At 67.9% G+C, this 114,129-nt stretch carries 105 protein-coding genes and 4 tRNA genes (1 of these 109 running past the window's edge); 46 read left to right on the top strand and 63 right to left on the bottom strand.

All coding sequences use genetic code 11. The annotated features are described in order from the left end of the window. Positions 1-160: 160 nt before the first annotated feature. From tuf to rpsL, 4 genes are all read right to left on the bottom strand, one after another. Positions 161-1,354 carry an elongation factor Tu gene (gene tuf, locus ACIBTM_RS16740; protein WP_007031035.1) on the bottom strand — a complete coding sequence of 398 codons (1,194 nt, stop codon included), beginning with the start codon at positions 1,352-1,354 and terminating at the stop codon, positions 161-163. Between the two features lie 124 nt (positions 1,355-1,478). Then, positions 1,479-3,578, bottom strand: a complete 2,100-nt coding sequence (gene fusA / locus ACIBTM_RS16735; RefSeq protein WP_395877513.1) for an elongation factor G — start codon at positions 3,576-3,578, stop codon at positions 1,479-1,481. Positions 3,579-3,641: 63 nt separating this feature from the next. Beyond that, the gene (gene rpsG / locus ACIBTM_RS16730; RefSeq protein WP_007031033.1) at positions 3,642-4,112 is read right to left on the bottom strand and encodes a 30S ribosomal protein S7; all 471 of its coding nucleotides are present in this window, start codon (positions 4,110-4,112) and stop codon (positions 3,642-3,644) included. Continuing rightward, a complete protein-coding gene (gene rpsL, locus ACIBTM_RS16725; protein WP_003102113.1) occupies positions 4,112-4,486 on the bottom strand; it encodes a 30S ribosomal protein S12 in 375 nt (124 codons plus the stop codon). The genes rpsG and rpsL overlap by 1 nt, the downstream gene beginning before the upstream one ends. A gap of 663 nt (positions 4,487-5,149) precedes the next feature. On the opposite strand from rpsL, the gene ACIBTM_RS16720 reads away from it, so the two are divergent. From ACIBTM_RS16720 to ACIBTM_RS16705, 4 genes are all read left to right on the top strand, one after another. Then, positions 5,150-5,719 (top strand): YbaB/EbfC family nucleoid-associated protein, encoded by a 570-nt coding sequence (locus ACIBTM_RS16720; protein WP_395877511.1) that lies wholly within the window; start codon positions 5,150-5,152, stop codon positions 5,717-5,719. Between the two features lie 131 nt (positions 5,720-5,850). Then, entirely contained in the window at positions 5,851-6,210 is a 360-nt protein-coding gene (locus ACIBTM_RS16715; protein WP_395877509.1) for a hypothetical protein, read from the top strand. Positions 6,211-6,225: 15 nt separating this feature from the next. Beyond that, positions 6,226-7,413, top strand: a complete 1,188-nt coding sequence (locus tag ACIBTM_RS16710) for a hypothetical protein (protein WP_395877507.1) — start codon at positions 6,226-6,228, stop codon at positions 7,411-7,413. 3 nt (positions 7,414-7,416) lie between these two features. Then, complete coding sequence (locus ACIBTM_RS16705) at positions 7,417-8,043, top strand: hypothetical protein (RefSeq protein ID WP_395877505.1); 627 nt, start codon at positions 7,417-7,419, stop codon at positions 8,041-8,043. 4 nt (positions 8,044-8,047) lie between these two features. Here the strand turns inward: ACIBTM_RS16705 and ACIBTM_RS16700 are convergent, their stop codons facing one another. From ACIBTM_RS16700 to ACIBTM_RS16655, 10 genes are all read right to left on the bottom strand, one after another. Next, positions 8,048-8,542: a GNAT family N-acetyltransferase gene (locus tag ACIBTM_RS16700; protein WP_395877503.1), complete on the bottom strand. Its 495-nt coding sequence runs from the start codon at positions 8,540-8,542 to the stop codon at positions 8,048-8,050. Between the two features lie 72 nt (positions 8,543-8,614). Then, positions 8,615-9,106, bottom strand: a complete 492-nt coding sequence (locus ACIBTM_RS16695; RefSeq protein WP_395877501.1) for a hypothetical protein — start codon at positions 9,104-9,106, stop codon at positions 8,615-8,617. A gap of 55 nt (positions 9,107-9,161) precedes the next feature. After that, positions 9,162-9,395: a hypothetical protein gene (locus ACIBTM_RS16690; protein ID WP_016331079.1), complete on the bottom strand. Its 234-nt coding sequence runs from the start codon at positions 9,393-9,395 to the stop codon at positions 9,162-9,164. A 26-nt stretch (positions 9,396-9,421) separates the two neighbouring features. Then, positions 9,422-9,655 carry a hypothetical protein gene (locus tag ACIBTM_RS16685; RefSeq protein ID WP_016331078.1) on the bottom strand — a complete coding sequence of 78 codons (234 nt, stop codon included), beginning with the start codon at positions 9,653-9,655 and terminating at the stop codon, positions 9,422-9,424. A gap of 32 nt (positions 9,656-9,687) precedes the next feature. Continuing rightward, on the bottom strand, positions 9,688-11,448 hold the full coding sequence (locus ACIBTM_RS16680) for a hypothetical protein (protein WP_395877499.1): 1,761 nt from the start codon (positions 11,446-11,448) through the stop codon (positions 9,688-9,690). An 81-nt stretch (positions 11,449-11,529) separates the two neighbouring features. Next, positions 11,530-13,374 (bottom strand): hypothetical protein, encoded by a 1,845-nt coding sequence (locus tag ACIBTM_RS16675; RefSeq protein WP_395877496.1) that lies wholly within the window; start codon positions 13,372-13,374, stop codon positions 11,530-11,532. A 607-nt stretch (positions 13,375-13,981) separates the two neighbouring features. Then, entirely contained in the window at positions 13,982-15,097 is a 1,116-nt protein-coding gene (locus ACIBTM_RS16670) for a serine hydrolase domain-containing protein (RefSeq protein ID WP_395877494.1), read from the bottom strand. Positions 15,098-15,274: 177 nt separating this feature from the next. After that, a complete protein-coding gene (locus tag ACIBTM_RS16665; protein WP_395877492.1) occupies positions 15,275-16,807 on the bottom strand; it encodes a hypothetical protein in 1,533 nt (510 codons plus the stop codon). Positions 16,808-17,192: 385 nt separating this feature from the next. Continuing rightward, positions 17,193-21,104 carry a DNA-directed RNA polymerase subunit beta' gene (locus tag ACIBTM_RS16660; protein ID WP_038519866.1) on the bottom strand — a complete coding sequence of 1,304 codons (3,912 nt, stop codon included), beginning with the start codon at positions 21,102-21,104 and terminating at the stop codon, positions 17,193-17,195. A 91-nt stretch (positions 21,105-21,195) separates the two neighbouring features. Then, complete coding sequence (locus ACIBTM_RS16655) at positions 21,196-24,696, bottom strand: DNA-directed RNA polymerase subunit beta (RefSeq protein WP_395877490.1); 3,501 nt, start codon at positions 24,694-24,696, stop codon at positions 21,196-21,198. A 694-nt stretch (positions 24,697-25,390) separates the two neighbouring features. Here ACIBTM_RS16655 and ACIBTM_RS16650 point away from each other — a divergent pair. After that, positions 25,391-26,560, top strand: a complete 1,170-nt coding sequence (locus ACIBTM_RS16650; RefSeq protein ID WP_395877488.1) for a hypothetical protein — start codon at positions 25,391-25,393, stop codon at positions 26,558-26,560. A gap of 59 nt (positions 26,561-26,619) precedes the next feature. On the opposite strand, the gene ACIBTM_RS16645 is transcribed toward ACIBTM_RS16650, so the two are convergent. The 13 genes from ACIBTM_RS16645 to rplJ form a co-directional block, all read right to left on the bottom strand. After that, positions 26,620-27,564 carry a hypothetical protein gene (locus tag ACIBTM_RS16645; protein ID WP_395878091.1) on the bottom strand — a complete coding sequence of 315 codons (945 nt, stop codon included), beginning with the start codon at positions 27,562-27,564 and terminating at the stop codon, positions 26,620-26,622. Positions 27,565-27,648: 84 nt separating this feature from the next. Then, complete coding sequence (locus ACIBTM_RS16640) at positions 27,649-28,170, bottom strand: hypothetical protein (RefSeq protein WP_395877486.1); 522 nt, start codon at positions 28,168-28,170, stop codon at positions 27,649-27,651. Between the two features lie 31 nt (positions 28,171-28,201). After that, a complete protein-coding gene (locus ACIBTM_RS16635) occupies positions 28,202-29,467 on the bottom strand; it encodes an MCE family protein (RefSeq protein WP_395877484.1) in 1,266 nt (421 codons plus the stop codon). After that, positions 29,467-30,669, bottom strand: a complete 1,203-nt coding sequence (locus tag ACIBTM_RS16630; protein WP_395877482.1) for an MCE family protein — start codon at positions 30,667-30,669, stop codon at positions 29,467-29,469. Before ACIBTM_RS16630 ends, ACIBTM_RS16635 begins: the two co-directional genes overlap by 1 nt. After that, positions 30,666-31,844, bottom strand: coding sequence for an MCE family protein (locus ACIBTM_RS16625; RefSeq protein WP_395877479.1), 1,179 nt, complete (start codon positions 31,842-31,844; stop codon positions 30,666-30,668). Before ACIBTM_RS16625 ends, ACIBTM_RS16630 begins: the two co-directional genes overlap by 4 nt. Beyond that, complete coding sequence (locus ACIBTM_RS16620; protein ID WP_395877477.1) at positions 31,841-32,827, bottom strand: MCE family protein; 987 nt, start codon at positions 32,825-32,827, stop codon at positions 31,841-31,843. Before ACIBTM_RS16620 ends, ACIBTM_RS16625 begins: the two co-directional genes overlap by 4 nt. Then, positions 32,824-33,855, bottom strand: coding sequence for an MCE family protein (locus ACIBTM_RS16615; protein ID WP_395877474.1), 1,032 nt, complete (start codon positions 33,853-33,855; stop codon positions 32,824-32,826). Before ACIBTM_RS16615 ends, ACIBTM_RS16620 begins: the two co-directional genes overlap by 4 nt. After that, complete coding sequence (locus ACIBTM_RS16610; protein ID WP_395877472.1) at positions 33,852-35,189, bottom strand: MCE family protein; 1,338 nt, start codon at positions 35,187-35,189, stop codon at positions 33,852-33,854. The genes ACIBTM_RS16615 and ACIBTM_RS16610 overlap by 4 nt, the downstream gene beginning before the upstream one ends. After that, on the bottom strand, positions 35,186-36,022 hold the full coding sequence (locus ACIBTM_RS16605) for an ABC transporter permease (protein ID WP_016331063.1): 837 nt from the start codon (positions 36,020-36,022) through the stop codon (positions 35,186-35,188). The genes ACIBTM_RS16610 and ACIBTM_RS16605 overlap by 4 nt, the downstream gene beginning before the upstream one ends. Before the next feature lie 3 nt (positions 36,023-36,025). Continuing rightward, positions 36,026-36,778, bottom strand: coding sequence for an ABC transporter permease (locus tag ACIBTM_RS16600; RefSeq protein ID WP_276371603.1), 753 nt, complete (start codon positions 36,776-36,778; stop codon positions 36,026-36,028). Between the two features lie 38 nt (positions 36,779-36,816). Further along, positions 36,817-37,986, bottom strand: coding sequence for an ABC transporter ATP-binding protein (locus ACIBTM_RS16595; RefSeq protein WP_395877470.1), 1,170 nt, complete (start codon positions 37,984-37,986; stop codon positions 36,817-36,819). A 508-nt stretch (positions 37,987-38,494) separates the two neighbouring features. Continuing rightward, on the bottom strand, positions 38,495-38,881 hold the full coding sequence (gene rplL, locus ACIBTM_RS16590) for a 50S ribosomal protein L7/L12 (RefSeq protein WP_037332742.1): 387 nt from the start codon (positions 38,879-38,881) through the stop codon (positions 38,495-38,497). Between the two features lie 48 nt (positions 38,882-38,929). Next, on the bottom strand, positions 38,930-39,481 hold the full coding sequence (gene rplJ / locus ACIBTM_RS16585; protein ID WP_034304192.1) for a 50S ribosomal protein L10: 552 nt from the start codon (positions 39,479-39,481) through the stop codon (positions 38,930-38,932). A gap of 383 nt (positions 39,482-39,864) precedes the next feature. Here rplJ and ACIBTM_RS16580 point away from each other — a divergent pair, with 383 nt between their 5' ends. Continuing rightward, positions 39,865-40,716: a hypothetical protein gene (locus tag ACIBTM_RS16580; RefSeq protein WP_395877468.1), complete on the top strand. Its 852-nt coding sequence runs from the start codon at positions 39,865-39,867 to the stop codon at positions 40,714-40,716. Positions 40,717-40,804: 88 nt separating this feature from the next. On the opposite strand, the gene ACIBTM_RS16575 is transcribed toward ACIBTM_RS16580, so the two are convergent. The 6 genes from ACIBTM_RS16575 to ACIBTM_RS16550 all read right to left on the bottom strand — a co-directional run bounded on the left by ACIBTM_RS16575 (position 40,805) and on the right by ACIBTM_RS16550 (position 44,423). Further along, positions 40,805-41,569 carry an alpha/beta fold hydrolase gene (locus tag ACIBTM_RS16575; RefSeq protein ID WP_395877466.1) on the bottom strand — a complete coding sequence of 255 codons (765 nt, stop codon included), beginning with the start codon at positions 41,567-41,569 and terminating at the stop codon, positions 40,805-40,807. Positions 41,570-41,646: 77 nt separating this feature from the next. Further along, positions 41,647-42,360: a 50S ribosomal protein L1 gene (rplA, locus tag ACIBTM_RS16570; RefSeq protein ID WP_378369452.1), complete on the bottom strand. Its 714-nt coding sequence runs from the start codon at positions 42,358-42,360 to the stop codon at positions 41,647-41,649. Positions 42,361-42,441: 81 nt separating this feature from the next. Beyond that, the gene (rplK, locus tag ACIBTM_RS16565; RefSeq protein ID WP_005152062.1) at positions 42,442-42,876 is read right to left on the bottom strand and encodes a 50S ribosomal protein L11; all 435 of its coding nucleotides are present in this window, start codon (positions 42,874-42,876) and stop codon (positions 42,442-42,444) included. A gap of 78 nt (positions 42,877-42,954) precedes the next feature. Continuing rightward, a complete protein-coding gene (gene nusG, locus ACIBTM_RS16560) occupies positions 42,955-43,794 on the bottom strand; it encodes a transcription termination/antitermination protein NusG (protein ID WP_395877464.1) in 840 nt (279 codons plus the stop codon). Between the two features lie 76 nt (positions 43,795-43,870). After that, a complete protein-coding gene (gene secE, locus ACIBTM_RS16555; RefSeq protein ID WP_037332751.1) occupies positions 43,871-44,323 on the bottom strand; it encodes a preprotein translocase subunit SecE in 453 nt (150 codons plus the stop codon). Between the two features lie 27 nt (positions 44,324-44,350). Beyond that, a tRNA-Trp gene (locus ACIBTM_RS16550) sits at positions 44,351-44,423 on the bottom strand. Between the two features lie 206 nt (positions 44,424-44,629). Between ACIBTM_RS16550 and ACIBTM_RS16545 the strand changes: the two genes are divergently transcribed. Further along, positions 44,630-45,859, top strand: a complete 1,230-nt coding sequence (locus tag ACIBTM_RS16545; protein ID WP_395877462.1) for a pyridoxal phosphate-dependent aminotransferase — start codon at positions 44,630-44,632, stop codon at positions 45,857-45,859. After that, positions 45,856-46,752, top strand: a complete 897-nt coding sequence (locus ACIBTM_RS16540) for a TIGR03619 family F420-dependent LLM class oxidoreductase (protein ID WP_395877460.1) — start codon at positions 45,856-45,858, stop codon at positions 46,750-46,752. The genes ACIBTM_RS16545 and ACIBTM_RS16540 overlap by 4 nt, the downstream gene beginning before the upstream one ends. Positions 46,753-46,789: 37 nt before the next feature. Here the strand turns inward: ACIBTM_RS16540 and ACIBTM_RS16535 are convergent, their stop codons facing one another. Then, positions 46,790-47,005 carry a hypothetical protein gene (locus ACIBTM_RS16535; protein WP_395877458.1) on the bottom strand — a complete coding sequence of 72 codons (216 nt, stop codon included), beginning with the start codon at positions 47,003-47,005 and terminating at the stop codon, positions 46,790-46,792. Positions 47,006-47,122: 117 nt separating this feature from the next. On the opposite strand from ACIBTM_RS16535, the gene ACIBTM_RS16530 reads away from it, so the two are divergent. Beyond that, positions 47,123-48,055, top strand: coding sequence for an SGNH/GDSL hydrolase family protein (locus tag ACIBTM_RS16530; RefSeq protein ID WP_395878088.1), 933 nt, complete (start codon positions 47,123-47,125; stop codon positions 48,053-48,055). A 207-nt stretch (positions 48,056-48,262) separates the two neighbouring features. Here ACIBTM_RS16530 and ACIBTM_RS16525 read toward each other — a convergent pair whose 3' ends face one another. The 6 genes from ACIBTM_RS16525 to ACIBTM_RS16500 all read right to left on the bottom strand — a co-directional run bounded on the left by ACIBTM_RS16525 (position 48,263) and on the right by ACIBTM_RS16500 (position 52,301). Next, complete coding sequence (locus ACIBTM_RS16525; RefSeq protein WP_016331051.1) at positions 48,263-48,667, bottom strand: MaoC family dehydratase; 405 nt, start codon at positions 48,665-48,667, stop codon at positions 48,263-48,265. Beyond that, positions 48,664-49,113, bottom strand: a complete 450-nt coding sequence (locus tag ACIBTM_RS16520; protein ID WP_395877456.1) for a MaoC family dehydratase N-terminal domain-containing protein — start codon at positions 49,111-49,113, stop codon at positions 48,664-48,666. The genes ACIBTM_RS16525 and ACIBTM_RS16520 overlap by 4 nt, the downstream gene beginning before the upstream one ends. 88 nt (positions 49,114-49,201) lie before the next feature. Further along, entirely contained in the window at positions 49,202-49,366 is a 165-nt protein-coding gene (rpmG, locus tag ACIBTM_RS16515) for a 50S ribosomal protein L33 (RefSeq protein WP_005152047.1), read from the bottom strand. Between the two features lie 45 nt (positions 49,367-49,411). Then, positions 49,412-49,484 (bottom strand) — tRNA-Met (locus tag ACIBTM_RS16510). Positions 49,485-49,533: 49 nt separating this feature from the next. Then, positions 49,534-49,606, bottom strand: a tRNA-Thr gene (locus ACIBTM_RS16505). 79 nt (positions 49,607-49,685) lie between these two features. Beyond that, complete coding sequence (locus ACIBTM_RS16500) at positions 49,686-52,301, bottom strand: putative bifunctional diguanylate cyclase/phosphodiesterase (protein WP_395877454.1); 2,616 nt, start codon at positions 52,299-52,301, stop codon at positions 49,686-49,688. 280 nt (positions 52,302-52,581) lie between these two features. Between ACIBTM_RS16500 and ACIBTM_RS16495 the strand changes: the two genes are divergently transcribed. The 5 genes from ACIBTM_RS16495 (at position 52,582) to ACIBTM_RS16475 (ending at position 59,158) form a co-directional block, all read left to right on the top strand. After that, positions 52,582-53,520, top strand: a complete 939-nt coding sequence (locus ACIBTM_RS16495) for a GNAT family N-acetyltransferase (RefSeq protein WP_395877451.1) — start codon at positions 52,582-52,584, stop codon at positions 53,518-53,520. 19 nt (positions 53,521-53,539) lie between these two features. Beyond that, on the top strand, positions 53,540-54,388 hold the full coding sequence (locus tag ACIBTM_RS16490) for an SAM-dependent methyltransferase (protein WP_395877449.1): 849 nt from the start codon (positions 53,540-53,542) through the stop codon (positions 54,386-54,388). A gap of 166 nt (positions 54,389-54,554) precedes the next feature. Beyond that, on the top strand, positions 54,555-56,957 hold the full coding sequence (gene lon, locus ACIBTM_RS16485) for an endopeptidase La (protein ID WP_395877447.1): 2,403 nt from the start codon (positions 54,555-54,557) through the stop codon (positions 56,955-56,957). A gap of 540 nt (positions 56,958-57,497) precedes the next feature. Next, positions 57,498-58,001 carry a helix-turn-helix domain-containing protein gene (locus tag ACIBTM_RS16480; protein WP_395877445.1) on the top strand — a complete coding sequence of 168 codons (504 nt, stop codon included), beginning with the start codon at positions 57,498-57,500 and terminating at the stop codon, positions 57,999-58,001. Next, complete coding sequence (locus tag ACIBTM_RS16475) at positions 57,998-59,158, top strand: alkaline phosphatase PhoX (RefSeq protein WP_395877443.1); 1,161 nt, start codon at positions 57,998-58,000, stop codon at positions 59,156-59,158. Before ACIBTM_RS16480 ends, ACIBTM_RS16475 begins: the two co-directional genes overlap by 4 nt. 41 nt (positions 59,159-59,199) lie before the next feature. Here ACIBTM_RS16475 and ACIBTM_RS16470 read toward each other — a convergent pair whose 3' ends face one another. Continuing rightward, entirely contained in the window at positions 59,200-59,850 is a 651-nt protein-coding gene (locus ACIBTM_RS16470) for a DedA family protein (RefSeq protein WP_395877441.1), read from the bottom strand. A gap of 135 nt (positions 59,851-59,985) precedes the next feature. On the opposite strand from ACIBTM_RS16470, the gene ACIBTM_RS16465 reads away from it, so the two are divergent. From ACIBTM_RS16465 to ACIBTM_RS16450, 4 genes are read left to right on the top strand one after another with little or no spacing between them, the layout of a single operon-like run. Further along, complete coding sequence (locus tag ACIBTM_RS16465; RefSeq protein WP_395877439.1) at positions 59,986-61,137, top strand: histidine kinase; 1,152 nt, start codon at positions 59,986-59,988, stop codon at positions 61,135-61,137. Then, the gene (locus ACIBTM_RS16460) at positions 61,128-61,772 is read left to right on the top strand and encodes a response regulator (protein WP_395877437.1); all 645 of its coding nucleotides are present in this window, start codon (positions 61,128-61,130) and stop codon (positions 61,770-61,772) included. The genes ACIBTM_RS16465 and ACIBTM_RS16460 overlap by 10 nt, the downstream gene beginning before the upstream one ends. Positions 61,773-61,815: 43 nt before the next feature. Next, entirely contained in the window at positions 61,816-62,106 is a 291-nt protein-coding gene (locus ACIBTM_RS16455; RefSeq protein ID WP_395877434.1) for an ArsR/SmtB family transcription factor, read from the top strand. After that, positions 62,103-62,492, top strand: a complete 390-nt coding sequence (locus ACIBTM_RS16450; RefSeq protein ID WP_395877432.1) for a VOC family protein — start codon at positions 62,103-62,105, stop codon at positions 62,490-62,492. The genes ACIBTM_RS16455 and ACIBTM_RS16450 overlap by 4 nt, the downstream gene beginning before the upstream one ends. A gap of 77 nt (positions 62,493-62,569) precedes the next feature. Here the strand turns inward: ACIBTM_RS16450 and ACIBTM_RS16445 are convergent, their stop codons facing one another. Together ACIBTM_RS16445 and ACIBTM_RS16440 are read right to left on the bottom strand one after the other, a co-directional pair. After that, complete coding sequence (locus ACIBTM_RS16445) at positions 62,570-62,950, bottom strand: VOC family protein (protein WP_395877430.1); 381 nt, start codon at positions 62,948-62,950, stop codon at positions 62,570-62,572. Positions 62,951-62,996: 46 nt separating this feature from the next. Then, complete coding sequence (locus ACIBTM_RS16440; RefSeq protein WP_158633258.1) at positions 62,997-63,140, bottom strand: hypothetical protein; 144 nt, start codon at positions 63,138-63,140, stop codon at positions 62,997-62,999. A 96-nt stretch (positions 63,141-63,236) separates the two neighbouring features. Here ACIBTM_RS16440 and ACIBTM_RS16435 point away from each other — a divergent pair, with 96 nt between their 5' ends. From ACIBTM_RS16435 to ACIBTM_RS16425, 3 genes are read left to right on the top strand one after another with little or no spacing between them, the layout of a single operon-like run. Next, positions 63,237-63,875, top strand: a complete 639-nt coding sequence (locus ACIBTM_RS16435; protein WP_395877428.1) for a TetR/AcrR family transcriptional regulator — start codon at positions 63,237-63,239, stop codon at positions 63,873-63,875. 39 nt (positions 63,876-63,914) lie between these two features. Then, positions 63,915-65,129, top strand: a complete 1,215-nt coding sequence (locus tag ACIBTM_RS16430) for a DUF4241 domain-containing protein (RefSeq protein ID WP_395877426.1) — start codon at positions 63,915-63,917, stop codon at positions 65,127-65,129. A 17-nt stretch (positions 65,130-65,146) separates the two neighbouring features. After that, positions 65,147-65,569 (top strand): PPOX class F420-dependent oxidoreductase, encoded by a 423-nt coding sequence (locus ACIBTM_RS16425; protein ID WP_395877424.1) that lies wholly within the window; start codon positions 65,147-65,149, stop codon positions 65,567-65,569. On the opposite strand, the gene ACIBTM_RS16420 is transcribed toward ACIBTM_RS16425, so the two are convergent. Further along, the gene (locus ACIBTM_RS16420) at positions 65,554-66,069 is read right to left on the bottom strand and encodes a GNAT family N-acetyltransferase (protein WP_395877422.1); all 516 of its coding nucleotides are present in this window, start codon (positions 66,067-66,069) and stop codon (positions 65,554-65,556) included. The genes ACIBTM_RS16425 and ACIBTM_RS16420 overlap by 16 nt on opposite strands. 40 nt (positions 66,070-66,109) lie before the next feature. Here ACIBTM_RS16420 and ACIBTM_RS16415 point away from each other — a divergent pair, with 40 nt between their 5' ends. The 3 genes from ACIBTM_RS16415 (at position 66,110) to ACIBTM_RS16405 (ending at position 67,968) form a co-directional block, all read left to right on the top strand. Next, positions 66,110-66,679: a dihydrofolate reductase family protein gene (locus tag ACIBTM_RS16415; RefSeq protein ID WP_395877419.1), complete on the top strand. Its 570-nt coding sequence runs from the start codon at positions 66,110-66,112 to the stop codon at positions 66,677-66,679. A 98-nt stretch (positions 66,680-66,777) separates the two neighbouring features. Further along, positions 66,778-67,149 carry a hypothetical protein gene (locus ACIBTM_RS16410; protein WP_395877417.1) on the top strand — a complete coding sequence of 124 codons (372 nt, stop codon included), beginning with the start codon at positions 66,778-66,780 and terminating at the stop codon, positions 67,147-67,149. Positions 67,150-67,209: 60 nt separating this feature from the next. Then, a complete protein-coding gene (locus ACIBTM_RS16405) occupies positions 67,210-67,968 on the top strand; it encodes a class I SAM-dependent DNA methyltransferase (RefSeq protein ID WP_395877415.1) in 759 nt (252 codons plus the stop codon). Here ACIBTM_RS16405 and ACIBTM_RS16400 read toward each other — a convergent pair. Continuing rightward, the gene (locus tag ACIBTM_RS16400) at positions 67,919-69,319 is read right to left on the bottom strand and encodes an MFS transporter (RefSeq protein ID WP_395877413.1); all 1,401 of its coding nucleotides are present in this window, start codon (positions 69,317-69,319) and stop codon (positions 67,919-67,921) included. The genes ACIBTM_RS16405 and ACIBTM_RS16400 overlap by 50 nt on opposite strands. Next, on the bottom strand, positions 69,316-69,888 hold the full coding sequence (locus ACIBTM_RS16395) for a TetR/AcrR family transcriptional regulator (protein ID WP_395877411.1): 573 nt from the start codon (positions 69,886-69,888) through the stop codon (positions 69,316-69,318). Before ACIBTM_RS16395 ends, ACIBTM_RS16400 begins: the two co-directional genes overlap by 4 nt. Before the next feature lie 208 nt (positions 69,889-70,096). Between ACIBTM_RS16395 and ACIBTM_RS16390 the strand changes: the two genes are divergently transcribed. Then, complete coding sequence (locus ACIBTM_RS16390) at positions 70,097-70,402, top strand: hypothetical protein (RefSeq protein ID WP_395877409.1); 306 nt, start codon at positions 70,097-70,099, stop codon at positions 70,400-70,402. Positions 70,403-70,635: 233 nt separating this feature from the next. Here ACIBTM_RS16390 and ACIBTM_RS16385 read toward each other — a convergent pair. Continuing rightward, a tRNA-Tyr gene (locus ACIBTM_RS16385) sits at positions 70,636-70,717 on the bottom strand. A gap of 119 nt (positions 70,718-70,836) precedes the next feature. Here ACIBTM_RS16385 and ACIBTM_RS16380 point away from each other — a divergent pair. Further along, the gene (locus ACIBTM_RS16380) at positions 70,837-71,328 is read left to right on the top strand and encodes a YajQ family cyclic di-GMP-binding protein (protein WP_007030975.1); all 492 of its coding nucleotides are present in this window, start codon (positions 70,837-70,839) and stop codon (positions 71,326-71,328) included. A 49-nt stretch (positions 71,329-71,377) separates the two neighbouring features. Here the strand turns inward: ACIBTM_RS16380 and ACIBTM_RS16375 are convergent, their stop codons facing one another. Then, the gene (locus ACIBTM_RS16375; RefSeq protein ID WP_395877408.1) at positions 71,378-72,049 is read right to left on the bottom strand and encodes a hypothetical protein; all 672 of its coding nucleotides are present in this window, start codon (positions 72,047-72,049) and stop codon (positions 71,378-71,380) included. Between the two features lie 183 nt (positions 72,050-72,232). Here ACIBTM_RS16375 and ACIBTM_RS16370 point away from each other — a divergent pair, with 183 nt between their 5' ends. Both ACIBTM_RS16370 and rfbA read left to right on the top strand, forming a co-directional pair. Further along, positions 72,233-73,381: a sialidase family protein gene (locus tag ACIBTM_RS16370; protein WP_395877406.1), complete on the top strand. Its 1,149-nt coding sequence runs from the start codon at positions 72,233-72,235 to the stop codon at positions 73,379-73,381. 53 nt (positions 73,382-73,434) lie between these two features. Next, complete coding sequence (gene rfbA, locus ACIBTM_RS16365; RefSeq protein ID WP_037332809.1) at positions 73,435-74,316, top strand: glucose-1-phosphate thymidylyltransferase RfbA; 882 nt, start codon at positions 73,435-73,437, stop codon at positions 74,314-74,316. On the opposite strand, the gene ACIBTM_RS16360 is transcribed toward rfbA, so the two are convergent. The 3 genes from ACIBTM_RS16360 to htpX all read right to left on the bottom strand — a co-directional run bounded on the left by ACIBTM_RS16360 (position 74,306) and on the right by htpX (position 77,734). Next, a complete protein-coding gene (locus ACIBTM_RS16360) occupies positions 74,306-75,622 on the bottom strand; it encodes an NtaA/DmoA family FMN-dependent monooxygenase (protein WP_395877404.1) in 1,317 nt (438 codons plus the stop codon). The genes rfbA and ACIBTM_RS16360 overlap by 11 nt on opposite strands. A gap of 3 nt (positions 75,623-75,625) precedes the next feature. Further along, positions 75,626-76,696 (bottom strand): LLM class flavin-dependent oxidoreductase, encoded by a 1,071-nt coding sequence (locus ACIBTM_RS16355; protein WP_395877402.1) that lies wholly within the window; start codon positions 76,694-76,696, stop codon positions 75,626-75,628. A 171-nt stretch (positions 76,697-76,867) separates the two neighbouring features. Next, entirely contained in the window at positions 76,868-77,734 is an 867-nt protein-coding gene (htpX, locus tag ACIBTM_RS16350; RefSeq protein ID WP_395877400.1) for a zinc metalloprotease HtpX, read from the bottom strand. Positions 77,735-77,867: 133 nt separating this feature from the next. On the opposite strand from htpX, the gene ACIBTM_RS16345 reads away from it, so the two are divergent. The 16 genes from ACIBTM_RS16345 to ACIBTM_RS16270 all read left to right on the top strand — a co-directional run bounded on the left by ACIBTM_RS16345 (position 77,868) and on the right by ACIBTM_RS16270 (position 96,214). Next, a complete protein-coding gene (locus ACIBTM_RS16345; RefSeq protein ID WP_395877398.1) occupies positions 77,868-78,836 on the top strand; it encodes a YncE family protein in 969 nt (322 codons plus the stop codon). A gap of 24 nt (positions 78,837-78,860) precedes the next feature. After that, complete coding sequence (locus ACIBTM_RS16340; RefSeq protein ID WP_395877396.1) at positions 78,861-80,048, top strand: BtrH N-terminal domain-containing protein; 1,188 nt, start codon at positions 78,861-78,863, stop codon at positions 80,046-80,048. Between the two features lie 63 nt (positions 80,049-80,111). Beyond that, complete coding sequence (locus ACIBTM_RS16335; RefSeq protein WP_046199891.1) at positions 80,112-80,573, top strand: thioesterase family protein; 462 nt, start codon at positions 80,112-80,114, stop codon at positions 80,571-80,573. 135 nt (positions 80,574-80,708) lie between these two features. Continuing rightward, positions 80,709-82,634 carry a S8 family serine peptidase gene (locus ACIBTM_RS16330; protein WP_395877394.1) on the top strand — a complete coding sequence of 642 codons (1,926 nt, stop codon included), beginning with the start codon at positions 80,709-80,711 and terminating at the stop codon, positions 82,632-82,634. 333 nt (positions 82,635-82,967) lie between these two features. Then, positions 82,968-84,203 (top strand): class I SAM-dependent methyltransferase, encoded by a 1,236-nt coding sequence (locus tag ACIBTM_RS16325; RefSeq protein ID WP_395877392.1) that lies wholly within the window; start codon positions 82,968-82,970, stop codon positions 84,201-84,203. Further along, entirely contained in the window at positions 84,200-84,991 is a 792-nt protein-coding gene (locus tag ACIBTM_RS16320; RefSeq protein WP_395877390.1) for a sugar phosphate nucleotidyltransferase, read from the top strand. The genes ACIBTM_RS16325 and ACIBTM_RS16320 overlap by 4 nt, the downstream gene beginning before the upstream one ends. Continuing rightward, a complete protein-coding gene (locus tag ACIBTM_RS16315) occupies positions 84,988-85,641 on the top strand; it encodes a PIG-L deacetylase family protein (RefSeq protein WP_395878086.1) in 654 nt (217 codons plus the stop codon). Before ACIBTM_RS16320 ends, ACIBTM_RS16315 begins: the two co-directional genes overlap by 4 nt. Before the next feature lie 5 nt (positions 85,642-85,646). After that, positions 85,647-86,669 carry an NAD-dependent epimerase/dehydratase family protein gene (locus tag ACIBTM_RS16310; protein WP_395877387.1) on the top strand — a complete coding sequence of 341 codons (1,023 nt, stop codon included), beginning with the start codon at positions 85,647-85,649 and terminating at the stop codon, positions 86,667-86,669. Next, positions 86,666-87,943 (top strand): DUF4910 domain-containing protein, encoded by a 1,278-nt coding sequence (locus tag ACIBTM_RS16305; RefSeq protein ID WP_395877385.1) that lies wholly within the window; start codon positions 86,666-86,668, stop codon positions 87,941-87,943. The genes ACIBTM_RS16310 and ACIBTM_RS16305 overlap by 4 nt, the downstream gene beginning before the upstream one ends. A gap of 2 nt (positions 87,944-87,945) precedes the next feature. Further along, positions 87,946-89,220: a hypothetical protein gene (locus ACIBTM_RS16300; protein WP_395877383.1), complete on the top strand. Its 1,275-nt coding sequence runs from the start codon at positions 87,946-87,948 to the stop codon at positions 89,218-89,220. Further along, on the top strand, positions 89,217-90,167 hold the full coding sequence (locus ACIBTM_RS16295) for a glycosyltransferase family 2 protein (RefSeq protein ID WP_395877381.1): 951 nt from the start codon (positions 89,217-89,219) through the stop codon (positions 90,165-90,167). Before ACIBTM_RS16300 ends, ACIBTM_RS16295 begins: the two co-directional genes overlap by 4 nt. Then, the gene (locus ACIBTM_RS16290; RefSeq protein WP_395877379.1) at positions 90,164-91,351 is read left to right on the top strand and encodes a polysaccharide pyruvyl transferase family protein; all 1,188 of its coding nucleotides are present in this window, start codon (positions 90,164-90,166) and stop codon (positions 91,349-91,351) included. Before ACIBTM_RS16295 ends, ACIBTM_RS16290 begins: the two co-directional genes overlap by 4 nt. Then, the gene (locus ACIBTM_RS16285; protein ID WP_395877377.1) at positions 91,348-91,896 is read left to right on the top strand and encodes a dTDP-4-dehydrorhamnose 3,5-epimerase family protein; all 549 of its coding nucleotides are present in this window, start codon (positions 91,348-91,350) and stop codon (positions 91,894-91,896) included. The genes ACIBTM_RS16290 and ACIBTM_RS16285 overlap by 4 nt, the downstream gene beginning before the upstream one ends. Before the next feature lie 4 nt (positions 91,897-91,900). After that, entirely contained in the window at positions 91,901-93,217 is a 1,317-nt protein-coding gene (locus tag ACIBTM_RS16280) for a glutamate-1-semialdehyde 2,1-aminomutase (protein ID WP_395877375.1), read from the top strand. Further along, complete coding sequence (locus ACIBTM_RS16275) at positions 93,214-94,722, top strand: right-handed parallel beta-helix repeat-containing protein (RefSeq protein ID WP_395877373.1); 1,509 nt, start codon at positions 93,214-93,216, stop codon at positions 94,720-94,722. The genes ACIBTM_RS16280 and ACIBTM_RS16275 overlap by 4 nt, the downstream gene beginning before the upstream one ends. A 55-nt stretch (positions 94,723-94,777) precedes the next feature. Beyond that, on the top strand, positions 94,778-96,214 hold the full coding sequence (locus tag ACIBTM_RS16270; RefSeq protein WP_395877371.1) for a right-handed parallel beta-helix repeat-containing protein: 1,437 nt from the start codon (positions 94,778-94,780) through the stop codon (positions 96,212-96,214). 93 nt (positions 96,215-96,307) lie between these two features. Here the strand turns inward: ACIBTM_RS16270 and ACIBTM_RS16265 are convergent, their stop codons facing one another. Further along, positions 96,308-96,877 (bottom strand): hypothetical protein, encoded by a 570-nt coding sequence (locus ACIBTM_RS16265; RefSeq protein ID WP_395877369.1) that lies wholly within the window; start codon positions 96,875-96,877, stop codon positions 96,308-96,310. A gap of 78 nt (positions 96,878-96,955) precedes the next feature. Between ACIBTM_RS16265 and ACIBTM_RS16260 the strand changes: the two genes are divergently transcribed. Further along, positions 96,956-97,303 (top strand): hypothetical protein, encoded by a 348-nt coding sequence (locus ACIBTM_RS16260; RefSeq protein WP_395877367.1) that lies wholly within the window; start codon positions 96,956-96,958, stop codon positions 97,301-97,303. Here the strand turns inward: ACIBTM_RS16260 and ACIBTM_RS16255 are convergent. From ACIBTM_RS16255 to ACIBTM_RS16205, 11 genes are all read right to left on the bottom strand, one after another. Further along, positions 97,287-97,922: a phosphatase PAP2 family protein gene (locus ACIBTM_RS16255; protein WP_395877365.1), complete on the bottom strand. Its 636-nt coding sequence runs from the start codon at positions 97,920-97,922 to the stop codon at positions 97,287-97,289. The genes ACIBTM_RS16260 and ACIBTM_RS16255 overlap by 17 nt on opposite strands. Next, complete coding sequence (locus tag ACIBTM_RS16250; RefSeq protein WP_395877363.1) at positions 97,919-99,100, bottom strand: glycosyltransferase family 4 protein; 1,182 nt, start codon at positions 99,098-99,100, stop codon at positions 97,919-97,921. Before ACIBTM_RS16250 ends, ACIBTM_RS16255 begins: the two co-directional genes overlap by 4 nt. Continuing rightward, on the bottom strand, positions 99,097-100,299 hold the full coding sequence (locus tag ACIBTM_RS16245; RefSeq protein ID WP_395877361.1) for an O-antigen ligase family protein: 1,203 nt from the start codon (positions 100,297-100,299) through the stop codon (positions 99,097-99,099). Before ACIBTM_RS16245 ends, ACIBTM_RS16250 begins: the two co-directional genes overlap by 4 nt. 1 nt (position 100,300) lies before the next feature. After that, the gene (locus ACIBTM_RS16240) at positions 100,301-101,821 is read right to left on the bottom strand and encodes a right-handed parallel beta-helix repeat-containing protein (protein WP_395877359.1); all 1,521 of its coding nucleotides are present in this window, start codon (positions 101,819-101,821) and stop codon (positions 100,301-100,303) included. Then, positions 101,818-103,764, bottom strand: coding sequence for an alginate lyase family protein (locus tag ACIBTM_RS16235; protein WP_395877357.1), 1,947 nt, complete (start codon positions 103,762-103,764; stop codon positions 101,818-101,820). Before ACIBTM_RS16235 ends, ACIBTM_RS16240 begins: the two co-directional genes overlap by 4 nt. After that, entirely contained in the window at positions 103,764-105,944 is a 2,181-nt protein-coding gene (locus ACIBTM_RS16230) for a bi-domain-containing oxidoreductase (protein ID WP_395877355.1), read from the bottom strand. Before ACIBTM_RS16230 ends, ACIBTM_RS16235 begins: the two co-directional genes overlap by 1 nt. A gap of 15 nt (positions 105,945-105,959) precedes the next feature. Next, positions 105,960-107,855 (bottom strand): asparagine synthase (glutamine-hydrolyzing), encoded by a 1,896-nt coding sequence (asnB, locus tag ACIBTM_RS16225; RefSeq protein WP_395877353.1) that lies wholly within the window; start codon positions 107,853-107,855, stop codon positions 105,960-105,962. Between the two features lie 189 nt (positions 107,856-108,044). After that, positions 108,045-109,697 (bottom strand): Wzz/FepE/Etk N-terminal domain-containing protein, encoded by a 1,653-nt coding sequence (locus ACIBTM_RS16220; protein WP_395877351.1) that lies wholly within the window; start codon positions 109,695-109,697, stop codon positions 108,045-108,047. Then, positions 109,694-110,974, bottom strand: a complete 1,281-nt coding sequence (locus tag ACIBTM_RS16215; protein WP_395877349.1) for an exopolysaccharide biosynthesis protein — start codon at positions 110,972-110,974, stop codon at positions 109,694-109,696. Before ACIBTM_RS16215 ends, ACIBTM_RS16220 begins: the two co-directional genes overlap by 4 nt. Positions 110,975-111,113: 139 nt before the next feature. Then, a complete protein-coding gene (locus ACIBTM_RS16210; protein WP_395877347.1) occupies positions 111,114-112,301 on the bottom strand; it encodes a glycosyltransferase family 4 protein in 1,188 nt (395 codons plus the stop codon). Continuing rightward, the gene (locus ACIBTM_RS16205; protein WP_395877345.1) at positions 112,282-113,598 is read right to left on the bottom strand and encodes a nucleotide sugar dehydrogenase; all 1,317 of its coding nucleotides are present in this window, start codon (positions 113,596-113,598) and stop codon (positions 112,282-112,284) included. The genes ACIBTM_RS16210 and ACIBTM_RS16205 overlap by 20 nt, the downstream gene beginning before the upstream one ends. A 299-nt stretch (positions 113,599-113,897) precedes the next feature. Between ACIBTM_RS16205 and ACIBTM_RS16200 the strand changes: the two genes are divergently transcribed. Then, positions 113,898-114,129 carry the 5' end (the start) of a hypothetical protein gene (locus tag ACIBTM_RS16200; RefSeq protein WP_395877343.1) on the top strand. Its footprint extends 1,175 nt past the window's final position, so only the first 232 of its 1,407 coding nucleotides appear in the window; the start codon lies at positions 113,898-113,900; its stop codon lies off the right edge, out of view.

Genomic DNA, 114,129 nt, shown 5'->3' with positions numbered 1-114,129 from the left:
TGCTCCGCGGACCGTGGCCGCTCATACCAGGGCGGCCGGAACCTGTCTTCCGAAGAAGTACGAGTTCGGCCGCCCCAGGACGAGCAACCTGAATAGTGTCGCACACGTGATTTGACGCCCCTAACCCGGGGGTGTATTGCCCCCGGGCGGGGCGTCTAAATCACTTGATGATCTTGGTGACCTGGCCGGCGCCGACGGTCCGTCCACCCTCACGGATGGCGAAACGCAGGCCCTCGTCCATGGCGACCGGCTGGATCAGCACAACGCTGATGTCCGTGTTGTCGCCCGGCATGACCATCTCGACACCCTCCTTGAGGGTGACGACGCCGGTCACGTCCGTGGTACGGAAGTAGAACTGCGGGCGGTAGTTGTTGAAGAACGGGGTGTGACGGCCACCCTCGTCCTTCGACAGGATGTAGACCGAGCCCTCGAACTCCGTGTGCGGGGTGGTGGTGCCCGGCTTCACGACGACCTGGCCGCGCTCGACGTCCTCGCGCTTGATACCGCGGACCAGCAGACCGACGTTGTCGCCGGCCTCACCCTGGTCGAGCAGCTTGCGGAACATCTCGACACCGGTGACGGTGGTCTTGGTCGACTTCTCCTTGATGCCGACGATCTCGACCTCTTCGTTCACGTTGACGCGGCCGCGCTCGATGCGACCGGTCACGACCGTGCCACGGCCGGTGATGGTGAAGACGTCTTCGATCGGCATCAGGAACGGCTTGTCGAGCTCGCGCACCGGGTCCGGCACGTTCTCGTCGACGGCTTCCATCAGCTCGAGAACGCTCTCGCCCCACTTGGCGTCGCCCTCGAGGGCCTTCAGGCCGGAGACCTTGATGACCGGAGCGTCGTCACCCGGGAAGTCCTGGGAAGACAGCAGCTCGCGGACCTCGAGCTCGACGAGCTCCAGGATCTCCTCGTCGTCGACCATGTCGGCCTTGTTCAGCGCGACCACGATGTAGGGCACGCCGACCTGCTTCGCGAGCAGCACGTGCTCACGGGTCTGCGGCATCGGGCCGTCGGTCGCCGCGACCACGAGGATCGCGCCGTCCATCTGCGCCGCACCGGTGATCATGTTCTTGATGTAGTCCGCGTGACCCGGGGCGTCCACGTGGGCGTAGTGACGCTTCTCGGTCTGGTACTCGACGTGCGAGATGTTGATCGTGATACCGCGCTGCTTCTCTTCCGGCGCGTTGTCGATCTGGTCGAACGCCGAAGCGGTGTTCAGCTCGGGGTACTTGTCGTGCAGAACCTTGGTGATCGCCGCGGTCAGAGTGGTCTTACCGTGGTCGACGTGACCGATGGTCCCGATGTTGACGTGCGGCTTGGTCCGCTCGAATTTCGCCTTCGCCACTGGAATGTCCTCCTGGACTGTTTTGCTTACTCACCGGCCAACGTGGCTGTCGGACGGGGATTCGTTTCTTGACGGATGCTGCGGACGTTCAGGAGTGTTCCTTATGCCCGCGAGCGGACGGGAACTACTCCCCCGTCGCCTTCGCGATGATTTCCTTCGCGACGTTCGCGGGAACCTCGGCGTAGGAGTCGAACACCATGGAGTAGTTGGCACGTCCCTGCGTACGCGAACGCAGGTCGCCGACGTAACCGAACATCTCCGACAGCGGGACCAGTGCCTTGACGACACGGGTACCGGCGCGCTCCTCCATGGCCTGGATCTGGCCACGGCGGGAGTTGAGGTCGCCGATCACATCGCCCATGTAGTCCTCGGGCGTGGTGACCTCGACGGCCATCAGCGGCTCGAGGATGACCGGACCGGCCTTCTTCGCGGCTTCCTTCATCGCCATGGAACCGGCGATCTTGAAGGCCATTTCCGAAGAGTCGACCTCGTGGTACGCGCCGTCCAACAAGGTGAACTTCAACCCGACGAGCGGGTAGCCGGCCAGCACGCCGTACTGCATGGCGTCCTGCGCGCCCGCGTCGACCGACGGGATGTACTCCCGCGGCACGCGGCCACCGGTGACCTTGTTGTCGAACTCGTAGAGGGCACCGTCGGTGGACTCGAGCGGCTCGAGCTTGACGATGACCTTCGCGAACTGACCGGAACCACCGGTCTGCTTCTTGTGCACGTAGTCGAGCTTCTCGACCGTCTTGCGCACCGTCTCGCGGTAGGCGACCTGCGGCTTACCGATGTTCGCCTCGACCTTGTAGTCGGACTTCATGCGGTTGACCAGCACCTCGAGGTGCAGCTCGCCCATACCGGCGATGATCGTCTGGCCGGTGTCCTCGTCCAGGTTGACCTGGAACGTCGGGTCCTCTTCGGCCAGCTTCTGGATCGCCAGGGACAGCTTCTCCTGGTCGGCCTTGGTCTTCGGCTCGATCGCGACGCGGATGACCGGCGCCGGGAACGTCATCGACTCGAGGACGACCGGGTTCTGCGGGTCGGCGAGGGTGTCACCGGTGGTGGTGTCCTTCAGGCCGATGACCGCGTAGATGTGGCCGGCCTGGGCCTCGTCGACCGGGTTCTCCTTGTTGGAGTGCATCTGGAAGAGCTTCCCGATGCGCTCCTTGCGCTCCTTGGTCGCGTTGATCAGCTGCGCGCCGGAGGAGACCTTGCCCGAGTACACCCGGATGTAGGTCAGCTTGCCGAAGAACGGGTGCGCGGCGATCTTGAACGCCAGAGCGGAGAAGGGCTCCTCGGTCGACGGCTTGCGCGACACGACGGTCTCGCCGTCGGGCAGCGTGCCCTCGACGGCCGGGACGTCCAGCGGCGACGGAAGGTAGTCGATGACCGCGTCGAGCATGGGCTGGACGCCCTTGTTCTTGAACGCGGAACCGGTGAGCACCGGGTACGCCTCGCGGTTCACGGTGAGCTTCCGGATACCGGCCTTGATCTCGGCCTCGGTCAGCTCCTCGCCCTCAAGGAACTTCTCCATGAGCGCGTCGTCGGTCTCGGCGACACTCTCGACGAGCTTCTCGCGGTACTCGGCGGCCTTGTCGGCCAGCTCCGCGGGGATGTCCTCGACCGAGTAGTCCTCGCCCTTCTGGACCTCGCCGCGCCAGGTCAGCGCCTTCATGCGGACCAGGTCGATGACGCCTTCGAACTCGTTCTCGGCACCGATCGGCAGCTGGATGACCAGCGGACGGGCGCCGAGGCGCTCCTCGATGGTGCGGACGGTGAAGTAGAAGTCCGCGCCGAGCTTGTCCATCTTGTTGACGAAGCAGATACGAGGAACCTCGTACTTGTCCGCCTGACGCCAGACCTGCTCGGACTGCGGCTCGACACCTTCCTTGCCGTCGAAGACGGCGACGGCACCATCGAGCACCCGCAGCGAACGCTCCACCTCGACGGTGAAGTCGACGTGACCCGGGGTGTCGATGATGTTGATCTGGTGGTCGGCCCAGAAGGTGGTGGTGGCAGCCGAGGTGATGGTGATACCCCGCTTCTGCTCCTCCTCCATCCAGTCCATCGTCGCGGCGCCGTCGTGCACCTCGCCGATCTTGTAGTTGATCCCGGTGTAGAACAGGATCCGCTCGGTGGTGGTGGTCTTACCGGCGTCGATGTGGGCCATGATGCCGATGTTGCGGACCTTGTTCAGGTCGGTCAGCACTTCACGTGCCACGAGAGTGTTCCCCTGTCTCAAAATTGGGGCCCGGCAAGGCTTTGATCGGCAGCCGGGCGGTCATCACCAGCGGTAGTGCGCGAAGGCCTTGTTGGACTCGGCCATCTTGTGGGTGTCCTCACGCCGCTTCACGCTGGCGCCGAGGCCGTTGCTCGCGTCGAGCAGTTCGTTCTGCAGGCGCTCGATCATGGTCTTCTCGCGACGAGCCTGCGAGAAGGAGACCAGCCAACGCAGCGCGAGGGTGGTGGAGCGGCCCGGCTTGACCTCGATCGGCACCTGGTAGGTGGCACCACCGACGCGGCGGCTCTTCACCTCGATGGTGGGCTTCACGTTGTCGAGGGCGCGCTTCAGCGTGACGACCGGGTCGGTGCCGGTCTTCTCGCGAGCGCCTTCGAGAGCGCCGTAGACGATGCGCTCGGCCAGGGACCGCTTGCCGTCCTTCAGCACCTTGTTCACCAGCTGGGTGACCAGCGGGGATGCGTAGACGGGGTCAGAGATCAGCGGCCGCTTCGGGGCCGGACCCTTGCGGGGCATTAGCTCTTCTCCTTCTTCGCGCCGTACCGGCTGCGCGCCTGCTTACGGTTCTTGACACCCTGGGTGTCGAGCGAACCGCGGATGATCTTGTAGCGGACACCCGGCAGGTCCTTCACACGACCACCGCGCACGAGCACCATCGAGTGCTCCTGCAGGTTGTGGCCTTCACCGGGAATGTAGGCGGTGACCTCGATGCCGCTGGTCAGCTTCACACGAGCGACCTTGCGAAGCGCCGAGTTCGGCTTCTTGGGGGTTGTGGTGTACACGCGAGTGCACACGCCACGCCGCTGCGGGCTCCCCTTGAGGGCCGCGGTCTTCTGCTTGGCAGCCTTGTCCTGGCGGCCCTTACGGACCAGCTGCTGGATCGTGGGCAATGGACCAGCTTTCTGTTCGCGATCTTGCTACTACGTGTTGTCTCCGGCCCCCGCGGTCGGGCGTGTCGGCCCGCGTCACGGTCTTGCGACCGGTAACTTCCCGTAGGGATTTTCCGTCGGATCCCGCGTGGGCGAAGCCTTCGGACCGGATGCCTGAGCACCCCGTCCGTGCCGCACGGCACACGGGACGGCCCGACGCCTGCCGGGCACGGTCTCCAAAGATACCCGGCCACTTCCGGACCGGCCAAATCGGGGGGTCGATAACTATATCGTGCCGGGCGTCACGCCGCGGCCACCCTGATGGAACGGCGTTTCGGGCCGTCCTTATTCCTCTTCGGGCTTGGCGTGATCTGCCCGGCCCGGGTGCGGGTCACGGGAAAGATCGATCAACGGATGCACGGGAGCCCCCTCCGGCGCCGCGTGACTCCCCCGCCTGGGTTCCTCGGTGCTTTCCTGCTGCTCGGCGTCCACGACGCCCTCCCCTCGCTGGTACAGATTCCGTACTTGTGGATCACTGCTCGGCGAACCACGCTACCTATTCCCCTAACGGGTGAGCCGGATGGATCCGAGAAGCACCCCGTCGCGTCGAACCGGTGAATGAGTCACGATGAGACTGGTCACAGCGTCGGTTCGACCGGCGTACCGCAAGTATGGGGAGGCTCCATGTCCGCCGAGTTCGAGCAACTGGTCGCGCAATTCGACAAGTTCCAGTCCCAGCTCCAGAACGTCGACGATCGGCTCGCGAATGTCGGCGGGATGCAGGACGAGCTCAGCAGGATCGAGGCGACGGCGTCCTCTTCGGACCGTTCGGTGACCGTGGTCGCCGGGCCCGGCGGGGCGATCATGGACGTCAAATTCACCGAAGACGCCCTTCGCCAGCGGCCGGACGCGCTTTCCGCGGCGCTGATGTCGACCATCCAGCAGGCCGTGGCCGAATCGGCCCGCAAGCAGGCCACCATCGTCGAAGAACACATGGGCGACGACCTCAACCTGGTGGACCAGGTGCTGGAAACCCAGGCGGAGCTGTTCGGCACCACCGTCGAGGAGATGCGGGCGCGGATGGACGAGGAGTCGCCGTCGCGGCCGTCGGCCGAGCCGTCCGACGACTACTCCGAGCGTTCCGTCCTCAAGTCCGCCGACGAGCCGCAGCGACCGCAGCCTCCTCAGCCCCCGGCGCCGGGCGGCTCGGACGGCGACCGTTTCCTGAAGAACCTTTTCGACGACGACCACTGACCCCCGGCCCGGATCGCCTTTAGCGGGCTAAACGCGATCCGCGGCTCTGGGAACCGCGGGCGAGGCAGCCGGGTCCAAGGGGCCGATCACGACGAGCCGCATCGGAAGGTGCGCGAAGGGAGGGACCGCCGATGGCCGGAGGGCATGAGGTGGTGATCAGCGCTCTGCGCACCTACTCGGGCAAGCTCGGGCAGGACGTCCAGATCCCGAACGAGGTCGGACGGCTGGTGCAGCAGTCCGACGTCGGTGACGAATCCTGGGGGGTGGTCGGCCTGTTCGTGAAGCACGAGTACACGGCGACGCTCACCGACCTGCAGGATCTGCTGATCGAGATGTCCGCGGGACTGACCGCGGCTTCGGAGAAGCTCGGCAACGCCGCCACCGCCTACGAGCGGAACGAAGACGACAACGTCAAGGCGCTCAACGAAATCCTCAAGCTGCTGGAGCAGCCGGCGCAATCGAGGACACCGAAGATGGGGCCGGCCAAGTAGCGAGGGGGACTGATCGTGGCCGATCAGAAGATCACCGGCGAGCACACCAAGATCCAGATCAACGACTACAACCCGGACACCATCCGCACGGACAAGATGCTGACCTCGCTGCCCGGGCCGATCGGCAGTGGCTTCAGCACCTTCGACACCGTCAAGAAGGCGACCGCGGACGGGTTCCAGGCGAGCGACATCGGGACCATCGCGGCCAGCGGCGCCGGCTTCGTCAGCTCGTGCATGGGCGTGGCGGATATCGCCAGCGACCCGATCGGCTGGCTGGTCGGCCAGGGGCTCAGCTTCCTGATGAACGTGTGCCAGCCGATCCAGGACGCCATCCACATGGTGAGCGGCGACGGTCCGGCGTTGTCGAACGCCGCGGGCAACTTCAACAACATCGGTGTCTATCTGCAGAACTACAGCAAGAAGTTCGGCGAAGACGCGAAGACGTCGCTGTCCCAGTGGACCGGTGACGCGGCGAACGCGGCGGGCGAGAAGCTGGCGAAGTTCGCGCAGGGCATCGACGGGATCGCCGCGCAGGCGGGGGACATCGCCCAGCTGCTGCAGATCTCCAGCATGGTGATGACGGTGATCGAGGAGTTCATCAAGGCGATCCTCACCGAGTTCATCACCTGGCTGATCATGATCTGGATCCCGGCGCTGGCCGCGGCCGTCCCGACCTGTGGCGGTTCGACGGCGACGGCGGGCGGGCTGACGGCCACCCGCGCGGTCTCCACGACGTCGAAGGTGCAGAAGTTCCTGAACAAGCTCCGCCAGCTGCTCGACAAGATCAAGCAGTTCCTGGGCAAGCTCAAGGAGTTCTTCGGCAAGTGGAAGGGCAACTACAAGGAGCTGATGGCCCACAACAGGTCCACCGCGCAGCTGGCGGCCGGGCCGGGCGCGTCCGCGTGGGGCAAGTTCGCCTCGAAGGACGGCGCGATGGGCGGCAGGCTCGCGGACGGTTTCGGTGAGCGGATGACGTCGGCCACGAAGAAGGCCGCGCTGAACACCGTCGGGCTCGGCAAGGCCACGAATCCGGACGGTAGCTGGAAGACGCCGGAGACGGGCCGCGAGAAGGGTGAGGTCGCGGCGGGTGTCTTGGGGAAGGCCGGCACGTACACGTCGGGCGGGATCAAGGCGGGCCAGTACGGTTCCGTGGGTGACGACGAACAGACACCCGAGGAAGCCTCCGACAATCTGGACTTCTGAGCCGTGACCGCGTGGATCATCGCCATCGTTTCGGTGGCGTTGCCGATCGTGCTCGCCGTCTGGTGGATCCTCGCCGGGGCGGCGAAGAAACGCGGGCTGGCCACGTTGGCGCGGGAGCGGGGCTGGGACTTCTACAGCGGTGCCCGGCTCGGGCACGGCGCCGCGGGCGGGCGGCACGAGCAGCCCTCGACGGGCCGGGCACCCGCCCCGTTGCGGCGGGCCGGCGAGTCGATCGACCAGGCGGTGGTCGGCACGCACCGAGGGAAGCCGTTCGGTGTCTACCGGTATCACCGGCCGGGTGCCGGGTTCCGCCAGGACGGCACCCGCGAGTCCGGTTCGCTGCGGACGGTCGTGCACGTCGAGGTCGGCGCCGAAATGCCGGACTGCACACTCTCGATCAGCGGCTCCGAAGTGGACTGTTCGAATCCCGCGTTCGTCCTGCGTCCCGAGGTCCGCGACTGGCTGACGGGGAACGCGGGCAGGTGCCGCGAGTTCCATACGTCCGGGCGGACGGTGGCGGTGGTCCCGAAGACCCTGCCGAGCGGGAAGCAGCTGCTGCGCACCTTGGACTACCTGGCCGACGTCGCCGACCGGGCCCCGCTCACCACCACCCCGCCGGATCGCGTTTAGCGGGCTAAACGCGATCCGGGACTTCCAGGGACTTCGCGAAGAAGTGGTGGGCGAAGGGTTCGTTGTTGAAGGGCTCGACCTCGTCGTAGCCGAGGCGCGCGTACAGGGCCCTCGCCTCGACCAGGTCGCGACGGGTGTCGAGACGGATCAACGAGGCACCGAGGCCGCGGGCGACGTCTTCGGCGGCGGCCACGAGCAGCGCGGCACCGCCGTTGCCGCGCTCGGACTTCCGCAGGAAGACGCGGGTGAGCTCGGTGATCTCGGGCGAGGCGACCCGCAGCCCGGCGCAACCGGCGAGTACCCCGTCGCGCCGCGCGAGGAGGAAGGCGCCGGTCGGCGGGGCCAGATCACGGCTGTGGTGCTCCAGGAGCAAGCCGTCGAGCTCCTCTTCGGTGACCTGACGCTCGTAGAAGCGGGACGCGATTTCGTCCAGGTACTCGCGCAGCAGCTGGGCGGCGTCCGGGTGATCGACGGGCGTGACTTCGAAGCTCCAGGTCATGGCTACATTCTGCCTACCCTGGCCACCGGTTTTCCCCGCCCGCCGGATCGCGATTAGGGGGCTAAACGCAGGTCAGGAGGGGGCCAGGCGGCCGGCGCAGGTCGCGACCTCGCCGGGGGCGGACTTCTCCGAGGTGACCACGGCGCCGCCCACGGCCACCCGGCATTCGACGGCCCCCTCGCCCTGCCCCATCAGCTGGACGGTCGGCGGGGTGCCGGTGTTCTTCCACGTGAGCTCCTTGCGCCACGGCAGCGTCACCTGCAGCTCCTGGTGCACGAGCCCCAGCCCGTTGGAGTCGTAGACCACGGTCGCGGTCCCCGTCCCGGCGAGCTCGTAGGCGATCCGCCAGTCGTTCGACACCGGCTGCGGCTGTGCCTGGCTGAGCGTCCGCGTGATCGTGCGGTCCGGTCCCCGCGACGGCGCGGTCTCGGCCGGTTCGCCGACCACGGCCACGGTCTCGGGCTCCGGTTCCTCACCGCCGTTGAGCAGCACCACACAGGTCGCGAGCGCGGCCACCACGATCCCCGCGATGGCGATGCGCCCGATCAGTTGTCTGTCGGCCATCGGTCCTCCTCGCCGAAAGCGGCGGCGCGGCCCGTGAGCCGCGCCGCCGCGGAAGTCAGGACGGCAGCAGCCGGCCGGGGACGCCGTTGAGCGACTGGATCAGCCCCAGCACCGGGACGCCGAGCGGCGCGAACGTCCAGATGTTGTTGAGGTCGCTGGTGTCGGGTTCGTCGACGACCACGACATCGTTCGGAGCGTCCTGCGCGGCGAGCGCGGGAGCGGCCGATCCGAGCACGACGAGACCGGCGAGCGCGGCGCCGGTGACCGCGCGGACGAAGGTCTTCTTCATGAGATTCTCCTTTGCTGGTAACGGTTTTACGAAATGGGCGTGATGATCCCGTAAATCGGGGCGAGGACGTCGGTCGGCACGGGGACGGTCGGCCCGAGCAGGCCGCCGAGGTCCAGCCCCGGGATCAGCCAGACCGCAGGGTTGCCGCCACCGGTGGGCAGACCCGGCAGCGGGTCGGCCGAGGCGACGCCGCCGGCGAGTCCGGACAGCGCGCCCGCGACGGCGAGCGGCAGCAGCACACGGGCCGCGATTCGCTTCATTTCTTCTCCCATTCTTTCGTTGAAATCGAACTTCACCGCAGTACCGAGCTGACCGGCACAATCGTGCCGTCGGGGATCCATTGCCCCGCGTAGTTCCGGTCGGCGATCATCCCGACGGCGTGCGGTTCGCCCGGGTACATCGGCATGGCGTTGACCTGTGCCGCCGCGAAGATCTGGACGTCGCCGTTGATCGACCTCCACTGGTCGCCCAGCCAGCTCCGGAAGCCGCCGAGCGTGGGACTCTCGCCGCCGAAGGCATTGCCCGCGGCGACGGCGAAGCTGACGGCGACCTGCTCGCGCGGATCGAACCTCAGCGGTATCGAGGAGCTCGCGACGGAGTTGACGATCGGCCCGTTCAGCAGCCAGGGCGCCAGGTACAGGCCGTACTGGTGGGTCGGCTTGAGCTGCTGGGACTCGGCCGCGCGGGTCATCGCCGTGTAGCCGCCCGCCCAGCCGGACACGACGAGCAGCGCGGTGTTCGGCCCCGCCTCGGCCTGCACCGGCAGGCCGAGGCGCGCGGCGGTCTCGCGGACCAGCTTCGCGGCGGCCACGCTGCGCGGTGACGCGTCCTCGACGAGGGTGAGCGCGGAAGGCTTGCGCCCGGCGAGGAATTCGACGAGTTTGACGAGAGAACCGCTGTCCTCGCTCGAAAGCGCGTCCGCGGGGCAAGACGTGAGGACTTCCCGGCGGTCGGCGATCAGGCCGCCCAGCGCGGCCGAAGCACATTCGGGCGCGTCCGCGTCCTCGATGGCGAGGCCCGGCTCCTCCCCCGCGTCGACCTCGATCGACGTCTTCTCCTCGCCCCGGCTGATGATCAGGTCGCTGCGCCCCTTCGGCAGATCGACCTCGGCCCAGGTGCCCTCGACGCCGGGGCGCACGATGGCCTTGCCGATCAGGCCGCCTTCGAGTCCGGCGGACAGGTCTTCTCCCGCGCTCGCGGGGAAATGGACGAGGTTCTTGCCGGGCCGCTGCGGGCTCACCAGCACAGGGAACCGTTGCTCACCGAGGGAGGCATCGGCGAGCAACGCGACACCGGGAGCCGGCAGCTCGGGCGGTTCGGGAATGGCCGCGAGGGCGCTCCAGGCGACGAATCCGACGGCCACGGCTGCCGCGCCGAACCGATAGGGACGCGTGGATTCCTTGTCCGAGAAGAAGAAGCCCGCGATGACGGTGGCGACGATCGGCAGCAGCGCGGTCACCAGCAACGTGAGCCCGAAGAGCGTGCCGTAGACCCGGCGGTCGAAACCCAGACCGGAGGAGAACAGCTGGACCGCGCCCGCGACGACGAGAAGTCCGCCCAGTGTCAGGGAAAGCGGGCCGAGCCGGAAGTTCGTTTGGCGCCACTGCGCGGCAGGCACCCAGACGGAAAGGACGGTGACGCCGAACCACAAGGCCGCGGCCGCGACGTAGACGGTGTCGATGGCGAATTCGACGCCTGTCCGCCCGAGCGAGGTTTCGAGCACCACCAACGCGGCGAGCGCGAGCGAGGCCCAGCGGCCTGCGGACGGCCGGCGGATCAGGACGGGAATCGCCAGTGCCAGGCCGAGATGCACGATCAACGCGATGACGTTGACGTCGGTCGCGAAGGCGGAAACCGCGGCGAGCACGGCGGAAATCCCGCCGAGGGCGGCGATGGTGAGACGAAGACGTCTGGGCAGTTCACCCACCAGCGGGCGGAGGATCCCTGTGCCCGCGAGGAAAGCGGTCGCCAGCAGAAGTCCGAGCCGGAGCAGGACGAGGGCGATGTCGGCGCCGGCCGAACCCGAGCTCGCCGGTATGACGTGGTGATCCATGGGGACCTTCTCCGAGCAGATCGGCGGAGCCGTGGGTGGCGGAGTGTGCCCGCCACCCACGACCTTCCGCGCCGAGCAGGGTTATTTGAGATCCGCGTCCGCCACGACGAACAGTTCGGAGTGCGGTTTGGCGTTGCCGAAGGACCCGTGCGGCCAGGTCTTCCGGTTGAAGTTGATCCCGACCTGTCCGGTGAATTCGTCCCGGAAGTTCCGGTCGACCGCGATCTTCCCGTCCTCGCCGAGGTTCAGCAGGTTGACCTTGTGGTCACCGTCCAAACCGGACCGTGCGACGAAGTAGTTCGACACCGCAAGGTGCTGCGGTTTGTCGGTTTCGTGGTAGTACCCGTCGTCACCAAGCACGAAGTTGTCGTACGCGCCCCAGTGCGGGCCGCCGCCGGGCGTGCCCGGGTTGATCGGCGCCGCGCCGACGACGGTCGGCAGGTCGCCGCCACCGCCCTGCTGGGACTTCTCCTTCGTGTCGATCCGGCCCTTGATGTTCTCGACCTTGTCGCCGGCGGCGAGCAGCTTCTGGATGTCGAGGACGTACACGCCACCGGTGGTGCCGGGGTCGTCCGGGCCGAGCGCGCCCTTGGACCGTCCGGTGATCGCGCGGTAGAGGTACTTGTCGTCGGGGCTGGTCTGGATCCAGCCGCCGTTCGACCCGCCACCGTTGGAGTCGTTGTTCGGGTGGATCGCCTTGTTCGCCGCGCCGTCGTCGAACACCTGGATCCAGTGCGGCTCCTTGGCGGTGATGTCCGGCGTGTAGAAGACCGCGCCGCCCTGCATGGTCTGGGCGAACGCGCCCTTGTGGCCGGGCAGGTTGGTCACCGTGGTCTCCATGACCGCGCGGCTTTCGGCGTGCAGCGGGTCCGCGGGATCGGCCCTCGGGCCGTCCGGCAGGTACGAGACCGCCTTGAGCTTCGGCTTGTTGCGGTCGGAGATGTCCCAGGTGCGGACGGTCGGCCGCCGCAGATACGGCGACGGCTGCTTCACCGGGTCGAGGATGATGTTCCGCGGCTCGGCGTAGTCACTGGTGACCAGCGTGTTGAGGTCCTCGCGGGCCTGGATGCCGTGCGGATTGGCGCAGGTGGGTTTGTCCAGCTGCGGGAGGTTGTCGCACAGCTTCTTGTTGTCGCCCTGCGGTGTGGCGGCAGGGGACTCCGAAAGCACCTGCGCGTTCTGGTCGAAGCGGACGACCTCGCCGGGGCTGCCGGCGAAACCGTTGCCCACCACGGTGGAACCGTTGGCGTAGGTGTGCGGGCCGGGAACGACCGGGCCGCCCATGTACGTGCCGTACGCCGTGCCGTCCTTGAGCACCCAGTACGCGTCCGGCACGGAACCGCCGAGGGTCTGGGTCGGAAGGCTGACACCCTTGAGCTTCAGCTGCGGCAACGCGGAGACGTCGAAGGCGTACGTCGCGGCGGCGAACAGCGCACCGGCGTAGATGGTGTCGCCCTTGTGCCACACGTACTGCATGTGGTGCGGCTCGTTCTCGACGAGCGGACCGACGGTGGCGGTGTTGACGACCTTGCCGTAGGTCGGCGAACCCTGCGTCGCGTCGATCACGGCGAGGAAGTCCGGACCGGGCAACGCGTTCTTGATCTTGTTCAGGCCGCCGCCGAGCGAACCGGGCAGGTTCTTGATGTCCTTGACCAGGGTGTCGGCGATGTTCTCGTCACCGGCCCAGACCAGCAGCCACTTCTTGCGCTTGCCGTCCGCGCTCCGGGACGCCGCGACGTCCTTGGACACCAGATGGTTCTGGACCCAGTACTCCTTGCCGTCGGCGGCCTTCTTCGCATCCTTGACGACCTGGACGTCGGCGTAGGCACTCGTCGAAGAGCCGGTATAGGTCACCGTGCCCGCGGCGAGTGCCGCCGCCAAGGCGCCTATCACCACTTTTCGCCACTTGGGCGAGTTGGATAGCATTCTTTCTCCCTGTTTTCGCTACCGAAGCGCCAGACAATCGGCACACCTCTCCCCTATTTCGCGCAGACGTCACCGCACGGATCGAAGGGGAAAGCAATCAACCGCCGGTTCGCACAGGGAACCGTTGCGGCACAGTGGAAAACGTCAGCGCACGCGGAACGGGCGCATCCGCTTCGGATACGCGAATCCACTACGTCGCGACAAACCCGGAATAGGTCAGGAATCCATACACAGCGCGCTTGCTTGCTGCCGCAAGTCAACGTGCCGGCGCCACACCAAGGCGACTGGGGATTGCATGGGCGAAATACTCGTGTGAACCCGCCGGAGTGTCAATCTCGTGATCAAAGAATGGGACATGCCACGGCCGGGTGAATTTCCCACGATGCGGATGGGCCATTGGGCCGGATGGGTGGCGATTTTCCGAGCAGTGGGAATTAGACCACTTGGCGGCACTACCGCAGGTCACAACGGACCAGTAACCTGCGCCCACACCCTCTCGGCGACGTTATGAGTTCGTTACTCAATCCCGGGAACTTCGCCACACACCGACCTGCGCCCGCCCGCCCCGGATCGCGATTAGGGGGCTAAACGCAGGTCGGCGGCGGGGTCAGGCGGGGCCGCAGAGGGCCTGGTGCTTGAGGGTCGCCAGGGCGTCGTCGATGGGGTGCGAGGTTCCTTCGGCGTCCGGCTTGCACCACCGCACGAAGTTCATCGCGGCGGAGAACTGCCGCGCGCCATCGGGACTGGCCCAGGCCATCGTCATCGCTCCCCAGACCGTGCCGTCGTGACCCCAGAAGACGCCGTGCCCCGGTATCTCGGTCTTGTACAGGCCGAGCCCGTAGTCGATCAGCCGCCCGTCCTGCGCGATGACCGGGACCAGACGCTGCATCTCCGCCAGCGACGAGGGACTGACGATCTCCCCGGCCATCAGCTTGCGGTAGAAGCGGTTGAGATCCTCGACGGTCGAGACCAGTCCGGCACCTGCCATCACCCAGGACATGTCGTAGACGCTGTAGTCGCGCGGCGGATCGATCGCGCCGAACAGCGCCTCGTACATCCGCGAGTGCGGCTCCTCGATATGCGGACCGGCGGGAAAGCCGGTGTTCGCGAGACCCGCGGGTTCGATGATGGCGCGGGAGACGTGCTCCTCCATCGGGGCGCCGGTCAGGTGCTCCAGCAGTTGGCCCAGCAGCAGGTAGTTCGTGTTGGAGTAGACGCCAGGAGTACTGCCCGGCTCGCCGGTGGCTGGCGCACCGACCCCGATCGCGATCAGCTCCGCCGGGTGGAACTCCTGGAACCGATTGTCGTCGAGGCTCCCGGGGGCGAGCTTCTGGAGCGACGGGAACGCGTAGGGCAGGTACTCGGCGAGGCCGCTGGTGTGGTTGAGCAGCATGCGGATCGTGATCGCCCGGCCCCGTTCACCGGGGACCAGCCGCGGCAGGAAGTCACCGATCGGCGCGTCGAGCTCGAGCCGCCCCGCCTCGACCTGACGCAGGACCGCGGCGGAGACGAAGGTCTTGGTGACACTGCCGACGCGCTGCCGCATCCCGGTCTCGACGGGGCGACCGGTTTCGAGGTCGGCGACTCCGGCGGCGCCGCGCCAGAACCGCTCACCGGCCCGCACCTCGGCGAACACCCCCGGCACCCCCGCCCGGTGGACACCGTCCAAGGCGGACCGCAGGCTCTTCGTGGCCGAGTTCTCTTCTGTCACAAGGGATTCCATATCGACCATCCTTTCGACCGGCTGCCCCTGGATCGCCCGCCATCCGTCGCGCATCCAGGCGGATACCGCACCGATCGTCGGCCGGATCGCGATTAGGGGGCTAAACGCAGGTCGGGCCGGGCAAAGGGGAAAGCCCCCGGCCTGGGAGGACCGGGGGCTTTCTCGGGGTGATGGCCGCTATTCGGCTGGCTGACGACGGCGGCGGGCGCCGAAGACCAGAACCGCTCCGAGGCCCAGTGCGGCGAGCGCGAGCGCGCCGAGCCAGATCACGTCGGCACCGGTGCTGGCCAGCCCCGAACCACCTTGACCGCCGCCACTGCCCTGCCCGGCGGGCGTGGTCGTCGGCGCCGGGGTTTCGGATTTGCCGCAGTCCGCGGGCTGCGTGGGCACGGTGGGCGCGGGCGCCTCGCCGGTCTCGGCCAAGATCCGGATCGGGAAGGGCTTGTCCTCCGGCCCGACAACCTGGATCTGCATCGGGTTCTCACCCCGGATCCGCCAGCCCTGAGGTGTCAGCAGGTAGAGCCTGTAGTCGGGCCCGGGTACCACCTTGCGGAATTCGAAGCGTCCTTCGGCGTCGGTCGTCCGCTCCCCGATGACGGGGCACTTTCCATCGGAGACGAGCACGACTTTGATTCCGCTGACGCCCTTCGGCTCACCCTGACCGGCGATTTGAACCACGTCACCGACGACGGTGGCCAACCCGCCCGGAACCGCTGCCTGGTCATGGGCCAGAGCGTGACCGTCGACATCGACCTCGCGATAGCCGAAGTCACAGCTCACCGTGACCACGCCGCGGTTGAGCGCGGCGTCCGGCACCTTTTCGGACACGTCGATCCTGCGCGTCTCACCGGGCGCGATCGTCACACCCGCCCCGAAATAGCCGAGATCTCCCCAGCTGTCTCGGCCCTTCAGGGCATAGTCGGCTCCATAGCGGTCGCAAGCCGCGACGATGCCCGTGAGCGGAATCGAGCCGGAGTTGGTCAGGGTCACGGAGACATGCGCGAGCTCGCCGGGTTTGTAGCTGTCCTGAGTGAAGGCCATCGATGCCTTCAACGCGCCGTTCAGCGGTGGCGCCCCCCGGATGAGCAACTCCTTCGGTTCGGTTCCGATCTGCACGAACTCGAACGGGAAGTGCCAGCCCTTGAGTTCCGCGCCGCCGAGGCGGTACCTGGCGACCGGGACTTCGCCGAAGTCGATCTTCCCCGCGTCGTTGCTCGTGGCCTCGTATTTGACGGCCCCGGAGTACTCCAGGATCAGGGTGATGCCGGACAGCTGTTCGCCGTCGTCGGCGCGGCCGTTGCCGTTCTTGTCGCCGAACACGAATCCCGTCGCGTGCCCGGTGACCTTGGCTACGGTGACGTCGCCGTAGAAGCCGCCGACACCGAACCCGGTCACGTCGAAGAGATTGCCGCGGACGACGGCCTTGTCCTTGTCGATGCCCTGGATCTGCCCGGTGACAGCCACCTCGACTGTCGCGCCCGGCGCGATGTCCACGCCCCCTTTGCCCCAGTCCAGATCACCCCAACTCGACACCGACAGGTCGGCCGGGTCGGTGATGGATTGGGACACCTTCACATCGACCGCTGGAATTTCGCCGGTGTTCTTGACCTTGAAGGTGAACCGGACGTTCTCGTCGGTCCGGTACTCCTTCTTTTCGAAGGTGACGGACGCTTCGAGCGTCGGTCGCTCGGCCTGCGGCTTCGGCGCCACCGGAGGTGCGCTTTCCGCAACGGACGAACCAGGCGGCGCGCTGGAACTCGCCGGTGCTTCGGATGTCGCCGGCGCGCTCGACGCCGGTGAGGAAGGTGCCGGATCCGCTCCGGCCGGCGTGGCGAATACGCCGGTCAAGGCCGCAGCCACGGCGAAGGTCGCGAGATAGATCGCCCCAGTACGTGAGCCGGATCTACCGCTTGGCGATTTGTTCACGCAGAGTCACCCCTGATTACCAGATGGAAATGCGCATAGCCCCCGAATCGCGTAGAACCGGATCACCTTAACCGGATTCGTCAGGGGCCTGTACTCATTTCGGGTACTCCGGAAACGGGAAGGGCCCCCGCCGGATCGGCGAGGGCCCTTCTCGTGGATTTCGCTTCGGTCAGCGGAAGTCGCGGCCGAAGTCGTAGTCGTCCAGCGGCACCGCGGCGCCCGGCGTGGAGCCGAACACGTCCGGGGTGTAGTAGCCGTCGTCGTAGGACGGGATCGCGTAAGCGGCGACCCGCGCCTCCTCGGTCGGCTGCACCTGGATGTTGCGGTACTTGTTGATCCCGGTACCGGCCGGGATCAGCTTACCGATGATCACGTTCTCCTTGAGGCCCACGAGCTTGTCCGAGCGGCCGTTGATGGCCGCGTCGGTCAGGACACGCGTGGTCTCCTGGAACGAGGCCGCCGACAGCCACGAGTCCGTGGTCAGCGAGGCCTTCGTGATCCCCATCAGCACCGGGCGACCCGAGGCCGGCTCGCCGCCTTCGGCGACCGACGCGCGGTTCTTCGCCTCGAACTTGGTCCGCTCGGGCAGCTCGCCCGGCAGGAAGTCCGTGGCACCGGAGTCGATGATCGTCACGCGGCGCAGCATCTGCCGCACGATGACCTCGATGTGCTTGTCGTGGATCGACACACCCTGCGCCCGGTACACCTTCTGGACCTCGTCCACCAGGTGCATCTGCGCCTCGCGCGGCCCCATGACCCGCAGGACCTCGTGCGGGTCCGGCGTGCCTTCGAGCAGCTGCTGGCCGACCGCGACGCGGTCACCGTCGCCCAGCGGGCCGTTCGGGGTGTTCGCGAGCCGCTGACGCTTGGACAGCTTGTCGAAGACGATCTCTTCGCTGCCGTCGTCCGGGATCAGCGTGATCTTCCAGAACCGCTCGCTCTCCTCGATGCGCACGCGGCCATCGACGTCGGCGATCGGCGCCTTGCCCTTCGGGACCCGGGCTTCGAACAGCTCCTGGACACGGGGCAGACCGGTCGTGATGTCGTCACCGGCGACACCACCCTGGTGGAACGTACGCATCGTCAGCTGCGTACCCGGCTCACCGATCGACTGGGCCGCGACGATACCCACGGCCTCGCCGACGTCGACGAGCTGACCGGTCGCCATGGACCGGCCGTAGCAGGTGGCGCAGATACCGACGGCCGACTCACAGGTCAGCACCGAACGCACCTTGACCTTGGAGATCCCGCTCGAGATGAGCTTGTCGATCGCCGGGTCACCGATGTCGTCACCGGCGTTGAGCACGACGTTGCCCTTGGCGTCGACCGCGTCGGTCGCCAGGTTCCGCGCGTACACGCTGGTCTCGACGTGCTGGTCGCGCAGGACCTTGCCGTCGCCGATGTCCTCGCCGATCGGCATGTTGATACCGCGGGTGGTGCCACAGTCGATCTCGCGGACGATGACGTCCTGCGACACGTCCACCAGACGACGGGTCAGGTAACCCGAGTCGGCGGTACGGAGCGCCGTGTCCGCCAGACCCTTACGGGCACCGTGCGTCGCGATGAAGTACTCCGCCACCGACAGGCCTTCACGGAAGTTGGCCTTGATCGGACGCGGGATGTACTCACCCTTCGGGTTCGACACCAGACCACGCATACCGGCCAGCGACCGGACCTGCGTCATGTTGCCCGCCGCGCCCGACTTCACGATCATCGCGATCGGGTTGTCGTCCGGCAGCGCCGTCTCCATGATCTTGTGGACCTCTTCGGTGGCCTGCGTCCACACCTTGACGAGCTCGTTGTTGCGCTCGGCGTGCGACAGCTGACCACGCTGGTACCGCTTCTCGACCTGGTCGGCCTTGCCTTCGTACTCGTCCAGAATGGCCTTCTTGCCTGCCGGGACGAGCACGTCGGAGATCGCGACCGTGACACCCGAACGGGTCGCCCAGTAGAAACCGGCGTCCTTCAGGCGGTCCAGGGTCTGCGCGACCTGGGTCATCGAGTAGCGCTCGGCGAGGTCGTTCACGATCGCGGCCTGACGCTTCTTCGGCATCGGCTCGTTGATGAACGGGTAGTCCGCCGGCAGCAGCTCGTTGAACAGCACGCGGCCCAGGGTGGTCTCGGCCAGCCACGCCTTGCCCGGCTCCCAGCCGTTCTCCGCGAGCCTCGCCTCGTCGGCCTTGGCGGGCTGACGGTCGGTGACGCGGATCTTGATCGGGGCGTGCAGGCTCAGCGCCTTGCGGTCGTACGCCATGATCGCCTCGGCGGGCGACGAGTACGCGTTGCCCGCGCCATCGGCGTTCTCGTTCAACCGGGTCAGGTGGAACAGACCGGTCACCATGTCCAGACGCGGCATGGCGAGCGGACGACCCGACGCCGGCGAAAGGATGTTGTTCGCCGACAGCATCAGGATGCGGGCCTCGGCCTGCGCCTCCGCGGACAGCGGGAGGTGCACGGCCATCTGGTCACCGTCGAAGTCCGCGTTGAACGCTTCACAGACCAGCGGGTGCAGCTGGATGGCCTTGCCTTCGACCAGCTGCGGCTCGAAGGCCTGGATACCGAGGCGGTGCAGGGTCGGCGCACGGTTCAGCATCACCGGGTGGCCGGTGATGACCTCTTCGAGCACGTCCCACACCTGCGGACGCGACCGCTCCACCATCCGCTTGGCGGACTTGATGTTCTGCGCGTGGTTCAGGTCGACCAGCCGCTTCATGACGAACGGCTTGAACAGCTCGAGCGCCATGTCCTTCGGCAGACCGCACTGGTGCAGCTTCAGCTGCGGACCGACGATGATGACCGAACGGCCCGAGTAGTCGACACGCTTGCCGAGCAGGTTCTGACGGAACCGGCCCTGCTTGCCCTTGAGCAGGTCGGACAGCGACTTCAGCGGGCGGTTACCGGGACCGGTGACCGGGCGGCCGCGGCGGCCGTTGTCGAACAGCGCGTCGACGGCCTCCTGCAGCATCCGCTTCTCGTTGTTCACGATGATCTCGGGCGCGCCGAGGTCGATCAGCCGCTTCAACCGGTTGTTCCGGTTGATGACCCGGCGGTAGAGGTCGTTCAGGTCGGAGGTGGCGAAACGGCCACCGTCGAGCTGGACCATCGGGCGCAGGTCCGGCGGGATCACCGGGACGGCGTCGAGCACCATGCCGCGCGGGTCGTTGCCGGTGGCCTGGAAGGCCGCGACGACCTTGAGCCGCTTCAGCGCGCGGAGCTTCTTCTGCCCCTTGCCGTTGCGGATGGTGTCGCGCAGGCTCTCGGCCTCGGCCGCGACGTCGAACTCGGTGGCCAGCTTCTGGATGGCCTCCGCGCCCATGCCGCCGGTGAAGTACTCGCCGTACCGGTCGATGAGCTCGCGGTAGAGCAGCTCGTCGGCGATCAGCTGACGCACGTCGAGCTTGGTGAAGGTCGTCCAGACCTCCTCGAGACGGTCCAGCTCGCGACCGGCGCGGTCACGCAGCTGACGCATCTCGCGCTCGCCGCCTTCCTTGACCTTGCGACGGACGTCGGACTTGGCGCCCTCCGCCTCCAGCTCGGCCAGGTCGGCTTCCAGCTTCTGCGCCCGTGCCTCGATGTCCGCGTCGCGCTTGGTCTCGAGGTTCTTGCGCTCGACGCCGATCTCGTTCTCGAGGGTCGGCAGGTCGTTGTGCCGCAGCTCGGTGTTCACACCGGTGATCACGTAGGCCGCGAAGTAGATGATCTTCTCGAGGTCCTTCGGCGCCAGGTCGAGCAGGTAGCCCAGGCGGGAGGGAACACCCTTGAAGTACCAGATGTGGGTGACGGGAGCGGCCAGCTCGATGTGGCCCATCCGCTCACGGCGCACCTTGGCGCGGGTGACCTCGACGCCACAGCGCTCGCAGATGATGCCCTTGAAGCGGACCCGCTTGTACTTACCGCAGTAGCACTCCCAGTCCCGGGTCGGGCCGAAGATCTTCTCGCAGAAGAGGCCGTCCTTCTCGGGCTTGAGCGTCCGGTAGTTGATGGTCTCCGGCTTCTTCACCTCGCCGAAGGACCACTGACGAATGTCGTCGGCGGTGGCGAGGCCGATGCGGAGCTCATCGAAGAAGTTGACGTCCAGCACGTCTTTACATCCCCTTGGGGTTGATGCGACTAGAGGAGTTGGCGAGCGGAGGCGGGAGCCCGCGGGAGGCAGGCTCCCGCCTCATCGCGGGTCAGTGCACGACGTCGTCCACCGAGGGCGACTCGTTGCGGGACAGGTTGATGCCGAGGTTGGCCGCGGCACGCTCGAGGTCCTCGTCGTCGGAGTCGCGCATCTCGATCGCGGCGCCGTCGCTGGACAGCACCTCGACGTTGAGGCAGAGCGACTGGAGCTCCTTCAGGAGCACCTTGAACGACTCGGGGATACCCGGCTCGGGGATGTTCTCCCCCTTGACGATGGCCTCGTACACCTTGACGCGGCCGACCACGTCGTCCGACTTGATCGTCAGGAGCTCCTGCAGGGTGTATGCGGCGCCGTACGCCTGCATCGCCCAGCACTCCATCTCGCCGAACCGCTGGCCACCGAACTGCGCCTTACCACCCAGCGGCTGCTGCGTGATCATCGAGTACGGACCGGTGGACCGGGCGTGGATCTTGTCGTCGACCAGGTGGTGCAGCTTCAGGATGTACATGTAGCCGACGGAGACCGGGTACGGGTACGGCTCGCCGGAGCGGCCGTCCAGCAGCGTGGCCTTGCCGTTCTGCTTGACCATGCGCTCGCCGTCGCGGTTCGGCTTGGTCGCGCCGAGCAGCCCGGTGAGCTCCTCTTCCTTGGCGCCGTCGAACACCGGGGTCGCGGTGTTCGTGCCGGGGTCGACGTCGTAGAGCTCCTCGTTGAGGTTCTTCGCCCAGTCCGGCTCGCCCTCGATCTTCCACCCCTGCGACGCCAGCCAGCCCAGGTGAAGCTCCAGGACCTGGCCGATGTTCATACGACGCGGGACACCGTGGGTGTTCAGGATGATGTCGACGGGCGTGCCGTCCTCCATGAACGGCATGTCCTCGGCGGGGAGGATCTTGCCGATGACACCCTTGTTCCCGTGGCGGCCGGCGAGCTTGTCGCCCGGCTGGATCTTCCGCTTCTGGGCCACGTAGACGCGGACCAGTTCGTTGACGCCCGGGGGCAGCTCGTCGTCGTCCTCGCGCGAGAACACGCGGATGCCGATGACCTTGCCGGTCTCACCGTGCGGCACCTTCAGCGAGGTGTCCCGGACTTCGCGGGCCTTCTCACCGAAGATCGCGCGGAGCAGGCGCTCCTCCGGGGTCAGCTCGGTCTCGCCCTTGGGCGTGACCTTGCCGACCAGGATGTCGCCGTCGCGGACCTCGGCACCGATGCGGATGATGCCGCGCTCGTCGAGGTCGGCGAGCACCTCCTCGGAGACGTTCGGGATGTCCCGGGTGATCTCCTCGGCGCCCAGCTTGGTGTCGCGGGCGTCGATCTCGTGCTCCTCGATGTGGATCGACGTGAGCACGTCGTCCTGCACCAGGCGCTCGGAGAGGATGATCGCGTCCTCGTAGTTGTGGCCCTCCCACGGCATGACCGCGACGAGCAGGTTCTTGCCGAGCGCCATCTCACCGTTCTCGGTGGACGGGCCGTCGGCGATGACCTGACCCTGCTCGACCCGGTCGCCCTCGTTGACGATCGGGCGGTGGTTGAAGCAGGTGCCGTGGTTCGAGCGACGGAACTTGTACAGTCCGTAGCTCTTCCGCGTGCCGTCGTCGTGCATGATCGTGATCAGGTCGGCCGAGAGCTCCTCGACCACACCGGCCTGCTCGGCGACGAGCACGTCACCGGCGTCCACCGCGGCACGCAGCTCCACGCCGGTGCCGACCAGCGGGGCCGAGTTGCGCAGCAGCGGAACGGCCTGACGCTGCATGTTCGCGCCCATGAGCGCGCGGTTCGCGTCGTCGTGCTCGAGGAACGGGATCATCGCCGTCGCGACCGAGACCATCTGCCGCGGCGAGACGTCCATGTAGTCCACGTCCAGCGGGTCGATCAGCTCGACCTCGCCGCCCTTCTTACGGACCAGGACGCGATCTTCGACGAAGGTGCCGTCGTCCGAGATCGGCGCGTTCGCCTGCGCCTTCACGAAGCGGTCTTCCTCGTCCGCGGTGAGGTAGTCGACCTGGTCGGTGACGCGGCCCTCGACGACCTTGCGGTACGGGGTCTCGATGAAACCGAACGGGTTGACCCGCGCGTACGAGCAGAGCGAACCGATCAGGCCGATGTTCGGGCCTTCCGGCGTCTCGATCGGGCACATGCGGCCGTAGTGCGACGGGTGGACGTCACGGACCTCCATGCCGGCGCGCTCACGCGACAGACCACCCGGGCCGAGGGCGGACAGACGACGCTTGTGCGTCAGCCCCGACAGCGGGTTGTTCTGGTCCATGAACTGCGACAGCTGCGAAGTACCGAAGAACTCCTTGATCGCCGCCACGACGGGACGGATGTTGATCAGGGTCTGCGGCGTGATCGCCTCGACGTCCTGCGTGGTCATCCGCTCGCGGACGACGCGCTCCATCCGGGACAGACCCACGCGGATCTGGTTCTGGATGAGCTCGCCGACGGTGCGGAGACGGCGGTTGCCGAAGTGGTCGATGTCGTCGGTCTCGACCGGGATCGTCTGGTCGCCGACGGTCGCCTTGTCTTCGCCCGCGTGCAGGCGGACCAGGTACTCGATCGTCGAGACGATGTCCTCTTCGGTCAGCGTCCCGGTGTCGTACGGCGTGGTCAGGCCGAGCTTCTTGTTCAGCTTGTACCGGCCGACCTTGGCCAGGTCGTAGCGCTTCGGCTTGAAGAACAGGTTCTCCAGCAGCGTCTGCGCGCTCTCCTTGGTGGGCGGTTCGCCCGGGCGCAGCTTGCGGTAGATGTCGAGCAGCGCCTCGTCGGTGCCGGCGGTGTGGTCCTTCTCGAGGGTGGCGAGCAGCGTCTCGGAGAAGGAGAAGCGCTCGCGGATCGCCTCGGTGGTCCAGCCGAGCGCCTTCAGCAGCACGGTGACCGGCTGGCGGCGCTTGCGGTCGATACGGACGCCGACGGTGTCGCGCTTGTCGACGTCGAACTCGAGCCAGGCACCCCGGCTCGGGATGACGCGGACGTTGAAGACGTCCTTGTCGGTGGTCTTGTCGACGCTGGTGTCGAAGTACACACCCGGCGAACGGACCAGCTGGGACACGACGACACGCTCGGTGCCGTTGATGACGAAGGTGCCCTTGTCGGTCATCACCGGGAAGTCGCCCATGAAGACCGTCTGGCTCTTGATCTCGCCGGTGTTGTTGTTCACGAACTCGGCGGTCACGAACAGCGGGGCCGCGTACGTCATGTCCTTGTCCTTGCACTCCTCGACGGAGGCCTTGACCTCGTCGAAGCGCGGGTCGGAGAAGGACAGCGACATGGATCCGGAGAAGTCTTCGATCGGCGAGATCTCGTTGAGGACCTCTTCCAGGCCGCCGACCGGGTTTTCTTCACCTTCTTCGACGCGGCGTTCGAACCACGCCTCGTCGCCGGTGAACCATTCAAAGGACCTGATCTGCACGTCGAGCAGGTTCGGGGTGCTGAGCGGCTCGCGAATCTTTGCGAAGGAGACCCGCTTGGGGGCTCCCGGGATTCCCGTGGACTCCGAGCGAGATACAGCCGAGGTGGTCGCAGCAGTGGCCTGGTTCGCGGGAGAGACTGCCAAGATGCGTCCTTCCGGGGACAATGAGCGGTGAGCAGCCGCGTCAGCAACAGCTGATGCGGTCTGTCAAGGGTGCCGTGTGCCCACTATCCTAACTACCGGCTCCGGGCAGCCTGAAAGAGGGCAGCGCAAAGAAGCAGTCTAGCCCGAACGTCGCGGTCTGTCCAGGGGGCGCTCCCGATGGGGCCCAGCCTGCATCGCAACGTCTTCAGGGTATGCCTCTCCTCGGCCTCCCCGGCCCGTCCCTCCCGCAAGGGCACCGCCGGTTCTCACCGTTGCCAGTAAGCGTGACCCCACAGGGGCTCTGAGTCAAGATGCCGCGCGGTGGTCCCGCCGGTTGGCGCAGCGTGGAAGTAGCTCCGCACCGGGCGCTTCACAGGACGATCATCCTGGTTACCGCCCGGTACCCGCAGGTGACGGCGCCGGGGCGCCGACCTGCGTTTAGCGGGCTAAACGCGATCCGCCCGGCGGGGCTTCCCGGACGGTCACCGGGCCGGGCCGGGCGACCGGCGGGGTGCCCCGGACGAACCTGTCCCGTGTGACCGTTGTGACCGGTGGGCCTTCTGGTGCGGCGCACAGGTAGGGCGACGCACCTGCGTTTAGCGGGCTAAACGCGACGCGCGCCGGGGGCCGCTGCCAGACTGGGCGGCGTGACGAAACGTACGAGCAGGGCGCCGGTGCCGAGGTGACGCCCAAGATGCCCCCGGTCTTGTTGCGGCCGGAAGCCGAGCTGCGGCCGGCCGCGGAGCGGAGCCCCCTCCTCGACGAGGTCCGCGGCTACGTCGCCGGGCTGGGCGACAGCGAGCCGGGCGACCCGCTGGTCCCTCGGTGGGCGGAGGTGTCCGGGCTGGTCCGCGTCGTCGAGGGCAAGCATGTGCCCGTCGAGGAGAACGCGACACTCCTCGACGACCCTCTCCGGCTCTGGGAGCGGCTGTTTTCGACGATCAGTGAAGCCGGGACCCCAGAGGCCTCCGGGATGCTGTTCTCTCGCCTGGTCGCGTCGATCCCCCTCACGCTCTATCAGTCGGGTCCGGTGGCGGTGCCGGTCGAGCTCCTCTTCGAGGTCTTGGCTCCGGTACTCGATCTCGGACAGGTATCCGACGAGTCGGCGCGGTACGCGATAGCCGTCACGCTGGACTTCCTCGACCGGTTCGGCGCGATCGAGCAGGCCACCGCGGACACTGCCGTGCTCGCGAGGATCGCCGAGATCGCCGGCAAGCCCGATCCGTCCCCGTACCTCGTCAGCCTCACTCCGCTCGCCGTCTGGGCGCTCAACAGGGAGCTCCGCGCGGCCGGAGTGGACGCACCGGTCATCGGTGACGCCGCGGAGGAGGGTCTCGGCGAGCTGAGCCCCCGCCTCGTCGGCTCCGCACCGGAGATCATCGACGCGGAGCTGAAGGCCTGGGTGCGGCACCGGTCGCCTACCGACGCGGCGGCGGAGGCGAGCGCGTTCCTCCACGCGGCGCGACTCCCCGTAGAACGGCTGTTCGCCTTGATCGCGCTCGGGGAGACCGGCGAGATCGGCCTCAAGACCGCTGCGGGAATCCGAGCCGAAGGCGGTCTGGTCGGCGCGGCCGCCGCGATGTGGCTGTCCGAACGTGGCGCGGTCGACCGGGAAACGATCACCCGCGACGAGGTCGTCGTCGGGATGGCGGACCATTACGCGGCGATGCACGCGCTCGGCGCGTTCGTCCATCAACTCGCCGACATGGACGACGGCTTCGACATCGTGGACCTGCTGACGTCCTCTGGCCATCCGGACCGGCTCGATCTTCTGAACGTCGTCGGCACGGACCATCCGGACCGGAACATGGCCAAGAAGGCGCGGACGGCGAGCTTCAAGCTCCGGTCGAGCGGCGGCGTTTAAGCCCCTGCTGGTCAGCGCCCCGGATCGCGTTTAGCGGGCTAAACGCGATCCGGGCGGGGTCACTTCGAGGGGGCCGGGGAGGCCGGGGGTGAGGCGGGGGCCGAGGAAGCGGTCGGGTTGGGCGGAGCGGCGTAGGTGTTCATCGCCGTGATCTTCCACTTGTCACCCTGCAGCTCCGCGTTCAAGTGCAGCTGCGCGCTCCCGGCGGTGGTCTTGTTCGTGTCGGCCCGCGTCGAGCTCTGGTCGACGAACACCATCACGTCGGCCCGGTCGCCTTCCAGCCGGATGACGGCGCTGCGGGTGACCTTGCAGGTCACGACCATCTTCTGCTGCGGGGCCAGCCGCTTGACCTCGCCCATCAGCAGGTTGTACTTCGCCCGCACGTCGTCGTTGACCAGCAGATCGGCCGCCGCGGTCTCGGTCTTCGCGATGTTGTTGTAGTCGTACGAGAACAGCGCCTCGGTCGCCTTCGCGACCTGGTCCTTGACCTGCGCGGTCTTCGCGACGTCCAGCAGCGCCGTGTTGTTCGTCGAGCTGGACACCTCGTCGGCCTGGATCTTGAAGAGCACCGCGGTCGCGGCCAGCAGCAACCCGACGACGACCAGCGCGCCCGCCAGGATCAGCTGCTTCGATCCCGGCTTCTTGGTCTCCGAAGAGTCCGACGACTCCGCTTCGGAGGCGACCTCGGCTTCGGCCTCTTCGAGGTCGTCCGGCTTGTCTTCGGCAGCCGCGCGGACCTTCGCACGCGGGCTCGGCTTCGCGACAACCTCGTCTTCGGAAGCTTCAGGAGCTTCAGGCTCTTCAGGAGCCTCGACAGCGGCCACCTCAGGCTCCGGCTCAGCCACCTCAACGGGCTCAGGCTCAGGCCCAGGCGCGGGACGCGGAGCCGGCCGCGGCGACGGGCGGCGAACCGGCGTCGGCGTTTCGTCGACCTCGACCTCTGAAGCAGGGACTTCCGGAGAGGTGGGAGCAGGAGACGCACCGGGCCGTCGCAGGCCGGCCACCCGGGGGCGGCGCACCGGCGGAGTGCTGCGAGGGGGCTGGCGGCGGGAGGGGGGCACTACGTGGCTCCGTTCTAGGTGACGCTCTTACTGACCGGCCGCGACGAGGGGCACGTTGTCGATCCCGGACAGCTTCCACTCATCGCCGACCCGGGTCATCGAGACCTCCAGGCGCAACGCCTTCGAGCTCGCCTTGTCGCCCTGGGTGACCTGGGTGGAGATGGCGGCGAGGAAGCTCGCCTTGCCCTCGTGGTCGTCGAGTTCCTCGACCGCGATGTCCTGAATGGTGGTCACGACCTTGGTCTTCGCGTCGCCGAGCGCCTTGCGGTAGGTCGGCTCCAGCTGGGCCAGCTGCTGGCTCATCTTCTCGTCGGAGACGGCCTTCTGCTTGTTGAAGAACTCGTCGAGCTTCTCGAAGTCGACCTCGGTGTACGCCTTGATCGCGGTGCCGCCCGCCTTGACCACGTCGTCTCGCGAGCGCGCCAGGTCGGCGTTGTCGTCCGACGCGGCCACGGCCCACATGACACCGAAGATCGCCGCGGCGAGGAAGGCGGCCAGCGCGAACGCCGCCGCCCCCAGTACCAGGGTCCGCGATCGAGAAGAACTCATGACACTCCAGGGTAGGTATACGGTCTCGGGCTCAGCCGGGCAGGCCCAGCAGCGTGCCGAGGGTGGGCAGGCTGACCCCGGGGCTCTGCAGGATGCTCGGCATGCCCTGCGCCGCGCGCAGGCTGGCCAGTTCCTCGGCCGAGCGGCCGGCGTTCGCCGCGACGTCGCCTTCCGACGGGATCTGCGGGACCCCGTTGTACGGCACGTTCTGCGAACCGCGCACGTTGATCGGGCTGCCCTTCGGCTCGGCGCAGTACGCGTCGTCCTTCGGCGCGCGAGGCGCCGTGTCGGTGCCTTCGCGGTACTTGTCGAGGCCGATGTAGCCCTTGGTGCACGAAGGCGGGTTGAACAGGTTGAGCGCGAGGCCCAGGTGCGCGGTGCCGTCGTTGGCGACGCTGTTCGCGCCCGCGGCCAGCATCGGATACGTCACCAGGCCCTGTTCGAGCCCGTCGAGCCGGGTCACCAGCAGGTTCGACGTCGTAAGCAGGTTCGCCGTCAGCGCGCCCAGCCCCGGCCCGGATTCGGCGAGCACCGAGCTGATCTGGTTCGCCACCTGCGGGGTGATCCCGATCAGCTTCCGGATGTCGGCGTCGGAGTTCTTCAGCGTGCCCGAGAGCTTGTTGAGGTCCGCGCTGAACGACTTCATGGAGCTCGACATGTCGTTCTGCGTTTCGAGGACCTGCCCGCCCTTTTCCAGCAGCTGGATCGTCTGCGGCAGATACTCCTGCGCGGTCGTGGTGAAGCTCCGCGCGGTGTCGAGCAGCCGCTGCAGGTCCGGGCCGGTGCCGTTGAAGGCGTTGTACGACTCGTCGACGACCTTGCGCAGCGAGTCGGTCGGCACCGAGGCCGCGAGGCTGTCGAGGTCGCCGATGAGCTGCTCGGTGGGCACGGGCGTCTTGACCTTGTCGGCCGGGATGACCGAACCCGCGTCGAGGAACGGCCCCTGCTCGCTCTTGGGCCGCAGGTCGACGAACTGCTCACCGACCGCCGACCGGTTCGCGACCACGGCGTCCAGATCGGCGGGCACCTGCGGGGCATCCGGCGCGATGTTGAGATCGGCTTCCAGCCCGGTCTTGGTCAGGCGCAGCTCGCCGACCCGGCCGATGTTGAAGCCGCGGTACGTGACCTCGGCGTTGGTGAAGATGCCGCCCGACTGCTTGAGCTGCAGTTTCACCGTGTAGCCCTCGTCGCCGAAGACCTGGCCGAGCCCGGCGAACCGGATCAGCGCGTACACGATGGCGACCACGGAGATGATCGCGAACGCGACCAGCTGGATCTTCGTCCTACGGACCAGCATCAGCCGGCACCTCCCGAAAGCACGCCGAAGATACCGGCGGGTCCGGTCTGTTGCGGCTGCCCGCCACCCTGCGGCGCGCTCGCCTGGCCACCGGCGACACCGCCGACGCTGTCCGGGATCGGCAGCGGCGGATTCTCCCCCGGCCCCTCCGTCCCACCGGTGAGACCCGGCACCGGGATGGCGTCCTTGAGCGGGTTCTCACGGCTGCGGCCGAGGTTCTTGAGGATCTCGTTCAGGTTCAGGTCGATCTTCGCGAACAGGTTGAAGTAGTCGCCCTTGACCCCGTCGTAGGCGGCGTCGCTGAACGGGAAGGTCAGCAGGATCTCGAGCGCCTTCGGCAGATCCGAGCCCGCTTCGCCGAGTTTCTGCAGCGTCGGCTGCAACGCCTTGAGGTTGGCGACGAGGTCTTCCTTGCTCTTGTTCACCGTGTCGACGGCGACACCGGAGAGGTGGTTGAGCGCGTTCAGCATGGTCACCAGCTGGCCGCGCTGCTGCTCCAGCACGCCGAGACCGGGGCCGAGGTTGTCGACCGCGCCGACCAGCTTGTCCTTCTGGCCGTTCAGCGTGAGCGAGAGCCGGTTCAGCCCGTCGAGCGCCCGCGTGATGTTCGCGGACTGCTTGTCGAGGTTCGTGACCAGCTCATTGGTGTTGTTCAGCAGCGCCTTGAGCTCCGGCGAGCGGCCGCTGGTGGCGTTGTTGAGTTCCTTGGTGATGGTGTTGAGCTGTTCCACCCCACCGCCGTTGAGCAGCAGCGAAAGCGCGCCGAGCAGTTCTTCGACCTCGACGCTGCGGTTCGTGCGGGCCAGCGGGATCACCGCGTTGTCGGCGAGCTTGCCCTGTCCGTCGGCGGGGGCGGCCAGCTCGACGTACTTCTCACCGAGGAGGCTCGACTGCTTGACGTTGGCGAGCGCGTTCGCCGGCAGCTTCACGTCGCCGTTGACCCGGAGGGTGACTTCGGCGTTCCAGCCGTCCTGGGTCAGGCCGATCGCTTCGACGCGGCCGATGGCGACCTCGTTGACCTTCACCCCGGCCTGCGGGGTCAGGTCGAGAACGTCGCGGAACTGCACCTTGACGGTGTACGGGTGGTCGCCGAGTTCGGCGCCGCCGGGCAGCGGGACGTCGTAGATCCCGTTGAACCCGCAGCCGCTCAAGGTCAGCGCCGCGACGGTCCCGGAAGCGATGAGAGCGGGTTTCTTCATCATTTCGCCGCCGTTCCGTAGAGCTGACCCGCGATAGGCAGCGGCAGCGGCGGCAGCTGGCCCGCCTGCGACGACTGGATCACCTGCGCGATCGACGGCAACGGCACCAGCCCGTCGACCAGTCCGGCGACCCCCTTGCACGCGTCGCCCAGCGCGTCGAGCGCGTCCGGGGTCTGCTTGAGCAGGTTGCACACCATCACCAGCGGCGGCTGGGTGAGCTCGTTGAGGTTGGCCCGCGCGTCGAGCGTGCCCGACGAGGCGTTGTAGGTGTTGACCAGGTTCCCGAGGCCGACCGGGGCGACGTCGAGGATCTCGGCGAGCGCGCCGCGCTGGTCCACGAGCACCTTGGTCACGCTGGCCAGCTTGTCCACATTGGACTTGAGCCGGTCGCGGTTCTTCTCGATGAACGCCTGCACCGCGGTCAGCGTGTCCGACAGCTGCTTCACCGTCGCCGAGAGGTTCTCCCGCTCCCCCGCGAGGAATCCGCTGACGTCGGCGAGCTGCCGCTCGAAGTCGCGGACCTGCTTGTCGCTGTTCACCAGCGTCTGCGAGAAGGAGCCGAGGTTCTCGACGGTCTTGAACAGGTCGTCCTTGTTGCCCGACAACGTGCCCGCCGCTTGGCCGAGCTTCGTGATCGTGTCGTGCAGCGCCTGCCCGTTGCCGTCGAAGTTCTTCGCGGCGGTGTCGAGCAGGTTCGACAGCGAACCGTTCTTGTTGGCGCCGTTGGGCCCGAGCGACTTGCTGACCCGGGAGAGGCTGGCGGCGAGCTCGTCGACTTCCAGCGGGACCTCGGTGCGGTCGAGCCCGATGACGGCGCCGTCGGCGATCCGCGGGCCGCCCTTGTAGGCCGGGGCGAGCTGCACGTAGCGGTCGCTCACCAGCGACGGCGACACGATGATCGCCTTCGCGTCCGCGGGCACCGCCACCGAACGGTCGTATTCGAGTTCGACGCGGACCTGGTTGCCCATCGGCTGGATCTTGGTGACCGTGCCCATGTCCACGCCGAGCATGCGGACGCTGTTGCCTTCGTAGAGGCCGACGGCGCCCGCGAAGTACGCGGTCACGTGGTTGCGGCCGGCGTCCTTGAGCGTCCACCACAGCGCGCCTGCGACGACGAGCGCCAGCACGATCGCGATGGTGAAGCCGCGCGCGAGGCCGGCTCCGAGACGGGTACTCATTTCTCGTAGCACCCCTTCTCGTTGATCGGCCCGAACGACGGCAGGACCAGTCCGCAGATGTAGTTGTCGAACCAGCGGCCGTTGCCGATCGTGTTCGTGAACACCCGGATGAACGGCGCGAACCGCGCGATGCCCTGGCCGAGGGCGTCCTGGTTGCGCTGCAGCATCGAGGTCAGCTGGTCGAGCTGGGCGAGCACCGGGTCGAGCTGCGCGTCGTTGTCGTCGACCAGGCCCTTGAGCTGGGTGGCGAGGTTGCGCGAGCCGTCCAGCAGCGCGGAGATCGCCTCCTTGCGCTTGGCCACCTCGCCGAGCAGCTTGTTGCCGTCGGCCAACAGCTTCTGGAACTCGGCGTCACGGTCGACGAGCGTCTGCGAGACCTGCCGCGTGTTCGCGAGCAGGCTCGACAGCTGCGAGTCACGCTTGGCGATGGTGTCCGAGAGCCGGGAAAGACCGGTCAGCGCGCCCTTCACGTCGGCCGGGGTGTCGGCGAAGGTCTCCGTGATGACGTCGAAGCTCTTCGCCAGCTGCGTCGTGTCGATGTCGTCGACGGTCTGCGAAAGACCGCGGAAGGCGTCGAGGACGTCGAACGGCGACATCGTGCGCTCACGCGGGATGGTCGCGCTCGGGTCGAGCGTGCGCTGCCCCTGCGGGTCGAGCGCCAGGTACTTCTGGCCGAGGACGGTCTTGATCTTGATCGCCGCGCTGGTCTTGTCGCCCAGCCAGGCGTCCTTGACCTTGAACGAGATCCGGACCTTGTCGCCGTCGAGCTTGATCTCGGAGACCTTCCCGACCTTCACCCCGGCGACCCGGACGTCGTTGTCCTCCTGCAGGCCCGAAGCCTCGCTGAAGTCCGCGGAGTAGGTCGTCCCGCCGCCGATGACCGGCAGGTCGTCGGAGTTCAGCGCGGCGATGAAACCGAGCAGCAGCACCGAGATACCGACCAGCGCGATCGGGATCGGATTGCGTTTCCGGAACGACTTCATGCCGTGCACCTCGCCCGGTTCACCGGCAGCAGCGGCAGGTTGATCGGCTCGTTGATCAGCGGAGGCAGGGCGACGGCTCCCGTCATCTCGCAAGCGAAGAAGTTGAACCAGGAGCCATAGTCGGCGGTGCGGGTCAGCGCCGTCACCTTCTGCGGCAGGAACTGGATGAAGTGCTCGACGATCGGCTGGCTGTCGTTGAGGTTCTTCGACAGCGTGCCGAGCGCGGCGATGTCCTGCTTGAGCGGCTCGCGGGCCTCACCGAGCAGACCGGAGGTCGTCTTGGCGAGGGTGCCGAGCGAGTCGATGGCGTCGCCGATCGGCTCGCGGTCCGCGGCCAGCCCGGAGACCAGCTGCTGCAGCTTGACGATCAGGTCGTTCAGCTGCGGCGTGTGCGCGTTGACCGTGTCGAGCACCGAGTTCAGGTTGTCGATGACCTCGCCGATCACCTTGTCCTTGTCGGAGATCGTGGTGGCCAGCGACGCGGTGTGCTTCAACAGGCTTTCGACCGTGCCGCCCTCGCCCTGCAGGACCTGGATGACCTCGTAGGACAGCTTGTTGATGTCGTCCGGGTTGAGCGCGGTGAACAGCGGCTTGAACCCGTTGAACAGCTGCGTCAGGTCGAGCGCGGGCGTGGTCCGCTCCAGCGGGATGTTCCCGCCGGGCTCCAGGTTCTTGCCGGAGGAATCGGTGCCCTGCCCGAGCGAGACGTAGCGCTGGCCGACCAGGTTCCGGAACTTGATCTGCGCGGTGACCCCGGCGGGCAGCTTGCGGCCGGAGTCCACTTCGAACTCGACCTCCGCCTGGCGCCGGTCGACGATGCGGACGTCCTTGACCTGCCCGACCCGGACGCCGGCGATGCGGACGTCGTCGTTGGGCAGCAACAAGGTCGCGTCGCTGAACCGTGCCTTGTAGGCGTTGGTGCTGGTGGTGTTCACGTTGGCGATGCTGATCCCGAGGATGGTCGTGAACAGCACGGTGACCACGATGAACGCGCAGAGTTTGATCAGCGGAGCGAGCAATCCCCTCACTGGACGTGCACCTCCGCCCCTCGGTAGAGCGGGCCGACGAGCAGCGAGCCCCAGCCGGGCACGTCCGAGGCGGACATGCCGACCTGCGGGGCGACCAGCTGCGCGAGGAAGTCCGATTCGGACGCGCTGTAGGACGGGCTACCGCCGGGCGCTCCCCCGCCGTTGTAGCCGCCGTAGTTCGCGAAGCCGTTCGACGGCGAGAGACCGTCGTTCGCCGAGCGTGCCGGGGGTTTGACCGTGCTGCCGTCCTTGATCGGACCGTCCGGCGGGTACTGCGGGAACGGGTCCGGGAACTGCTTCAGGTCGTAACAGCGCGGACCGCGTTTGTCCTCGAACCTCGGCTCGTCCTTGCCCGGCAGGTACGGCCCGCGGTTGACGGTGACCTCGATCGTCGCGTGCAGACCGGGCCGGTCGGTGCCCTTGCCGAGGGCCTTGTCGATCTTCGGCAGGTTGGCCGCCATCTGCCCGATCACGCACGGGTACTCCGGCGCGTACTTCGCCAGCAGCTCCGCCGTCGGGCGGGCCGTGTCGGCGAGCCGGATCAGGTTGTCCGCGTTGTTCTGCAGGAACGTCTGGAGATCGACAGAAGCCTGGGTGACGCTGCCGTAGAGGTTCGCCAGGTTCATCTTCTGGTCCACCACGGTGCGGGTGGTGGTGCTCAGGTTGTCCAAGGTCTGCACCAGGTCCGGGGCGACGGCGTTGAGGTTGTCCGAGAACTTCGCGAGCTCTTTGAGGTTCTGCTGGAGTTTGGGCTCGTGCGGGTTCAGTTCCCCGACGTAGCTGCCGAGCTGCGCGAGGGTGTCGCCGAGCTGGCCGCCGCGGCCGTTGAGCGCGGTGGAGATCGCCGAGAGTGTGCTCGACAGCTTCTGCGGCTGAACGGCCTGCAAGACCGGCATCAGATGGGCGAAGGCCTGCTCCAGCTCGACCGCGCCGGACGTGCGGTCCTGGGTGATCACGTCGCCTTCGGCGATCGCCTTCTCCGAAGGCACGTCCGGGATCTCGAGGGAAACGAACCGCTCACCGAACAACGTCTTCGGCAGGAATCGCGCCGAAACGTTCTGGGGGATCAGTTTCGCCGACTCCGGATTCAGCGCGAGCGTGAGCTCGGCACCGTCCGGCGTCGCGGCGATGTCCTGCACCGAACCGACGATGAGACCGCGGACCTTCACGTCGGACTGCTTCAGCAACTGGTTCCCGATGTTGCCCGACTGGAGTTTCACGCTGACGACGGGCGTGAACGCCCTTTGATACAGCGCGATGCTCAGGGCGACACCGCCGATGAGCACGGCGACGAGCAGCAGGCCCAGAAGCCTGCGTCGCAGAGTCGCGATCATCCTGCGATCCTCACCGTGACGTCGGTTCCCCAGATCGCGAAACCGATGAAGAAGTTCATGATGGACACCGTGACGATGCTCAGCCGGACCGCTTTACCGACGGCCACGCCGACACCGGCGGGGCCACCGGAGGCCCGGTATCCGAAATAGCAATGGGACAGGATGATCAAGACGCTGAACAACAGCACCTTGATGAACGAATACAACACATCCTGTGGTGGTAGGAACAGGTCGAAATAATGGTCGTAGGTACCCGCTGACTGGTTGTAGATGTAGATAACGACCAACCGGGACGCGAGATACGAACTCAGCAGGCCGATGACGTACAGCGGGATGACCGCGACGAAACCGGCGATGATCCGCGTGGTCACCAGGTACGGCAGGCTCGGCACGCCCATGACCTCGAGCGCGTCGATCTCCTCCGAGATCCGCATCGCGCCCAGCTGGGCGGTGAACCCGGCGCCGACCGTCGCCGAAAGCGCGAGGCCGGCGACCAGCGGGGCGATCTCGCGGGTGTTGAAGAACGCGGTCAGGAAGCCGGTGAAGGCCGAGGTGCCGATCGAGTTCAGCGCCGAGTAGCCCTGAAGACCGACGAGGACACCGGTGAACAGGGTCAAGCCGACCATCACGCCGACCGTGCCGCCGATGACGGCGAGCGAGCCGGAACCGAAGCTCACTTCGGCGAGCAGCCGCAGAACTTCTTTCATGTAGCGGCGAAGCGTCCTCGGCGTCCACAGCAACGCGCGGCCGTAGAACGACATCTGGTCACCGAGGTTGTCCAGAGTCTGCAAAGGACGGTTGGCGACCCGCTTGGCGCCCTGGAGGAAGGTCATGCGTCAGTCCAGCTTTCCGGGCACGATCTGCAGGTAGATCAGCGTGATCACGAAGTTCACCACGAACAGCATGAGGAACGTGATGACGACCGACTGGTTCACCGCGTCGCCGACGCCCTTCGGGCCGCCGGACGGGTGCAGTCCCCGGTAGGAGGCGACGACCGCGGCGATGAAGCCGAAGATCAGCGCCTTCAGCTCGCCGACCCACAGGTCAGGCAGCTGGGCCAGCGCGGAGAAGCTCGCCAGGTATGCGCCCGGCGTCCCGCCCTGGAGGACGACGTTGAAGAAGTAGCCGCCGAGCACGCCGATGACGCTGACCATGCCGTTCAGCAGGAGCGCCACCAGCATCATCGCGAGCACCCGCGGCACGATCAGCCGCTGCACCGCGGAGACGCCGAGCACCTCCATGGCGTCGATCTCTTCACGGATGGTCCGCGCGCCGATGTCCGCGCAGACCGCGCTACCGCCGGCGCCCGCGACCAGCAGCGCCGTGACCAGCGGGCTGGCCTGCTGCACGGTGGCGAGCACCGACCCGGCGCCCGTGTAGGACTGGGCGCCGAGCTGGCGGGCGAGCGAGCCGAACTGCAGCGAGATGACCGCGCCGAACGGGATCGCGACGAGCGCCGTCGGCAAGATCGTGACGCTCGCGATGAACCAGGCCTGCTGGATGAACTCCCGCAGCTGGAACGGGCGCTGGAAGATGCCACGAACGATGTCGAGGCCGAGAGCGAACAGGTTCCCGGTCTCGCGCAACATGCCGATCCCGGGGATCTTCGCCGATGAAGCGGAAGAGCTCACGCGCCACCTGACCCCGGATCTTGTGGCCGCAAGCGGTGGTTACCCGCTCTCCCGGGGTGCGGGATGTGGGCGACCTGGTCGTCGGGCAGCTGGCCCTGATGATGGTTCGGGATCGAACTCTCGGCGGGCGGCGACCGGTGGCCGGCGGTCGCGAGCCGCTGCGGGCGGACGCCGTAACGGTGCTGTTCCTCCGGGGAGAGCGACTCGATGATGCTTTCCTGCGCCTCGGGCGGCAGGCCGTGCAGGATCTGCATGACGCGGTCCTTGCGGCGGACCGCGCCCATCCGGGTCGGCACGCCGGGCGTCGGCTGCATCTGCGGCGGCACCCCGCTGACGTCCTCGACACCGCCCGCGTGGTGACCGGCCTCGAACATCGCGCGCTCCGCGGCGAGCTGGGCCGAGTCCTTCTCCTCGCTCATGCCGATGGGGCCGTCCATCTTGCCGTTGAGGAACTGCTTGACGACCGGCTCCTCGCTGGTCAGCAGCACCTCGCGCGGGCCGAACATGACCAGTTCCTTGCGGAAGAGCATGCCCAGGTTGTCCGGGACGGTGCGGGCGAGGTTGATGTTGTGCGTGACGATCAGGAACGTCGCGTCGATCTGCGCGTTGACGTCCAGGAAGAGCTGGGAGATGTAGGTGGTGCGGACCGGGTCGAGGCCGGAGTCCGGCTCGTCGACCAGGATGATCTGCGGGTCCAGCACCAGTGCGCGGGCGAGGCCGGCGCGCTTGCGCATACCGCCGGAGATCTCGCCGGGCAGCTTCTTGTCGGCGCCGTTGAGGCCGGTCATCTCGAGCTTCTCGAGCACGATCCGGCGGACCTCGGTCTCCGACTTCTTCGTGTGCTCCCGCAGGGGGAAGGCCACGTTGTCGTAGAGGTTCATCGATCCGAACAGCGCGCCGTCCTGGAACAGGACGCCGAAGAGCTTGCGCACCTCGTAGAGCTGGTGTTCGGAGCACGTCACGATGTCGACGCCGTTGATCATGCAACGGCCGCGGTCCGGCTTGAGCAGACCGATCATCGACTTCAAGAAGACTGACTTACCGGTTCCGGAGGGACCGAGCATCGCCGAGACCTCGCCCGGGGGCAGGGTCAGCGTGACGTCCCGCCAGATGGCCTGCTTACCGAAGGACTTGGAAAGACCTTCGATGACCACCTCGGCACCCATCGCACCTCCAGGAGCTGTTCCGCGTCGTCGCGCACTGCCTTCCCGTGCCACTGGCCCGAGAGGACGCATGCGTTCGCGCAGCGATACCCGCGTCAACCAGGTGCAACGAGCTGAGTGCGAACAGGTTACTCACCAGTTTTCTTTTCTGGCCAGACCCGCGGGTAACTTTTCGCGCAGTCCGCCGCCTGCCCGTGCACCGCTTGCAGCACCGTAGTGCACGTCACTCCCGCACGCAGATCCACAACCCGCCCCCGCCCGGCCCGGATCGCGTTTAGCCCGCTAAACGCAGGTCAGCCCCGCTGCCGCCCTCCACCCACCTGGATCGCCTTTAGCGGGCTAAACGCGATCCGGTGCCCTGGGCGCGCCCGAATACTTAGCCTTGCTACACGTCGCGATTAGGGGGCTAAACGCAGGTCGGGGCGGGAGGCTGGAGACAGCGAAGGGGCGGGCACCCGTGTGGATGCCCGCCCCTTCGCCGGTGCTGCGGTAGGCGCTGACGCGCCCGAGATCACTTGATGGCGATCTTGGCGCCCGCGGCCTCGAGCTTCTCCTTGGCGGCCTCGGCGGCCTCCTTGTCGACCTTCTCCAGGAGGGCCTTGGGAGCGGCCTCGACCAGCTCCTTGGCCTCCTTCAGGCCCAGACCCGAGACGACCTCACGGACGACCTTGATGACCTGGATCTTCTTGTCACCGGCGGACTCGAGGACGACGTCGAACTCGTCCTGCTCCTCGGCGGCCGCGGCCGGGGCGGCACCCGGGGCGGCGGCGACGACGGCAGCCGGGGCGGCCGCGGTCACGTCGAAGGTGGTCTCGAACTCCTTGACGAACTCGGACAGCTCAAGAAGGGTGAGCTCCTTGAAGGCGTCGATCAGCTCGGCGGTGCTCAGCTTCGCCATGGTGGCTTTCCTCTCTGAAACGAACTAAAAGTTCGGGGTGGGGGGTGTTCAGCTCTCGGCGGGTGCTTCGGCTGCTTCGGTACCGGCGTTGCGCTGCTTCTCCTCCAGCGCGGCAGCCAGGCGAGCGACCTGGGACGCCGGCGCCTGGAACAGCGCGGCGGCCTGGGACAGCTTCGCCTTGAACGCGCCCGCCGCCTTGGCGAGCAGGACCTCACGGCTGTCGAGATCGGCGATCTTGGTGATCTCGTCCACGGACAGCGTCTTGCCGTCCATGTAGCCGCCCTTGATCACAAGCGCGTTGTTGTCCTTCGCGAAGTCGCGAAGCGCCTTCGCGGCGTCAACAGCTTCACCTTCGACGAAGGCGATCGCGGTCGGGCCGACGAACAGGTCCTCGAGACCCTCGATGCCGGCGTCCGTGGCGGCACGCTTGACGAGGGTGTTCTTCGCGACCCGGTACTTGGCATTGGTGCCGAGAGCGCGGCGCAGCTGGGACAGCTGGGACACGGAGAGGCCGGTGTACTGGGTAACGACTGTGGCCGAGCTGCTGCGGAAGCTCTCCGCGATCTCGGCGACGGCCGCCTCCTTGTCGGGCTTCGCCATGGTCGCCTCCTCTCTTGGCTAGTGGTCCACTGGCCTTGAGAGCCCTGAAACGACGAAACGCCCCGGCGCAGACAGGCGCGGGGCGTCAGGGCACACGACGACGTACATCGTGGGCGAGCCTCGTTCCTCCTGCGCGGGTCGCCCGCCCTAGCGGGGCCTTCGTTCTCCAGGCCGTATGACCAGGAGAAGACCAGCGGTCTTCGGTAGAACCTTGACAAGAATACGTGACCCTGTTTCGCCCCCGACAGCACCCCCACTCAGATCGCGTTTAGCGGGCTAAACGCGGGTCAGCACATCCGTTGAGGGTGGCGGCGGGGGCATGGATGGAGGGCTAAACGCGACCGGCGGAGTGCGCGGGAGGGCCGGCGAGGCATCATGGTGACGTGGCGGAGCAGCGTGATGACGGAAAGCCGGGCAACGAGCCCGGCACGGACATCGAGCCCAAGGCGGGAGGTCAGCCCGCGCCCCGGCTGGACGAGGAGCAACTGCGTCAGTTCCAGCAGTTTCAGCAGTTCCAGGACTATCTGAAGTTCACCGAGGCGCAGCAGCAGGGCCTCGCGCCGTCACAGCCCACACAGCCCGTGACCCAGCACTACGGAGGGCAGCCACCGGCGCCTCCGGGACCGCCGCCCGGCGAACTCGTGCCTACCCCTGCCCCCCGGCCTCGCATGCCGCGCTGGCTGCGGCGTCTGGGCGGGAAACTCCTCGCCTGGATCATCGTGATCGTGCTGCTCTGCGTCGGCGCCACCATCGTCTACCGGCAGATCTTCCCCAGCGACGCCGGGCAGGACACGGCGACGTTCGTCCAGGGTGGCGGAGGAAAGCACCACACCAACCGTGTGCTTGCGAGTAGTCCATGGGAGGCCGTGCGAGCCATCTACGACACGATCGGCAAGCCGTACCCGCAGGACGTCCGGGTCGAAACGGTGTGCCTGGCGATGACCGAACAAGCGCAGGCCCAGTTCGCCCGCGACCTCGGCTATCCGGACTGCGCGACCGCCGTCCCGGCGCTGAACGCCAAGGTCACCGACATCACGCCGTACATCTACGCGGTTCGCCCGATGTCGAGCGTGGTCCCGCGGCAGAACCTGACAATCCACTCGTGCTGGTACAACATCCGCGGTGGCCCTTTGCTGGGCAGCTTCACCCTGCAGGAAGTCGAGATGGGTCAGTGGCTGATCACCGGGCACGCGAACTCTCCCGACCCCTGCCCGGCCCCGCCCACCGGCAACTGACCTGCGCGTCTTCACCCCCGGATCGCGATTAGGGGGCTAAACGCAGGTCGGCCGCGGATCGCGTTTAGCCCGCTAAACGCAGGTCGCGTCAGAGGTCGTGCGAAGTGAGGAAGCCGGTCAGGGTGGAGCCGAAGGCGGGGTGCATGACGGCGGCCATGTGATCGCCGGGGACGCGGACGAGGCGGGCGCCGGCGATGGCGGCGGCCAGGCGTTCGGGTTCCGCGGCCAGCGGGTCGGTGTCCCCGGCGAGGATCAGGGTCGGCACGGCGATCGCCGTCAGGTCCAGTTTCGGATTCGCCGTCCCGCGCGCGACGGCCGCCAGTGCGATCCGGTCCGCCCGCAACGCGTCGGCCAGCGCCCGGAAAGGCGCCGAAGACGGCGGAAGCGTCGAAGGGTCCGAAGCGAGCAGCGCCTCGCTGATCGCCTCCGGCGTGACAACGCGGGTGTCGACGCCGCCGAAGTCGACGATCCCCGACCCGACCCCGCCGATCGCGAGACACCGGATCCGCGGGTCGGCGGCCACCGCGCCGAGCGCGATCATCGCGCCCATCGAGTAGCCGACCATCGACACCTCGTCGAGATCCAGCGCGTCGAGCAACGCCGACACGTCGCGGACCATCGCGTCATCGCCGTAGCTCGCCTCGTCGTGCGGTTTCGCCGATCGCCCGTGGCCGCGCGCGTCCAGGCTGATCACGGTCAACCCCGCGTCCTGGAGGGTGTCGACGACGCCGGGCGCGATCCAGTTGGCGTTCGTGTCCGCGGCGAAGCCGTGCTGCAGCAGTACCGGACGCCCACGGCCTTCCCAAACGGTGTAGCTCAGCTGAAGCCCGTCGAACGACGCGAAGGTAGGCATGCTCTCCAGCAAACACGAAAAAGGGGCGGCCCCGCCTTAGCGGGACCGCCCCCTTCTCAGTGATGTCTAACTCAGACTCACGCGTCCTCGGAGAGGAGGTTGCGGGTCCGGGCCGGGTCGACCGGGACACCCGGGCCCATCGTCGTGGAGATCGTGACCTTCTTCAGGTAGCGCCCCTTCGCCGACGAGGGCTTGGCGCGCAGGATCTCGTCCAGCGCGGCCGCGTAGTTCTCCACCAGCTTCTCGGTGTCGAACGAGGCCTTGCCGATGACGAAGTGCAGGTTGGCCTGCTTGTCCACGCGGAAGTTGATCTTACCGCCCTTGATGTCCGAGACGGCCTTCGCGACCGCGGGGGTCACGGTGCCGGTCTTCGGGTTCGGCATCAGGCCACGCGGGCCGAGGATGCGGGCGATACGGCCGACCTTCGCCATCTGGTCCGGCGTCGCGATCGCGGCGTCGAACTCGAGCCAGCCACCCTGGATGCGCTCGATCAGTTCGTCGGTGCCGACCACGTCCGCGCCGGCGGCCTCGGCCTCGGCGGCCTTGTCACCAACGGCGAAAACGATGACGCGGGCGGTCTTACCGGTGCCGTGCGGCAGGTTCACGGTGCCGCGGACCATCTGGTCGGCCTTGCGAGGGTCGACACCGAGGCGCATGGCGACCTCGACGGTGGCGTCCATCTTCGCGGAGGAAGTCTCCTTGGCCAGCTTCGCGGCCTCGAGCGGGGCGTAGAGCCGCTCGCGGTCCACCAGCTCAAGAGCCTTGCGGTAGGCCTTGCTGTGCTTGGGCATTGCTTCTGTCCTTAACTCTTCAACGGATCAGTGTGGTGTTGGAGCCAGCACTGGCTCTCCCACGGTGGTGCTGGGTGGAACTCAGTCGACGACCGTGATGCCCATCGAGCGGGCGGTGCCGGCGATGATCTTCGCGGCCTGGTCGATGTCGTGCGCGTTCAGGTCGGATTCCTTGGTCTTCGCGATGTCGCGGACCTGGTCCCAAGTGACCTTGGCGACCTTGGTCTTGTGCGGCTCGCCGGAACCCTTCTCCACGCCCGCGGCCTTCAGCAGCAGCTTCGCGGCCGGCGGCGTCTTGAGCTTGAAGTCGAACGTGCGGTCTTCGTACACGGAGATCTCGACCGGGACGACGTCCCCGCGCTGCGACTCGGTCGCGGCGTTGTAGGCCTTGCAGAACTCCATGATGTTGACGCCGTGCTGACCCAGCGCGGGGCCGACCGGCGGCGCGGGGTTGGCCGCACCCGCCTTGATCTGCAGCTTGATGATCGCCGCAAGCTTCTTCTTCTTGGGTGGCATTTCGTTTGTTCCTTCTTACTGACTTGAGTCCCCCGCACACCTGCCAGTACGCGGGGACTGCCGGCCGTCTGGCGGCCGTCAGATCTTGGAGACCTGGTTGAACGACAGCTCGACCGGGGTCTCCCGGCCGAAGATCGACACCAGGACCTTCAGCTTCTGTCCGTCCACGTTGACCTCGGAGATCGTCGCGGGCAGCGTCGCGAACGGGCCGTCCATGACGGTGACCGACTCGCCGACCTCGAAGTCCACCTCGACCGCGGGGGCGCCCAGCTGCGACTCGGCGGAAGCCGCCTCGCCCTTGCCGGGTTTGGCGGGGGCGGCCGTCTCGACCTTGGGCGCGAGGAACTTGAGCACCTCGTCCACGGTCAGCGGCGACGGACGCGACGTGGCACCGACGAACCCGGTGACACCCGGCGTGTTGCGCACCGCGCTCCACGAGGCGTCGTTCAGGTCCATGCGGACCAGGATGTAGCCGGGCAGCACCTTGCGCTGCACCTGCTTGCGCTGGCCGTTCTTGATCTCGGTGACCTCTTCGGTCGGGACCTCGATCTGGAAGATGTAGTCCTCGACGTCCAGCGTCTGGGTCCGGGTCTCGAGGTTGGTCTTCACCTTGTTCTCGTAACCCGCGTACGAGTGCACGACGTACCACTCACCGGGAGCGGCGTTGAGTTCCGCGCGCAGCTTGGCGACCGGGTCGACGTCCTCGTCGGCCTCGGGCTCGGCGGCGGTGTCGTCGGTCTCGACGGACGCCTCATCGGCCTCCGCGACATCTCCGGCTTCGTCGACCTCGTCGCCTGCGGCGGGCACCTCGACGGAGTCCAGGTGCTCGGACTGCTCGTCGCCGAGTGCCGCGTGCACCTGCTCGTCGGAAAGCTCGGTCAGCTCATGACCGGCTGCTGTGCCGTTGTCGGAGGTCACGTTCCGTCCTCTCAGTTGATCGGTTGCCGTGGCGCAGGCCACCGTGCGGTGCCCTCAGGCACCGCGACCGGCTGCCTCAGCTGCCGAAGACGGCACCGACGACCTCTTTGAAGGCCAGGTCGAGGCCGCTCACCAGCGCCACCATGAACACCACGAAGACCAGCACCACCGCGGTGTAGGTGACCATCTGCTTGCGGTTCGGCCAGATGACCTTGCGCAGCTCGGCCCAGACCTCACGGATGAAGCGCATGAGCCGGGCGAAGATCGACGCCTGCTTCGGCTTGCGGTCGCGCTTCGGGGTCGCCGTGCCTTTGGCGTCCTTGGACTTCTCGGTCTTGTCCCCGGCCTTCGCCTTGCCGGCGGGGCGGGTCTTGTCGTCCGACTTGGCGTCGGCCTTACCGGACGGGCGCGCGGACGCACGGCGCTCACGCCGGGCAGCGGCGGTCACCGGGCGGGACTGCTCGTCGGGCTTCTGCCCGGCGTCGTCCTGCGCCTTCTCACCGCTGGCGTCGCTGTCGCTCACGACCACTCCTCCGCCTTCACCAGTTCGCTTACGCAGGGGTGACAGGACTTGAACCTGCAACCTGCGGTTTTGGAGACCGCTGCTCTGCCAATTGAGCTACACCCCTTTGGAACCCCGATGCTCTGGAGCTCCCGAGGACGCATTCCATCGTCCCCACCGCCGTGGCGGGGATGACCGTAGTGCGTTCCGAGACCAGAAGTCTACGGCAACCCCCGAACAGCTTCGCAACCGCGCCCCTCAAAGCGGCGCGGAGCAGCCTTCCGCGGGGAAACTCCCCCACGGCCGACCCCATGATCGTGCCACGATGTCGCCATGAGCGCTCCCGCACCCTCGTCTTCGCCCGCCGCCCGCGTTTCGGCCCGTATCGGCGGCATCACGCCGTCGGCCACGCTGGCCGTCGACGCGAAGGCCCGGGAGCTCAAGGCGCAGGGTCGTCCCGTGATCGGGTTCGGCGCGGGGCAGCCGGACTTCCCGACCCCGGCCAACGTGCTCGAAGCCGCCGAAGCGGCCGTCCGCGACAAGGTCAATCACGGCTACACCGCCGCGGGCGGGCTGCCGGAGCTGCGCGAGGCGATCGCGGCGAAGACCGTCCGCGACTCCGGGTTCGAGGTCGACCCGGGCCGCGTCCTGGTGACCAACGGCGGCAAGCAAGCGGTCTACTCGGCGTTCGCGACGCTGCTCGACCCGGGCGACGAGGTGTTGCTGCCCGCGCCGTACTGGACGACGTATCCGGAGTCGATCGCCCTCGCCGGCGGTGTTCCCGTACAGGTCACGGCGGACGAGACGACGGGCTATCTGGTCACCGTCGAGCAGCTCGAAGCCGCCAGGACGCCGCGCACGAAGGTGCTGCTGTTCGTGTCGCCGTCGAACCCGACCGGCGCGGTGTACCCGCGCGAGCAGGTCGAGGCGATCGGGCGCTGGGCGCACGAGAACGGCCTCTGGGTGATCACCGACGAGATCTACGAGCACCTGGTCTACGACGGCGCCGAAGCGCCCTCGATGCCGGTCCTGGTCCCGGAACTCGCCGACCGCACGATCGTCCTCAACGGGGTCGCGAAGACGTACTCGATGACCGGCTGGCGGGTGGGCTGGCTGCTCGGTCCACAGGACGTGGTCAAGGCGGCGACGGCGTACCAGTCCCACTTGTGCGGCAACGTTTCGAACGTCGCGCAACGGGCGGCGCTGGCGGCGGTGAGCGGACCGCTCGACGCCGTTTTCGCCATGCGCGAAGCGTTCGACGGCCGGCGGAAGAAGGCGCTGTCGCTGCTTTCCGAGATCCCGGGAGTCGAGACTCCGGTGCCACTCGGCGCTTTCTACCTCTATCCCTCGATGAAGGCCTTGCTGGGCAAGGAGATTCGCGGCGAGCGCCCGGCCGACACGGTGGCGCTGGCGGATCTGATCCTGCGCGAGGCCGAGGTCGCCGTGGTGCCCGGCGAGGCGTTCGGTACGCCGGGGTACTTCCGGATTTCCTATGCGCTGGACGAAAACGATCTCTCCGAAGGGATCACCAGGATGGGCCGTCTGCTCGCGGAAGCGCGGTGAACGTGGTGCGATTGGGAATCGCTCTTCCGCAATACGGTCCTCTCGCGTCGATGGACGCCGTCACCGGCTTCGCCACGGCGGCCGAGGAGCTCGGGTACGACTCCTTGTGGGTCGGGGATCGGGTGCTGGCGCCGGTCTCCCCGTCGGACTTCTACCCCGGCGGCACACCGGAACGGCCGTACCCGCCCGAGTTCGTCACCTTCGCCGATCCGCTGATCCTGCTGACGGTGGCCGCGAGCGTCACGAACAAGGTCCGGCTGGGCACCAGCACCCTCACCGGAACGGTGTATCCGGCCGTGGTGCTCGCCCGGATGCTCACTTCACTGGATCAGGTGAGCGGTGGCCGCCTGGACGTCGGACTGGGCATCGGCTGGCTTCGTGACGAGTACACGGCGACGGGCACGCCCTGGAAGGGTCGTGGCAGGCAGCTGGAGGAGCTTCTCGACGTCCTTCGGAAGTTCTGGACCGGCGATCCGGTCGAGCACGAAGGCGAACGCTGGCGGATCCCGGCGTCGAAGGTGGGGCTGCGACCGGCGCAGAGCCCGCATCCGCCGGTGTTGCTGGGCGGGCTTTCCCCGGTCGCGCTGGACCGCGTCGGCCGTCGCGCGGACGGCTGGCTTCCGGCGGGCCTTCCCGCGCCGTATCTGGCGAAGCTCTGGGAGACCGTGGTCGCCGCGGCCGAGAAGGCGGGCCGCGACCCCGGCACGCTGCGACGGGTACTGCGGATCAACCCGAAGCCGGGGACGGATCTCGCGGACGTCGCGGCGCAGCTGAAGGCGGCCGCCGAAACCGGGATCACCGAGGCCTTCGTCGACCCGCACTACCTCGCGCGGGACGTCACGCACGCCCTCGATCTCGCCGCCGAACTGCGCGACCTCGTCCCGAACGGCTGAAGGCCCTCCCCGATCGCCGGGAAGGGCCTTCGGAAGGTCAGGATTCGCCGTCGGCGAGCTGGATGAGCGCGTGGGCCTTCGCGGCGTACTTCCAGTTGCCGAGGTCCCGGATGGTCTTGATCTTGAGTTCGGCGAGGAGTTCGTCGTGCTTCTTGGTCAGGCCTTCGAGCGCGGACGGCGGCGCGTCCAGCAGCTCGCCGATCCCCTTGTCCTCCCACGCCTTGTCCACCAGCTTGTTCAAGTTCAGGCTCACGGTTTTCGCCTTTCCTCGGGGCAGGTACGGGCACCACCCTGAACGTGATCCACGTCTCAGGCAACCGGAGATCACCCGTTCACGCGCAGTTCACCGACGGCCGGACCGATGACAAACGTGACCCAGGTCGCGTACAACGAACGGGTGACGCAGCGGAGAACTGGCGGCGGCTGCCTCTTCCTGGTGATCGTGCTGTCCGTCCTGGGGATCGCTTACCACCTTTGGGAGCGTGGAACGTCGGTGACGCCGGCGGGGGTCACCACTTCGGACGGCGCGGGCCGGTACGTGGCGCTGGGCGATTCGTACACGGCTTCGCCGGGCACCGGGCGGCCTGTGGGCACGCCGGCGGGCTGCGATCGCTCGGACAACAACTACCCGAACCTGCTCGCCGCGAAGCTGCGCCCGGCCGAGTTCGCCGACGTCAGCTGCGGCGGTGCCACGACCGAGCACCTCACCGGCGAGCAGAAGACCCGCGACGGCACGAACGCCCCGCAGCTCGACGCCGTCGATGGCGACACGACGCTGGTGACCGTCGGGATCGGCGGCAACGACGTGGGCTTCGCCGGCTTCGCCGCCCAGTGTGCGACGCAGATACAGACCGCTTCGCCCTGCAAGACCCAGCTGACCGCGGGCGGCCGCGACCAGCTCGCCGAACGGATCACCGCCGCGGCGGACCGGCTCGGCGGGATCCTGGACCAGATCCGCGCGAAGGCCCCTTCGGCGCGCATCGTGGTCGTGGGGTACCCGACGGCGCTTCCGGACGACGACGCCGGTTGCTGGCCGGTCCTGCCGGTCGGCGCGGGGGACGTGGCCTACTTCCGCGACTCGCTGAAACGGCTGAATACGGCATTGCAGGAGACGGCGAAGGCACACGAAGCGGGCTTCGCCGATATGTCGACCGCGAGCAAGGGGCGGGACATGTGCAGCGCCGCGAACCGGCGATGGGTCGAAGGCCCCGCGCCCTCGGTGCCCGCCGCGCCGCTGCACCCGAACGCCCGGGGCGCGGAAGGAATGGCGGAGGTCCTCGAAAAGCTGCTCAAGCTCGCGTAGAGCAAGGGACCTTTGCTACCACTTGGGCCGCGGCCGTGTCGCGAAAGCCACTTTCAGGACGTCAGATGTCCCGAAAGTGGCTTTCGCGACATCATCGGACCGCCTGCAGAGCCCCCTGACCTGGAAAAAGAGAGCAAGGGACCTTTGCTACCACTTACTTAGGCATGCTAAGCGAGTGGTAGCAAAGGTCCCTTGCTCCCCCTGGCGTCAGTTGCGGACGACCGCCTGCGCCTTGCCGAGGACGGCCTTGCCCTCGAACTTGGCGGTGATGTCGACGCGAGCGGTGCCGTCGTCGTTGACCACGGCGACCTTCCCGGTGAACTCGATCGTCGCCGCGCCCTCGTTCGGCACGACCACCGGGCGCGTGAAGCGCGCGAAGTAGTCGACGAGGCGGCCGGGGTCGCCGAGCCAGTCGGTGACGAGCCGCGCCCCGAGCGCCATGGTCAGCATGCCGTGCGCGATGACGTCGGGAAGGCCGACCTCCTTGGCGAAGGCCTCGTTCCAGTGGATGGGGTTGAAGTCCAGCGACGCGCCGGCGTAGCGCACCAGCTGGTCACGGGTGACGTCGATGGTCAGCGGCGTCAGTTCTTCCCCGACGGTGAACGTGCTCACGCGTCCTCCCCTCGGACCACGAGCTGGGCGTTCGTGGTGGCGATCAGGCCGCCGTCGGCGCCGGAGATCTCGGCGCGCAGGTTGATGAAGTCGTTCCCGGCGCGGGCCATGATGTTGTCGATATGCGTGGTGAGCGACAGGACGTCGCCCGCGTGCACCGGCCGCGCGTAGGTGAACCGCTGATCGCCGTGGACCATCCGCGAATAGTCGAGACCCAGCTCGGGGTCCGACACGATCGCGTTGATCGAGGCGAGGTTGATGATCGTCAGGAACGTCGGCGGCGCGATGACGTCGGGGTAGCCTGCCGCCTTCGCCGCTTCGGGGTCGCGGTAGAGCGGGTTCGCGTCGCCGAGCGCGTCGGCGAACTCCCGGATCTTCTCGCGACTCACTTCATAGGTACTGGTCGGCGGGTACACCCGCCCGGTGAACGACTGGTCCAAGGCCACCCGAGCAGGCTACCGAACCCGAAAAATACCCGAAGCCGCCCTGGTGACCAGGGCGGCTTCGGGTAAGACAGGTAGAACCGCTAGACGCTCAGCGGGTCTCTTTGTGAGTCCGGTGCGTACCGCAGTTCGGGCAGAACTTCTTCATCTCCAGGCGATCCGGGTTGTTGCGCCGGTTCTTCTTGGTGATGTAGTTGCGGTGCTTGCACTCCTCACACGCGAGCGTGATCTTCGGTCGCACGTCAGTGGCAGCCACAGCATTTCCTTCTCTACTAGGCCTGGGATACCCAGGATTACCGCGTAGCGGTGGCCGGACTTGAACCGGCGACACAGCGATTATGAGCCGCTTGCTCTGCCAGCTGAGCTACACCGCCTTACATGAACCTGGCCGCGACACGCTTGCGTGACGCGGCTGAGGTTCTGAGCCCCTTTACGGAATCGAACCGTAGACCTTTTCCTTACCATGGAAACGCTCTGCCGACTGAGCTAAAGGGGCCTGGCCTCTCGCGAGGACTTGGAAAGATTAGCAAGTCCTCCCAGTGACCTGAAACAGGGGGGTACGTTACCGCAAAACCTCAGGTCAGCAGGGTAAGGACGGTCTCGGAGTGGCGTCCGGGCGAACGCGCCGTGCGGGCCTGCAGCCACGCCTCCAGGCGATCCTCCGGCAGCGGCCGCGAGATGAGATAGCCCTGCGCCACGTCACAACCCATCGCTTCGAGCTGATCCCGCGCGACGTCCTCCTCGACACCCTCCGCCACGACCGTGAGGCCGAGCGAGTGGCCCAGCTCGACGATGGAGCGCACGACCGCGAGGTCGCCGAGGTCGGTGCCCATGCCGAGGACGAAGCTCTTGTCGATCTTGACCTGGTCGACCGGGAGCTGCCGCAGGTACGCGAGCGACGAGTACCCGGTGCCGAAGTCGTCGACGGCGAGCACGATGCCCAGCGAGTGCAGCTCCCGCAGGATCGGCAGCGCCTTCTGCGGGTCGGACATCACACCGGACTCGGTCAGCTCGAAGGTGAGCAGTTCCGGCGGGATCCCGAAGCGGTCGAGTTCGCGCGCGACCTTCGTCGGGAAGTCCTCGTCGGCCAGGTTCCGGACCGACAGGTTCACCGCGGCGGAGATGCGCAGGCCCTCGTCGAGCCACTTGCGCACGCGCTTCAACGACTCTTCGAGCACGAACGACGTCAGGACGCCGATGAGACCGGCGGCTTCGATCGCCGGGACGAACTCGTCCGGGCCGAGCCTGCCGAACTCCGGATGCACCCAGCGCACGAGCGCCTCGACGCCCTGGATCTGCCGGTTCGGCAAGGTGATCTTCGGCTGGTAGTGGACGCTCAGCTGGCCTTCTTCGAGCGACTGCCGGAACTGCGTGACCATCTGGAACCGGCGCATGAAGATCTGGCCCATGCTGGCCATGTAGCCGCGGACCTCTTCGCCGCCCTTGGTGGCGCGGACGGCGACGTCGGCGCGCTGCAGGAGCCCGTCGACGTCGACCTGGTCGTCGTCTTCCGCCGACGAGGTGGCGTAGCCGATCATCGCGTTGGCTTCGACGGAGAGCCGGTCCACCGGGTACGGGGCGACGAGTTCCGCGCGGAGCAGTTCCGCCGCGGCCTGGGCGCGTTCCGGCGCGCAGCCGACGAGGAGCGCCGCGAAGGACGCGCCTTCGAGCCTGGCGAGCGGGACGTCGGGGCCGAGCGCGTCGCGGATCCGGCGGCCCGCGGCGATGACCATCCGGTCGGCCCAGACGTAACCGAGGGCGTCGCTCACGGTGGAGAAGACGTCCAGATCGACCCGCAGCACGACCGCGTCGACCTGTTCCCGCAACGGTTCCTTGGCGACCTGGCGGAAGCCGGGCCGGTTGAGCAGGCCGGTCAGCGGGTCGTGGTACGCGTCGTGGCGCAGGGTCGCGAGCAGGCGCCGGTTGTCCAGCGACGTCGCGAGGTGGCTGGCCATCGTGCCGAGCAGCTGGACGTCGTACTTGCCGAATCCACGCCAGCGGCTCAGCCTGTCGTGCGCTTCGACGACGCCGAGGAGCTGGTTCGCGCTGCGCAGCGGGACGACCAGCGCCTCCTGCGCGCCGCGGTCGAGCAGCGCGGAGCGGACGTCGGGATTGGCTTCGGTGATCCGGAAGTGACGGACGTGCGCGCCGGGCAGGCGCAGCAGCGGATCGTCGGCGGCCGGGTCGACGGGCGGCAGTTCGTCGCCCGCGACGACCATCCTCATGGTGTCCTTCGGCTCCAGTCGAAGCCTCAGCACGACGCGGCCGGCGGCGAGCTGGTCCTTGATGCGTTCGGCGATGGTCGCCCACTCGCGGACATCGACGCCGCCGACGAGTTCGTCCGTGCGCCCGGCGGGCCGCGCGGCGGCCTGTTGACCGGAACGCGCGACCATCAGGCTGACGTCGGACAGCGCTTCCATGTCGCGCTGTTCGCGCAGCAGGTCCGAGTACGCCCAGTACAGCGCGGTGAGCCCGAGGAAGACGGCCAGCACGAGCGGCCAGGCCTTCGGTGTCCCGGAAATGACCAAATAACCGGAAAGACCGACCGAAGCGTTGACGAAGCCGACGACGAGGATGCGGCCGGTCAGCCGGATCGCGGTGCTGACCCGCATGCGGCGGCGCAGCACGCGGACGGCGGCGAGCGCGAGCAGCGTGCTGACCAGCGGCGCGGTCAAAGTCCCGGCCAGCGCGGCGATCCAGGTCATGTCGTGCGCGCCGGAGGCCTGTTTCACCAGTCCTGCCACGGCGAACGCGCCGGTGATCTCCAGCAGGAACGCGCCGGCGTTGTAGAGCACGCGGCCCGCGACCTTGCGGGCCAGCAATGTTCCGATCCCCGCCGCGAGATGCGCGGCGAGCACGACTTCGAAGGGAGCGACGAAGAATCCGATGACCAGCGGGATCTCGGTGAACGAGATCGTCCACGAGATGCCGCTGCGGACGTCGACGTTGATGCCGAGCTGTTCGGCGAGCAGGAACGCGAGCGCGAGGATCGGCCCGATCCACAGCAGATCGTCCGAGGCCTCGAAGTCCAGCCAGAGGCTGACCGCGGCCGCGGCGGCGATGCCCATGGTGAGTACCGCGAAGGTGTAGACGCGGAACCGTCGCTCGTCGGTACGAGCCTCCGTAACGGCGCCTCCCTTGCCCGCTGTCGCCTGTGCGGCGCTCCCGGGCCTGCCGTTCGTGTCCGGCATCCGACCTTCCTTCCCGGCTGCCCAACCGGTCTTGTCCTACCGCGACCTCGGAGACGAGGGCAATACAGTACCCCGGAGGGCGTACCCAAGTCCCATTCGAGACAGTATGAGATCACCCCAGGGTTAACAATGGGCGCGTCGCGCTGACCTGCGTGGACCAAGGGGTGAAATGGGAGCGTTATTCGCGTTCCTTCCGACTACCGGAAGTCACCTGGCGCCACGCTCCGGCCAATCTCGTGAAGTTCCCTGCGGACCCGCCAGTAGGGGCTTGAATAGCCCTATGAATAGCCACGCCATCGCCGCCGGGCACGCCGAGCGGCTCGCCACCGTGGACGCCCTGCTCCCAGAAATGCCTGCACTGGAGCCTGTCGAGGGCTCCGTGTCACTCTCCGCGACGGCAGGCGACTCGGCCGCCGCCGGATTGTCGGTACGGACTGAGGAGGGTCCCGATTCTGTTGACTCTCCGTGGCGGGCTCTCGTCGAACATCGCCTCGAAGCCCGCCTCACCGGTCCCCGCCCCGAAGCCGCCCTCGACGCATTACTCACCCGATGGGATGAACATCTGAAGACCGTGGCTCCACCTGGGGATGTGGAGACGGCGGCGACCGTGGTGCGGCCGAGCCGGGACTCCCCCGGCTCGGCCGAATTGCTGCGCCGCGGCTTCGCGCCGGTGCTGGTGATCGCGGTCCGTCCGGCCGACCGGCTCGCCGTGACCGGGCCACCCGCCACTCCCGGCGTGCACATCCGGCCCGCCGAAGCGGATGATCTCGAAACCGCCGTCGGACTCGAACTGGAATTGCAGCGCTATGACGCGCAGTTCGGTTCTGTCACTTTGCGCGAGGGCGCGGAGGAAACGATCACGGCGGATCTGTCGAAACAGCTGGGCCGGGAAAATCCGACGTTGTGGATCGCCGAGCTGTACGGACGTCCGCTGGGCATGGTGCGGGTGCAGTTCCCCGACGACACGGGGTGGATCCGCGGCCGGGTCGCGGCCGAGAAGGTCGGCTACCTCTCGTCACTGGCGGTGGCGGAGCAGGCTCGTTCGAGCGGGGTGGGGACGGCGCTCGCCGCGCACGCGCACCAGGTCTTCGACGAATGCGGCACCGACGCCGTGCTGTTGCACCACGCGCTGGCCAATCCACGCTCGACTCCGTTCTGGTACGCGCAGGGCTATCGGCCGCTCTGGACGTACTGGCAGCGGCGACCGGCGGTCCCGTGATCCGGATAGGCTCGTTTTCGTGACGAGGGACGATGACGCGGCCCCGGTGGCACCGACCGGGGTCGACACCGAGAAGCCGTCCGCGGCGAGGATCTACGACTGGTTCCTCGGCGGGACCCACAACTGGGCGGTCGACCGCGAGTTCGCCCGCGCGCTGGAAAAGCAGTGGCGCTGGGTCAAACCGGGCGCGCGGCACAACCGCGAGTTCATGAACCGTGTCGTGCGCGCGGCGCTGGCCGCCGGGATCCGGCAGTTCATCGATCTGGGTTCCGGTGTCCCGACAGCCGGGAACGTGCACGAGATCGTGCAAGAAGAACTGGAGCCGGGCGATACGGCGAAGGTCGTGTACGTCGACTACGAGCCGGTGGCGGTGGCACACGCGGAGCTGATCCTCGAACGCCACGAGGCGACCGGCTGGGCGGGGATCGTCCAGGCGGACATGCGGCGGCCGAAGGACATCCTGCGGCATCCGGAGACGCGGCGGCTGATCGATTTCGACCAGCCGGTATGCCTGATGATGATGGCCGTCCTGCATTTCGCCGGTCCGCACGACGATCCGCCCGCGCTGGTCGCGACGTACCGGAACGCGCTCGCGCCGGGCAGCTGGCTGGGGCTGTCGCATATGAGCTTCGGCGGCCAGACCGGTGAGGACGCCGACGGGCTGCGCTGGATGGTCGAGCAGTACCGGAAGACGAGCAATCCGGTGTGGATGCGGGACCGCGAAGAGATCGAGCCGCTCTTCGGGGACTGGCCGCTGCTGGAACCCGGCGTCGTCCACCTGCCCGACTGGCGGCCCGTGCGGGAGCTGCGGCGGGACGAGGAAGGCGCGCGCCCGTTCGCCTGGTGCGGCGTCTCGGTCCACCCCTGACCTCCGACCTCTCGCCGGTGCGCGTCGCCTTTAGCGGGCTAAAGGCGACGCGCACCGGGCAGAGGTCGGAGGTCAGGGTGATCGCTGACGGCGAACGCAGAGAGGAAACAAACGGGTCGATCGGAGAGTTGAGCTAGGCAGACTCAACTAACCGAGGAGTGCACAGATGACCGACAACCGCCTCCTGCCCGTCCTCCCGCTCGATGACGACGTCGTGCTGCCGGGCATGATCGTCCCGCTCGACCTCGCCGACACGGAGACGCGCGCCGCGGTGGAGTCCGCCCAGGCCAACACGCCTGCCCAGGCTTCCTTCCCGGGGATCCGGTCCAGCGCCGCCACCAAGGCCGAGGTGCTGATCGTCCCCCGCGTCCACGGCGAATACGCCGAACTCGGCACCATCGCGACCGTCGAGCGCATCGGGCGCGTGCCCGGCGGCAAGACCGCCGTGCTGCTGCGCGGCACCCGCCGTGCCCTCGTCGGCCGCATCGCCGACGGCCCCGGCGCCGCCCGCTGGGTCCACGCCGAGGTCGCGACCGAGACCACCGACGACAACTCCGCGAAGCTCGCGTCCGAGTACAAGAGCGTCGTCCTCGCGATCCTCCAGCAGCGAGGCGGCTGGCAGATGATTGACGCGGTCCAGGAGGTCGAGGACCCGTCCGCGCTCGCCGACCTCGCGGGCAACTCGTCGTACCTGAACACCGAGCAGAAGCTCGAACTGCTCACCGCGCTCGATGTTTCGGCACGGCTGGAAAAGGCCCTCGAATGGAGCCGCGAGCAGTTGGCCGAACTCGAGGTCACCGACACCATCCGCAAGGACGTCCAGGAGGGTATGGAGAAGCAGCAGAAGGAGTTCCTGCTGCGCCGCCAGCTCGAAGCGATCCGGAAGGAGCTGGGCGAGCTCGACGGCACGGCCAACGACGACGACTACCGCGCCCGCGTCGAGGCCGCCGAGCTGCCGGACGCGGTCAAGAAGGCCGCACTGTCCGAAGTGGACAAACTGGAGCGCACCTCCGACCAGTCCCCCGAGGGCGGCTGGATCCGCACGTGGCTGGACACGGTCCTCGAACTGCCGTGGAACGAGCGCACCACCGACGTTCACGACATCGCCGCCGCACGCGACATCCTCGACGCCGACCACGCCGGTCTCGACGACGTGAAGGAACGCATCATCGAGTACCTGGCCGTGCGCAAACGTCGCGCGGAGTCCGGGCTCGGCCCGGTCGGCGGACGCCGTTCGGGCGCCGTGCTCGCGCTCGCCGGTCCTCCCGGGGTCGGCAAGACGTCGCTCGGCGAGTCCGTGGCGAAGGCGATGGGCCGCAAGTTCGTCCGCGTCGCGCTCGGCGGCATCCGTGACGAGGCCGAGATCCGCGGTCACCGCCGCACCTACGTCGGCGCGCTGCCCGGCCGGATCGTCCGCGCCATCAAGGAAGCGGGTTCGATGAACCCGGTCGTGCTGCTCGACGAGATCGACAAGGTCGGCGCCGACTACCGAGGCGACCCGACGGCCGCGCTGCTGGAGGTGCTGGACCCGGAGCAGAACCACACGTTCCGTGACCACTACCTCGAGGTCGAGCTGGACCTGTCCGACGTCGTGTTCCTCGCGACGGCGAACGCGCTCGAGACCATCCCCGGCCCCCTGCTGGACCGGATGGAGCTGGTCACCCTCGACGGCTACACCGAGCACGAGAAGGTCACCATCGCCCGCGATCACCTGCTCCCCCGCGAGCTGGATCGCGCCGGTCTCGGCAAGGACGACGTCACGCTGACCGACGGCGCGTTCAGCCGCATCGCCGCCGAGTACACGCGGGAGGCCGGGGTGCGCAACGCGAACCGGACCATCGCGAAGGTGCTGCGGAAGGTGGCGACCAAGGTCGCGCTGGACGAGGTCGAGCTGCCGCTGACGATCGACGCGGACGGGCTGGAGACCTACCTCGGCCGCCCGCGGCACCTGCCGGAGTCCTCGCTGCCCGCGTCGACGCAGCGCACGGCGACCCCGGGCGTGGCCACCGGGCTGGCGGTGACCGGCGCCGGCGGTGACGTCCTCTACATCGAGGCGTCGCTGGCGGATCCGGAGTCCGGCTCCACCGGGCTTCAGCTGACCGGCCAGCTGGGCGAAGTGATGAAGGAGTCGGTGCAGATCGCGTTGTCGTACCTGCGTTCGCACGGCGCGGAGCTGGAACTCCCGGTCGGTGATCTGAAGGAGCGCGGCATCCACGTGCACGTCCCCGCGGGCGCGGTGCCCAAGGACGGGCCGAGCGCCGGCATCACGATGACGACCGCGCTGGCGTCCCTGCTTTCGGGCCGGGTCGTGAAATCGGACGTCGCGATGACCGGTGAGGTGTCGCTGACCGGGCGCGTGCTGCCGATCGGCGGGGTCAAGCAGAAGCTGCTGGCCGCGCACCGGGCCGGGATGAAGACGGTGATCATCCCGCAGCGCAACGAGCCCGATCTGGACGACGTCCCGGCCGAAGTGCTGGCGCAGCTGGACGTCCACGCCGTGGCGAACGTCCGTGACGTGCTGGACATCGCGCTGGCCCCGGCGACGGCTCCGGTCGCCCAAGCGGCGTAACGGCGCGAGGCCGAAGCCCCGGATCCCCTCGCGGGTCCGGGACTTTCGGCTTTCCGAGATCCGGACGAATCCGGACGTGGACTGACCTTAAACTCCCTATCACGTTTTGATAACGTGTGTTGCGTGCCACCCAGTCGGGGTGCGTGATCCTTGAGAGGGCAAGGTCATGAGTCAAGGAATTCTTTCCCCGTTGTGGCCGAGGCGCAGGTGCGTTTCGGCCGGTCAGATCGTCTGTCTGAGCATTCTCACCGGATTCACCGCGGCGCTGACCTTCGCCGGCACCAGCGCCTCGATCGCCGCGGGGATCGCCATCGCCCTGTTCGGCGCCGTTCTCCGCCACCCGGCACCTGCCGGGGCTGCGTCTCTTAAAGCGCGCTTTCGGGTTTCCGCAGCCGGGCCGCGGCATCAGCTGGTCACTCACTCAGCCGTGTCAGCGGCCCGCCTCCGCAAACCCGAGGCCTCCGGCCGGAAAGAAACGCGCGCGCGTGCCCTCACCAACCAGTCAAGCTCCGGTTTGAGAGACACGCCCAAGGCATCCCGATGAACACGGAATCGGAGTACATGGCGCGCCTGCGCGAACTCCGCGACCGAAGCGGCCTCAGCATCCGCGCACTGGCCGCCGCGACCGGATGGTCCCGCAGTACCTTGGCCGACCTGTTGGCCCGGAACACCTTGCCCGGCAACGAAAACCAGATGCGAATCCTGTTGCGCGCCCTGCTCCGGACGGTGCCCGACGAGCTCGGGGTCGACGAGTATCTCGCCGACTGGCGTCACCTGATCGGACGTCGCCACCACCGCAATGGCGGATGCGCGCCGCTCGACCGGATACTTGTCGCGCTGGAAATCGCCGCACAGAGCGGCGGCGCCGAAGCAGCGGGCCTTCGCAAAGCGAAAGAAATAGTGCTGCACGAAGGTTCCCTACGAAAGTTCCCTTCTCGCGGTGAATACGCCGCGAATTCACCTGGATGTCCCGTTCCGCCCGTACTCTCCGACGCGCTCCATCCCGCACCACCACATCAGCGGATGTCTCGGAGGCACGAGTGAAGCGACGGAATTTCCTGCGCGCGGCCGTGGTCGGCGCCGGTGTCACGGCGTTCGGAAACAGGCTCTCGGGAGCGGCTCTCGCCGCGCCCGCCCAGAACGGACCCAGCCCGTACGGCGCACTTCAGGCGGCCGACGCGAACGGGATCCAGCTGCCGGCGGGATTCACCAGCCGCGTCATCGCGAGGTCCGGCCAGAAGGTCGCGAGCACCGGGTACACCTGGCACAGCGCCCCGGACGGCGGCGCGGTGTTCGCCGACGGCAGCGGCTGGATCTACGTGTCGAATTCGGAGATCACCCCCGGCGGCGGCGCGAGCGCGGTCAAATTCGACGCGAGCGGGAACATCACCGGCGCCCACCGCATCCTGGCGAACACGCGCCAGAACTGTGCGGGCGGCAAAACTCCTTGGAACACCTGGCTTTCCTGTGAGGAGACCGACCTCGGGTTCGTCTACGAGTGCCAGCCGAACGGGCCTGCCACGGCCGCCGTCCAGCGGCCCGCGATGGGGAAGTTCAAGCACGAGGCGGCCGCGGCCGACCCGGTGCGCAAGGTCGTCTACCTGACCGAGGACACCTCCGACGGCTGCTTCTACCGCTTCGTCCCGACGACCTGGGGCAACCTCTCCGCCGGGACGTTGCAGGTGCTCAAGGCGGGCACGGCGACCTCGGGCAGCTTCACCTGGGCGAACGTCCCCGACCCCGACGGCTCTCCCACCGCCACCCGCAACCAGGTGTCCGGCGCGAAGCGGTTCAACGGCGGCGAGGGACTGCACTACGCCAACGACACCGCGTGGTTCACCACCAAGGGCGACAACCGCGTCTGGCAGCTCAACCTGACGAACAGCACCTACGAGCTGGCCTATGACGACTCGCTGGTCAGCCCCGGCTCGGCCCCGCTGACCGGCGTCGACAACGTCACCGGGACGTCGTCGGGCGACCTGTACGTCGCCGAAGACGGCGGCAACATGGAGATCTGCATCATCACCCCGAACGACATCGTGGCCCCCTTCCTGCGGATCAACGGCCAGAGCTCGTCGGAGATCTGCGGCCCCGCGTTCACCCCGGCGGGGAACCGGCTGTACTTCTCGTCGCAACGCGGCACCTCCGGTTCGTCTTCAGGCGGGATCACCTACGAGGTGACCGGCCCCTTCCGGTCCTGAGACCGGCGTGCGGGGCGCCCGATCCAGGCGCCCCGCACGGCTCAGGCGTCGATGCGGGACTTCTCACGGAGACGGCTCACCACGAAGAGGGTCAGGGCGACGGCGACGGCGGCGATCACGAAGTACTGGAAGAACCCGGCGTATTCCTCGACCAGATGCCAGCTCTCCCCGAGGCCGTAGCCCGCCAGGACGAACACCGTGTTCCAGATCAGGCTGCCCAGCGTGGTCAGGGCCAGGAACCGCCAGAACGGCATGCGTTCGATTCCGGCGGGCAGGGAGATGAGACTGCGGAAGATCGGCACCATCCTGCCGAAGAACACCGCCTTGGTGCCGTGTTTCTGGAACCAGGCTTCGGTCTTGTCGAAGTCGGAGGCCTTGACCAGCGGGATCTTCGCCATCCAGCGGCGGGTGCGGTCGCGGCCCAGCAGCAGGCCGAGGTAGTAGACGATGATCGCGCCCGCGACCGAGCCGAACGTCGTCCACACCAGCGCCTCGACCAGTGTGAACGTGCCCTGACTGGCGGAGAAGCCGGCGAGCGGGAGCACCAGTTCGCTGGGGATCGGCGGGAACAGGTTGTCCAGGCCGACGATGATCGCCGCCCCCGGACCGCCCAGCGCGTCCATCAGCGACACCGCCCAGCCGGCGAGTCCTCCCATCGGTTCACTGGCGGTTTGGGCGAGGAGGATGTTCATGGCGGCCTTTCGTGGTCGTCTGCGGATGTCAACGAACGTACGAATCGCCCGGGTTCCGCACACTGTGGTGAAGCGGCACAAATCACTGCGGTAAACCGCAGTACCGATCTCCGGCTACCCGGCTAACCTGGGGTTATGCCTGTTCCGGCAGCGATGCGCCGCTATCTGCGCAAAGCACTCCGCGGCACACTCGGCCTGGCGATCGGCGCCATGACCGCTGCCGCGGAGGCCTTCTACGTGCTCTTCGGCACGCTCGCGCTCACGGTTCCCGCGCTGCGGCAGCCGGTCTTCGCCGGCGCGCGCGTACTGTCCGAAGTGGAACGGCGACGGCTGGAGAAGTACTTCGGCGAAGAGAACGCCACGAACTACACCGATCGCCGCGCGATGGCCTATCTCGTCCCGCGGTCCGTCATCGGGCTGCTCTGCGCCGCGATCTTCATCCTGATCCTGCTGGGCGCCGTATCCGCGGTGATCATCGCCGCTCAGCTCGTCGAAGGTCAGTCGCCCGGCGGAGGTGCACCGGCGGACTGGTACGACCCGGTCACCACCGCCCTCTTCGGCGCGCTCCTTGTTTTTCTTTCCTTGCAAGGGCTTATCGGAGTCGCGACGCTGGACGCCAGGCTGGCGAAGCGCTTTTTCGGTCCCAGCAAAAGCGAACGGTTGCGCCGGCGGCTTTCCGAACTCACGACCAGCCGGGCGGAAGTGGTCGAGGCGGTCAACGGTGAGCGCCGCCGGATCGAACGTGACCTGCACGACGGCGTCCAACAGCGGCTCGTCGCGCTCGGGATGCTGCTCGGCCGGGCGCGTCGCGCGACCGACCCGGAGCACGCGTCGGAACTGCTCCGGCAAGCACACGAGGAATCGCAGCGCGCCCTCGAAGACCTCCGCGAGGTCTCGTGGCGGGTGTATCCGATCGCACTGGACTCGGACGGGCTGCACCCCGCGCTGGAGGCGCTCGCGGAACGCTCGGGCGTGCCGGTCAACCTGCGGGTCGGCCTGCCGGAACGACCACCGGCGGCCATCGAGACCGTCGTCTACTTCGTCGCGTCCGAGGCGGTCACCAATACGATCAAACACGCCGCGGCGACGCGGATCGACATCGAGGCGGAGCGGGACGGGAGCAAGGTGCGGGTGCGGATCACCGATGACGGCACAGGCGGGGCGCGGGAGTCGGGCGGCGGGCTTTCCGGCCTCGCGATGCGCGTCGCGGCGGCGGACGGGCACTTCACCGTGGACAGTCCGCCCGGCGGCCCGACCGTGGTGACCGCGGTGCTGCCGTGCGAGTGATTCTCGCGGAGGACTCGACCCTCCTGCGCGAGGGCCTGGTCCGGCTGCTGGTCGAAGAAGGACACGAGGTCGTGGCGTCGGTCGGCGACGGTGACGCGCTCCTCTCGGCGACGGCCGCCCATCGGCCGGACGTGATCGTCACGGACGTCCGGATGCCGCCGACCCACACCGACGAGGGTCTTCGCGCGGCGCTCGAGATCCGGAAACGCTGGCCGGAGATCGGGGTACTGGTGCTCTCGCAGTACGTCGAGAAGCGCTACGCCGCCGAGCTGATCACCGGCGATGGCGAACGCGTCGGCTATCTCCTGAAGGACAGGGTCGCTCAAGTGGGCGAATTCCTGGACGCGCTCGACCGGGTCGCCGCGGGCGGGGCGGCGTTCGATCCGGAGGTGGTGCGACGGTTGCTCGCGCGGACCACGCATACCGATCCGCTCGCGAAGCTGACCGTCCGCGAACGTGAAGTGCTGGAGAAAATGGCGCAGGGCCACACGAACTCCGGGATCGCCGAGTCGTTGTTCATCTCGCTGAGCGCTGTCGAGAAGCACGTGAACGCCCTCTTCGACAAGCTCCAGCTGGCCAGCACCGCCGGCTACAGCCGTCGTGTCCTGGCCATCCTGCGCTACCTCGGGTCCTGACCCCGGGCTGACAGGCAAGTGACGGCTTGCCTATAACGGAGTCGTGGGCGGCGACCTGTTCAAGGCGATCGGCGACGCGACGCGGCGCATCATCCTGGACGAGCTGACCGAAAAGGACGGTCAGACCCTGTTCGAGATCTGCGGCAGGCTGACCATGAAGCATGGCTTGACCTCGTCACGGCAGGCCATCTCGCAGCATCTCGCGATGCTCGAACAAGCGGGCCTGGTGCGCACCCGGCGACAGGGCCGCTACAAGTTCCATCACATCGACACGAGCCCGCTGCGGTCGATCGTCGAGCGGTGGCCCATCGACCGAGAGGAACCGAACCCGTGATCCGGATCAACATCACCAGCGTCTTCGTCGACGACCAGGCCAAGGCTCTCGCCTTCTACACCGAAAAACTGGGCTTCATCAAGAAACACGACGTGCCCACAGGGGACGCCCGCTGGCTCACCGTGGTGTCCCCAGCCGCCCCTGACGGCATCGAGCTGTTGCTGGAACCGGACGGTCACCCCGCGGCGAAGCCGTTCAAGAAGGCGCTGGCGAGCGACGGCATCCCGTTCACCCAATTCGCCGTCGACGACGTGTACGCCGAGGTCGAGCGCCTCAAGGGGCTCGGCGTCGAGTTCACCCAGGACGCCGTCGACATGGGACCCGTGGTCACCGCGGTCCTCGACGACACCTGCGGCAACCTGATCCAGCTCGCCACGATGAAGTAGACCCGGCGATGCAGAGCGGGGCTTGGTCCACTGTGGACCAAGCCCCGCTCTGCTTCACTGAGAGATACTGCGCTTCCCTACTGCTGCACCCACTCCACGAGTTCCACGGGCACACCGTTCGGGTCGGTGACCATGAAGAGACGCTCTCCCCACGGCTCTTCCCGCAACGGCAACGTGATCTCGACGCCTTCGTCGCGCAGGCGCTTCTCCTCGGCCTCGAGGTTCTCGACCGTGAAGGCCACGATCACGCCGGACGCGCGCTGTTGCCGCAGGTTCTCCGGCAACACCTCGATCCCAGCCTGCAGCAGGACGATGTTCACCTTCGCGGTTTCGTGCCCGAGGGACACGAATCCCTCCGCGGCCATCTGCTCGGTGAAGCCGAAGTGGCCGGTGAAGAACCGGCTGGAGGCGGCGACGTCGTCGACGGTCAACGAGATGGTGGAGGCAAGGACGTTCATGGGCTATCCCCTTCGGTCGGCGTTGAGTTTCGGATGAGCTGAGCGGTCAGTACGACCGGCGGCGCGGGACGCCGATCGAGCGGCGCACCGGCATCGAGCGGCCGGGGAACGGCTGCTGATGACGGCGGTCGTTCCGGCGGGCCTGGGCGCGGTTGGTGCCTTCGTTGCCTTGGGGGATTCGAGCGGTCAAGGAGCCTCTTCTCTCGCGGTCGGTAGTACGGACGTAAGTTTACATTCGACCTACCGGAAGTCAAGGATATTTTTACGACGGTGGTAAACTTCGCTCATGACCAGCGCGGATGTGGGCCTTCGGGAGCTCAAGAAGCAGGAGACACGGCAGCTGATCTCCGACCAGGCGACGCTTCTCTTCATCGAGAAGGGCTTCGAGGAGACGACGATCGCCGAGATCGCCGCCGCGGCGAGAGTCGCGAAGAAGACCGTCACCAACTACTTCGCACGCAAAGAGGACCTGGCGCTCGACCAGCACGAGGAGTTCACGAACGGGCTGGCGAACGCCGTCCGCGACCGGAAGCCGGGTGAGTCGGCGCTGGCCGCGCTACGGCGCACCTTCCTGGACGCGGTGGCGGAGCACTCTCCCGTGATCGGCTTCACGGGGCCGGTCTTCGCGAAAATGGTGCTGGAGAGCCCGACCCTGACCGCACGGCTGCGTGAACTGCACGAACTGCGCGAAGCGGCGCTCGCCGAACTGCTCGCGACCGAGACCGGGGCCGGCGCGGACGACGTCACCCCGGTCATGGCGGCCGCCGAACTCAACGCGATCGACCGCGTCCTCTTTCGCGAGGTCCTCCGGCGTTCACACGCCGGCGAGAGCAACGACGAGATCGCCGAAGCGCTGACGAAGGCGACCCAGCGGGCTTTCGAGTTGCTGGAGCCCGCCTTCGGCGACTACGCGATCCGTGAATAGCCCTGGGTTTTGTCGGGGGTAACCGCTAGGTTTCGCTCCATGTCTGAGGGGACCGTGCTCGACGTCGTCTACTGCGAAGGCTGGGACCCGGTCGCCCGCGCGCTGATCGGAAGGTTCTCCCCCGGCATCGCGCGGGAACGCGACGCCGCCGGAGAGCAGTACGCCGTCGCGTTGGTGCGTCCCGGAACCGAAGAACCGCAAATACTGCTCGAAATCGCCTGGAGGCACCACTTCGCCCGTTCCGCGCACTTCGACGAGCTGGGCAGGCGCCGCGGGTTGTTCGAGTTCCGCGTGCTCGAAGACGGCGAGCTGTTCCTCGTGAAGGTCGATCAGTGGACCTACCATTTCGATGACCAGGAGGAATTCGACGAGCGGAACGCCGGCCGTGTCGAGCTGTCCTTCGGCCCCGACGGGGACGGCTGGGTGAACAAGGCTCCTCGCGGCTACGGCGGCGGTTCCAGCAGCGGCCGCGTGCGAAAGCCGGTATCCGAGCTGAGGATGCCGAAGCCTGCCTTCGGCGACTGGGAACCTTTCACGAATACGAAGCAGCTGACCCTCCGGACGCCGGACACCCCGGTCACCGATCCACCGCTGCCGGCCGAAGAACGCCCTTGGCGGCCCTCCGTTCCCTTGCGCCCCTTCGGAATCGACGAAATGTTCACGGCGGGGACGCGCTTTTCCCTGAGCGACGGCCATGGCGTCGTCGAGATCGAGCTTCGGGACGCCGGGAAACTCCGCATGACCAGTGGCAGGCTCGTCGCGGCGGACCCGGCCTTCCTGGATTCGGACGCGGCGCACTTCACGGTCACCGTGCCTCCCGGCGAGTACCAGGTAGCGGTCTCGGTGATCCGGTTCGTCGACGAACCTGCCCACGAACGTGTCGTGGCCGCCAAACTCGTCGTCGCCGACGTCCCCGTCGCCACTTGGGAAGCGGCACTCTGGCCTGGGCAGAACGCGCTTTTCCTCGGTGACGGGGAGTTCTACGGCTACGGCGTGGACAGCGGCACGGGCTGCTTCACCGACGCCGACGCCCTTCCCGAGGAGATGGACGACGAACTCCTGGAGAGGTTCGAGGAGGTCGACCCGCATATCGACGTCACCCCGCACGGAGCCGACGGCAACATCATCGCGTTCACCACCGGCTGGGGTGACGGCAGCTATCCGACCTGGATCGGCCGGGCGGCCGACGGCACGCCGGTCTGCTTCGTCACCGACATGCTGATCCTGAACCGTGCCCGGATTCTCACGGCCTGAGCTGGGATCATGACGCCATGGCCTTCACCGGAGAAGAGATCGCGTACCTGCGCTCGCAACCGTTGGCCCGCCTCGCGACCCTGTCGGAGGACGGCGAACAGCCCGACGTCGTCCCGGTGGCGTTCGAGTTCGACGGAACGCATTTCTGGGTGGGCGGTGCGGGCGAGTCGGTCCTCGCGACCCGGAAGTTCCGCAATATCCAAGCGGGACAACGCAAAGTCGCCTTGATCGTCGACGACCTCGTCTCACTCGACCCGTTCATCGCCCGCGGCGTCCGGATCTACGGCGAAGCCGCCGACCCGGTCGAACGGGTGGGAATCGTCGGCCCGGGCATCTACTCGCGCGTGACGCCGAAGGTGTCGTGGAGCTGGAACATGGCGGGCGAACCCGCGGGCGAGGCGTGGTATCCGTCGAGGCGAGCGGTTCACGGCGACACGTAGAGGAGCATGTCCTTCGGGACGCCGCCGATCTCTTGATGAGCGGGCAGGAGGCCTTCGCGCCGGTAGCCCGCTTTCTCGGCCGCGCGCAGGGATCCACGGTTCCACGGCTCGATGTACAGCTCGATCCGGTCGACGCCGGGCACGGTCCAGGCGAACTCGGTGATCGCTTTGAGCGCGTCGGTCGCGTAACCGCGTCGCCGTCGCTCGGGCGAGATCGAATAGCCCAAGATCCCGATGCCTTCGGACAGCTTTCGCAGCCAGAGTCCGATCGTGCCGACGGCGATTCCGTCCGCGACGATCACGAAGGGGAAGCCCCGCCCCTCTGCCCGGCGGCTTCGCTGCCGTCGCACCCATTCCTCGGCTTCCTGCGGGGTCGGATGCGCGGGCAGGCTGCCGATGAGCGGGATGTAGGGATCTTCGCCGAGTTCGATGGCGAGCCGGACATCGGCTTCGGTGAACTCGCGGAGGACGATGGATCCGTGTGCGGGCGGCTCGGTCATCGGTCCATTCTTGTCGGTGGCCCGGGGTACCGTCGGATCCATGCGGAAACTGGTCGTCACCGAGAACTGCACGATCGACGGTGTGATCGAATTGGCGGGCGACTGGTTCAGCCCGGGCGACACCGATCCGGACGTGGACCAATCGGACGTCCTGGACACGCTCCGGGAACAACGTGAGAACGCCGACGCGTTCCTGCTCGGGCGCGTCACCTTCGAGGACATGCGCGGGTACTGGCCGCGGCAAACCGAGGACACGACAGGAATTTCGGACTACCTCGACACAGTGAACAAGTACGTGGTCTCGAGCACGCTCACGGAGCCGGGGTGGGAGAACACCACGGTGCTCTCCGGTGAGCTGCGCTCGGAGATCGAGAAGCTGAAGGCCGCCGAAGGCAAGGACATCGTGACCACCGGCAGCGTCTCGCTGGTGCGATCGCTCATCGCCGAGGGGCTCGTCGACGAGTACCGGTTGTTCGTCTATCCCGTCGTGGTCGGAGAGGGCCGTCGACTGTTCGAAGGCGCCACCGGTGTTCCGAAGCTTCGGCTGGTGGAGGAGCGGACGTTCGCTTCGGGAATCGTGCTCCTGCGCTACCGCGCGGCGTCGAACTGACGCTTCACCGGGTCGTGCGGCGGGAATTCCCTGCTCACCCGCCGCTCGGTAGGGTCGTGCTCCGGTTCGGCGACGGGAGAACGACGGAGGTGGCGCGCATGGCCGACGCGTCGAAGTTCACGGCCGAGGTGTTCCGCCGCGCGTCGGAACGACCAGAGGTCCCGCCGCGGCTGGCCCGGGCGGCGACCTGCGTCCGGGAAGGCAAGTTCACTTGGGAGGAGGTCGCCACCGGGAACTGCGAGCACCCGCTCGCACAGGCGCTGTTCGCGCCCAGAGCCCAGGAAAAGCTCTGGCCGCTGCTGGCCGAGGTCGCCGCGGAGCTCGACTCGGAGCCTCCGCCGGCCGAACCCCGGCGCGTGCGAAGAGCACCGACGACGGACGAAGACTTCAGCGAGCTCACCTACCTCGAAGACCTGGCCGAACCGGACACGCGCCCCGCATGGCCGCAGAGGCGGGGCCGCGGCCGGTGAACGCCCGCCGGAGGAAAACGGGATGAGAAGCGCACGGTCCCGGGCGTAGCGTCGGCGACCGTGATCGGTGAGACGGACACAGGCGACGACGCTTCGGACGGCTGGTTCCCCGAGAGCGTGGCCGCGGGCTACGACGAGCCGGGCGGAGCGAACGCGCCCGAAGTGGTGACGCCCGCGGTGGACGTCCTCGAAGACCTGGCCGACGGTCCGGTGCTCGAATTCGCCGCCGGGACCGGACGGATCGCGATCCCGCTGGCCGCGCGTGGCGTGCCGGTGAGCGGCATCGAACTGAGCCGGGCGATGGCGGCACGGATCGCGGGCAAACCGGGCGGCGACGCGGTCGGCGTCACGATCGGAGACATGACGAAAACGCGGGTGGACGGCGAATTCTCGTTGGTCTTCCTGGTGTTCAACACGATCGGCAACGTGACCACCCAGGACGGGCAGGTCGACGTCTTCCGCAACGCGGCCGCGCATTTGCGGCCCGGTGGGCTGTTCCTCGTCGAGGTGGGCCTGCCTGCGCTGCGCCGCCTGCCGCCGGGGCAGGACATCGTCCCGTTCGCGATGGCGCCCAGCTATGTCGGCTTCGACCAGTACGACGTGGTCACGCAGGAGTTCACGTCGAACCACGTCACCGTGACACCGGATGGACGGGGGCGGTTCCGCCGCATCCCCTTCCGCTATGTCTGGCCTGCCGAACTGGACCTCATGGCGCGCATCGCCGGCATGCGCCTGAAGTACCGTTGGGCGGACTGGGACCGTTCGGAATTCACCGCCGAGAGCACCAAACACGTGTCGGTCTGGGAGCGCGATTCGTGACGATGATGGCCGCGCTGACGGCGAGCAAGGGCAGTGCCCACAGCGTCGTCGTGAGGTAACCGTTCCGGGCGGGGAGCAACGCGCCGTCCGGGGTGGCGGCGGCGAGCAGGAGGCCGGCGAGAGCGCTGCCCACGGCCATCCCGATGCTGCGGGCGATCTGGTTGATCGAGAGCACGCTGGCCGTTTCCCCTTGTGGCACACCGGCCAGAACGAGCTTGGGCATCACCGCGAAGACACCTCCGACGGCGAAACCGAGCAGGGCGATCGCGACGAGAACGAGAAGGAACGACCGGTTGCCGGCGGCGAACAGCAGTGCGCTCGCCACGGCGATCGCGACCGAGAACGCGTACGTCCACCGTTCGGTCAGGCGTGCGATGAGCCGCGGAATCGCTTTACCCGCGATGAATCCGAGCAGTGAGAACGGGATCAGCGCCGCACCCGCGGCGACACCGGGAAGCGCGAAGCCGTAGTGGGCACCGGCAGGAGTCTGCACGTAGCGGGTGAACAAGCTGAACAGCAGGTACAAACCCGCCCCGGCCACGAGAATCGCCAGATTCGCGCGAAGGATGGCACCTTGGCCGAGCAACCGAAGGTTCACCAGCGGCGCCGTCGTGCGCAGTTCGATGAACGCCCACCCGGCCAGGACCGCGACGGAACCGGCGAGCGCACCGGCGCCCAGCCACGCGGTCGTCCATATCGAGGGCTCGGCTATGACCAGGAGGATCCCGAGCGTGCCGAGAGCGAGAAGGAGCGTGCCGGGGACATCGATCCGAGGAAACTCGCCAGGCGCTTCGGCGGGCAGGAACCGCCAGGCGATGACCAGCGCGACAACGGACAGGAGGAAGCCGAATCCGTAGGCGACACGTAGTCCCGCGAGCTGGTCGAGAAGGCTGACCACCGGGTAGCCGACGCCGATGCCGACCGTCGACGCGACCGAAAGGGCCGCGATCGTCGATGTCGCGCGCTCAGGCGGCAGGTGTGCGCGGGCGACGCTCATCAACAGCGCTCCGGCCGCGACCCCGAGCCCTTGCAAGCCGCGTCCGATCAACAGCACCGGGTACGGAAGCGGAAGTACCGTCAGCAACCCACCTGTCACGACCAGGGCCAGAGTGACCAGGATCGTGGCGCGGCGGTACGGGCCGCTGCCGAGCCTGCCCAGCACCGGGCCCGCGATCGCGCCGCTGAACAGCGTCACCGTCAAGGTCCACTGCGCGGCGTCCAGCGAGACGTGCATACCCGTGGCGACCGGGGTGATCAAGGGCGCCCCGACGCTGCCGATCACCGCGCCCGCCAACGCCGTGCACACCAGCGCGGAGCTCAGCCGTCCGTCGTGCCGGACGAGGACACTCATCGGTTCGTCTCAGTGGTGATGTGCGTGAACAGCCCCGGCCGGATCCGGGTGCGGACGCCCTCGGCCCACGCTGCGTCGACCTGCTCGACGTCCATCGCGGCGCCGGTGTTCAGCAACATCCCGAAGGCGAGGAAGGTCTTCACGGTCACCGGGTCGAGTCCGGTGCCGTCGTCGGCCGTGCCCCACATCCGCGCGAAACACGACCGCACCACGTCCCGCACCTCCGGGTCGCCACACGCGGCGAAGCCCTGAAGCTGCAACAACAACCCGGTCCGGTCGGCCAGCAGGTCGTAGTACTGCGCGCCCATCGCCGAGAGCGCGTCCAGGCCGGTCTTCCCGTCACCCGCGTCCCGCATCGCGTCGCTGAGCCGCTCGAACGCGGCCTGGACCAGCTCCAGGAACAGGGCCTTCTTCGTCCCGAACATCCGGAAGACGTACGCCTGCGTGATCCCCGCCGTCCTGGCGATCGCTTCCGTCGACGCCCCGTGCAGCCCGTGTTCCGCGAACTCCTTCGCGGCGATGGCCAGCACCTGGGCACGTCGTTCGGGTCCGCTCATCCGTCCAGCCATGCACCCAAGTTACTAGTTACTAACCACTAACTAAAGGTGAGTCGCGCAACAAACAAAGCGGCGGGTGCGGTCCTGCGGGTTCGTCCGTGGCGGTTCACAGTCGTCACCGACTGACCACGAAAAGTTGCCACCACTTCCTTCGGTGCACCGGTCCTCGTGATGGCGGTAACCCCGGCAACCTGAAAGGCGTGACGGACGTGTATCCAGCATGACCGACGATCAGCTCCGCAAGCCGATGAACCGCAAACAGCGGCAAGCAGCGAGGGGGTCCGCAGCTGCCGAGGAGCGGACGCCAGTCGCCAGGGAACGGACACCTGTCGATGTCGTTCTGATCATGATCGGTGTCGGCGCCGCGGTGGTCTTCACGTTGGCCGGAATCGGACGTCTCGCTCAAGGGACGGGAACGGGCGACTTCTGGGACGAGGGTCGCACGGTGATCATGTGCTTCGGTCTCGCCGGGATTGGCGCTGGGCTGGCATTCGATCGGCTGAAGAAACGCAAACCACGTGGGTGACAAGGCCGGCCCTGGCCGGATGGCACCTGAAACGACGCGGTTGCCTCTGGCCGACCAAGGCAGGTCCACCGAGGCACTGCGGTGTTCGTGCTTGCAGCTACGACTTCACCGACCAGCGCCGCGTATTTGGCGCGGCCACCCGCTACCAGCCGCGCCGAGCTGCACACAACCGCACATAACAAGATCGGCCCCCTGGCCTGGTTTCCCAGGTCAGGGGGCCGATCTTGTTGGTGTGGCGAGTGAGGGATTCGAACCCCCGAAGGCAGTGCCGTCTGATTTACAGTCAGATCCCTTTGGCCGCTCGGGCAACTCGCCGTGGCCGGGTGTCCCCGGCCGAGACGAAAGAATACCCAATGCCGTGGCGGGCCGGTCAACCGGGTTCCGCAGGGCTAGGGTGGAAGCTCCTGACAAGCGAGTACGAGGTGTGAGAACACGTGGCGGATCCCTCTTTCGACGTGGTGAGCAAGGTCGATCGCCAGGAGGTGGACAACGCCCTGAACCAGGCCAGCAAGGAACTCGGTACGCGGTTCGACTTCCGGGGTACCGGGACCAAGATCGACTGGTCCGGTGAAGAGGCGATCGCGATCGAGTCAGAGACCGAAGAGCGGGCACTGGCGGCGGTCGAGGTGTTCAAGGAGAAGCTGATCAAGCGCGGCATCTCCCTGAAGGCCTTCGAGGCGGACGAGCCGGCGTTGTCCGGCAAGATCTACAAGATCGGCGGCAAGATCCTGCAGGGGATCGCGTCGGACAAGGCGAAGCAGATCGCCAAGTTCATCCGCGACGAAGGCCCCAAGGGCGTCCAGGCGCAGATCCAGGGCGACCAGCTGCGGGTGTCCGGCAAGAAGAAGGACCAGCTGCAGGACGTGATCGCCTTGCTGAAGGGCAAGGACTTCGAGATCGCGCTGCAGTTCACGAACTACCGCTGAGCACGGCGACGACAAGGCCACCTTCGGCAGAAGGTGGCCTTCGTCATGTCTACGACGCGGTGACCGTCCAGGTCCCGTCGCCTTCCACCGACACGAAGGCCGGACCGGACACGGGCACACTGCCCTGGTAGTCGCCGAGCTGGTTCACCGGGAGCTCCGAGTAGTCGCCGCTGTGCACCCACACCGCGGTGCGGCCGCTGTTCTTGGTGGTGACGGCGACCGCCGAGACGCCATCAGGCGCGGCGAAGACCGCTTCGCTCTTGCCGGACAGGGGCTTGCCCGGCGTGAGCACGGGCAAGCCGCTTTCGTCGGTGATGGTCAGCGTCCAGGCGGCGTTGGCCTTGATGGTGAACGTCTTCGCCTGACGGCCGGGCATGTCGTTGATCCACTGCGTGCCCTTGTACGGGCCGGTGTCGTTGACGATCAGCTCGTTCTCGGTGTTGACCGCGACGTGCCCGGAACACTTCGGGCAGTCGAAGGTCACGAAGCCGAGGCGCGACGGCCAGGCCATGGGGACCGACGCGTTCCCCTTCCCCGAGTGCTTCTCCTCCGGTTGCGGGCCGGGCTTCGGGGTGGTGGTCGGCGTGGGGGTCGTCGATGGTGAGCGCAGCCCGTCCGGGGCCGCCGCCCGCGGGACGACTCGGCCCAGAGCCGGCGAGCAGGCCACCAGGCCCGCGGTCAGCAGCACGGCACTCGCGGCCGCGCACAAGCGCCTGATCACGTGTTCCCCCTAGTCGAACCCTTCATCCGATCTTCGTCGCTCGATAGCCCAGCGTTACCGGACCACTCGGCCGAGCGATTCAGGCCACTCGGAGGTGGGTTTCCGCCGCGACGCTTCCTCGGGAGTCCGAAAGGGACAAAAGCCCGTGTTGTAATCCGGCGATCGCGTTCGAGGAAGGTCACGATGCAACGCCGTTTCAGCTCCGCACTCGCTTTCGCGCTGTCACTCACGGTGATCGCGTCCCTGTTCACGTCCGCGCAGGCCGCGGAGCGCCAGCAGCTCGTGCCCGGCTACGGCTCGTACCCACGGCTCATCCGCCTGGAGCATTCCTCGATCGGCCGTGGCCGCATCCTGGCGTCACTGACCAGCGAAGACGCGGGCGGCAAGTTCACCCCGATCATGGAGAGCACCGACGAGGGCCAGAGCTTCCACAAGATCGGCGAGGTCCGCGACCGCGACGGCCGCCGCGGCATGTGCTGCGGAACGCTGTACGAACTGCCGCAGCGGGTCGGCAGGCTTCGCGCGGGCACCCTGCTGTGGGCCGCGAGCTACCGGCAGGACGCCGGTCCGCAACGGCGGATCGGCATCAGGATCTGGTACAGCCGCGACGCCGGCCGCTCGTGGGCCTTCCTGTCCGAGGCCGCCCGCTCGCACAACCACGACGGCATCTGGGAGCCGGAGTTCGTCGTCGACGCGGGTGGCACGCTGTGGCTGCACTACGCCGACGAGACCGAGGCGCCGCAGTTCGCGCAGGTGATGAACCGGGTCGCCTCCACCGACGGGGTGAACTGGGGCACCAAGCAGCGCACGATGGCCATCCCGCCGCATCGGGTGCGGCCCGGGATGCCGATCATCCGCCGCCTCCCCGACGGCCGGTACTACCTGGCCTACGAGATCTGCAACTACCGCGACCGCTACTGCGACCCGTACTTCAAGATCTCCTCCGACGGCGCCAACTGGGGCGATCCTCTCGATCCCGGCACCCGCGTGACCACCGCCAGCGGCAACTACTTCCAGCACGCGCAGACGATCACGCTGTTCCCAGGCGGCCCGAACGGGGTGCGGCTGGTGATGGTCGGGCAGATCTACACCGACGCCGCCGGTGTCCCGCAGCCCAAGAACGGCCAGGTCCTGCTGGCCAACGACAACTTCGGCGCCGGGCACTGGTACGAGCTGCCCGCACCGGTGCGCATCGTCGGGATCCACAACAACTTCTGCCCCAACTACAGCTCGACGCTGCTGCCGGTCGACGGCGGAAAGAACGTGTTGCAGATCTCCACCGAGTACAACCTCGGCTGCAAGGCGTACTTCGCGAAGGGCCCGGCGTTCTGAGCCACCCGGTAGTGTGAGGTCCCGAGCGATCGGCTACGAAGCGGGGGCATCGCATGAAGGGCATCGTGCTGGCGGGGGGCAGTGGGACGCGTCTGCATCCCATCACCCAGGCGATATCGAAACAGCTGCTACCGGTCTACGACAAACCGATGATCTACTACCCGATCTCGGTGCTGATGTTCGCCGGGATCCGCGAGATCCTGATCATCTCGACCCCCGTCGACCTGCCGCATTTCCGGCGGCTGCTCGGCGACGGCAGCCAGTTCGGGCTCAGCTTCAGCTACGCCGAGCAGGCCGCCCCGAACGGGCTGGCCGAGGCGTTCGTCATCGGCGCGGACTTCGTCGGCGACGACGACGTCGCGCTCGTGCTCGGCGACAACATCTTCTACGGCCAGGGGTTCTCCAGCAGGCTGCAGGCCGCGGCGACCGCGCTCGACGGCTGCGTGCTGTTCGGTTACCCGGTCAAGGACCCGCAGCGGTACGGCGTCGGGGAGATCGACGCCGACGGCAAACTCCTCTCCATCGAGGAGAAGCCCGAGAAGCCGAAGTCGAACAAGGCCATCACCGGGCTGTACTTCTACGACAACCAGGTCGTCGAGATCGCCCGTGACCTCAAGCCCTCCCCTCGCGGTGAGCTGGAGATCACGGACGTCAACCTCACCTACCTGCGGCAGGACCGCGCGACCCTGATCGACCTCGGCCGCGGGTTCGCCTGGCTCGACACCGGAACGCACGACTCGCTACTGGAGGCGGGCCAGTTCGTGCAGGTCCTCGAGCACCGGACGGGCGTCCGGATCGCCTGTCTCGAAGAAGTCGCGCTGCGTATGGGCTTCATCGACGCGGAGCAGTGCTTCGCGCTCGGGGCGAAACTGGCGAAGTCCGGCTACGGCGAATATCTGATGAACGTCGCGCGCACCCAGGGCGCTACCGGCTGAACAGGTGTTCCCGCAGGGTGTCGCCGGTGTAGTCGGTCCGGAAGACACCCCGTTCCCGCAGATGCGGGACGACGTCGTCGACGAACGCGTCCAGCCCGCCCGGGGTCAGATGCGGCACCAGCACGAAGCCGTCGGCGGCGTCGCTCTGGACGTACTCGTCGATCGATTCCGCGACCTGCCGGGCGGTGCCGACGAACTGCTGGCGCGCGGTCACCTCGATGACGAGTTCGCGGATCGAGAGCTTCTTCTCCTCCGCGATCGCCCGCCATTTCGCGGCCACGGCGAGCGGATCCTTTTCGTGCCGGACCCGGCCCCAGGTCAGCGGTTCGGCATCGGGATCCGGGTCGATCTCGGGGAGCGGACCGTCGGCGTCGTAAGCGGAGAGGTCGCGGCTCCAGACCTGTTCGAGGAACTGGATCGCGGTCGCCGGGCGCACCTGCTGGTAGCGGATCTCCCGTGCGTACTCGTGCGCGTCCTCCTCGGTGTCACCGAGGACGAAGGTCGCGGCGGGCATGATCAGCAGCTCGCCGGGCTCGCGGCCGTAGGCGGGCAGCCGCCGCTTGACGTCGGCGAAGAACTCCTTGCCGCTCTCCAGTGAGCCGTGGCGGCTGAAGATGACGTCGGCGGTCTTGGCGGCGAACTCCCGGCCCTCGTCGGAATCCCCGGCCTGGATGACGATCGGCTGCCCCTGCGGGGTCCTCGGAACGGTGAACTCGCCGCGGATGTCGAACTGCGGTCCACTGTGGACAAAGCGCTCGATGCCGCGGGCGAAGACGCCGTTCTCCTTGTCCCCCACCACCGCGTCGGGCGCCCAGCTGTCCCAGAGTTCACGCACGGTGGCGAGGAACTCCTCCGCGCGGCGATAGCGGTCCTCGCGTTTGAGGAAGCCACCACGGCGGAAGTTCTGGCCCGTCCAGGCGTCCGGCGAGGTGACGACGTTCCACGCGGCGCGGCCGCCGGAAAGGTGGTCGATGCTCGCGACCTGCCGCGCGACCTCGTACGGCTCGTTGAAGGTGGACGACAGCGTGCCCGCGAGGCCGAGCCGGGTGGTGACCGCGGAGAGCGCGGCCAGCACGGTGGTGGTGTTCGGCCGCCCGACGACGTCGGAGTCGAGGATCTTGCCCGCGTGTTCGCGCAGGCGCAGTCCCTCGGCGAGGAAGAGGAAGTCGAACTTGCCCCGCTCGGCCGTGCGCGCGAGGTGCTCGAAGGACGAAAAGTCGATTTGACTACCCGAACGCGGGTCGCTCCACACGGTCGTGTTGTTGACGCCGGGGAAGTGTGCGGCGAGTTTGACCTGTTTGGGCATTTGTCACGCCTCCGCGTACTGGTTGGCGGCGACCCCGAGGCCGAGATGGTCGCGCAGGGTGGCGCCGGTGTAGGCCTGCCGGAACACGCCCGCGGCCCGAAGCGCGGGCACGGTCTCGGCGGTGAAGAGCGCCAGGTCGTCGGGCAGGACCGCGGGCCGGAGGTGGAAGCCGTCGAGACCGTTGGACGCCGCGAGGCGGGGCAGCTCGATGGCGAGGTCTGCGGGAGTTCCGGTGAAGGCCGGGCCCGGCGGGAAGGGCGCGTAGGCCTCCAGCGCCCGGCGGCGGTCGATGGCCGCCTGTTCGGTCTCGGCGAGCACGATCGACAGGCCGGCGAGGAGTTTCGCGTCCGGGAAGCGCTCGCGGGCGCCGCGGATCTCGTCGACCAGGACGACGTCGGCGCCGTGCGCGTACGGCGAGTCGCCGTACACCGCGACGACGGGGTGGCCCTGCGGCGGGCGCGGCGTGATCGAAGGTCCCTTGACGCTGAAGAAGCGGCCTTCGAAGTCGACGTAATGCAGCTTCTCGCGGTCGATGAAGCGGCCTGTCGGCTCGTCGCGGATGATCGCGTCGTCCTCCCAGCTGTCCCAGAGGCGGGCGATGACGTCGACGACCTCGGCGTTCTCCGCTTCGGCGTCCACCTCGGACGGCAGGGTGCGCCTGCCGAAGTGCGCGACCTCGGCCTCGGTGCGCGAAGGCACCGCGAGGACGCCTGCACGGCCACGGCTCGCGAAGTCGAGCGAAGCGACGGCCGTCGAGATGTGGAACGGCTCGGTGTGCGTGGTGGTGACCGTGGGGACGAGACCGATTCCGCTGGTCACGGGGGCTATCGCGGCGAAGGTGAGGAGCGCGTCGAGCCGGCCTCGGACGACCTCCTCGCCGCCGGGTTGGAGCGCGAGGGTGTCGTCGAGGGTGACGAAGTCGAGCGAAGCCGCTTCGGCGAGCTTCGCGTGGGCGAGATAGTGGGCGGCGGTGAACAACGCGGACGGGCGGACGTCGGAGACCCGCCAGGCGGCCGGATGCTGCCCGGCCCCGTCGAGCGCGACCCCGAGGTGCAACTGCTGTGCGGAACCCATGCCCGGGGAACTCGCGCGCCCACCCCTCGATTCCCGCTCCCACGAGATGAGATCCCCGGGCGGATCGCGTTTAGCCCGCTAAACGCGATCCGGACGGCAGAGCGCAGTTAGCGGGCTAAACGCGATCTGGGGGACCACCTGCGTTTAGCGGGCTAAACGCGATCCGGCTGGTCAGTAGGGGCGCCGGGCCATTTCTTCCAGGCGCCGGATGCGTTCGTCCATAGGCGGATGGGTCGAGAAGAGCTTCGAGAGGCCTTCGCCCGGACGGAACGGGTTCGCGATCATGAGGTGCGACTGCGAGACCAGTTTCGGCTCCGGCACGAGCGGCGCCGCGCGTGTGCCCCTGTCGAGCTTCCGCAGGGCGGACGCCAGCCCGAGCGGGTCGCCGGTGAGTTCCGCTCCCGACGCGTCGGCCTGGAATTCCCGCGAGCGGCTCACCCCGAGTTTCACGACGGCGGCCGCGATCGGCCCGATCAGCACCAGGAGCAGCCCGACCAGCGGGCTGTCGCCGTCCTCGCGGTTGTTGCCGCCGAAGACGCTGGTGAACATCGCGATATTGGCGATCACGCTGATCACGCTCGCCAGCGCGCCCGCGACGCACGAGATCAGGATGTCGCGGTTGTAGACATGGGACAGTTCGTGCCCGAGCACCGCCCGCAGTTCGCGCTCGTCGAGCAGGTCGAGGATGCCGGTGGTGCAGCACACCGCCGCGTGCCGGGGGCTGCGGCCGGTGGCGAAGGCGTTCGGGGCGACGGTGGGGCTGATGTAGAGCCGCGGCATCGGTTGGCGCGCCGTGGTCGCCAGCTCCCGCACGATCCGGTACATCGCCGGCTGCTCGGCCTCGGAGACCGGCCGCGCGCGCATGGCCCGCAGCGCCAGCTTGTCGGAGTTGAAGTAGGCGTACGCGTTGACGCCGAGCGCCACCACCAGGCCGATGACCAGCGCGCCCCGTCCGAAGAAACCGCTGATCCCGACGATGAGCGCGGACAGCAGGCCGAGCAGGACGACGGTCTTCAGCCCGTTCTGGTGTTTGTGCACGGCGTCCTGCTCCTTCCTTTCTCTGGGTGGGGGTTACTCATCGGAAACAACGCGATCGGGGGACGCGAAGTTCCTTCGCATGCTCTGATCGCGGGTTATGGTCGAAGCCCGGAACGATCATCGGGAGGCGCCTGTGCGAGGACCCGAACTGAGCCGCAGAGCCCTGCTCACGCTGGCCGCGGCCGGTGCCTCCGCGGTCGCCTTCGCACCGGCGGCCAGAGCCGAGAAAGTGCTCCTCGTCGAGGTCGGGGGCACCCCGGAGGCGGTCGCGGTGAATTCCGTCACCGGCTTCGCCTACGTCTCGGACCCGTCCACCGGCACGATCGTCGTCCTCGACTCGCGGTCCGGCACGGTCGGTGACGTGATCCCGGTCGGCGGCGAGCCCGCCGGACTGGCCGTGGACACGGTGACCAACCGGGTCTTCGTGGCGAACCCGCCCGCCGGGACCGTCCTCGTCCTGGACGGGCGGACCAACGACGTCGTCAGTGTGGTTCCCGCCGGTCCCGGCGCGTCCAGTGTCGACGTCGACGAGCAGGCGAACCGTATCTACGCGGTCAGCGGCCTCACCGGGGCGCTCGCCGTCATCGACGGCGTGAGCTGCCGCCTGCTGGACCTGGTCCCGGGCCCGACGCGGGGGTTGTCGTCGACGGCGGTCGACGGCGGTCGCAAGCTCGTGTACTGCACCAGCACCGACACCGACTCGCTGGAGATCTTCGACATCGGCGCGGGCGGGTTCGCCGACGGGATCCCGGTCGGCAAGTCGCCGACCGGCGTCGCCGTGCACAGCGCGTCCGGCACGGTGTACGTCGCGAACTCGGCCATCCACCATCTGTCCATAGTGGACACAGTCGCGCGCAAGGAGAAGGCGACCGTGCTGCTGCGCTCGGAATCGTCCGCGCTCGCGGTCCACGAAGGATCGAACACCGTCTACTCCAACGGCGGCCCCAACGGCATCGCCAGGGTCGACGGCAGGACGAATCTGCTCACCGGCGACCTGTCACTCGGCGTGAACCCCGGCGCGGTCGCGACCGACCAGCGCACCAGGACGGTGTACGTGGCGGATCCCTTACGCGGCAGGGTTTCCTTGATCAAGGACTTCTGACGCCGGAACGGGCATGATGGCGGGGTGAGCGAGTACGAGCTACGTGGCGGGCTGCAACCGGACGTTTCAGCGGTTACCGCCGTACTGACCCATCACGGTGTCGAAGGGCCGGACGGCAAGGCGCCCAGCGAGGCGCTGGTGTTCGCCGTGTCCGGCGGGATCGGGGCCGGCTACATCCTGTGGGACTTCGCGCACGAGACGATGTCGACGATCGTGTTCGGCTTCCGCGCGCGCTGGCAATATCCGCGAGAATGGCTCAAGTCCACAGTGGACAGACTCGGGCTCGCCGCCGACATCCACACCACCGGCGGCAAACGTGCCGCCGCGAAACGGCTCTCCGCGAATCTCGAAGCGGGACGGCCGTCGATCGTCCTCCCCGACCGAGAGTCACTCGGCTACTGGTGGTTGCCGCCGGAGATGTCCGGCGGCGGCGGCCACTTCGTCGTCGCGTACGGCGAAGAGGACGGCCGGGTGCTGGTCGACGACCGGAACCTCGCCCGGCTGACGGTCGACCGGAAGACGTTCGACGCCGCACGTGGCCGGGTCGGCTCGTACAAGAACCTGCTCGCCACGATCGAACCCGGCGAGGTCCCCGACTGGCGGGCGGCCGTGCGCGACGGGCTGACGGATTGCGCACGGAACCTCTCGGAGCCGTCGAAGTCGTTCTCGCTGCCCGCCTGGGGGCGCTGGGCGAAGGCGATGACCGACGAACGTGACCCCAAGGGCTGGCCGCGCGCGTTCGGGGAACGGCGCGGGCTCGTCGGGGCGCTGTTCACCGTGTGGGAGAGCGTCACCCCGGCCGGCATGGAGGGCGGGCATCTGCGCGGGCTGTTCGCCGACTCGCTCACCGAAGCCGCCGGCCTGCTCGAACTCCCGGCGCTGGCGGAACAGGCGTCGACCTGGCGCGGGATCGCCGAGCGCTGGGCGGAGCTGGCCGAGGCCGCCGTTCCCGCGTCGAACGCTGAATTCGCCTGGATGCGCGGACTGGTCAGCGCGGTGTCGGCGGGTGTCCGCGAGGGCGACGCGGGGCAGGACGCCGCCGCGGCCGCCGGTGAGGAGATGTGGAAACTGCGCGCGCACTACAACGACGAAACGCCGTTCACCGACGTCGAAGCCCGTGACCTGTTCAGCACGATGGGCACCATGATCCGGGACATCCACACCGCCGAGACCGCCGCGATCCGCGAACTGTCCGAAGCCCTGATGGAGTGAACCGGGCCGGTGTCCGTTGCGCCGCGCGGCCGGAACACCACGCGATCATTCAAGATCCACTTCGTGCACGCACATCCGCTGGGGACGACCAGTGCGCGTCCCGCTCCCGAGATCCACCTCCACCGCCATCGCCTGCGTGTCGCCGACCTGGACCATCTCGGTCACGTCGGGAATGTGCGGTTGCTGGACTACTTCCAGGAAGCCCAGGTCGCGATGCTCGATCCGCGGCGCGAGCACCTCTTCCAGGCCAAGGGACCGGCGTATCTCATCGCGAAGCACAACGTCAGCTACCTGCGCAGGCTCACCTTCCGCGACAGCCCGGTCGAAGTGGAGACCGTGGTCGGCCGGATCGGCACCTGCGACGTCGTGGTCAACAGCAGGCTGCGCGACGAACGGGCCGTCTACGCGCGCTGCCGCACCATCTGGGTCGCGTGCGTCCTGCCCGAAGGCAGCACGCGAAGACTCGGCGACGAGGAACGCGAGCGGTTGACGCGGTTCAGCGGGACGATCGACGAGAGCTCCTGAATCAGTTTTTAACCGTTTATGCTCCATTTCCCGCAGCACCGGAAAACGGCTGGGCCGTTCAGCGGCTGATCACCACACTTTTCGGCCGGTACCTTCGGAAGACCTCTCCCCTGCAGAGCTCCCCGGAGGTATTTCATGCCACGGTCGAAGTCTGTCCGCTTTCTCGCGCCCTTGGTCGGCGCGATGCTGTTGACGAGCGGGGCGGCCGTCGCCGCCCCGGCCCCCGAGGACCCCCAGTTCATCCGCCTGGCCAGCAGGACCTTCGATCCGCTCAGCCAGCGCACGGCCGCGAGCCAGGACTGGAAGGGCGCCTACCTGCTTCAGGTCCGGAGCGCGCTGACCGACGAACAGCGCGGGCGATTGCGTTCACTCGGCGTGCGGATCGGGACCTACATTCCCGATTTCGCCTACGTGGTCCGGTTGAAGCCGGAGAACCGCGAATCGGTGGCGAAATTGAATTTCGTCCGCTGGCTCGGCGAATACCGTCCGGACGACAAGGTGGAGATCTCGGCGGCCTCGACAGGCGGTTACCTGGTGACGCTGGTCGAATCGGACGCGCGGGACCAGCGCGCGGTGGCCGAGCGGATCCTGCGGCTCGGCGGCGGTATCGAGGCGATCTCGCAGAGCGGGCAGCACATCGTGGCGAAGCTCGGCCCCGGTCAGGCCGCCACCGTGGCGCAGGGGGCCGAAGTGCTCGCGGTCGGCGCGATCACCGCCCCCGAAACCGACATGGCCAACGCCAGGGAGAGCGGGGGCGCGAACTACATCGAGAGTGTCGGCGGCTACCGCGGCCAGGGCGTGCGCGGCGAGGTGATGGACGGTGGCCTGCGCGTCACGCACCAGGAGTTCAAGGCGCGGCCGACGGTGCTGCACGGGTCGAACTCCACCAGCACCAGCCACGGGACGTCCACGTACGGCCAGATCTTCGCGTCGGGTGTGAGCGCGCCGCAGCGGGGGCTGCTGCCCGAAGCCCAGGGGATCTTCGCCACCTACAACAAGCCGGACCGCTACGCCCACACCAAGGAACTGGTCGACCCGGCGGGCAAGTACCGCGCGGTGTTCCAGAGCAACAGCTGGGGTGGCGGGCTGACGACGGCCTACAACTCGGTCTCCGCCGAGCTCGACAAGATCGTCTTCGATCACGACCTGCTGATCTGCCAGTCGCAGAGCAACGCGGGCACCCAGCAGTCGCGGCCGCAGGCCTGGTCGAAGAACGTGCTCTCGGTCGGCGGGCAGTACCACTACAACACGCTGGGCCGCACCGACGACAAGTGGAACGGCGGCGCCAGCATCGGCCCGGCCGCCGACGGCCGGATCAAACCGGAGCTGTCGAACTACTACGACCGGATCGACACCACGTCGTCCGGCAGTGACACGTCGTACACGACGTCGTTCGGCGGCACGAGCGGCGCGACCCCGATCACCTGCGGAAACGCCGGGCTGCTGTTCCAGATGTGGGCCGACGGCGTGTTCGACGGCGGCCCCGGCAAGGGCCGCGACGTCTTCGCGAGCCGCCCGCACGCCTCGACCGCGAAGGCGCTGTTGATCAACGGGGCCGACCAGTTCGCGTTCAGCGGCACCTCGCACGACATGACCCGGACACACCAGGGCTGGGGCACCGCGAACGTGCGGTACCTGCACGAACAGGCCAAGGCGAACGGGTGGAAGCTGCCGGTGCTGGTGAACGAAACCGACCTGCTGGGCACCGGGCAGTCCAAGAAGTACACGGTCGCGGTGAACGGGACCAAGCAGTTCAAGGCCACGCTGGCCTACACCGACCCGGCGGGCTCGCCGAGCGCGTCGGTCACCAGGGTCAACGACCTGACACTGAAGGTCACCGCGCCGAACGGGACCGTCTACTACGGCAACAACGGGCTGAAGGCGGGCAACTTCTCGACCGCGGGCGGATCGCCGAACACCGTCGACACGGTGGAGAACGTCATCCTCGAAAAGCCGGCCGCCGGTACTTGGACGGTCGAGGTCGTGGCGACCCAGGTGAACGCCGACGGTCACCCTGAAACGTCGGCGACCGATGCGGACTACGCGCTAGTGGTTTCTTGACGGTGTGACGGCCGGATCGCGTTTAGCCCGCTAAACGCGATCCGGGCCGGGGGGGCGCGTGGCGACCAAGTGTCGCGAAAGCCACTTTCGGGACATCTGACGTCGCGAAAGTGGCTTTCGCGACGTCCGCGGAGGCCCAGCGCGTCGCGTTTAGCCCGCTAAACGCGATCCGGCAGGGTTGCCCGCGCCCGGATGGCGGAGACGTCTGCGCCGATGGCCGAGACGCCAGGTTTCGGTTATGAGACGGAAGCGTGAGACCCCTGGAAGGCATGTAACGAGGCGACCCGAGGTGCCGACGTCTGGGATACGTGACGCGAGCCAAGGAGCCTCTCGATGACCACCTGCCGACTCTGCGGCTCGGCCCATCTCGCCAGTGTCGTCGACCTCGGGGCGACGCCGCCGTGTGAACGTTTTCTGACCGTGGAACAGCTCGCGGAGCCGGAGCCGACCTACCCCCTGCACCTGCGGGTCTGCACCGAATGCCGGCTCGCCCAGATCCCGCCGCTGATCACCCCGGAAGAGACTTTCACCGAATACGCGTATTTCTCGTCGTATTCCGCCTCCTGGGTCGAACACGCCAAAACGTTCGTCGACGACGCCGTCGAGCGACTGGGGCTCGACGAGTCCTCGTTCGTCGTCGAGGTCGCCAGCAACGACGGCTATCTCCTCAAACACGTTGTGGCACAGCAGATCCGCTGTCTCGGCGTGGAACCTTCGGTGAACGTGGGCCAAGCCGCGCGTGACGCCGGGGTGCCGACGAAGACCGCCTTCCTCAGCCCCGAAAGCGGACGCGACGTCCGCGAGGAGCACGGTCCCGCCGACCTCGTCGTGGCGAACAACGTTTACGCACACATTCCGGACATCATCGGTTTCACGCACGGGCTTCGTGCCCTGGTCGCCGATGACGGCTGGGTCAGCATCGAGGTCCAGCACCTGCTGACGCTGATCCAGGAGAACCAGTACGACACGATCTATCACGAGCATTTCCAGTACTACACGGTGGAATCCGCGCGCCGGGCCCTCGCGCGCGGCGGATTGTCCGTTGTGGACGTCGAGCTCCTGCCCACCCACGGCGGTTCGATCCGGCTGTGGGCGCGCCCTGACGCCGTCGCCGGTGAGCCGAGCGAGCGGATGACGCAGGTCCTCGACGCGGAAAAGGCGGCCGGACTGCACGAAATGTCCGGGTACACCGAATTCTCCGAGCGGGTCACCAAGGTCCGGCTGGAGCTGAACAAGTTCCTCACCGACGCCGCGCTCGAAGGCAAGAGCGTCGTCGGATACGGCGCGCCGGGCAAGGGCAACACGCTGCTGAACCACTGCGGCATCCGCCCGGACGTGCTGCCGTACACCGTCGACCGCAACCCGTACAAGCACGGCCGGTTCACCCCCGGCACCCGGATCCCGATCCTGCCGCCGGAACGCATCGAAGCGGACCGGCCCGATTACGTGCTCGTCCTTCCGTGGAACCTCCGGAAGGAGCTGACCGCCCAATTGTCCTTTGTGGACGAATGGGGCGGGAAACTGGTCTTCCCCATCCCGCACCTGGAAATCGTCGAGGTGAAGTCGTGAAGGTAGTCCTCTTCTGCGGCGGCTACGGCATGCGGATGCGCAACGGTGACGCGTCCGACGTGCCCAAGCCGATGGCCATGGTCGGCCCCAGACCCCTGATCTGGCACGTGATGCGGTACTACGCGCATTTCGGGCACACCGAGTTCGTCCTCTGTCTCGGGTACGGCGCGCACCACATCAAGGAGTTCTTCCTCAATTACCAGGAGACCACCTCCAACGATTTCGTCCTGCGCCGCGGCAAGCCCGAGCTGCTGTCGACCGATATCGCGGACTGGTCGATCACCTTCGTGCAGACCGGTCTCGAATCGGCCATCGGCGAACGGCTGCGCCGGGTGCGCCCGTACCTCGAAGGCGACGAGATGTTCCTCGCCAACTACGCCGACGTCCTCACCGACGCGCCCTTGCCGGAGATGATCGAGCGGTTCACGGAATCCGACGCCGGCGCGTCGATGATGGTCGTACCGCCGCAGTCGTCGTTCCACTGCGTCGAGATGGGCGAGGACGGCCGCATCGGCGCGCTGACCCCGGTCAGCGAGATGCCGTTGTGGGAGAACGGCGGGTACTTCGTGCTGCGCCAGGAGGTCTTCGACCACATCCCCGAGGGCGGCGATCTGGTGGCCGACGGCTGCGGCGAGCTCGCCAAGCAGGGCAAGCTGCTCGCGTACCCGTACCGCGGGTTCTGGAAGCCGACCGACACCGTCAAGGAACGGGTCCAGCTGGACGACGCCTACGCGCGCGGAGACCGTCCGTGGGCGCGGTGGGAGCGCGAAAAGGCGAGCACGGCGTGATCGAGCTCGGCACCGGCGGCGTCCAGCGGATCGTCGCGCTCGGCGCGCACTGTGACGACATCGCCATCGGGGCGGGCGGCACCCTGCTGACGATCTGCGCCGCCAACCCGGGTGTCCGGGTGGACGCGTTCGTCCTTTCCGGCGGCGGCACCGAACGGGAGGCCGAGGAGCGCGCCGCGCTCGCGGCCTTCTGCCCGGGCGCCGACGTGGAGGTCACCGTGCTCAAACTGCCCGACGGCCGGTTCCCCGCGCACTGGGAAGAGGCCAAGAACGGGCTGGAGGAGCTGCGCCGCCGCACCGACCCGGACCTCGTCCTCTCCCCGCGCACGGCGGACGCGCACCAGGACCATCGTGGCCTGGCGAAGCTGGTGCCGACGGTGTTCCGCACGCATCTCCAGCTGGAGTACGAGATCGTGAAATGGGACGGCGACCTCGGCAAACCCACCGCGTACGTGCCGCTGTCGCCCGAGCGCGCCGAGGAGAAGGTCCGTCTGCTCCAGGAGCATTACGCCTCCCAGCGGCACCGGCCCTGGTACGACCGGGAAGCCTTCCTCGGCCTCGCCCGCATTCGCGGCATCGAATGCGGGCAGCGCTATGCCGAGGCCTTCGATCTCAAGAAACTGACGCTCGACCTCACTCCGAAAGGCTGAAAGCCATGCGTGTGCTGCTGACCGGGCACAAGGGCTACCTGGGCACGGTGATGGCCCCGGTGCTGGCCGCCGAAGGTCACGAGGTGATCGGCCTCGACTCCGGTCTCTACGACACCTGCGTCCTGGGCCCGAAGCCCGAAGACCCCGAGGGCTTCGAGGTCGACCTTCGTGACGTCACGGCCGAGCACGTGGCCGGTGTGGACGCGGTGATCCACCTCGGCGCGCTGTCCAACGACCCGCTCGGTTCGCTGGCGCCGGAGCTGACCTACGACATCAACCACCACGCTTCGGTCAAGCTCGCGAAGCTGGCGAAGGACGCCGGGGTCAAGCGGTACCTCTACGCCTCGACGTGCTCGGTCTACGGCGCTTCGGGCGGCGACGGCCTGGTCGACGAGGACGCGCCGCTGCGCCCGGTGACGCCGTACGCCGAGTCGAAGGTGCGGGTGGAGGACGACGTCCAGGAGCTCGCCGACGACGACTTCAGCCCGGTGTACATGCGCAACGCCACCGCTTTCGGGTTCTCGCCCCGGCTGCGCGGCGACATCGTGCTCAACAACCTGACCGCGCACGCGTACCTCTCCGGCGAGGTGCTGGTGCTCTCCGACGGCACGCCGTGGCGGCCGCTGGTGCACGCCAAGGACATCGCGCGGGCCTTCGCCGCGGCCTTGGTCGCACCGAAGGAGGCCGTGCACGGCAAGGCGTTCAACATCGGCACCGAACGCAACAACGTGACCGTCGCCGAGATCGCCGAGGAGGTCGTCGAGGCCGTTCCCGGCTCGACGCTGCGGATCACCGGCGAGGCGGGTGCGGACCCGCGTTCGTACCGGGTCGACTTCTCCCGGTTCCGGGCGGCGATCCCCGGCTTCGACTGCGACTGGTCGGTCAAGGACGGCGCGCTCGAACTGATCGAGGCCTACAAGACCCACGGCCTCACCGAACACGGTTTCCAGCGCCTGTTCACCCGGCTCGCGCGGCTGCAGGACCGCACCGCCGCCGGCGAACTCGACGAAACGCTGCGACGACGGTGACGAGCCACCGGGACCTGGAGACGGGCGCCGACCTGCGAAGGCTGGTCGAGCGCCTGTATCCACTGTGCCGCAGCATCACCGGCGACGGCGTCCGCCGCACGCTGGAGATCGTCGGCGAGCACGTCCCGCTGGAGATCCACGAGGTCCCCACCGGCACCCGGGTACTGGACTGGACGGTGCCGCGGGAATGGAACATCCGCGACGCGTACATCAAGGACGCCTCCGGCCGCCGCGTGGTCGACTTCGGTGAGTCGAACCTGCACGTCGTCGGCTACAGCGTCCCGGTGTCGCGGACGATGCCGCTCAGCGAGCTGCGCGAGCACCTGCACACCCTGCCCGACCAGCCGTCCTGGGTGCCGTACCGGACCAGCTACTACGCGCCGACCTGGGGTTTCTGCCTGTCGCAGGAGACCCTCGACGCGATGCCGGACGGCGAGTACGAGGTCCGCATCGACTCCACGCTGGCCGACGGGAGCCTCACCTACGCCGAGCACGTCGTACCGGGCGAGGTCACCGACGAGGTGATCATCTCCTGCCACACCTGCCATCCGTCGCTGGCGAACGACAACGTCGCCGGGATCGCGATCGCCGCCGCGTTCGCGCGGACGCTCGAAAAGCCCCACTACACCTACCGGTTCCTGTTCATGCCGGGCACGATCGGCGCCATCACCTGGCTCGCGCGCAACAACGACCGCGTCGGCCGGATCAAGGCGGGGCTCGTGCTGGCCTGCGCCGGTGATCCGGGATCGTTGACCTACAAGCGAAGCCGCCGGGGCGACGCCGAAATCGACCGTGTGCTCGCGTATGTCCTGGCCGATCGCGCGCACAAGATCGTGGACTTCTCGCCGTACGGCTACGACGAGCGCCAGTTCTGCTCCCCCGGCTTCAACCTCGGCGTCGGCTCGCTGACGAGGACGCCGTACGCGGGCTATCCCGAGTACCACACCTCGGCCGACAACCTCGATTTCGTTTCCACGGAGGCCATGGAGGAAACCCTTCAGACCTTGAAGGACACCTTCGCCGTCCTCGACCGCAACCGCAGCTACGTCAACCTCAGCCCCTTCGGCGAGCCGCAACTCGGCAAGCGCGGGCTGTACGACTCGCTCGGCGGCCGAAGCGACGCCAAACAAGCCCAGATGGCCATGCTCTGGGTGCTCAACCTCTCGGACGGCGAGCACAGCCTGCTCGACGTCGCCGAGCGGTCCGGGCTGCCGTTCGATTCCGTCGTCGCCGCCGCCGAGGCGCTGCACGACGCCGGATTGCTCAAGGATTAGCCATGCGATCACTTCTGCGTTCCCAAGCCATCCGGGCCATGGCCGGACGGCTCAGCTGGGGCCTCGGCGACCAGGCCGTCTCCAGCATCACCAACTTCGTGGTCGGCTTGTTCGTGGCGCGTTCACTCGGCACGTTCGCCTTCGGCATGTTCAGCCTCGCTTGGGTCAGCTACGGCGTGGTGCTCAACCTTTCGCGCGGGCTGACGACGGATCCGCTGATGGTGCGGTTCTCCGGGGTGCCCACCGAGACCTGGCGGACGGCGACCGCCAAGGCGACCGGGACGGCGCTCTCCGTGGGTGTCGTCGCCGGTGCCGTCAGTGTGGTCGCCGGTCTCGTGGTGGGTGGCCCCGTCGGCGGCGCGTTCGTCGCACTCGGCTTCGTCATCCCGACGTTGCTGCTGCAGGACGCCTGGCGGTTCGCCTTCTTCGCCGCGGGGCACGGGAAGAAGGCGTTCCTCAACGACGTCGTCTGGGGTGTCGCGCTGGTCCCGGCGCTGTTCATCGCGCACCAGTGGTTCGACACGGTCGTCGCCTTCATCCTGGCGTGGGGGCTGTCCGGAGCGGTAGCCGCCGGCTACGGCTGCCTGCAGGCCGGGGTCCGGCCGGATCCGCGCGGCACGCTCTACTGGCTCAAGCACCACCGCGACCTCGGCACCCGCTACCTGATCGAGAACGTCAGCAACAGCGGCTCGTCGCAGCTGCGGATGTACGGTCTCGGCGCGATCGCCGGGCTGGCGAGCGTCGGCGCGGTTCGCGGGGCCGAACTGCTCCTCGGACCGTTCTTCGCCCTCCTGATGGGACTTTCCCTGGTCACGGTGGCCGAAAGCGCGCGGGTGCTCCAACGGGCCCCGCATCGCCTCCGCCACTTCTGCGCCGTGCTCGGCGCGGGCCAGGCGGCCGCGGCCCTGCTCTGGGGTCTCGCCTTGCTTCTGGTACCCCACGACGCCGGCCGGTTCGTCCTCGGCGACGTGTGGGATCCCGCTTCGGAACTGATCCTCCCGGTGACCATCGGTATCGCCGCGGCGGGTTTCAACACCGGGGCGGCCGCCGGATTGCGTGCGCTCGGCGCTGCGAAAAGGAGCCTTCGCGCCCAGCTGATCAACTCGGCCGGCTACGTCGGTTTCGGGCTCATAGGCGCCTTCTTGGCCGGGGCGTCCGGATCCGCTTGGGGGGTCGCTTTGGCGATCACCAGCGGGTCGGCGGTGTGGTGGCTTCAGCTGCTCGCCGCGCTCAAAGAGCATTTGACTTCGGAGAAGGAAGAAATGAGGACGTCATGAGCACCGCTCCTCGGCTGAGCATCGGGCTCCCGGTCTACAACGGCGAGGACTACCTCGCCGAATCGCTGGACGCACTCCTCGGCCAAAGCTACGAGAACTTCGAGCTGATCATCTCGGACAACGCGTCCACGGACCGCACCGAAGAGATCAGCCGCGAGTACGCGAAGCTGGACTCCCGTGTCCGGTATGTGCGCCAGCCGGTCAACATCGGCTGCGCGCCCAACCACAACTACTGCGTCGACGTCGCCCGCGGCGAGCTGTTCAAGTGGGCGTCCGACGACGACCTCTACGCCCGTGACCTGCTGGAGCGCTGTATCGAGGCGCTCGACGAGTATCCCGAGTTCGTCCTCTCGCACTCGTGGACGGCGATGATCGACGAGAAGGCCGTCGTCACGCAGGCACTGGAGTACCCGCTCAACACGGTCTCGCCGCACGCCGCGGAACGCTTCCGCAGCACACTGTTCGCGCCCGGCGGGGACGACGACGGCGCGGTCATCCGCACCGAGGTGCTGCGCCGCGTCGCGCCGCTCGACAGCTACCACCACGCGGACCGCACGATCATCTCGGAGCTGGCCCTGCACGGCCCGTTCCACCAGGTGCCCGACTGGCTGTACTTCCGGCGCGACCACCCCGGCCGCTCCGAGCACGAGCACCCGACCGTGCGCAGGCGGGCCACCAACCTCGACCCGAAACGGGCCGACAAGCTGCGCCACCCGATGGTCCGGCTGCTCGGCGAGTACGTGCTCGGCTACGTCAAGGCGATCCGCAACGCGCCGATCTCCGGCGCGGAGAAGCGCGAATGCTTCCGCTACCTGCGGCAATGGCTGCTGAACCGGGCGGGGAATCCGGCCATGGGACGGATGCCGGTCCAGGCCGAGGCCGAACTCGGCCCACGTGAGGTGTCCGTGGCCTCAGTCGTCGCCGGCCAGGAGGGACGAGTCCCTTGACCCCGCCCGCGAGAATCGGGCTGTTCGGGCTCCTCGGATCGGGGAACCTCGGCAACGACGGTTCCTTCGAGGCGGTTCTCGGGTATTTGCGCACGGAACATCCGGGCGCCGCGCTCAGCGTGATGTGCGGCGGCCCGGAAATCGTCGCGTCGCGCTACGGACTCGAAACGACCGCGTTGAACTGGTACGAGGGCGAGTACCGGACAGCCTCGGGGCCGTTGTCCATTGGCTTGAAGGGCTTCGGGAAACTCGTCGACCTCTTCCGCACGGCGGCTTGGGTGCGGCGGCAGGACGTGGTGATCGTGCCGGGGATGGGTGTCCTCGAATCGACCCTTCCCTTGCGTCCCTGGGGTTTCCCGTACGCCCTGCTGCTGCTTTCGGTATCCGGCCGTCTGGTCGGCACCAAGGTGGCGCTGGTGAGCGTCGGCGCCAGCGTGAGCACGCACCGGGCCACCCGCTCCGTCATCGGCTGGGCCGCGCGGCTCGCGGCGTTCCGGTCCTACCGGGACGAGCCGTCACGGGACGCGATGCGCACGATGGGCGTCGACGTCACGAACGACCGCGTCTACCCCGATCTCGCCTTCGCCCTGTCCGCGCCTTCGGAACCGGTGCTGCCCCGATCCGTCGGGGTCGGGGTGATGGCGTACCACGGCGGGAACGACGACCGGCACCGCGCCGCCGAGATCTATGAGTCCTATGTGGACAAGATGACGAGGTTCGTGGCGCGGCTGGTCGCCGACGGCCGCCCGGTGCGGTTGTTCATCGGCGATCGGGCCGACGCGCAGGTCGTCGACGAGATCATGCGGGAACTGGAATCCCCGCTGATCGCCGCCGCCGACACGGCCACTTTGGACGAGGTGATGCGGGCGATGTCGGCGGTCGAGACCGTCGTCGCCACCCGGTACCACAACGTCCTGTGCGCGCTGAAGCTCGCGAAACCGACGTTGTCCATCGGGTACGCCCGCAAGAACGAGGTACTCATGACCACGCTGGGACTCGGCGAGTTCTGCCAGTCCGCCAAGGAGATCGACTTCGACGCGCTGGTGCGCCAGTTCGCCGAACTCGAATCCAGGGCGGGTGAACTGACCGAGATCGTCGCGAAACGAAGCGCGGAGCAGGCCCGGCTGCTGGACGAACAGTTCGCCGCGCTGTCGGCCGCCTTCCTGCCGATGGGAGTCCGATGAAGGTGATTCCGGTGCCCGCCATCGCGGGCGCGTACCTGTTCGAGCCGACTCCGCACGCCGACGAACGCGGCTTCTTCAGCCGCACCTTCGACGCCGACGTCGTCCGGTCGGCCGGGATCGACCCGAACGGCTTCCTCCAGGACAGTGTTTCCCGCTCCCGCAAGGGAGTGCTGCGCGGGATGCACCTCCGTTCGGGGCTCGGTGAGGCGAAGCTGGTCCGGTGCTCGTGGGGCGCCGTCTTCGACGTCGTCGTCGACCTGAGGCCGGATTCGCCGACGTACCTCGGCAAGGAGACGTTCGAACTGTCCGGGGAGACCCAGGTGTCGCTGTACATCCCGGCCGGTTGCGCGCACGGGTTCCAGGCGCTCACCGAGTACGCCGACGTCTCCTACCGGATCGACCGCGCGCACGATCCCGCCGAGGACGTCGCGATCGCTCACGACGACCCGGAACTGGCGATCCCGTGGCCGCTTCCGGTGGCGCTCATGTCGGAGCGGGACCGCCAGGCCCTTCCTCTTTCCGCTGTCCTACAGAACACGAGGTGAGAGCATGACCCGTCGTCTTCCCCGATCCATGCGGGCCAACGAGCGCCTCCACGCGATGATCCCCGGCGGGGCGCACACCTACGCCAAGGGTGACGACCAGTATCCGGAGAACCTGGCACCGGTCATCTCGCACGGGCTCGGCGCGCACGTCTGGGACGTCGACGGGAACGAATACATCGAGTACGGCTCGGGGCTGCGCGCGGTCAGCCTCGGGCACGTGCACCCGAGGGTGAGCGAAGCCGCCCACCGGGAGATCGACCGGGGCGCCAACTTCGCCCGTCCGTCCATTGTGGAGGAACGGGCGGCGACGAAATTCCTCGAAACCGTGCCGACCGCCGAGATGGTCAAGTTCGCCAAGAACGGCTCGGACGCCACCACGGCCGCGGTCAAACTCGCCAGGGCGGCCACCGGCAGGCCGCTCGTGGCGATCTGCCGCGACCACGCGTTCTTCTCCATCGACGACTGGTTCATCGGCACCACGGCGATGTCGTCGGGTATCCCGGACGCGGTCACCGATCTCACCGTGTCGTTTCCCTACGGCGACCTCCCGGCGACGGAGCGGCTGCTGCGGGAGAACGCGGGCCGGGTCGCCTGCCTGATCCTGGAGGCGTCCACCCAGCTCGAACCGCCCGCCGGCTACCTCGTCGGCCTGCGGGAACTCGCCGACCGGTACGGCTGCGTGCTGATCTTCGACGAGATGATCACCGGCTTCCGCTGGTCCGAGGCGGGCGCACAGGGGCTCTACGGTGTCACGCCGGATCTCTCGACGTTCGGCAAGGCCCTCGGCAACGGGTTCGCCGTCTCGGCGCTGGCCGGCAAGCGCGAACTGATGGAACTCGGCGGGCTGCGCACCGGCGAGGACCGCGTCTTCCTGCTGTCCACCACGCACGGCGCCGAGACGCATTCGCTGGCCGCCGCGATCGCGGTCATGGAGACCTACACCGAAGAAGGCATCGCCGCGCGGCTGCACGCGCTCGGCGACCGGCTCGCCGCCGGGGTCCGCGAAGTCGCGGCCTCGGCCGGGGTCGGGGAACACGTCGTCGTACGCGGCCGGGCGAGCAACCTCGTCTTCGCCACGCTCGACGCCGAGAAGAACCCGTCGCAGGACTACCGAACGTTGTTCCTGCGGCAACTGGTCACGGGCGGGGTCCTCGGGCCGTCGTTCGTGGTCAGCAGCGCGTTGTCCGAAGAAGACATCGACCGGACGGTCGAAGTGGTCTCGCAGGCCTGCCTCGTGTACCGCAAAGCGCTCGACGCGGATGATCCGGCACCGTGGCTGGGTGGCCGTCCGGTGAAACCGGTATTTCGGAGAAGGGTATGAGTTCAGGGATCACACCTCGCTCGACCGGCGCGCGGGTGTTCTGCACCGCGTTGTCCGTACTGCTGCTCCAGGTCACCGTAGCGAACACAGTGAACACGGCGGTGGCGTCCGAAGAGCCGACTCGAGGGGTGTGCGGCAAGACCGTCGGCGTCCCTTCCGCCCCGGAAGGTGCCCAGGTCGTCGATCCGGGCACCGATCTGACCGACAAGACCCGGTTCAGCCCGCCGGGGACCACGTTCTGGCTGTCACCGGGCGAGCACACCCTGAGTTCCGACCAGTTCGGCCAGGTGATGCCCAAGGACGGCAACGTCTACCTCGGCGCGCCCGGCGCCGTGCTCAACGGACGTGGGATCAACCGCGCGGCCTTCACCACGACGGCCAAGGACGTGGTGATCCGCGGGCTGACCATCCGCGGCTTCGTCGCCGAACGCGACCAAGGCGTGGTCAACCACGACTCCGGCGAACGCTGGACCATCGAAGGCAACGTCATCGAGAACAACGACGGCGCCGGGATGATGACCGGATCCGGCCAGCGGGTGATCGGGAACTGCCTGCGGAACAACGGGCAGTACGGCATCAACGCCTACCGGTTCGGCGGCGGGCTGACCGGGCTGGTGATCGAGGGCAACGAGATCACCGGGAACAACACCGGCGACTGGGAGACGAAGATCCCGGGCTGCGGTTGCAGCGGCGGGGCGAAGTTCTGGGCCGTGAACGGCGCCGACGTCATCGGCAACTGGGTCCACCACAACCACGGTGTCGGGCTCTGGGCCGACACGAACAACAACGACTTCCTCATCCAGGACAACCTGATCGAGGACAACGCGTCCGAGGGCCTGTTCTACGAGATCTCCTACAACCTGGACCTGATCGGGAACACGTTCAACCGGAACGCGCTGGTGCAGGGACGGAAACGGGCCGCCAAGGGCGACAGCTTCCCGGTCGCGGCGGTGTACCTCAGCGAGTCCGGCGGCGAGCCGCGACTGCCCGCCCGGACCAGCCGGATCGACATCCGGGGCAACATGTTCTCCGACAACTGGTCGGGGATCACGCTGTGGGAGAACGCCGACCGGTTCTGCAACAGCCCGGCCAACACCTCCTCGCTCTCGTGTACGGCGCTGGTCTCCCCGACCTCCGCCTGCTCCGATCCGGGTATCGCGACCGAGCCGCTGTACGGCGACTGCCGCTGGAAGACCCAGCGCGTTTCGGTGCACGAGAACACCTTCGAGTTCGACTCGGCGATGGAAGGCTGCCTCGGCCTGTGCGGGCGGATGGCGGTGCTCTCGAACTACGGGACCTTCCCGGCCTGGTCGCCGTACCGGGGTGCCGTGATCTCGGAGGCGATCACCTTCCGGCAGGAGAACCGGTGGTACGACAACCAGTACTACGGGCCGTGGACGTTCGTCGCCCACGACGCCTCACGGCGGCTGACCGCGGCGCAATGGCAGGCAGAGCCCTACCGGCAGGACACCTGCAGCGGGTTCGGCGGGGCCGGGACCTGCTGAAACTTCACCTGTAAGTGTCCATCTGGGACAGTCCATACTGGCTTACCGTTTCGGTATGCCCGCGTTCCTCGTTGTACTGCTGCTAGTCGCGACAGGAGTCGTCCCGGCCCCGGCGGCTCCGGTCGCGGCCTGCGCCGCGGGGCCGGTGAGCCCGGGGAAACCGGACGGTGCCGTGGTCGTCTCCCCGGGAACCGACCTTTCCGCGAAGACCCGCGAACTCCCGGCCGGCACGACGTTCTGGCTGACCGAGGGCGAGCACACGCTGGGCCCGGACGAGTTCGGGCAGATCATCCCGAAGGACGGCAACGCCTATCTCGGCGCCCCCGGTGCCGTGCTGGACGGTCGCGGCGTCAACCGCTACGCGTTCACCCAGCAGGCTCGCGACGTCGTCATCCGCGGCCTCACGATCCGCGGTTTCGCGGCGCCGCGCGATCAGGGCGTGGTCAACCACGACTCGGGTGAACACTGGACCATCGAGGGCAACACGATCGAGGACAACCGCGGCGCCGCGATGATGGCGGGACCGCGTCAGGAGATCCTCCGGAACTGCCTGCGGAACAACGGGCAGTACGGCATCAACGCCTACCGTTTCGGCGGCGGGATCACCGGGCTGCTCGTCGAGAACAACGAGATCACCGGGAACAACACCGACGACTGGGAGACGAAGGAACCCGGCTGCGGCTGCAGCGGCGGCGCGAAATTCTGGGCGGTGGACGGCGCCGACATCCGCGGCAACTGGGTCCACCACAACCACGGCGCCGGCCTGTGGGCGGACACGAACAACAACGACTTCCTCATCGAGGACAACCTGATCGAGGACAACGAGGCGGAGGCGTTGTTCTACGAGATCTCCTACAACGTCGTGGTGCGGGGGAACACCTTCCGGCGGAACACACTCGTGCAGGGCCGGGCTTTCGCTTCTCGCGGGGACGATTTCCCGGTCGGGACCGTGTACATCTCCGAATCCGGCGGTGAGCCGCGGGTGCGGGCCCGGACCTCGCTGGTGGAGATCGTCGACAACGTCTTCGAGGACAACTGGTCCGGAATCACGCTGTGGGAGAACGCGGACCGCTTCTGCAACAGCCCGGCGAACACGTCCTCCGGCTCTTGCACCCTTCTCGTTCCTTCGGTCTCTTCATGCTCCGCGCCCGGGATTTCGTCGCGTCCGCTGTATGACGACTGCCGGTGGAAGACGCAGCGGGTTTCGATCCACGGCAACAAGTTCTCTCACGGGTCTTCCTGCTCAGGATATTGCGGGCGGATGGCGCTTTTGGCGAACTTCGGGACTTATCCGGACTGGTCGCCTTATCGGGGTGCTTCCGTTTCCGACGCGGTGACGTTCCGGCAGGAGAACCGGTGGTATGACAACGCTTATTGGGGTGAATGGCGGTTCGTCGTTCATGACACTTCGCGGACTGTGGGGGTGGCGGAGTGGCAGGGGGCTCCTTACTCGCAGGATGCTTGTAGTTCTTTTGGGGATGGCGAGTGCTGAGCTCTTCGGGCGTCGGCGCGAGTGGGGAAGATTTCGGCCGTTGAGCGGCCGAAATCTTCCCCACTCGACCGAATTTCGGCATGACAGGTCCGTTCATGCACCTTTTCGAGCGCTCTTGTCGGTGCCGAGGTCCATGGTGGTCAAGTGCACCGAGGAAACTGGACGAACAGTCCCCTTCTGACCGATGGCCCGCGAGTCCTTCGCGTGGCGGAGCTCGAAGCCGCCGGCGTGCCGAAACGGACCATCACGCGCCGATGCGGTCCCGGCGGACCTTGGCAACGGCTGTTGCCCGGGGTCGTGCTGCTCCACAGTGGAGAACCCACCGATGAACAGCGGATCCAGGGCGCGTTGCTCCACGGGCGCGAAGGTTCGAGCCTGACTGGCCTCTGGGCACTTCGCCGCCACGGTTTGGAGCGATTGCCCTCGCCACGGGACGTGCACATCCTGATACCCCACGATCGGCGAGTCACCACGACGGGATTCGTCCACGTTGAACGAACCCGGCACCTGCCTCGCCCCCATTTCCGTGGCGATCTCCCCGTCGCGCCCGTCCCCCGAGCCGTCATCGACGCCGCCAGAAGACTCACCGACGAGGACGAGATCCAGGCGATGATGGCCGAGTCCGTCCAACGTCGCTTCTGCACCACCGACATGCTCACCCACGAACTGGACCAAGCGGGCAGGACCGGAACCGCGCTACCCCGAAGGGCCCTGACCCCGCTCGTCGCCGGAGCGAGATCCGTGGCCGAGGCAGACGCTTGGCGGCTCTGGCGAAGATCCGGTCTCCCGCCGGGCCACTGGAACGTCCCGATCTTCGACGCGGACGGGAACTACATCGCCACCCCGGACTTCTGGTGTGACGAGTGCGCCTTCGCCTGGGAGATCGATTCCTACCGCCACCACGCCGACCTCGACGGTCATCGCGCCACTGTCGCGCGCAACGCCCGCTATGTCACCGCGGGGATCGTCGTGCTCCAGACGCTGCCGTCCCGTCTGCGCACCGAGCCGGCGCAGGTCGAGCGCGAGCTGCGGGCCGCGTTCCGGGCGGCTCGGGCCCGGCCTCGGCCGGATGTCAGGCGGGCCGCGTGAGCCGGTCCACCGCCCACCCCACCACCGGCACCACCGCGACAGCGACCCCGAACCCCCCGAAGGTGTCCGTCGGATAGTGCGCCCCCAGCGCCACCTCGGCCCATCCCATCGCGAGCCCCGCGAACGCGACCAGCCCCACCAGCACCAGAGCCCCACCGACGGACCCGAGCCCTCGGACGTCGATCACCAGCAACCCCACGACGGTCGCGACGGTCACCGCGAAAGCCATGTGCCCACTCGGATACGAGAGGAACTCGCCGTGGATCAGCCTGCCGACCAGAGGTTTCAGTCCCGTGGTCAGCGCCACCGTCACCCCGCTCGCCGCCACCATGAGGATCGCGATCCGCTGCCGCCGGTGCCGCAGGCACAGCCAGCCGAACAGGGCGATCACGACGACCGCGCCGACCGGTTCGCCCGCGAAGTCGATGGCGGTCGCCAGGTACCAGAGCGGGCCTTCGACGCGGTCGACGACGGGGAGCACGAGGGCGTCCAGTCCGGCGGTGTGCGAGGTCCCGGCGTAGCGCAGGCCGAGGACGAGGGCGACGACGAAGCCGAAGGCGCCCAGGGTCCAGAGTGGGATCCTCGCCCTCGGCGGGACCGCGAGCGGACCGGCGATCACGCGTCGATCGCCGCCTGGTAGCCGCCGACGAGCCGTTCGAGACCGACTTTCGGCGTGAACTCCTGTTCGTACACCAGCCGCGCCGCCCAGCCCATCTCCTGGTTCCGTTCGGCGTCGCCGACGACCTCCCGCAAGCGGGCCGCGAGCGACTCGGGGTTCCCGGGTTCGTACAGCAGGCCGGTGACACCGTCCTCGACGAGTTCGCGGAAGGCGCCGTGGGCCGCGGCGACGGTGGGGACGCCGGCGGCCATCGCCTCGACCACGACCAGCCCGAACGCCTCCAGCCATTCCGACGGGGCGATGACGGCGTTCGAGCGGACGATCAGCTCTTGACACTCCACTTTGGACTGAAGGCCGACGTAGCGGACGTCGTCGCGGCCGTGGGCCCAGCGCGCGACCTCGTCCTGCATCGGGCCGGTGCCGGCGATCACCAGCGGCGGCAGCGGGCCGCCCGCCGCGACGAGCCGATCCCACGCCTTCATCAGCAGGCCGATGCCCTTTTCCTCGGTGATCCGGCCGAGGAACAGCAGATGCTCCCCCGCGCCCTTGCGCTTCTTGCCCGGGTCGGTGACGTAGTTGTACTTCACGGCGAGCCGGTCGGCGGGCATTCCGGCGGCGATCAGGATCTCGCGTTGCGCCCGTGAGATGCAGAAGAACTTCGAGACGCCGGACCACCAGCGGTTGCGGTTCAGCATCATGCTCGCCGCCATCGGCACGGTGGCGAGCCCCGAACCGCGGTAGCACCCGTGCCGCACCGCCGGGATCGGCTTGCGTCCCACGCAGTCGGTGCAGATGTAGCCCTCGCGGTACAGCGTGCCGGGCGGGCAGATCAGCGTGTAGTTGTGCACGGTCGCGACCGTCGGCACCCCGGCGTCCGCGCAGGCGGCCAGCACGGACGGCGAAAGCAGCGGGAACGTGTTGTGGATGTGGACCACGTCCGGCCGGTCGTCGGCGAGGCGTCCGGCCAGTTCCGCGCGCACGGCCCGGTTCCACGGCACCTGAAGCGGGACGACAGCCTTGCGCGGCAGCGACATTTCCGCGATGTCGTCGCTGCGCCGCTCGAACAGGCTCACCTCGTGCCCGGCCTCGGCCAGCAGCGCGGTCTCCTGGTCCACGACGTTGTTCTCACCGCTCGGCTGCTCGGATCGGTACCGGTTGTGGATCACGAGGATCTTCACGCGGGCTCCTTGAGAAGCTCAGGGTCGTCTCGCACCAGCAGCGACGCGGCCAAGGCCAGGTGCAGCAGGTACGGCGACGCGTCGCCGAGGCCCGCCTCGGTGTAGGAGGCGGAAAGACAGTAGGTGATCAGGAAGATCGCGCAGGCCCTGGCTGGCGACGGCGGCCGCAGCACCGCGACCACGACCAGCACGAGCAGGAACGCGGCGACGATCGCGATCCCGACGTAGCCCTGCTCGTGGTAGACGGCGAGCCAGCTGCTGTCGATCGGGAGCCCGTCGTAGGACTTGTCGGTCAGCCCGACACCGAACAGGTACTCGAGCGTCGTCCGCGGCGCGTCGAGCAGCGCGTCCCACACCTTCGCGCGGCCGGTGAGACTGGAGAAGTTCTCCTCGGACTGGCCGCGCAGGAACCAGGTCTGCAGCAGCCCGCCCAGCGCCACCACGCAGAACACCCCGAAGAAGACCAGCCCGGTGAACACCTTGCGCGCGCGGGCACTGGACATCCACTGCGACATCAGCGCCACCACGGTCCCGGCCACCAGGCCGAGCATCGCGGTGCGGGTATGGGTCAGGAGCAGGATCGCGAACGACGGCACGATGACGACCAGCGCGTTCCGCCGCTCCAGTTTCCCGCCGAGCCACAGCAGGACCGTGAGGCCGATGACGATCGCCGCGTACTGGCCGACCTGCGGCGGGGTCAGCGGCCACAGCGTGCCGGTGAGCCGTCCGCCGTATTCGAACGGCAGCGCGTTGCCCGGGCCCAGCGCGAGCCCGATCACCACCGTCACCAGCACCACGCCGTAGGCCCGGATATGGGTGCGGACGAGGTCGAGGCCGCCGTTCCACCAGCGGGTCAGCAACCACAAGGTGCTGATGAACAGCGCGAACCGGAAGCAGCGGAACAGCGCGCCGAAGCCGCCTTCCAGGTTCAGGCTCGCGACCACGCTCAGCACCAGCAGCACCGTGAGCAGGAAGAGATAGGCGCTCGGCCTGATCCGCAGCCTGGTGTTCAGCGCGAGCGCGATCACGAACGCGGCGCCCAGCGCGCCCATGGTGATCAGCTGGCTGACCGACCTCGGCAGCGGGATGACCGTCTTCGCCCCTGTCGAGCCCAGCGTGTTGACGATCAGCAAGGTCCAGGCGATGCCGACCGCCTTGGGGGTGCTGCGAATCGCCGGGCGGACCGCGGGTTCGAGCATGTCAGCCACCTCCCGCACGGGTGAGTTTGCTGCCCTGGTCCTGTTTGTACGGCGCGCCCTGCCACTCACCGAAGCCCAGCACGCGGCTCGGCTCGAACGCGACGAAGTTCCACGGCCCGGAGTAGACATTGTCGTGGAACCGGTTGCCCTGGTGGAACGTGATCGCCTGCTGGACGACCTCGCCCTGGTAGGGCGACCACTCCGGGAACGTGCCGAAGTTCGCGAGCATCGCCATCCGCGCGCAGCTCTCCTCGCAGCCCGCGACGGCCGGATCGAGCACGAACCGGTTGTGGTGGATCTCGACGCGCTGGGTCTTCCACCGGCAGTCGGCGTTCAAGCCGCCCGCCGCGATCGCCGGCTGCGCGCATTTCGCCTGCTCCGGCACCAGCCGTGTGCAGGAGCCGGACGAGGTGTTGGCCGGGCTGTTGCAGAACCGGTCGGAGTTCTCCCAGAGGGTGACGCCGTTCCAGTTGTTCTCGAACGTGTTCCCGGAGATCTCCAGTTTTTCCGTCCGCGCCTTCACCCTCGGCTCGCCGCCGGATTCGGACACGTAGATCGACGCCACCGGGAAGCTGTCGCCGCGATCGATGTAGCGCTTGCCGTCCACCCAGTTGTTGCGGCGGATGGTGTTCCCGGCGATGACGGCGTTGTAGCTGGTCTCGTACATCAGCGCCGAACCGTCGTTGTTCTCGATGACGTTGGCCTCGATGCGGAAGTCGTTGTTGTTCGTGTCGGCCCACAAGCCCACGCCGCGGTTGTCGTGCACCCAGTTGCCGGTGACGTCGGCGCCGTCGACCGACCAGAACTTGACCCCGCCGGAGCAGCCGCAGCCGTCGATCTTGGCTTCCCAGTCGCCGGTGTTGTTGCCAGTGATCTCGTTGCCCTCGACGACGAGGCCGGTGATCTTGTTGTTCTGCGCGTAGGCGTTCATCCCGTATTGCCCGTTGCGCCGCAGACAGTTCCCGCGGACCTGTTGCCGCGCGCCCGCCATCAGCGCCGCGCCGTCGTTGTCCTGGACGGTGCTCTGCTCGATGACCCATCCGTCGGCCGAGTCGTGGTTGACCACGCCTTCGTCGTGCGGCGCGGCGAAACCCTGGACGGTCAGGTTGCGGATCTTGACGTCGGCGGAGTTGCCGGAGAAGGCGTACTGGTTGATCTTCCGGCCGTCGAGGATCGCCTTCGGACCGCCGATGTAGACGTTGCCCGGCTTCGGGCTGACCTGGTCGTAGCGGTCGTCGCCGAGTCTGTGCGTGCCCGGTGCCAGCCAGAACGTCGTCCCGGCCGGGTTCGAGCGGGTCTTCGTGGCGAGATCACCCGGCACCGCGGGGTCGATCTTCACCGCCCCCGCCGGCGCTTCGGCCGGGCCCTCCGGCAGCTTGTCGCACACCTGCGCGACGGACCCGGACGGCTTGCCCGGATCCGGGCCCGGCTCGTCGGCCGGGGTCGTGCAGGCGGTGAGCGTCAACGAGCCGAGCAGCACCAGAAGCGCTGCCCGGCGGAGGCGGTGCGGTCGTGCGATCACAATGGTGGATCCTCGTTACCCGATTCGAAGGTGAGCACGCTGGTGAACGCGGCACCGTCGGCGGCGGTTCCGCCACCGAGCAGGGTCCACGCGGGCTCGCGGCGGCCGAAGCCTGCCGAGTACCAGCCCATCGGCGGCGCGGTCTCGCCGCGATGCGCCGACCAGGTGAGCTCCGGTGGGAGCTCGAACGTGGCCGTCCTGTCCTGGCCGTCGACCGTCCACGACAGGACGGCCCTGCTCCCGGTCAAGGCGACCTCGACGGCGGGTCCGAGATGGAACGCGAGACGGCAGTGCTGCGCCTCGCCGCCCCGGACCTCGTCGAGGATCCTGAGCTCAGTGCCATCGAGCTCCACCGAACGCCGGTGCACCGACGGCGCGTAGCCGTCGTGTTCCGCGCTCCAGCGCGACGGCGTTCCCGCCGCGATCACCGTGGTGACCGCGTGTTTCGTCCACAGGAACGGCCCGCCGGAGACGGACTGGTCGGCGCGGGAGAGTTCGAGCGTGTTGTGCCCGGCCGTGGACCGGAAGTACGACCGCCACTTCGGTTCACCGTGGTAGCAGTAGGTCCCCGGGTCGGCGAGAATGTCGACGCCGTCGTGCCGGACCTCCACCGAGAGCGCGTCCGCGTGCGCGTGGGCGGCGATGGACAGGAAACCGTGCGGCCCGCCGTCACACCGGCACCAGATCCCGCCGTCGCGCAGGATGGTCATCCCGGCGTCGGCGAAGTCGTCCCGCCGCCGTGCCGGACGCCGGGCGTCGACCTGGATGTCCTTGGCCAGCGCGGAGAAGAGCTGGGTTCGGACGTCCCCGCCCGGCGTCGCCGGCCACCAGTCCAACCGTCCGAAAAGGACGGATCCGGTGTCGAGCAGCGAAGCCCAGCGGCTGGTCTCGTCACCGTCGACGATCAGCCCGAAGCCGTCGTCCGCGTCGCCTTGCCGAGGCGGCCGTAAACGATTGTCCACAATGGATGCGAGCGCGTCGGTCATCCGGAGCAGCACGAGCCAGGTCGACTCGGGCACCGAGACCCCGGCGGCCTTCGCCTCCAGTGCCCCGGCGAGCCCCAGTTCCAGGACGAGCCCGTGGTACTCGGTGGCGAGTTCCCGGTTCAGACCGGAGTCGAAGGTGTTGTGCCGCAGCATCCTGTCCAGCGACGCCAGCGCCGAATCCCGCCACTGACCGGACTCGGGGAACCAGGCGAACGCGCAGGCCGCGGCGAGCTGCCCGGCGTCCTCCGCGATCACGTGGTTGTTCGCCGACGAACCCCGGCTCGGGAACGCGGCCAGCCAGCGCTGGTGGTGCCAGATCTGGTTGAGCGCCACGGGGTTGTCCTCGAACAGCGCCGGGGCCCGCCCCCAGCCGCCGAGCAGCCGCCGGACCCACACCCACGACAGCAGCCGGATGCCCAGTTCGATCCCGCTGACCCAGTGCACCCCGCGCATCGGCGGGTTGGCCGCCCACCACGACGCGAGGTGCGCGGCCACGCGTTCGGCGTACCGGTCCTCACCGGTCAGGGCGTACGCGGCGGCCAGCACGGTGAGATGCTGGTGTCGCGACGGCTCCCAGATCTGCTTGATGTCGCCGACGGTCTCCTCGCTCCGGTACGGGATGTCGAAGGAGTACACATCGGACGGTGCGCGGCGCCCGGTCTTCGGGTCGTACGACCAGTCCGGGTCGACGAGGTCGTCCCGCTCGACGCCGAAGTACTCGGCGCGCCCGTCCATCAGCCGGTCGGCGGTGACGAGCAGATCCTTCACCGCTTCGCCCGAGACGGCGGCGAGGACGTCCTCACCGGGCACCGTCGCGAACCGGCGGTCCGGCAGCCAGACCGCCTTCTCCCCCGCGACCCCGCGCCACTGGCGTTTGCGCACGACGTCGGTGACCCGGCCCGCGATCTCGGCGGGCCCCATCCTCGACAGTCTTCGCAGGTACCAGGACGGATCCATCAGCCCAGCCCCTCCTTGGCGTTGATCCGCACCGGAGCACCCGTTTCGAGGCTGCGGCCGACCGCGAGCGTGGCCAGCGTCGTCGAAACGAGCGACTCGACGGACACCGGCATCGAGACGCCGGTCGTCAGCGCGTTGACGAACGCTTCGAGCTCGGCGGCCTGGCCCTTGTCGCGGCCCTTGGGGATGCGGGAGCTCGCCCACTTCTTGCGGCCGAACACCGACGCACGCGCGAAGTCGTCGAACTTCAGCACCTTGCCGTCGGCGGTGACGTCGATCGTCTCCTTGGGGAACGACGGCGAACCACTGGTGGTGTACGCGATCGACGCGGTCGAGCCGTCCGGGTAGCGCAGAAGGATCTGCAGGTCCTGGTGGCCGGGGGTCGCGGTGGCGTACACGGAGACCGGGTCGGAGCCGAGCAGCCAGCTGACCGTGTCGATGAAGTGGCCGCCCTCGCCCGCGAACCGCGAACCCTCGCTGTCGGCCTGGTTGTACCAGCTGTTCGCGTCGAGCTGGCCGGCGTTGACCAGGTACCGCACGGAGGCCGGGCCGATCCGCGGCCCGAAGTGGAGCACCGACTCGTTCAGCAGCGGGGCGAACCGGCGGTTGAACCCGACCTGCAGCCGGTCGTTGCCGGATTCCTCGATCGCGCCGAGCACGACCTCCAGTTCCTTCTCCGACAACGCGAGCGGCTTCTCGACGAACACGGCCTTCCCCGCGAGCAGCGCGCGCCTGGTCAGCTCGGCGTGCGAGCTGTGCCTGGTCACGATGAACACGGCGTCGATGGAGGAGTCTTCGAGCATCGTGTCGAGATCGGTGGTGGCGCGGGCGAAGCCGAACTTGCGTTTGGCGTTCGCGCCCGAGAGCGCGGAGGTGGTGACGACCTCGGTGAGATCGACGTCCTCCATCTCCGCGAGATGCGGCAGGAGCATCGAGGACGCGTAGTTGCCCGCGCCGACGAACGCGACCCGCACGCCGCCGCCCTTGGGCACCGCCCGTACCGACGCGGTCTTCGGCATCGCGACCTCGGCGACCTGCTCGGTGGCCGCGACGGCGCGTTTCTCGTACTCGAACAGCACCGCGACGGCCTTGAGCTCGCCCTCGTTGAGCTTCCGGTACGTCTCGACGGCGTCGGAGAAATCCGAAACGTGCGAGATCAGCGGCTCGACGTCGAGCCGCCCGCTGCCCATCAGGTCGATGACGCATTCGAGGTTGCGGCGCTCGGTCCAGCGGACCTGGCCGATCGGGTAGTCGCGGCCTTCGAGTTCGTACTCCGGGTCGTAGCGGCCAGGGCCGTACGAACGGGAGAACCGGACGTCGAGTTCCTTTTCGTAGTAGGCGTTCCACGGCAGGTTCAGCGAGCATTTGCCGATGTCGATCACGCGGCCGCGGTCGCGGGCCAGCTTCGCGGCCAGCTCCACCGGCTCGTTCGTACTGCCGCCCGCGGCGAGGTACACCTGGTCGACGCCGTGCCCGGAGCTGAGCTCCGCGACCGCGGTGTCGACGACGCCGGACGCCGGATCGCCGCATTTCAGGGCACCGAGCTGTTCGGCCAGCGCGCACCGCTCCGGGTCCGGGTCGACGCCGACCACGCGGACCCCGGAGGCGACCAGCAGCTGCACGACCAGCTGGCCGATCAGGCCGAGCCCGATGACCAGCGCGATGTCACCGATCTGCGGTTCGCCCTGGCGGACACCCTGCATCGCGATCGAGCCGACCGTGCCGAACGCGGCGTGCCGAGGGTCGACGCCGCCGGGCACCTTGGTGTACAGGTTCTTGGGCACCCAGTTCAGTTCCGCGTGCAGCGCGTGCTCGTTCCCCGCGCACGCCACGTAGTCCCCCACGGCGACGTCGTCGATGCCCGCGCCGACCTCCTCGACCACGCCGCACAGCGAGTACCCCAGCGGTGTGTACGAGTCGAGTTTGTTCATCGCCTTGCGGTAGGTGGCGCCGAGCCCGTTCGTCGCGACGCTCTGCATCACCTTCGCGACCTGATCCGGCCGGGCCTTCGCCTTGCCCACCAGCGAAAGGCTCGCCTCGGACACCTTCATCATCTCGGTGCCGGTGGAGATCAGCGAATAGGCGGTGCGGACCAGCACACCCCCCGGTTTGCACGCGGGCACTTCGACGTCGAGGAGCGCCAGCTCCCCGCTCTTGTAGTTCTGCACTACCTGCTTCACGTCGCTCCTCAGCGATCAGGCGGATCGGGCCGAAACGGCGCCGCGGTACCAGTACTCGAGGGTCAAGATGTGCCAGAGATGCTTGGACCGGTCCTGCTGCCCGGACGCGTCCTCGTCGACGAGCTTCTGAAGGGCCTCACGACGGAGGAACCCGGCCTTCACCAATTCGCCTTCGTTCGTCACCTCGCGCACCAGTGGCGCGAGGTCGCGGCTCATCCAAGCCCGCAGCGGCGCGCTGAACAGGCCCTTCGGCCGGTGCACGATCTCGGCGGGGAGGATGGACAGCGCCGCTTCCTTGAGCGCCATCTTCCCTTGGCGCTTGACGATCTTCTTGTCACCGGGGATCCGGAAGGCGGCCTTCACGACCTCGATGTCGACGAACGGCGTCCGCACCTCGGTCGAGGCGGCCATGCTGGACCGGTCGGTGTAGGCGAGGTTGAGCCCGGGCAGGAAGAGCCGCGAATCGGCGAGGCACATCCGGTTCACGAAATCCGACAACGTGTTGTCGTGATAGGTGTCCGCGTGTTCGGTGAGCACGTCGTCGACGGCGCCCGCGAGGTCCGGGTTCAGCAGACCGGCGAGTTCGGCCTGGTCGTACATCGTGTAGCTGCGCCGGAACGCGGTCTCCTCCGGCAGCTCCGCGAACGAGAGGAACCGCTTGGCGAACCGGACCGAACGGAACCCGCGCTTCGAGGTCGCCACCGGCAGCCGGTCCACCAGGGACTCGACGGGCCGCCGCACGAGACCGGGAACCCGCTGGTACTGAACGGCGATCTTGTTCGCGAGATGCTTGCGGTATCCGGCGAACAGCTCGTCGGCACCCATTCCCGAGAGCATCACCTTGACCCCGGCCTCGCGAGCGGCGGTGCAGATCAGGTAGCTGTTGATCGCCGCCGGGTCACCGATCGGCTCGTCGAGGTGATACGTCATCCGCGGCAGCAGATCCAGCACCTGCGGCGCGATCTCGATCTCGTGCAGGTCGACGCCGAACTTCGCGGCGACCTTCTTCGCGTACATCAGGTCGTCCGGCATGGCCTCGAACTTCGCGTCCTCGGCCCGGAAACCGATGGTGTACGCGGAGATCCCCGGCCGCTCGCGCGCGGCGAGCGCGGTCAGATAGCTGGAGTCGAGCCCGCCGGAAAGGAACGTCGCGACCGGCACGTCGGCGATCAGGTGCTTGCGCGTGGAGTCTTCGATGACGGCGTTGAGGTCGAAGTCGCCCTCGTAAGCCGCGCCTTCTTCGGCGACCTGGCGCAGCGACCAGAAGGTGCCGCGCTCGACGTCACCGTTCGGCCGGAACCGCGCCCAGCTGCCCGGCGGCAGCTTCTCGGCCTCGCGGAACGCGCAGCGGCCGTCCGGAACCCAGTAGTAGAGCAGGGAAGCGACGAGCGCGGTGTCGTCGACGGTCAACGAGCCGCCCAGTTCGGTGGCCAGCGCCTTCAGCTCGGACGCGAACACGACGCCCTTGCCGCGGCGCACCAGGAAGAGCGGCTTGATGCCCAGCTGGTCGCGGACCAGCATCAGCTCGCCGGAACGCTCGTCGAAGACGCCGAACGCGAACATGCCGCGGAGCCGGTGCAGGCCCTCGGTGCCCCACTTCCGCCAGGCTTCCAGCAGGACCTCGGTGTCGGACGTGCCGCGGAAGCGCACGCCGGTGGCTTCGAGCTCCTTCCGCAGTTCCGGCGCGTTGTACAGCTCGCCGTTGTAGGTGAGCGCGAGCCCGTCCTTGACCATCGGCTGCGCGCCGGTCTCGGTCAGGTCGACGATCGACAGGCGTCGGTGTCCTAAATGGACTTCTCCGTGGTCGTACCTGCCGGAGCCGTCCGGGCCCCGGTGCGCGAGCGTCTTGGTGAGCCGATCGGTGAGCGGTCCCCCGTCCGGCCAGAAGTAGGCCCCTGCGATGCCGCACATCTACTTTCGCTCCCCTTCTCTAGAGGTGAACCCGCGACCGCGGCCGACGTCGGCAGGGCGCTGGTCGGCGTTTCACGTCACGTCTGGCGGAAAGGGCGCCCTGCCACCGCGCCAGCGGGGCCTTCGGCCATGGCGGGTTCACGCGTGTCGTCCCTTCATCGAGTTGCACCTCTGCTCCGCCATTCGTCCCTACAAGGCTTCGGCGTTATCCGGTGACACAGGCGAGAATCGTTTGGTCGGCTGATCGGCGTTGTCGTGCTCTTCCGGCCGCTTGTACGGCGTCGGCGGACGCCGCCGCGCGCTCTTCTTCTCCCGAGGCGGCTCCACCGGCGAGAGCCGCCGCACCGGGAGGTCCTCGTCGGGGAACATCTCGACCGGTTTCGCCACCGGCCGCGGCGTCAGTCGTTCCGGCGGGGCCTTGCGCTCCGGCACGGCACCGGCGCGACCGCGCAACGCGGTGTGCAGGCCGTCCCACAGCGTCCCGTCGGTGTGGTCGCGCGGATCCGGGTCGACCACGACGACGCCGATGATCGGGATCCGCCGGTCCGCCAGCTGACGGGCGACGGTGTGCAGCCATTCGGTGTTCGCATGCCCGGTGCGCACGACGAGGATCGTTTCCGCGCCGAGGAATTCGAGGTCGGTCCACGCCGTGCCGGGTTCGACCGAGCCGACGCCGATGCGCCGTTCCTTCGCCGTCATCGGAGTGTCGCCGCGGTCGAGTACCCGGATCGGGCCTTCGCCGGCCAGCTCGCGGAGGTTCGTCTTCGGCAGGTCGTCGACGAGCGACACCGGCCCCTTCCCGGCCAGCTCTCGCGCCATGTCGACGGCGAGCGCGGCGGTGACCTTGCGGGCGCCGAGGTCGAGCAGCGACACCGAGCCGCCCTCCTGCCGGGCCGCGCGGACGAGGGTCGCCGCGACCCGCTGCCGCCGGGTCGCGGCGGTCGAGCGGCGCAGGAACCGGGGCGGCTTGGGCAGCTGGGCGATCACGGAGGCGCCGAGGTGCTGCGAGATCTCGCGGCGCAGCACCGGCCGGTCCTTCACCACGCTCGTGATGGCCGCGAGCCCCAGCCCGGCGAGCAAGCCCAGCGCGAAGCCGATCCCGGCGTCGGTGGCGAGGGTCTTCAGCAGCGAACGCGGCAGGATCCGCGGCGCGTCCACGATCTGCGTTCCCGCGGCGACCTTCGGCGTGCCGATACCCGCCTCCTGCGCACGGCCGTCGTAGTCGGAGATCTTGGACGTCAGCTCCGCGCGGCGCGAGTACAGCCGCTCCAGCTGCGCGGGGTTGGCGTTGCGGCCCTTGGCCTCTTCGGTGACGATCGACGCCTCGATCGGGGTGAGCTCGTTCTGTGCCTGGTTGCGCTGGTCGAGCAGGGCCTTCTGCTGCGCCGCCGCGGCCGCCTGGTTGCGGCCGATGTACTCGGCGATGAAGGCGTCCGAGATCGCCTGCGCGCGGGCCAGCGCCTCGTCGTTGGTCTTGCCCTTGACCGTCAGCTGGAGCACGTTGTTCGTCAGGCCGAGCCCCTCGTAATCCTTGAGGAACTCCTCCGGCGCCTGCGTGCTGTTCAGCTTCTTGAGCGCCTCGCCCGCGGTCTTCGTCGTCTTGAGCACGGCGACGTCGGTCCGCATCAGCGTTCCGCTGTCGGTCGGCGAGTCGTCGGGGTGGATCACGAGGATCTGCGCGACCGCGGTGGGCGGCGACGGCAGGAGCATCGCGACCAGCCCGCCGGCGATCAGCCCCAGCAGGGCGGTGGCCACCCACAGCCGACGCCGTCTCCGTACCGAGACGACCAGCCGCTGCAGATCGATGAGCGGCTCGGATTTCGCTTTTTCGGCGCTGGTCACGTGGTACCTGCCAGTGCTTCGTGGCCGGACGGGGCAGGCGTGCCGGGCCGGGTACGGGTCGGCCGGACCGGCCGGACCAGCACGGTGCCCACCATGGCGAGACCGGCGTCGGCGACGGCTTCGGCGATCCCGACCAGCTCCCAAGCGGACCGGGAGCCGAGGCTCGTCACGACGAGGACCCCGTCCGCCTCGGTGTCCGCGACGACGGGCCGCGCCGGGGACACCGTCACGACGGTGAACCACCGGTCGGCGAGCACGGTGAGCCGTTCGGCGGCCGCCTGCCCGGCGCGATCGCCGTCGGCGGCGACCACGAGCAGGCGCCGGTGCGGCAGCCGGGAGACCAGGCGCCGGTACAGGACGTCGGAGTCGATCTCGTCGGCGGCGACGTCGATCCGCGGGATGTTCCACGGCCTGTCGTCACGGAGGAGCTTGGCCCGCAACGTGGTGCCGGCCGGAGCCTGCTCGACGGCGTCGAAGGTGGCCAGCACCGGACCGCCGATCGCCGCGGCGATCTCCTCCTCGTCCCGCAGCCGCCGGTCGGTGCGGGCGGTGAAGAGGTGACCGAACAGGCCGATGAGGAAGAAAAGCGCCGCGCCGCCGAGCGCGAGCTGCGGGAGCGTCGGCGCCGCCGCCGAGGAAGGCAGTTCGGCCGAGCCGAGGACGACCATGTTGCCGAGGCCGCTGGCCGTGTCGGCCGCGTTCAAACTCGACATCGCCGATTCGATCGACGAACGCAGGCCCTGCAGTTCGGTGCGGATCTGGACGCTTTCGACGGTCGTCTTGCCTTCGTTGACCTTCGCGGAGAGTTCGCTGATGCGCTGGTTCGTCTGCTGGACCTGCTGGCGCAGCGTCTCGCGGCGTTCCTGCGCCAGCTGCACCGCGGCGTCGCCGGAACCGGCGATGATCTGCGTCGAGTACTTCACGAACTCGCTCGCGACCTGGTCTGCCATCCGCTGCGTCTGTTCGGCGGTGTCGCCGGTGGTCTCGATGGTGATGACATTGCCCTGTGCGACCGACGTGGCCACCTTGTCCCGCAGCTCGGCACCGGTCATCCCGTCGCCGAGCCCTGCGGCGGCCCGGTCGAGCACGACCGAACTGGTCGCCACCTCGGCCTGGGTGAGCAGTTCGTCCGCCTCGCGCGGGCCCTGCAGCAGGACGCTGGACGTCGTGGTGTAGCCGGGCGAGAGGATCACCGCCGATCCCGCGCCGACCAGGGCGCCGAGCACGGCGAGGACCACCAAGGTCCGCCATCGCCCGCGCAAGACCTGTCCGATCATGGACAGGCGCACCGTATCGTCAGTCAAAGCCGGGGTCTCCCATCGGTGCGTGCGGGTGCAGCATCAATCCCGTCGGAGTGACCGCGATGTTGGTTACAGGATTGCCCGAGTCTTGTTCAAAACGCGATCGGGAAGTCGATCACCGGACCGCGGCCGCATAGGCCGCGAGCAGGGCTTTCTGAGAGTTCTCCCAGGAGAGCGGACCGGCGACGCGTGCCCGCCCCAGCTCGCCCATCTCGGCCCGCTGGTCCGGCGAGTCGAGCAGATGCGCGATCAGCTTCGCGAACTCGGGCTCGTCGTTCGCCGGCGCGTACAGCGCGGCTTCCCCGGCCGAAACGCGAGCCTCCCGCAGCTCGAAGGAGACGATCGGACGGCTCATCGCCATGTACTCCATGATCTTGTTCATGGTCGACACGTCGTTGAGCGGGTTCAGCGGATCCGGCGAAAGGCAGACGTCGGCCGAGGACAGGTAGCGCAGCAGGTCCTCGTCGGAGATCCGGCCGGTGAACTCCACCTGGTCGTCGAGCTTCAGTTCCTTGGACAACGCCACCATGGCGTCGAAGGCGTCACCGGACCCGATGAACACGGCGTGCCAGTCGGTGCGGCCGACCTCGTCACGCAGCGAAGCGAGCGCGCGCAACGCGTAGTCGACGCCGTCCTGCGGGCCCATCACACCGAGGTACGCCAGCAGATGCGGCTTGCCCTTCTTCAGCTCGGGCTCGGCCGGGACCAGATGGAACCGCTCGACCACGGGCGCGCTGCGCACGACGAAGACGTCGTCCGGCGATTTGCCGCCGCGCTTCACCGCGACGTCCTTGTAACTCTCGTTGGTCGCGATGACGACGTCGGCCGTCTTGTAGGTGCGGCGCTCCAGCGCGCAGACCGCGCGGTACAGGAGGTCTTCCCCGCGGTCGAAACGCGAGAGGTACAGCTCGGGACAGAGGTCGTGCTGGTCGAAGATGAACTTCGCGCCCTGGCGTTTGAGGTACAGCGCGACCAGGAACAGCAGGTCCGGCGGGTTGCAGGCGTGCACCACGTCGACCCGGCCGACCTTGCGGGCGAGCCGGAGCGTGTGCCACAGCGCGGAGCCGTACTCCTGGACGTACCCGGCCGGACCACCGGTGGCCGCCTTCAGCGGGTACCGCAGGATGTGGACGCCGTCGATGGTGATCTCGGCTTCGGTGTCCCGCTTCGTCCCTTGTGGACAGATGACGTGGACTTCCCAGCCGGCGTCACGGAGTGTCTGGCACTCCTGCCAGACGCGGCGATCGAAGGGGACGGAAAGGTTCTCGACGAGGATGAGAGCTTTACCAGGCAAGACCGACATATCCCTCTTCAGCCCGGCGCTCGGCGGCGTCGGGAACGCGGACGAGATCGATGATGGTGCGGCCGCCACCGGCCGGGAGCGCCGCGAGGACCTCCGGGTCCGTGCAGCCGATGAGGCAGACCTCGGCGTGGTCGACGACCTCGCCGATGGAGCCGGCCAGCAGCTGGCCGAGATGCGGCAGCCTGCCCTCGATGTACTCGCGGTTCGCGCCCATCAGCCGCGAAAGGCTGACGTTGGCGTCGTAGATGCGGAGGTCGTAACCCTTGCCCAGCAACCGCTCCGCGAGCTCGACGAGCGGGCTCTCGCGGAGGTCGTCGGTGCCGGGTTTGAACGACAGGCCGAACAGGCCGACCTTGCGTTTTCCGGTGCGCGCGACCAGATCGAAGGCGCGCTGAAGGTGTTCGTCGTTGGAGGGCAGCACATGCGAGAGGATCGGGACGGCGACGTCCGCGCGGTGCGCGGCGTAGACCAGGCCGCGCAGATCCTTGGGGAGGCACGAGCCGCCGAAAGCGAACCCGGGGCGGAGGTAGGCGGGGCTGATGTTGAGCTTGCGGTCGGCGAGGAAGACCTCGATCACCTGGTGCGAGTCGAGCCCGAGCGCGCGGCAGATGGCGCCGAGCTCGTTCGCGAAGCCGATCTTGAGCCCGTGGAAGGAATTGTCGGCGTACTTCGTCATCTCGGCGACCGGGATCGCGACGCGGAAGACCTCGCCGGGAAGCCCTTCGTAAAGCGCCGCGACGACGTCGCCGCTGGCCGGGTCGAGCTCGCCGATGACGGTCTTGGGCGGGTCGAAGAAGTCCTTGACGCTGCTCCCCTCGCGCAGGAACTCGGGGTTCACCGCGACCCCGAAGTCGACGCCCGCGGTGCGGCCGGACGACTTCTCCAGAATGGGGACGAGCAGGTCGAGGCAGGTGCCGGGGAGCATGGTGCTGCGGAAGACGACGGTGTGGCGTTCGGTCTTGTCTCGGAGCGCTTCGCCGATCTCCTCGGCGACGCGTTCCAGGAACGCCGTCGACAGGCTGCCGTTCGGCGCGGACGGGGTACCGACACAGATCAGGGAGACTTCGCTGTCCGCGATCGCCTGTCTGACGTCGGTGGTCGCTCTCAGCTTGCCCTGGGCGACCACTTCCGCGGTCAGTTCCCCGATCCGCTCCTCGACCACCGGCGCCTTGCCGCTGGAGACGAGTTCGATCTTCACCGGGTTCACGTCGACCCCGACGACCTCGTGCCCGCGTCCGGCCAGGCATGCCGCCGACACGCAACCGACGTAACCGAGCCCGAAGACACTGATCTTCATGACGAATTCCTCCAGCCGCATTCCGCTGCCCGTTGGTCGGCCGGAGGACCGGGTTCGTTACCGGTGTCCATCGTTCGCCTGCTTTTGGCGGAATGCCTGTGCGGCAAGGGAATTACTCATCGTTCGAGGCCCGCGAAACGCTACAGCGAGCGCGTAAGGGTTTCGTCTCGATCTCCCGTACACGCCGGGGACGCCGTCTTGGTTGCCTTCCGGTGACGCCGGAATGTTCCGTACTGGTCAATCGGGCGAAGCGGCTCTTAGGTTCAGATCGTCAACGACGAGCACTTGGGGGAGAACCGATGCGAAGAACCCTTCCCGGAAAATGGCTGCGTGCCGTCGGCGTACTGACGTCGGCCTTCACCCTCGCCGGAGCGATCGCCGCGGTACCCGCGTACGCCGATCCCGGCCCGAACCTCAAGATCACGGCGGCCGTGCCGGACGGGCGCTGGTTGCGGGACGACACCATTCCGATCGACCTGACGATCACGAACATCGGCGACGCCACGGCGACCGAGGTCATGGCCGAAGGAA

The organism is Amycolatopsis sp. NPDC049868, assembly GCF_044461365.1.
In the GTDB taxonomy this organism is placed as follows: Bacteria; Actinomycetota; Actinomycetes; order Mycobacteriales; family Pseudonocardiaceae; genus Amycolatopsis.
Note: the sequence above shows the minus strand (reverse complement) of the source record. Positions and strands in the feature narration are given on the sequence as shown.

Excerpts from the sequence above, each read along its gene's own strand:
- ACIBTM_RS16470 (WP_395877441.1), bottom strand. The coding sequence starts at position 59,850 with ATGAACATCCTCCTCGCCCAAACCGCCAGTGAACCGATGGGAGGACTC.
- rplJ (WP_034304192.1), bottom strand. The coding sequence starts at position 39,481 with ATGGCGAAGCCCGACAAGGAGGCGGCCGTCGCCGAGATCGCGGAGAGC.
- rplL (WP_037332742.1), bottom strand. The coding sequence starts at position 38,881 with ATGGCGAAGCTGAGCACCGCCGAGCTGATCGACGCCTTCAAGGAGCTC.
- ACIBTM_RS16280 (WP_395877375.1), top strand. The coding sequence starts at position 91,901 with ATGACCCGTCGTCTTCCCCGATCCATGCGGGCCAACGAGCGCCTCCAC.
- ACIBTM_RS16690 (WP_016331079.1), bottom strand. The coding sequence starts at position 9,395 with ATGAAGAAGACCTTCGTCCGCGCGGTCACCGGCGCCGCGCTCGCCGGT.
- ACIBTM_RS16495 (WP_395877451.1), top strand. The coding sequence starts at position 52,582 with ATGAATAGCCACGCCATCGCCGCCGGGCACGCCGAGCGGCTCGCCACC.
- ACIBTM_RS16425 (WP_395877424.1), top strand. The coding sequence starts at position 65,147 with ATGGCCTTCACCGGAGAAGAGATCGCGTACCTGCGCTCGCAACCGTTG.
- ACIBTM_RS16295 (WP_395877381.1), top strand. The coding sequence starts at position 89,217 with ATGAGCACCGCTCCTCGGCTGAGCATCGGGCTCCCGGTCTACAACGGC.
- ACIBTM_RS16210 (WP_395877347.1), bottom strand. The coding sequence starts at position 112,301 with ATGTCGGTCTTGCCTGGTAAAGCTCTCATCCTCGTCGAGAACCTTTCC.
- ACIBTM_RS16215 (WP_395877349.1), bottom strand. The coding sequence starts at position 110,974 with ATGATCGGACAGGTCTTGCGCGGGCGATGGCGGACCTTGGTGGTCCTC.
- ACIBTM_RS16435 (WP_395877428.1), top strand. The coding sequence starts at position 63,237 with ATGACCAGCGCGGATGTGGGCCTTCGGGAGCTCAAGAAGCAGGAGACA.
- ACIBTM_RS16275 (WP_395877373.1), top strand. The coding sequence starts at position 93,214 with ATGAGTTCAGGGATCACACCTCGCTCGACCGGCGCGCGGGTGTTCTGC.
- ACIBTM_RS16400 (WP_395877413.1), bottom strand. The coding sequence starts at position 69,319 with ATGAGTGTCCTCGTCCGGCACGACGGACGGCTGAGCTCCGCGCTGGTG.
- ACIBTM_RS16685 (WP_016331078.1), bottom strand. The coding sequence starts at position 9,655 with ATGAAGCGAATCGCGGCCCGTGTGCTGCTGCCGCTCGCCGTCGCGGGC.
- ACIBTM_RS16395 (WP_395877411.1), bottom strand. The coding sequence starts at position 69,888 with ATGGCTGGACGGATGAGCGGACCCGAACGACGTGCCCAGGTGCTGGCC.
- ACIBTM_RS16480 (WP_395877445.1), top strand. The coding sequence starts at position 57,498 with ATGAACACGGAATCGGAGTACATGGCGCGCCTGCGCGAACTCCGCGAC.
- lon (WP_395877447.1), top strand. The coding sequence starts at position 54,555 with ATGACCGACAACCGCCTCCTGCCCGTCCTCCCGCTCGATGACGACGTC.
- ACIBTM_RS16235 (WP_395877357.1), bottom strand. The coding sequence starts at position 103,764 with ATGGATCCGTCCTGGTACCTGCGAAGACTGTCGAGGATGGGGCCCGCC.
- ACIBTM_RS16695 (WP_395877501.1), bottom strand. The coding sequence starts at position 9,106 with ATGGCCGACAGACAACTGATCGGGCGCATCGCCATCGCGGGGATCGTG.
- ACIBTM_RS16675 (WP_395877496.1), bottom strand. The coding sequence starts at position 13,374 with ATGCTATCCAACTCGCCCAAGTGGCGAAAAGTGGTGATAGGCGCCTTG.
- ACIBTM_RS16715 (WP_395877509.1), top strand. The coding sequence starts at position 5,851 with ATGGCCGGAGGGCATGAGGTGGTGATCAGCGCTCTGCGCACCTACTCG.
- ACIBTM_RS16595 (WP_395877470.1), bottom strand. The coding sequence starts at position 37,986 with ATGGGTGCCGAGGTGGTCATCGAAGGTCTTTCCAAGTCCTTCGGTAAG.
- ACIBTM_RS16620 (WP_395877477.1), bottom strand. The coding sequence starts at position 32,827 with ATGAAGTCGTTCCGGAAACGCAATCCGATCCCGATCGCGCTGGTCGGT.
- ACIBTM_RS16415 (WP_395877419.1), top strand. The coding sequence starts at position 66,110 with ATGCGGAAACTGGTCGTCACCGAGAACTGCACGATCGACGGTGTGATC.
- ACIBTM_RS16420 (WP_395877422.1), bottom strand. The coding sequence starts at position 66,069 with ATGACCGAGCCGCCCGCACACGGATCCATCGTCCTCCGCGAGTTCACC.
- ACIBTM_RS16625 (WP_395877479.1), bottom strand. The coding sequence starts at position 31,844 with ATGAGTACCCGTCTCGGAGCCGGCCTCGCGCGCGGCTTCACCATCGCG.
- ACIBTM_RS16700 (WP_395877503.1), bottom strand. The coding sequence starts at position 8,542 with ATGACCTGGAGCTTCGAAGTCACGCCCGTCGATCACCCGGACGCCGCC.
- ACIBTM_RS16325 (WP_395877392.1), top strand. The coding sequence starts at position 82,968 with ATGACCACCTGCCGACTCTGCGGCTCGGCCCATCTCGCCAGTGTCGTC.
- ACIBTM_RS16390 (WP_395877409.1), top strand. The coding sequence starts at position 70,097 with ATGACCGACGATCAGCTCCGCAAGCCGATGAACCGCAAACAGCGGCAA.
- ACIBTM_RS16640 (WP_395877486.1), bottom strand. The coding sequence starts at position 28,170 with ATGAGTTCTTCTCGATCGCGGACCCTGGTACTGGGGGCGGCGGCGTTC.
- ACIBTM_RS16720 (WP_395877511.1), top strand. The coding sequence starts at position 5,150 with ATGTCCGCCGAGTTCGAGCAACTGGTCGCGCAATTCGACAAGTTCCAG.
- ACIBTM_RS16635 (WP_395877484.1), bottom strand. The coding sequence starts at position 29,467 with ATGCTGGTCCGTAGGACGAAGATCCAGCTGGTCGCGTTCGCGATCATC.
- ACIBTM_RS16500 (WP_395877454.1), bottom strand. The coding sequence starts at position 52,301 with ATGCCGGACACGAACGGCAGGCCCGGGAGCGCCGCACAGGCGACAGCG.
- ACIBTM_RS16310 (WP_395877387.1), top strand. The coding sequence starts at position 85,647 with ATGCGTGTGCTGCTGACCGGGCACAAGGGCTACCTGGGCACGGTGATG.
- ACIBTM_RS16245 (WP_395877361.1), bottom strand. The coding sequence starts at position 100,299 with ATGCTCGAACCCGCGGTCCGCCCGGCGATTCGCAGCACCCCCAAGGCG.
- ACIBTM_RS16410 (WP_395877417.1), top strand. The coding sequence starts at position 66,778 with ATGGCCGACGCGTCGAAGTTCACGGCCGAGGTGTTCCGCCGCGCGTCG.
- ACIBTM_RS16670 (WP_395877494.1), bottom strand. The coding sequence starts at position 15,097 with ATGGAATCCCTTGTGACAGAAGAGAACTCGGCCACGAAGAGCCTGCGG.
- ACIBTM_RS16605 (WP_016331063.1), bottom strand. The coding sequence starts at position 36,022 with ATGACCTTCCTCCAGGGCGCCAAGCGGGTCGCCAACCGTCCTTTGCAG.
- ACIBTM_RS16330 (WP_395877394.1), top strand. The coding sequence starts at position 80,709 with ATGCCACGGTCGAAGTCTGTCCGCTTTCTCGCGCCCTTGGTCGGCGCG.
- ACIBTM_RS16465 (WP_395877439.1), top strand. The coding sequence starts at position 59,986 with ATGCCTGTTCCGGCAGCGATGCGCCGCTATCTGCGCAAAGCACTCCGC.
- rpsG (WP_007031033.1), bottom strand. The coding sequence starts at position 4,112 with ATGCCCCGCAAGGGTCCGGCCCCGAAGCGGCCGCTGATCTCTGACCCC.
- ACIBTM_RS16360 (WP_395877404.1), bottom strand. The coding sequence starts at position 75,622 with ATGCCCAAACAGGTCAAACTCGCCGCACACTTCCCCGGCGTCAACAAC.
- ACIBTM_RS16355 (WP_395877402.1), bottom strand. The coding sequence starts at position 76,696 with ATGGGTTCCGCACAGCAGTTGCACCTCGGGGTCGCGCTCGACGGGGCC.
- ACIBTM_RS16370 (WP_395877406.1), top strand. The coding sequence starts at position 72,233 with ATGCAACGCCGTTTCAGCTCCGCACTCGCTTTCGCGCTGTCACTCACG.
- ACIBTM_RS16630 (WP_395877482.1), bottom strand. The coding sequence starts at position 30,669 with ATGATGAAGAAACCCGCTCTCATCGCTTCCGGGACCGTCGCGGCGCTG.
- ACIBTM_RS16575 (WP_395877466.1), bottom strand. The coding sequence starts at position 41,569 with ATGCCTACCTTCGCGTCGTTCGACGGGCTTCAGCTGAGCTACACCGTT.
- ACIBTM_RS16205 (WP_395877345.1), bottom strand. The coding sequence starts at position 113,598 with ATGAAGATCAGTGTCTTCGGGCTCGGTTACGTCGGTTGCGTGTCGGCG.
- rplK (WP_005152062.1), bottom strand. The coding sequence starts at position 42,876 with ATGCCACCCAAGAAGAAGAAGCTTGCGGCGATCATCAAGCTGCAGATC.
- ACIBTM_RS16650 (WP_395877488.1), top strand. The coding sequence starts at position 25,391 with ATGCCCCCGGTCTTGTTGCGGCCGGAAGCCGAGCTGCGGCCGGCCGCG.
- ACIBTM_RS16430 (WP_395877426.1), top strand. The coding sequence starts at position 63,915 with ATGTCTGAGGGGACCGTGCTCGACGTCGTCTACTGCGAAGGCTGGGAC.
- ACIBTM_RS16600 (WP_276371603.1), bottom strand. The coding sequence starts at position 36,778 with ATGTTGCGCGAGACCGGGAACCTGTTCGCTCTCGGCCTCGACATCGTT.
- ACIBTM_RS16680 (WP_395877499.1), bottom strand. The coding sequence starts at position 11,448 with ATGGATCACCACGTCATACCGGCGAGCTCGGGTTCGGCCGGCGCCGAC.
- rfbA (WP_037332809.1), top strand. The coding sequence starts at position 73,435 with ATGAAGGGCATCGTGCTGGCGGGGGGCAGTGGGACGCGTCTGCATCCC.
- asnB (WP_395877353.1), bottom strand. The coding sequence starts at position 107,855 with ATGTGCGGCATCGCAGGGGCCTACTTCTGGCCGGACGGGGGACCGCTC.
- ACIBTM_RS16270 (WP_395877371.1), top strand. The coding sequence starts at position 94,778 with ATGCCCGCGTTCCTCGTTGTACTGCTGCTAGTCGCGACAGGAGTCGTC.
- ACIBTM_RS16545 (WP_395877462.1), top strand. The coding sequence starts at position 44,630 with ATGAGCGCTCCCGCACCCTCGTCTTCGCCCGCCGCCCGCGTTTCGGCC.
- ACIBTM_RS16445 (WP_395877430.1), bottom strand. The coding sequence starts at position 62,950 with ATGAACGTCCTTGCCTCCACCATCTCGTTGACCGTCGACGACGTCGCC.
- ACIBTM_RS16300 (WP_395877383.1), top strand. The coding sequence starts at position 87,946 with ATGCGATCACTTCTGCGTTCCCAAGCCATCCGGGCCATGGCCGGACGG.
- rplA (WP_378369452.1), bottom strand. The coding sequence starts at position 42,360 with ATGCCCAAGCACAGCAAGGCCTACCGCAAGGCTCTTGAGCTGGTGGAC.
- ACIBTM_RS16285 (WP_395877377.1), top strand. The coding sequence starts at position 91,348 with ATGAAGGTGATTCCGGTGCCCGCCATCGCGGGCGCGTACCTGTTCGAG.
- ACIBTM_RS16610 (WP_395877472.1), bottom strand. The coding sequence starts at position 35,189 with ATGATCGCGACTCTGCGACGCAGGCTTCTGGGCCTGCTGCTCGTCGCC.